Raw genomic sequence first — 99341 nt, 5'->3', positions numbered from 1 at the left:
GCTTTATGCGGGGCATTCACGGGGCATGGGGGGACGTCGATGCGGCCTTCGGTAGCCGACCATCCGGGAGACGGCCCGTCATCAGTGGGTCGACGCGGCGGCGGTAGATCCGACGCCGGTCCCGGTCCGCGGTCGGGTCATCCCGACCGTTGCGCAGGGACGCGCCCGGTCAACTCCGCACGAAGTAGAGCGCCAGCAGCCCGACGGCCAGCACGCCTGCGCCGATGCGGCGCAGGGTGTGGGTGGGCATCGTGAGCATCTGTTCGGCGTTGCGCTTCCAGAAACCGGGCACCGCGAACAGGATCAGGCCTTCAAGCACGAACACCAGGCACAACGCCGCCCACAGGTCCGACATCAGGCGCAGGTCTTCAACGGTCGCTGCGCATGTACTGCAGGAACGGGTCATCACGCTCGAGCACGATCACGCTGTCGCCCTTCTGGAACGACGCGCGATAGGCCTCGAGGCTACGCTGGAACGCGTAGAACGCCGGGTCGCGATTCGCGGCTTCGCCGTAGATGCGCGCGGCCTCGGCATCGCCTTCACCGCGCAGGGTCTGCGCGTCGCGCTCTGCCTCGGCGAGGATCACGGTCTGCTCGCGATCGGCCTGGCCACGGATCGCGCGGGCGCGCTCCTCGCCTTCGGCGCGCAGTCGCGTGGCCACTTCCTGGCGCTCGGCGCGCATGCGGTTGTAGACCTGCTGGATCACCTGGCTGTCGGTCGGCAGATCGATCTGCTTCAGACGGATGTCGATGATGCGCATGCCCAGCGACTGCGCGGCCTCGTTGATGCCGGGCAGCTGGCGCTCGACGAACTCCGAACGGTTGCCCGAGACGAGTTCGGTCAGGGTGCTGGCGTTGATCTCGTTGCGCAGCGAGTTCTTGATGATCGGCTCGAGGCGCAGATTGGCATCGGCCTCGTTGCCGGACGTGGCGCGGTAGAACGCGGCGACGTCGCTGATGGCGACGATGGCGACGAAGTCGACGCTCACGTCCTTGCGCTCGGAGGTCAGCGAGCGCTCCGGCGAGAACGCGCTGGCGTTGAAGCGACGGTCGAACACGCGTGCCGACTCGATCAGCGGAACCTTGAAGTGCAGGCCCGGGCCGATGTCGGTCCGGGCGACGCGACCGAGGTTGAGCACCAGGGCCACCTGGCCTTCGCGGACCACGTACACCGAGCCCATCAGGCCCAGCAGGACGACGATCAGCAACGGAATGACGAAATTCAGTCTCATCGGTTGGCTCCATCACGCGGCGGACGCGGCAGGTTGCGTGCCCCTGCTGCCGGCGCGGCATTGCTGTTGCCGTTGCCGGCGTTGCGCGTGGCTTCCACGGCCGGCGACAGCACCTCCGGCGGGATCAGCGAGGGCGCGGCCTGGCCGCCCGTGCCCTGCCCGGCCATCGGCACGTAGATCAACTGGCGGCCATCGCCACCGACGACCACGCGGTTCTCGGCCAGCACGCTCTGCACGGTTTCCAGCCACAGACGCTTGCGGGTGACGTCCTGGGCACTGGCGTAGGCGTCGACCAGCAGCGAGAAACGCGTCGCGTCACCGGTGGCGCGGGCGATCTCGGCGGTCTTGTAGCCCTCGGCCTGCGAGCGCACGCGCTCGGATTCACCGCGGGCTTCCGGCACGATCTTCGCCGCATACGCGCCGGCTTCCTTGACCAGCTGCTCGTTCATCTGCTGCGCGCTGTTGACGGCGTCGAACGCGTCCTTGACCTCTTCCGGCGGACGCGCGTCCTGCAGGTTGAGTTCGTTGACGAACAGGCCAGTGCGGTAGCTGTCGAGCGAGGCCTGCAGCGAGGTCTGCGCCGCCGTCGAGATCGGGCCACGCGCATTGAGCGCGGCGTCCAGATTCACCCGGCCGATCTGCTCGCGGACGGCACTGAGTGCGGTCTGCTCGAGCATCTCGCGCGCATTGCGGGTGCCGAACAGGTACTGCTCGGCATCGCCCACGCGGTACTGCACGTTGAAGGACACGATGACGATGTTCTCGTCGCGGGTCAGCACCGGCACGGTATTGCTGTAGGACTGCACGGTGGTCGCGTCGACCTTGGTCACGCGCTCGACCGGCCAGGGCAGCTTGAAGTTCGGACCCGGCTGCATGATCCGCGCGACCTGGCCGAACCGGAGCACCACGCCGCGCTGGGTTTCACCCACCAGCACGAAGCAGTTGAGCAACAGCACGACGACCACGACGACCGCGATCCAGCGCAGCGGATTGCCGCCGCCGAAACCGCCACCGAAGAGTCCGCGGAACTGGTCGAGGATGCGGTCGAAACCACCGCCGCCGCCACCGCCACGCCCGCCACGTCCACCGCCGCCGGTCCGGCGTGGCGGCCACGGATTGCGCTCGCCCTGATTTCCGGAATCCTTGCGGTCCGGAGAATCCTTGTCCTTGTTGTTGCCGGGAATGTTCCAGGCCATGCCTGCTCCAGTTCTGGGCGCGCAGCCTGCGTCGGCGGCGGCGCGGGGGTCGCATAGTCTAACCGGCTCGCGCCTGTCGCAGGCCACGCACCGGAGGTCATGCCGGGATTCCCGTGGCCGCGGCCCTGCGCGCGAAGCGGCGTCCCCTGGAAGCCCCATCGCGTGCAGACACGCGCCCACCGGACCTATCAGATGGTGTCGTCCTCGTCCGGAGGCAAGAGCGCACGCAGGGGTTCGCCGTCGGGCTGCGACGCCAGACGCGCGGCATCGGCATGCGCCAGGTCCACCTGCAGCAACCAGCCGGACTCGTCGAGCGTTTCCCCACGCACGCCTTCGAGCGCATGCAGGCGGGCGTGCAGCCGGCCGGATTCGGGCGGCAGGCGCACCTTGCCGGCAACGCGCCGGATGCCGAGGCGCCGGGCGAGCGCCTGCGACAGCACGCCGAGCCCCAGGCCGTCCCGCGCGGAAATCCACACGTTCTCGCGCACGGCGTCGTCAGCCAGCGCGTTGGGGTCCTGGTCGTAGCGCGGCGTCGCGCCTTCGATGCGGTCGATCTTGTTGAAGACCAGCAGCTGCGGCAGATCGCCGGCGCCGATCTCGCCCAGCACGGCGTCGACCTGGGCGATGCGCTCGTTCCGCAGCGGGTCGGCGGCGTCGATGATGTGCAGCAGCAGATCGGCCTCGCGCGCCTCGCTCAGCGTGGAGCGGAACGCGGCGACGAGTTCGTGCGGCAGGTCGCGGACGAAGCCGACGGTATCGGCCAGCACGATGCTGCCACCGGACAGGTCGACGCGGCGCACCGTGGGATCGAGCGTGGCGAACAGCTGGTCGGCCGCGTAGGCATCGGCACCGGTGAGCGTATTGAACAGCGTGGACTTGCCGGCGTTGGTGTAGCCGACCAGCGCCACGCGCGGCAGTTCGCTGCGCACGCGCGCACGGCGCATCTGGGTGCGCTGCACTTCCACCTTGTCGAGTCGTGCCTGCAGCTGCTCGAGCCGCTTCTGCAGCAGGCGGCGGTCGGTCTCGAGCTGGGTCTCGCCCGGCCCGCGCAGTCCGATCGAGCCACCGCGCTGGCGCTCGAGATGGGTCCAGCCGCGCACCAGGCGCGTGGCCATGTGCCGCAGCTGCGCCAGTTCGACCTGCAGCTTGCCTTCGTGGCTGCGGGCGCGCTGGGCGAAGATGTCGAGGATCAGACCGGTGCGGTCGACGACGCGGCGCTCGAGGAACTTCTCGAGATTGCGCTCCTGGCCCGGCGTGAGCCGATGGTTGACCAGCACCAGGTCCGCGCCGGTGGCATCGGCCGCGGCCTTGACCTCGTCGAGCTTGCCGCTGCCGAACAGCGTGGCGGCATTGGGCTTGTCGATCCGGGCCGGGATGACCGCGGCGACGCGGGCACCGGCGGAGCGGGCGAGTTCCGAAAATTCTTCCAGCGCGCCTTCGTCGGCGGGGCCATGCGAATGCGGCTGGATCAGCAGCGCGTTTTCACCCTTGCGGGAGCGTTCGAACAAGTGGGTTCACACCTCGGGTCAGTCGGTGGTCTCGGGCGCCTCGTCCTCGCCTTCACCGGACTGGACGAAGCCGCCGCCTGGCGCCACGCGCACGTTGCGGGCCGGCACCACGGTGGAGATGGCATGTTTGTAGACCATCTGGCTCACGGTATTGCGCAGCAACACCACGAACTGGTCGAAGGATTCGACCGTGCCCTGCAGTTTGATGCCATTGACGAGGTAAATCGAGACGGGCACACGCTCGCGGCGCAGTGCGTTCAGGAAAGGATCCTGCAAGGATTGCCCCTTGGACATGGTGTTTCCCCAGCGTGGTTGTTGTTCTGATGACCTGTTGGCCGGGCCGTCGTCCGCTCCCCGGACGACGACCGGCCGATGTTACACAACCGCGATGCGGTCTGTGCGGGATCCAGCGGGGAGAATGCTGTGCGGAATCGGGGTTTCGTGACGGCGATGGCCGGATGCCACCTCCGTGATCACGATCAGGACGCAGCGCGCTCCGCGGACGACCCGCCGCTCACGCAACAAACGCCGCGACCTCCGCATCCAGCGCAGCGCGCTGCGTGGCCGGGTCGAACCACCGCGCCCCGCCACGCCCGCGCAACCACGTGCACTGCCGTTTCGCGAGCTGCCGGGTGGCGGCGATCGCGCGTGCGCGGAAATCGTCCGCGGTGCCCTGCCCGTCCAGGTACGCCCACGCCTGGCGATATCCCACGGCGCGGATGGCCGGCAGTTCGAGTGGCGCGGGATGCGCCTGCAGCTGCGGCAACGCGCGCAGGCCGCGCACCTCGTCGAGGAAGCCGGCAGCGAGCATCGCGTCGAAGCGGTCGGCGATCCGCGCATGCAGCGTGGCACGCGCGGGCGGCGCGATCGCCAGCGCCAGCACCTGCGCCGGGAACGGCGGCGATTCGCTCGGATGCCGCTGCCAGTCGCTGATCGGAACGCCGGTCAGCCGGTGCACTTCCAGCGCCCGCTGGATGCGTTGCGCATCGCCGGGCTTGATGCGCGCGGCGGCCTCGGGGTCCAGCGTCGCCAGCTGCGCATGCAGGGCGGGCCAGCCAAGCGCGGCGGCCTCGGCGGCGATCGCGGCCCGGGTGTCGGCATCGGCTTCCGGCATCGGCGACAGGCCATCGAGGAGTGCCGCGAAGTACAGACCCGTGCCCCCGGCGAGGATCGGCACGCGCCCGCGGCGCAGGACATCGTCGACCGCGCGCCGCGCGTCGTGGGCGAACTCGGCCGCCGAGTACGTCTGCCAGGGGTCGCGCAGATCGAGCATGTGATGCGGAACGCGGGCCCGCTCGGCGGCGTCGGGCTTGGCCGCGCCGATCTCCAGTCCTCGATACACCAGCGCCGAATCGACACTGACAATCTCGCCGCCGAACCGCGCCGCCCATTCGAGCGCGAGCGCCGTCTTGCCGGACGCGGTCGGCCCCATCAGGGCGACCGCGCGCGGACGCAAGCCCGCTCCGCTCACGCGCCGCGCACCATGGCTCAGTAACCGGTCTCGCGCAGCGACAGGCGCACCTGCTCGTGGCGCGCCTGCACCTGCTGCGACGGCGCACGACCCAGCAGGCTGACGACGACGATCGCGAGCGTGGCAACCGCGAAGCCGGGCACGATCTCGTACAGCGCCGACCCCATCCGCTCGACGGCAATCTGCTTCCAGGCCACCACCGTGACCGCGCCCAGCAGCATGCCTGCCAATGCGCCGTTGCGCGTCATGCGCTGCCAGAAGAGCGCCAGCAGCACCACCGGGCCGAACGCGGCACCGAAGCCGGCCCACGCGTAGGCCACCAGCCCCAGCACCCGGCTGTCGGGATCACGCGCCAGCCACAGCGCGACCAGCGCGACCAGCAGCACGCTGCCGCGCCCCACCCACACCAGCTCGCGCTGGCTGGCGTCGTTGCGGAAGAAACCGCGGTAGAAATCTTCCGACAGCACGCTCGAACACACGATCAGCTGGCTCGACAGCGTGCTCATCACCGCGGCGAGGATCGCCGACAGGATCACGCCCGCGACCCACGGGTTGAACAGCAGCTCCACCAGGGTGATGAACACACGCTCGGCGTTCGCTTCGACCGGGCCTGCCAGCTCGGGATGCTGCTGGAAATAGGCGATGCCGAGAATGCCGACCGTCAGCGAACCCAGCAGGCACAGGATCATCCACGCCATGCCGATCCGGCGCGCGGCCGGGATCGTGCGCACGCTGCCGGCCGCCATGAAGCGGGCCAAGATATGGGGCTGCCCGAAGTAACCGAGCGCCCAAGCCAGCAGGGACACGATTCCGATCAGGCCCAGTTCGCCGCCGCGTGTCCAAGACAGTTTGCTGGCATCGACGCTGGCGATCAGATCCATGCTCGATTCGAAGCCGCCGGTGGTCATGTAGACGATGACCGGCGTCAGCAGCAACGCGAACAGCATCAGCGTGCCCTGCGCGACGTCGGTCCAGCTGACCGCGAGGAAGCCGCCGATCAGCGTGTAGAGAATGGTCACCGCCGCGCCCCACCAGATCGCCTGTGCATACGGCAGACCGAAGACGCTCTCGAACAGCCGCGCGCCCGCCACCACGCCCGACGCGCAGTAGATGGCGAAGAACACGAGGATCACCACGGCGGAGAACACGCGCAGCAACCGGCTGCGGTCCTCGAACCGGTGGGTGAAGAAATCCGGCAGCGTCAGCGCATTGCCGGTGCGCTCGGTGTAGACACGCAGGGGACCGGCGACGAAGCGCCAGTTGAGATAGGCGCCGGCGATCAGTCCGATGCCGATCCAGGCTTCGGAAACGCCACCCAGGTACAGCGCGCCCGGCAGGCCCATCAACAGCCAGCCGCTCATGTCGGAGGCGCCCGCCGACAGCGCGGTCACGCCCGGTCCGAGCTTGCGTCCGCCAAGGATGTAGTCGTCGAAGTTCTTGGTCGAGCGCCACGCCACGACCCCGATCAGCACCATGCAGACGAGATAGACCACGAAGGTCACGATCAGCGGCGTACTGGCAGTCATCATCGAACAATCCCCTCCTGAAACGACGGACCGCCCGGATGGGCGGCTCGAAAATGGTGGCCACAGGTTAACGCATCGTCCTCCGGCCGGCCGCGCGGCGGCCGGGCCCGCGCAGTCCGTCAGGCGTCGTCCGGCCAGACGATCGTGGGCGCCGGCTTCGACGCACGCGGCACCGGCACCGACACGACCGCCGCCAGGATCTTCAGCGCATCGACCGTTTCGGCGACGTCGTGCACGCGCAGGATCCGCGCGCCGTTCTGCGCGGCGATCAGATGCGCGGCCACCGAACCGGCGACCCGCCCGGCCGGGACGTCACGCCCCGTCAGCTCGCCGATGCTGCGCTTGCGCGACAGCCCCGCCAGCACCGGCACGCCCAGTTCGGCGAAGCGTGCAAGCTGGGCCAGCAGCGTCATGTTGTGGGCGGTGGTCTTGCCGAAGCCGAAGCCCGGATCGACCACGATGCGCTTGCGGTCGATACCGGCCATCTCGGCGGAGAAGATGCGCTCGGCCAGGAAACGATGCACGTCGCCGACCACGTCGTCGTATGCCGGCGCGTCCTGCATGGCGCGCGGCTCGCCGAGCATGTGCATCAGCACGACCGGCACGTTGAGAGAGGCGGCAGTCTCGAGCGCGCCCGCACGCCGCAGGCCGTAGACGTCATTGATCAGGCCTGCGCCCGCGGCGATCGCCGCGCGCATGACCTCCGGTTTGGACGTGTCGATGCTGATCGGCAGGGACGCGCGCGCGACCAGGCCTTCGATCACCGGCAGCACGCGGCGCAGTTCCTCGGCGACCGGCACGTCGTCCGCACCGGGCCGCGTGGATTCGCCGCCCACGTCGAGAATGTCGGCGCCGGCCGCCGCCAGCTGCAGGCCATGCGCGATCGCGGCGTCCGGGGTGTCGTGCGTGCCGCCATCTGAAAACGAATCCGGCGTCACGTTGACGATGCCCATCACGCGCGGGCGGTCGAGCCGCAGCACCCGGCCATTGCAGTCGAGCTGGAGGACGGTATCGAACATCGGCAGCACCTGGGCGTCGCGGAAGGTGCGGTGATTGTCGCGGCTCGACGTCCGCGTGCCCAGCCGGCGCCGTCCGCGCCCGGCGCCCGGCAGCGCGTGGTGGCCCGCCGGACACCGGTCGTTGCCGGTGCCCCCGGTCGCCAGCCGACCGGGCATGCGCGCTGCGCCTGCGGCGACCCAAACGGGTGCGGACGTGCCGCGGCCGATCTGTGCTGCGGATGTCGGCGGCACGGCGTGCGCGGACAGACGCCTCCGGCGACGACGCCGGTATGCAACGTCGGAACTTCGTGGGCGTTGCCATCGCCCCAAAAAAAAGCGGCCCGGAGGCCGCTTCTTTCATGTCGCCACGCGCTTTCGCGTCAGGCCTGCTCGGCCGCCCCCCCAATCGGCGGCTGCAGCGGGCGGTTGCCACCCTTGTCGCCGCTGTCGTCGTTCTTGTTGGCGTTCGCCTTGCCCCAGCCCATCGGCGGCGGCGGCTCGCGACCTTCCATGATCGCGTCGATCTGCGGCACGTCGATGGTCTCGTACTCGAGCAGCAGCTTGGACATCGCGTGCAGCTTGTCGATGTTCGCCGTCAGCAGTTCCGTGGTGCGCTCGTAGGCCTTGTCGAGAATCGTGCGCACGACCTCATCGATGCGGCGCGCCGTGTCGTCGGACACCGACTTGTGCTGCGTGACCGAGCGGCCGAGGAAGACCTCGTCGTCCTCTTCGCCGTAGGCGATCGGGCCGAGCTCGTCCGACAGGCCCCACTTGGTGACCATGTTGCGGGCCATCTTGGTCGCGCGCTCGATGTCGTTCGAGGCGCCGGTGGTGACCTTGTCGCCGCCGAAGATCAATTCCTCGGCCACGCGGCCGCCGTAGAGCGAGCACAGCTGCGATTCGATCGCAACGCGGTTCATCGAATAACGGTCGCCTTCCGGCAGGTACATCGTCACGCCCAGCGCGCGCCCGCGCGGAATGATCGTGACCTTGTAGACCGGATCGTGCTCGGGCACGAGGCGACCGACGATCGCATGACCGGCCTCGTGATAGGCCGTGAGCGTCTTCTCGTCCTCGCTCATCGCCATCGACCGGCGCTCGGCGCCCATCAGGATCTTGTCGCGGGCACGATCGAAGTGGTCCATGCGGACCTCCTTCCCGTTCTCGCGTGCGGCGAACAGCGCGGCCTCGTTGACGAGGTTCGCGAGATCCGCGCCGGAGAAGCCAGGCGTGCCACGGGCGACGACGAGCGGCTGCACGTCTTCGTCCAGCGGCACCTTGCGCATGTGCACCTTCAGGATCTGCTCGCGGCCCTTGACGTCCGGCAGGCCCACGACGACCTGGCGGTCGAAACGGCCCGGACGCAGCAGCGCGGGATCGAGCACGTCGGGGCGGTTGGTCGCGGCGACGACGATCACGCCCTCGCCGCCTTCGAAGCCGTCCATTTCGACCAGCAGCTGGTTGAGGGTCTGCTCGCGCTCGTCATGCCCACCGCCGAGACCGGCGCCGCGATGACGCCCCACCGCATCGATTTCGTCGATGAAGATGATGCACGGCGCCTGCTTCTTGGCCTGCTCGAACATGTCGCGCACGCGGCTGGCGCCGACGCCGACGAACATCTCCACGAAATCCGAACCGGAGATCGAGAAGAACGGCACCTTGGCCTCGCCGGCGATCGCCTTGGCGAGCAGCGTCTTGCCGGTACCGGGCGGTCCGACCATCAGGACGCCGCGCGGAATCTTGCCGCCGAGCTTCTGGAAGCGCGACGGATCGCGCAGGAATTCGACGAGTTCAGACACTTCTTCCTTGGCCTCGTCGCAACCGGCGACGTCGGCGAAGGTGACCTTGGTCTGTTCTTCGTTGAGCAGCTTGGCGCGGGATTTGCCGAAGGACATGGCGCCCTTGCCGCCGCCCTGCTGCATCTGCCGCATCATGAAGAACCAGAAACCGATGATCAGCGCGACGGGCAACAGCTGGATGAGGATGTAACCCAGCGAAATGCCACTCGACGGCGGCGCCTGGTCGATCGCGACATTGTGGTTCATCAGGTCGTCGATCATGCGCTCGTCGCGACGCGGGGCGATCACCGTGCCGCTCTGCCCGCCTTTGGTCTGGAACGTGATCGTGCGTTCGTCCTCGGCGATTTTCACCGAGCCGATCTGGTCGCGACGGACCTGTTCCATGAACTGCGAGTACTGGACGTCCTGCCCGCCGGCGCCGGTTCTGGGGCTGAAGCTCTGGAAGATCACCATCAGCACGACGGCGACGACCACCCAGAGCAGCAGATTCTTGACCAGATCGTTCATGTTCGGGGGTTCTCGTGAAGAGTGCGGTGGAGCGTGTAATGCGTCGGGGTCATGCTACTTCATCGTCGCCAGCTTGCCGGTCGCCAGGGCATAGACTTCCGGCGAACGCTGCCGGGATGCGGCGGGCTTGCGGATCGACAGCTTCGTATAACGCCGCCGCAGATTGCGGACGTAGTCGTCGAATTCGGTGCCCTGGAACAGCTTGATCAGAAACGTGCCGCCGGTGCGCAGGTGGTTGTCGGCGAAGTCCATCGCCAGCTCTGCCAGATGCATGGCACGCGGCTGGTCGACGGCATCGATTCCACTCTTGTTGGGGGCCATGTCGGACAACACAAGGTCCACCTGTTGCCCGGCCAGCGTGGATTCGAGCAGCGAGAGGACCGCATCCTCACGAAAATCCCCGTGAAGGAACTCCACGCCAGCCAGCGACGGCATGTCCAGGATGTCGAGTGCGATGACGCGACCCGAGTCGCCCAGTGCCTGGCGCACCCACTGGGACCAGCCACCGGGGGCCGCGCCCAGATCGACCACGACCATGCCCGGCTTGAGCAGGCGGTCGCGTTCGACCAGCTCCTCCAGCTTGTAGGCGGCGCGCGAACGCAGGCCATCCTTCTGGGCCTTCTTTACGAAAGGATCGGAGAAATGTTCTTTCAGCCAGCGCTGGCTGCTTTTGCTGCGGGAGGCCATCAACGGCTCGAGGGCGGGACAGGTGCGTCCGGTGGCCATGATATCCTGCCGGTCGTCTTCATTCCCCCGATCGGTTCATCCATGAGTAATGCCCTGACCGCTGCCCAGACCCGTTTTCTGCGCGGCCAGGCCCATGGCATCAAGGCCATGTTGCAGGTAGGTGGCAAGGGCATCACCGATGCGCTGATCGCCGAAATCGATGCCGCACTCGAGCATCACGAACTGATCAAGGTCAAGGTGGGGGCGTCGGACCGTGACGCGCGCGACGCGATGATCGACGACATTGCCGGACGCACCGGCTCGGCACTCGTGCAGCGCATCGGCCACGTGGCCATCCTGTACCGCCAGAGCAAGGACCGCCGCCAGATCGTCCTGCCGCGGTCCTGATCGCGGGTCGCGCCGCATGCAGCTCAATCTCGAATCCCCCGATTTCGATTACGTCCTGCGCGGCGCCGACGGGCACCTGGCGCTGGTCAACGACCGCCGCCTGAGCCGCAGCTTCATCGTCGCCCCGCGCAGCCTGGTCGAAGACTGGCCGGTGACCGATGTGCGTGCGCTCGACGTCGATGCCCTCGAACCGGTGCTGGCCCTGGCGCCCGAAGTCGTGTTGCTGGGCACCGGCGAGACCCAGGGCTTTCCGCCGCCGGCGGCGATGGCCGCGTGCCTGTCACGCGGCATTGGCCTCGAAGCCATGACCAACGCTGCCGCGGCCCGCACGTTCAATGTGCTGGCGAGCGAAGGCCGACGGGTGGTGGCTGCGTTCGTACTGTCGGAACGCGACGCCCCGGCAGGCACCTAGGCGCCCTGCGCGGGCTGACCCCGGGGCCGGTCTCCGGGCACCCCGCTCCGGGACTGCGCAGCTCGCGACCTACCGCAATCTGACGCCGCGCAGCATGCGCGCGGCACGACGGTCGAAGACCGTCGCGGCGGCAGGGCGTCAGGCCAGGGATGACGCGTGAGTCCACGTAGGACGTCGTGCCGACACCGCGGGTTCCGGCTTCCGGCGGACGGACGCAGTGCGCAAACGATGGACGATGCAGCTGATGACGCGGCGACGTGTCCCGACGAGAGGCGCGCTGCAACGGGCGCGCCGTTGCGTGACGGTCGCTCAGCGCGCCGGCAGATAGGTCAGCGGATCGACCGGCTTGCCGTTGTAGCGGATTTCGAAGTGCAGCATGTCCCGCGCGGCACCGGTGCGGCCGAGCTCCGCGATCTGCTGGCCGGCGCGGACGCGCTCGCCCTCATTGACCTTGCGGCTGCGGTTGTGGCCGTAAGCGGTCAACCACTGCTCGTCGTGCTTGACGATGATCAGCTCGCCGTAGCCGACGAGGCCCGCACCGGAGTACACGACCACGCCATCGGCGGCCGCATTGACGGCCTGGCCGGAGGTGCCGGCGATATCGACGCCCTGTTTGGTCGGATCGTTGCCGACATAGCGACCGACGATCTGGCCGTCGGTCGGCCACTGCCAGCGGAACGGGCTGCGCACGGGCGGCGCGGCGGGGGTCTGCGGAGCGGTCTGCGTGGGGCGTACGGCCGGGCGCTGCGCAGTCGCGCTGCCGGATGTCGACGGGCGCGTCGGCGCGGCGCCGCCGGGATACAGACGCAGGCGCTGTCCGGGATAGATCGTGTACGGCGCGCGGATGCTGTTCCAGGTGGCGAGATCGAGCGCACTGATGCCGTTGCTGGTCGCCAGGCGGTAGAGCGTATCGCCACGGCGCACGGTGACGGATTCGCCGGGCCGGGGTGTCGAGGTCGGCGCAGTGCGGCCGCCCTCACGGACCACCGTACTGGTGCCGCAAGCCGACAGCAGTCCCACCACGCACACCACCCACAGCTTCCTCATCCACGCATCTCCAACCAGACCAGACCAACGACCACCAGACCCACCATCAACCAGCCGAGCCATTCGATATAGCGCTTGAGCACCGGCTCCAGTTTCGGGCCGCCCCAGGCCATCAGACCGGCGACGAGAAAGAACCGTGTGCCCCGCCCCAGCAGCGATCCAACGACGAACGGTAGCAGTCCGACTCCGAGCGAACCCGACGCGATCGTGAATACCTTGTACGGGATCGGCGTGAATCCGGCGATGAACACGAACAGCAGGCCGTGTGCGAGAAACAGCGCCCGGATGCGCTCGAACGCCGGCTGCCAGCCCATGCGCTCGATCCACGGCCATGCCAGGTCCAAGGCGAAATGGCCGATGAGATAGCCGAGCAATCCACCCGCGACCGAACCCAGCGTGCACAGCAGCGCGTAACGCCACCAGGCCTGCGGTCTGGCCAGCGACATCGGCGCGAGCATCACGTCCGGCGGAATCGGGAAGATCACCGACTCGGCGGCGCTCATCAGCGTGAGGTAACGCGGCGCGTGACGGTGGCCGGCCCATGCGAGCACGGTGTCGTACATCCTTGCAAACACCTGCATCAATCCACGTATCCCGATAACAGAGGCACGAAGGCGACCGCGGCGACGTCCTGCTGCTCGATCTGCCCGTCAGCGTGTCTGCGCAACACCAGCAGGCGTTGCGCGCCGGGCGCACCGACCGGCGCCACGAGCGTGCCGCCCGCGGCCAACTGATCGGTCAGCGCTTCGACCAGCGCGGGACCGGCGGCGGTGACGATGATGGCGTCGAACGGTCCATTTTCCGGCCAGCCGATCCGGCCGTCGTCGTGCTTGCTGCGCACGTTGAGACCCAGCGAGCGGAAACGCTTGCGGGCGACGCGCAGCAGTTCGCCGATGCGCTCCACGGTATGCACTTCGATGCCGAGCGCGGCGAGGATGGTCGCCTGGTAGCCGGAGCCGGTGCCGACTTCGAGCACCTTGCCCGGCATGCCGTTCGCCAGCAGCGCCTCGGTCATGCGCGCGACCACCCACGGCTGGGAAATCGTCTGGCCATGGCCGATCGGCAATGCGGTGTCTTCGTAGGCACGCGTCGCCAGTGCCTCGTCGACGAACAGGTGACGCGGCACGGTGCGGATCGCGTTGAGGACGCGCTCGTCCGAAATGCCACCCCCCGGATGCGCGCCGTCGCGCAGGCGTTCGATCAGGCGATCGCGCACGCGTTGCGAGGTCATGCCCACACCGACCGCCTCGGGCTGCAGACGCATCCGCGCCGTCACGCCTGGGTCGCCTTGAGGTCCGCTTCGAGCCCGCCGACCCAGCTGGCCACGTGCTCGAGCGCCTGGTAGCGCGTGAGGTCGACGTGGATCGGGGTGATCGCGATGTGCTGCGTGCGCACGGCATGGAAATCGGTACCGGGTCCGGCGTCCTGCTCCGGACCGGCCGCGCCGATCCACCACCAGGTGCGGCCGCGCGGATCGTCGATCGACGTGCACGGCTCGGCGCGATGGCGATTGCCCAAGCGCGTGACCTCGAAGCCGGCGAGTTCGTCCCACGGCACGTCGGGCACGTTGACGTTGAGGATGGTGTCGGCAGGGAGCGGATCGGCTTTGAGGCGCGCGACGATCTCGACCGCGGCGCGCGCGGCGGTCTCGTAATGCTGGCCGTCGTGGTCGCGGGTGACCAGCGACATCGCGACTGCGGGCAGCCCGAGGAAGCGGCCTTCCATCGCGGCGGCCACGGTGCCGGAATAGATCACGTCGTCGCCGAGATTGGCGGTGTTGTTGATGCCGGACACCACGATGTCCGGCTCGAGCTCGAGCAGACCGGTGATCGCGACATGCACGCAGTCGGTAGGCGTGCCGTGCACGCGCCAGGTGCATGCGTCGACCTGCACCGTGCGCAGCGGCATGTCGAGCGTCAGAGAATTGCTCGCGCCGGAACGATCGCGATCGGGCGCGACCACCAGCACCTCGTGACCGGCCTCACGCAGGCCCTGGGCGAGAATCCGGATGCCGGGGGCGTCGACGCCGTCGTCGTTGCTGACCAGTACGCGCATGGATCGTTCTAGAGGCCCCGAGCCGTCGGACAAGAACGCCATGATACCGGATGCGTCTCCCCTGCCCCAGTTCGAAAGCAGCGCGACGCTGCACGCGCGCGCAGGCACCGCTAACCTAGCGGTATGCAACGAGGACGCCATCGCCCCGAGCCGCCCGCCGTACCGTCCGATGACGACGATGCCGCCCTGTTCCGCAATGCGATCGGTCCGGTCCGCGAACTGCCGGCCGCGCCGCTGCCGCCGCAGACGCCGAAACCGCGGCCGTCCACGCGGATGGCAGACCGCGACGATGCGGAAGCCCGCAGCGAATTCAGGCAATTGCTGGACGGCCCGCTGCTGGGCGGCGGCGACACGATGCAGTACCGCCGCGATGAAATTTCCCCGCGCGTGCTGAAGCGGCTCGGGCGCGGCGAATATGCCGCGCAGGAAGAACTCGACCTGCACCACAGCGACGCGCACCAGGCGAGCACGCTGCTGCGCCTGTTCCTGCGTGATGCGGTCGATGCCGGCGTGGGCTGCGTGCGCGTGATCCACGGCAAGGGCCTGAACTCCTCGCCCGATGCGCCGATCCTCAAGAATCTCGTCGACCGCCTGCTGCGACAACGCGCCGACGTGCTCGCCTTCCACAGCGCCCCCGGCGGCCAGGGGGGCGCCGGCGCGGTGCTGGTATTGCTGCGACCGCGCCGCTGAGCGCGGGACACGCCGACGCGCGCGGACACAGTCGAATCGCCCGCCGATTGAGGTCGTGACCGACGGGTAGCTGCACGCGCCTGGCGCGCCCACGCCCGTAAAACAGAAAGGCTGCAGCCGCCTGCAGCCTTTCCTTGCCACCACGCCTGCCGCGCGTCAGTGCTTGACGCGCGTCCGCTTGGCGCCTTCTGCGCGGGGTACGACCTTGCGCGCGGTCTTGCGCTCGACCTTCTGGCCGGGCGGCGGCGGCAACGGCCGCTCCAACGCCAGATCCAGCACCTCGTCGATGTACTTCACCGGCATGATCTTCATGCCGTCGGTGACGTTCTTCGGAATGTCGGCCAGATCCTTGCGGTTCTCCTCGGGAATGATCACGGTCTTGATGCCGCCGCGCAGCGCGGCCAGCAGCTTCTCCTTGAGTCCACCGATCGCGGTCACCCGACCGCGCAAGGTGATCTCGCCGGTCATCGCCACGTCCGCGCGCACCGGAATCTTGGTCAGCAGCGAGACAAGCGTCGTCGCCATCGCGATGCCCGCACTCGGACCATCCTTCGGTGTCGCGCCGTCGGGCACGTGCACGTGGATGTCGTGCTTCTGCAGCACCTCGAGTTCGACACCCAGACGTTCGGCGCGCGAACGCACGACCGACATCGCCGCCGACGCCGATTCCTTCATCACGTCGCCCAGCTGTCCGGTGAGGATGAGCTGGCCCTTGCCCGGCACCTGCGTGGCTTCGATCTGCAAAAGATCACCGCCGACTTCCGTCCAGGCGAGACCGGTGACCAGACCGATCTCGTTGTCCTGCTCGGCGCGACCGAAGTCGAAACGCTGCACGCCCAGGTACTTGTCGAGGTTCTTCTCGGTGACCTTGACCGTCTTGATGCCCTTGGACTTGCCCTTGCCGGTCGTGACCGGACCGGCCAGCGCGATTTCCTTGACGACCTTGCGGCAGATCTTGGCGATCTCGCGCTCGAGATTGCGCACGCCCGATTCGCGCGTGTAGTAGCGGACGATGTCGCGCACCGCGCCCTCGGACACGGTCAGCTCTTCAGCCTTCAGCCCGTTGGCCTTCAGCTGCTTGGGCAGCAGGTACCGCGTGGCGATGTTGAGCTTCTCTTCCTCGGTGTACCCCGGAATCCGGATCACTTCCATGCGGTCGAGCAGTGGACCGGGGATGTTGAGCGAGTTGGACGTCGCGACGAACATCACTTCCGACAGGTCCAGATCGACCTCGAGGTAGTGGTCGTTAAACGTGTGGTTCTGCTCGGGATCGAGCACCTCGAGCAGCGCGGATGCCGGATCGCCGCGGAAGTCCATCGACATCTTGTCGATCTCGTCGAGCAGGAACAGCGGGTTCTTGGTGCCGACCTTGTTCATGCTCTGCACGATGCGGCCCGGCATCGAACCGACATAAGTCCGGCGGTGGCCGCGGATCTCGGCCTCGTCACGCACGCCGCCGAGCGCCATGCGGGTGAACTTGCGGTTCGTCGCCTTGGCGATCGACTGGCCGAGCGAGGTCTTGCCCACGCCAGGCGGACCGACGAGACACAGGATCGCGCCCTTCATCTGCTTCACGCGCGTCTGCACCGCGAGGTACTCGAGGATGCGCTCCTTGACCTTCTCCAGACCGTAGTGGTCGGCGTCGAGCACATCCTGCGCGGACTTCAGATCCTTGCGGACCTTGCTGCGCTTCTTCCACGGCACGCCGAGCAGCCAGTCGAGATAGTTGCGCACGACCGAGGCTTCCGCCGACATCGGCGGCATCTGCTTGAGCTTGTTGAATTCCGCCTTGGCCTTGGTCTCGACCGCCTTCGGCATGCCGGCTTCCGCGATCTTGCGCGCGATCTCGTCGATGTCGCTTGGCGCATCGTCGATCTCGCCCAGCTCCTTCTGGATCGCCTTCATCTGTTCGTTGAGGTAGTACTCGCGCTGCGACTTCTCCATCTGCGACTTCACGCGGCCGCGGATGCGCTTCTCCATCTGCTGCACGTCGATCTCGCCGTCGACGAAACCGACCAGCAGTTCCAGACGGTCCGCGGTGTCGGTAGCGTCGAGCAGGCGCTGCTTGTCGGCCAGGCGCACGCCCAGATGCGCCGCGATGGTATCGGCCAGACGTGCGGAGTCGTCGATGCCCGACAGCGTCTGCAGCAGTTCGGGCGGCAGCTTGCGGTTGGTCTTGACGTACTGCTCGAACAGACTCATCAGCGAACGCGCGATGGCCTCGACCTCGCGTGGTTCGCGCGACTCGAGCGGGGCGATCGCAACGCCACTGCCCGCCAGCGCGCCGTCGTTGTCGCGGATGTCGCGCAGCCTGACACGCTCGGTGCCTTCGACGAGCACCTTGATCGTGCCGTCGGGCAGCTTGAGCAGCTGCAGCACCGTCGCCAGCGTACCGATCTCGTAGAGATCGTCGGCCGTCGGGTCATCGGTCTCGGCGGACTTCTGCGCCACCAGCAGGATGCGCTTGTCGGCCTCCATCGCCAGATCGAGCGCCCGGATCGACTTGTCGCGCCCGACGAACAGCGGGATGACCATGTGCGGGAACACCACGACGTCGCGCAGCGGCAGGACCGGCAGTTCGTGGGTCTCGGGAGTACTGCGTGGGGGCATCTTCATTCCTCGGTGTGGCGCCGTCCGGCGGGACGACCCCGGCGACCTTGCGGCCGCCCTGCCCCGTTTATGGGGCGCGCCCGTCCGGGATGCAAGCGTGTTTGAAACGCTGGATACGAACGCGCCGCGGGCCCGGAGGCACGCGGCGCGTCGTGGAGCGGTCTTCGCCCGGACAGGGCGGTCCAGCGCATCGCCGGAACGTTTCGTTCCGGAAGTCGACTCAGTCGCCGGACGCGACCTTCTGCTCGGTGGCGGGTGTCTCGTAGATCAGGTACGGCTCGGACTTGTGCTCGATGACCGACTCGTCGACGACCACCTTGCTGACGTTCTCCAGCGACGGCAGGTCATACATCGTGTCGAGCAGCACCGACTCGACGATCGTGCGCAGACCACGCGCGCCGGTCTTGCGCTTGATCGCCTTCTTGGCGATCGCGGCCAGCGCGTCCTGACGGAACTCCAGCTCCACGCCCTCCATCTCGAACAGCTTCTTGAACTGCTTGCTGATCGCGTTCTTGGGCTCGGTCAGGATCTGGATCAGCGCGGCCTCGTCGAGTTCCTCGAGCGTCGCCACGACCGGCAGGCGGCCCACGAACTCGGGGATCAGGCCGAACTTGATCAGGTCTTCCGGCTCGACATCCGCCAGCACCTTGCCGACTTCCGCCTTGCGCTCGGCGCTCTTGAGCTTGGCGCCGAAGCCGATGCCGCTGGCGTCGGTGCTGCGGGCCTGGATCACCTTGTCGAGGCCGGCGAACGCGCCGCCCACGATGAACAGGATGTTCTTGGTGTCGACCTGCAGGAACTCCTGCTGCGGATGCTTGCGACCACCCTGCGGCGGCACGCTGGCCACCGTGCCCTCGATCAGCTTGAGCAGCGCCTGCTGCACGCCTTCGCCCGACACGTCACGGGTGATCGACGGGTTTTCGCTCTTGCGCGAAATCTTGTCGATCTCGTCGATGTAGACGATGCCCTGCTGTGCCTTTTCGGCGTCGTAGTCGCACTTCTGCAGCAGCTTCTGGATGATGTTCTCGACGTCCTCGCCCACGTAACCGGCTTCGGTCAGCGTCGTCGCGTCGGCCATCGTGAAAGGCACGTTGAGCAGGCGGGCCAGCGTTTCGGCCAGCAGCGTCTTGCCCGAGCCGGTCGGGCCGATCAGCAGGATGTTGGACTTGGCGAGTTCGACCTCGTCGTTCTTGCTGCGGCTCTCGATGCGCTTGTAGTGGTTGTAGACCGCCACTGCCAGCGTCTTCTTGGCCCGTCGCTGGCCGATGACGTACTGGTCCAGCACCTCGAGAATCTCGCGCGGCTTGGGCAACGAACTGCGGGCCGACTGCGCCTTCTCCTCGAGCTCCTCGCGGATGATGTCGTTGCAGAGCTCGACGCACTCATCACAGATGAACACGCTGGGACCCGCAATCAGCTTGCGCACCTCATGCTGGCTCTTTCCACAGAAAGAGCAGTAGAGGATTTTGTTGCTGTCGCCGGAACGACCCTGACGGTCTTCGCTCATGCCTTGGCCAAATCTGTATTGCGGTTTCGTTTCGAGAATAGCACAGCGTCCGGCGCCTCCAACGGGAGGGCGCCGTCACGCAGATGCATGATGAATCAAGCGTTTAGCAGCGTCAGGCGGCGGTGATGGAGTCGTCCGGACGACGCTCGAGCACCTGGTCCACCAGGCCGTACTCGCGTGCGGCCTGCGCGCTCTTGAAGTTGTCGCGCTCGGTGTCGCGGGCAATCGTCTCGAGCGGCTGGCCGGTGTGGTGGGCCATGATCTCGTTCAGACGCTGCTTCATCGACAGGATTTCCTTGGCGTGGATGTCGATGTCCGTCGCCTGGCCCTGGAAGCCGCCCAACGGCTGGTGGATCATCACGCGCGAGTTCGGCAGCGCGTAACGCTTGCCGGCCGCGCCCGCCGAGAGCAGCAGCGCGCCCATGCTGGCGGCCTGGCCGATGCAGATCGTGCTGACGTCCGGCTTGATGAACTGCATGGTGTCGTAGATCGCCATGCCCGCCGTGACGATGCCGCCCGGCGAGTTGATGTACAGGTTGATGTCCTTCTCGGGATTCTCCGCCTCGAGGAACAGCAACTGGGCGACGATCACGTTCGCCATGTGGTCGTCGATGCCGCCCACGAGGAAGATCACGCGCTCCTTCAACAGGCGCGAATAGATGTCGTACGCGCGCTCGCCGCGGCTGGTCTGCTCGACCACCATCGGCACCAGGTTGAGGGCTTTCGTCTCGATGCTCATCAATCATTTCCCGTCGGTGGAGCGTCCGGCCCACATGGACCGGACGGGGTGCGCGTGGTTCAGCCCTGCGGGCCGATCGCGTCCTGGAAGCTCAACGACTGCTCGGTGTGCTTGGCGCGCTCGGCGATCCAGTCGATCACCTGCTCTTCCATCACACGGTTCTGCAGACCCGACATCAGCTGGGGGTCGTTGCGGTACATCTCAATGACCTGCTGCGGCTCTTCGTAGGTCGAGGCGATCAGGCGCATCGTCTCGTTCACACGCTTGGGATCGAGCTTGAGCTGGTTGCGACGGGCCACTTCGCCCACCAGCAGGCCGACGAGCACGCGCTTGCGCGCGGGTTCCATGAAGTCGTTGTGCGCATCGTCGGCGACGGTCGGGTTCTGGCCGTTGCGACGGGCCTGCTCGACGGTCTGGCGCAGCAGCGACTTCGCCTCCGACTCGACCAGCTTGGGCGGCAGTTCGACACTGGCGAACGCCGCGACCAGCTGCTCACCCACCTCACGACGCAGGCGGTTCATCAGCGCGCCCTTGAGCTCGCGCTCGAGGTTGTTGCGGATCTCCGTGCGGAACTGCGCCATCTCGCCGCTCTTGACGCCGAAGCTGCGGATGAAGGCCTGGTCGACCTCCGGCAGCTGCTGTTCGGAGACCTGCTCGACCTTGACGTGCACGGTGGCCTGCTTGCCGGCCAGCTGCGGCACGCGCCAGTCGGCCGGGAAGCTGACCTCGATCGCCTTTTCCTCGCCCTTGGCCAGGCCGACCAGTGCGTCCTCGATCTCCGGGTACATCGCACCCGAACCAAGCACGGTGACGCCACGCTCGGCGCCTTCGGCCGGCAGGCGGTCATCGCCGATCTGCGACCAGGTTTCCACGTCGACGGCGTCGCCCTTGGCCGCGCCGCGCGTGACCGCGCTCCAGCTGCGACGCTGCAGACGCAGGTTTTCGATCATGCGATCGATGTCGTCCTCGGCCACTTCCGCGGTGTGACGCACGACTTCGAGCTTCTCGAGTTCGATGGTGCCGAAGTCCGGCACGATCTCGAAGGTCGCGGTGAAGGCCAGCTCGCCCTCGCCTGCCTCGCCTTCCGGCGCGATGCGCGGCTGGCCGGCAATCTGCAGCTCGTTCTCACGGACGGCCTGGTCGAAGCCTTCGCGCAGCAGACGGTCCAGCTCCTCGGCACGGACCTGCTCGCCGAAGCGCTGCTCGACGACCTTGGCGGGCACCTTGCCCGGACGGAAGCCCTTGAGTCGGGTGGTCCGCGCGATTTCGCGCAGACGGCCACCGACTTGGGTGTCCAGGCGTTCGGACGGCACGCGGAACGTCATCTTGCGTTCCAGGCTACCCAGCGATTCGACCGAAACTTGCATATCCACTCCTGCGCTTGCGGACGGTGCCGCATGACATCTGACTGTTGGGAATTGGTTCTGAACTCTGCCGGCCGCCCACTCCGGAGAGACGGGCGACGGAACGGACTAGTTTGGCGGATTCAGCGCGTGGCCGCCACCGCCGCGGGCACACCCGGCTGAACACCCTGTCGCAGGCGACGGCACGCACCTCGCGCAGGGCGCTCGCCCGCCAGGCTTGCCGCTGGCTCCGTTCGGGGTCTACGGGAGAGGCCGCGCAGGCGACAGCGCTGCAGCCGGTGCCGGCCGGGATGGTGCGAAAGGGGGGACTCGAACCCCCACGCCTTGCGGCACTGGTACCTAAAACCAGGGCGTCTACCAATTCCGCCACTTTCGCGCTGCCTGCCTGCTGGCGCGGGCCGCCGCATCTTAGACGATCCACCGGCGCGCCCGCATCCGCCGCCCGCCCCCTCAGCGTCCTCCGCCGACATGACCGTCCATTCCACGCACGCACCGACTCCACGCACGCGCCGACGGACCATCATTGCGTCGAGGTCGACCTGCACGCTCGCGCGTCGCCTGGTCCCGCACGGTCGCTGCCCGCGTGCAACACGGGTCGGCAGACGCAATACCCGCGCACGTTCCGTAACCGGTCGCCGGAAACGAAAACGCCCGGCGTGAGCCAGGCGTTTCGTGGAACTGGTGGGCCGTCAAGGATTCGAACCTTGGACCTATTGATTAAGAGTCAACTGCTCTACCAACTGAGCTAACGGCCCGATGAAGCGGGCGCGCATTGTAATAAAACTTTGCGCGCTTGGGCAACACCTTTCGAGTGTCGCCCGGTGAAGCAATGGGGTGGAAGACGGGATTTGAACCCGCGACCCCCGGAATCACAATCCGGTGCTCTAACCAACTGAGCTACATCCACCACAGAAACCTTGTCTCGTACCGCCGGCACTGGCGCGCCCGACAGGAATCGAACCTGTAACCCCCGACTTAGAAGGTCGGTGCTCTATCCGGTTGAGCTACGGGCGCCAGTGCGTCGAATGATAAACGCGACTGGTACCCGATGGTCGGGGTAGAGGGATTCGAACCCCCGACATCCTGCTCCCAAAGCAGGCGCGCTACCAGACTGCGCTATACCCCGCCGGAACAAGCGGTCGAACCTGACCCCGACACGGTCAGGACCGTACGAAGGGCGCAATTGTACGACCGCCGCGCGTGCTGTCAATGCAGTGCAGCATACGGATCCGCTGGTATCCTCCTTCCCGATCCGAATCCATGGACAGACAGGGGCGAAACCCATGCGCAGCGGCAATCCCGCACTGAAGGAATCCACGTTCCTCGATCTCGCCAGCGGCAGCGTGGTGTCACGCGACGGCGAGACGATGACCCTCAACGGCACCGTCAACAAGACCGGCTTTCTGCTGCTGCTGACGATCCTCACCGCCGCGTTCGCCTGGTCGCAGGTCGAATTCGGCACAGACGGCCGGCCGCAGCCAGGTTTCGGCATCTACATGTGGGGCGGCGCGATCGGTGGCTTCGTGCTCGCCATGATCACCGTGTTCAAGAAGGAATGGGCCCCGGTCACCGCGCCTGCCTATGCACTGGTCGAGGGCTTCTTCCTCGGCGCGATCTCGGCGATGTACAACTTCATGTACGAAGGCATCGTGCTGCAGGCGGTGATGCTGACCTTCGGCACGCTGTTCGCGTTGCTGTTCGCCTATCGCACGGGCCTGATCAAGGCCACCGAGAACTTCAAGCTCGGCGTCGTGGCCGCCACCGGCGGCATTGCGCTGGTGTACCTCGCAACAATCGTGCTCGGCTTCTTCGGGGTCTCGATTCCGCTGATCCACGAATCCGGCCTGGTCGGTATCGGCTTCAGCCTGTTCGTCATCGTGATCGCCGCGCTGAACCTGGTGCTGGACTTCGATTTCATCGAGACCGGCGTCGAACAGGGCGCGCCGAAGTACATGGAGTGGTACGGCGCGTTCGGCCTGATGGTCACGCTGGTTTGGCTGTACATCGAGTTCCTGCGGTTGCTGTCGAAGTTGCAGCAGCGCTGAGGCTCCATGCCCCGTAATGCAGAAGGCGCCCGCTGCGGGCGCCTTTTTTTTGCGCGATCAGCCCTCCGCGCGCGGAGCGTCCGGCAGCGGAACGTCCCGTCGTCCCGGCCATGCGATGAACCCGATCGCTACGATCGCCAGCAGCCAGCAGTAGTGGACGCGTCCGGCGAGCGCGAGCGGCGACACCGAGGCCAGCGATGCGGCAAGCAGGATCTGCGCGCCATACGGCAGCACGCCCTGCGCAACGCAGGCGAAGATGTCCAGCAGGCTGGCCGCGCGCCGCGGACTGATGCCGTGCTGTCCGGCGATGTCGCGTGCAACGCTGCCGCTGACGAGGATCGCGACCGTGTTGTTGGCGGTGAACACGTCGGCGGCGCCGGACAATGCGGCGATGCTGAACTCGCCGGCGCGTCGTCCGCGACGCCCGCGCACCAGCCGGGCGATCCCGCCGGCCAGCCAGACGAGGCCGCCGCTGGCCTTGGTCAACGCGCCCAGGCCGCCGATCAGCAGCGACAGCAGCAGGATTTCGACCATGCCCTCGAAACCCGTCCAGATGTCGCCGACGAACGGCACCACGCCGTAATCGTCGGCGAACCCCATACCGAATCCGCCGGCCAGCACGATGCCCAGGCCCAGCACGATCAGCACGTCGACGCCGGCCAGCGCCAGTGCCAGCACGACGCCGTAGGGCAGGATCAGCCATGCGGAGCCGACGGGCTGTGTTTCGATCGGCGATGCCCCGCCCAGGACACCGAGCAGGAGCATCGTCGCCAGCGCCGCCGGTACCGCGATGCTGAAATTCTCGCGGAACTTGTCGCGCATCTGCGCGCCCTGGGTGCGGGTCGCCGCGATCGTGGTGTCGGAGATCACCGAGAGGTTGTCGCCGAACATCGCGCCGCCGATGACCGCGCCGACCACCAAGGCATGCTCGAGGCCCGAGGCGTCGGCGACACCGAGGGCGATGGGCACGACCGCGGCAATGGTCCCCATCGAAGACCCGATCGCCAGCGAGATCAGGCCCGACAGCAGGAACAAACCCGGCAGGATCAGCGGCGCGGGAATCGCCGACAGGCCGATCGACACCACGGCGTCGACCGCGCCGATCGCGCTCGACACGTAGGCGAACGCACCGGCGAGCAGGAAGATCAGGCACATCAGCACGATGTTGGGATCGCCCATGCCGCGCAGCAGGATCTCCCCGGCCTGCAGGCCGCGGCGATGGGCGATCCAGGCTGCGAGCGCGAGCGCGGGTAGGATCGCGACCGGCGCACGCAGCTGGTAGAACCCCATCGCTTCGCCCTGGGCGGTGAAATACAGGCCGGCGCCGAAGAACAAGGCCAGAAACAGCAACAGCGGCGTCAGCGCGAGCGCACTGGGGCGGACGGTCATGCGGGTCGGTTCCGGAGGCGGCGAGGCACCCGTGCATTGTGCGCAGGACGCGTCGGCCCGTCATGACGACCGGCGGGACGCCCTGCAACGAAAAACGGGACGCCGAAGCGTCCCGTTCCGCATCCACACGTCGCCGCCGGGCGGCACGCGTGCAATGAGCGCCCGCGTTACAGGCGCGCCGCGATCGCCTTGGCGAACGCCATCGTGTTGCCGGTGCCACCCAGGTCCGGCGTCACGCCGTCCTTGGCATCGAGCGTGGCGACGATCGCCTTGCGCAGGCGTTCGGCCTGCTCGGGCATCGCCAGGTGATCGAGCATCTGCGCGGCGGCGAGCAGCAGCGCGCAGGGATTGGCCACGCCCTTGCCGGCGATGTCCGGCGCCGAACCGTGCACGGCCTCGAAGATCGCCGCATCGGTGCCGATGTTCGCGCCCGGCGCCAGACCCAGGCCACCGACGAGACCGGCGCACAGGTCGGAGATGATGTCGCCGAACAGGTTCGTCGTCACGATGATGTCGAATTGCTCGGGACGCATCACCAGCTGCATGCAGGTGTTGTCGACGATCATCTCGTTGGCTTCGATGTCCGGATACTCGGCCGCCACTTCACGCGCGACCTTCAGGAACAGGCCCGAGGTGCTCTTGAGGATGTTGGCCTTGTGGACGATCGTGACCTTCTTGCGACCGGTCTTGCGCGCCAGCTCGAACGCGTAGCGCACGATGCGGTCGGAGCCCTTGCGCGTGATGCGCGTGATCGACACCGCGGTCTCGCCATCGGCCGAGGTTTCCTGACCTTCGCTGATGTACGAGCCTTCGGTGTTCTCGCGGATCGTGATCAGGTTGACGCCGCTGTCGAAGCGCGAACGCGTGTTCGGGAACGACGTCGCCGGGCGCACGTTGGCGTAGAGGTCGAACTGGCGACGCAGTTCCACGTTGATCGAACTGAAGCCACCGCCGACGGGCGTGGTCAGCGGGCTCTTGAGTGCGACCGCGTTGCGGCGGATCGATTCGAGCGTCGCGGCCGGCAACAGTTCGCCGTGCTTCTCGAGCGCCATCAGGCCGGCGTCCGCGTCTTCGTAGCGGAGGCCGAGCTGCATCGCATCGAGCACGTGCAGCGTCGCGTCCATGATCTCCGGGCCGATACCGTCGCCGCGGATGACCGTAATCGTGTGCGTCATGTGGGGTGGGATTCCGTGCGCAGGGACGACGCGCGATGCGCGGCGTCGGGTGAGGGGAAAACCCGCCCATTATGCCCGAGGCGCCCTGCCCGACCCAAACGCAGCCTTTGCAACGCGCAACACCGCCGGTGCGAACGACGCATCCGGCGGCGTCCGAAGGGGCTTCAGTCGTGTGCGTGCGCGTCCGGCGCGCCGGCGTCGCCCTGCTCCAGACGGTCGAGGAAATCGACGGCGCGTCGCAGGTGCGGGATCACGATGCTGCCGCCGACGACCAACCCGACGGAGAACGTCTCGAACAGCTCCTCGCGGGTGGCGCCGGCCGACTTGCACTGCGCCACGTGGTAGCTGATGCAGTCGTCGCAGCGCAGCACCATCGAGGCCACCAGACCGAGCAGCTCCTTGGTCTTGAGATCGAGTGCGCCGGCCTGGTAGGTCTGCGTGTCGAGCGCGAAGAACCGGCGCACGACCTGGTTGGGCTCGGCCAGGATGCGCTCGTTCATGCGCTTGCGGAACGCGCCGAATTCGGCGACGCGATCGGCCTTGTGCGCGTCGCTCATGCGCCCGCCCCCTGCAGCAGCGGCAGGAAGCCGGCCTTGCGATGCAACGCCATCATGTCGTCGTAGCCGCCCACGTGGGTCTCACCGACGAAGATCTGCGGCACGCTGGTCCGGCGCGCCAGCGCCACCATGCGCTCGCGCTCGCCGGCATCGAGATCGATCCGGACTTCGCGCCACGCGAGGCCCTGGCTCTTGAGGAAGGTCTTGGCGGCCATGCAGTACCCGCAGATCGCGCTGGTGTACATCACGATCTCGGGCGCGCCTGTCGGCGATGCGGAAATAGTGGATTCGGGGGTCACGGCACTCTCCGGAAACTTGTGGGGCGATTGTCGGTCAAATGGGGGCACGCCACCGTGTTTTCCATCCGCTGCCACGCCCGGCGCGCTTAACATGGCATTCATGCCCTCGCCGCGTACCACCGGCATGCTGCAGTTTCGCCGCCTTACCGGAAGTCCCCATGCGCCGAGCCAAGACGCCGCACCGCCCCGCACGCATCTGGCTGCCGACCACGGCGGGCCTCGCGCTGGCGATCGCCGCGGTGTGTGCGCCCGCGCAGGACACGCGCCTGCCGGACATCGGATCGTCCGCGGGCGCGGTCCTCAGCCCGGCGAAGCAGTCCGAATACGGCCAGATGCTGCTGGCGCAGCTGCGTCACTACAACTACGTGCTCGAAGATCCGCTGGTGGACGGCTGGCTGCGGACCACGGGCAACCGGCTCGCCTCGTCGAGCGACCAGCCCCAGCAACCCTTCACGTTCTTCATGATGCGCGACCGCAGCATCAATGCGTTCGCGACGCTGGGCGGCTACGTCGGCATGAATGCCGGCCTGGTGCTGGCGGCCGAGAGCGAGGACGAGGTGGCAGCGGTGCTCGCACACGAGGTGGCCCACGTCACCCAGTCGCACGTGCTGCGCGGCGTCGAGCGGGCGCAGCGCGACCAGGTGCCGATGCTGCTGGCGATGCTCGGTGCGATCGCGGTCGCGTCGCAGAGTGGCAGCAGTTCCTCCGACGACGCCGCGATGGCGGTCGTGGCCGGCGCACAGGGCCTCGCCCTGCAGCGCCAGATCGACTACACGCGCTCCAACGAATCGGAAGCCGACCGGCTCGGCATCCGGACGCTGTCGCGCGCCGGATACGACCCCGAGGGCATGGCGTCGATGTTCGAGCGCATGCAGGCGGTGTCGCGCACCAACCAGGGCGGCGACCGCGAGCGTCTGCCCGACTACCTGCGCACCCACCCGGTCACGACCACCCGTATCAGCGAGGCGCGCGATCGCGCCGAACGCATGGATCGCGACACCGTACAGGTCACGACCACGACGCCGGAGGGGACGCGTACCGAGCGCGTGCCGGTGAACGCCGCTGCCGACGCGCCGACGCGTGGATTCGGCAATCCGATGTTGCCGGTGGACCTGCGTCTGCCGGCGAATGCGATAGGCGGTATCGACAGCGTCCAGTTCGGCTGGGCGCGCGAGCGCCTGCGCGTGCTCAGTGCCAACACGGCCGCGCAGGCGGTGCGCGAGTACGAAGCCATGCGCCGGAACGGCACGCTGACCGATGCGCAGCGCTACGGCCTCGCGTTCGCGCGCCAGCGTCTGAACGAGCTCGATGCCGCGGGCCAGGCGTATGCGGCGCTGCTGGACGAGTATCCGGGCGATGTCTGGCTGGCACTGGGCGTGGCCGAGATCGACGCGCGCAGCGGCCGTATCGCGCAGGCCGACGAGCGCTTCGAGCGCCTGATCGAGCGGATGCCACGGAATCCGGCGGTGGTGCTGACCTATGCAGCTGCCCTCGCCGAGCGCAACACGCCCGAAGCCGGACTGCGCGCGCAGGCGATCCTGCGGCCGCTGCTCAACGGGTCCAGCGGCGATCCCGCCTTCCAGCGCGCCTTCGCGCGTGCCAGCGAGACGGCTGGCGATCCGGTACGCGCCGGCGAAGCCTGGGCCGAGGCGGCCGTGCTCGGTGGCCGCCCCGAGCAGGCGCTGATCCAGCTCAATACGCTGAAGAAGCGCGAGGATCTGGACTATTACGCCCGCACGCGTATCGATGCGCGGATCGCGTCGATCACGCCGACCGTGCTGGAACTGCGCCGCCAGGGCATCCGCGACGAGGATCTGCGGCGTCGCTGAGGCCGGAGGGCCGGTCGGCGACCAGTGTGGCCGATCAAGGCGCCGCGCCCATGCTGTGCGTCGACGTCCCGCAGGTGCCGTTCGATGACAGGATGTTGCCGGTGCACGGCATACCGGTCCGCCCTGTCGCCAAACCGTCACAAAACTGTCGTGTAATGGCGCCATCCCACCGGCGCTATGGACCGATCCATGCAGAAACGCATCCTCATCGTCGATGACGAACCGGCGATCCGCGACATGGTGGCCTTCGCGCTGCGCAAGGGCGAGTTCGAGCCGATGCACGCCGGCGACGCTCGCGAAGCACAGTCGGCGATCGTCGACCGGGTGCCGGATCTGATCCTGCTCGACTGGATGCTGCCCGGCACCAGTGGTCTGGAACTGGCCCGCCGCTGGCGCAAAGACGCGCTGACCCGCGACATCCCGATCATCATGCTCACCGCCCGCGGCGAGGAGAACGACCGGGTCGGCGGTCTGGAGGCCGGCGTCGACGACTACGTGGTCAAGCCGTTCTCCGCCCGCGAACTGCTGGCCCGCATCCGCGCGGTCATGCGCCGCGCCCGCGACGACGACGAGGACGGCAGTGTCAGCGTCGGCGCCCTGCGCATCGACGGCGCCGCCCACCGCGTCTTCGCCAGCGATGCGCCGGTGACGATCGGCCCCACCGAGTACCGCCTGCTCCACTTCTTCATGACCCATCCCGAACGCGTCTACAGCCGCTCGCAACTGCTCGACCACGTCTGGGGCGGCAGCGTGTATGTCGAGGAGCGCACGGTCGACGTGCACATCCGGCGCCTGCGCAAGACGCTCGAGCCGAGTGCGCTCGACGGGATGGTGCAGACGGTGCGGGGGTCGGGGTACCGGTTCTCGGCGTCGGTGTAACCGACACCGCATCCGCTCTGCTTTTGCCTCTGCCTTTGCGTTTCGAAACGTCGCGCTGCACATCGCACACCCGGAGGGCGGCGGGCATGGATGCCCGCCGTTTTCCGACCGAGCCAGGATGGCGAGTCGGGAAATGCCGGAACGAACGACTGGCCGGATTTGCTTCCTCGGGGAGACGTTTTTCTTTGGTTCCGTTTCTTTTGGGGTCTACCAAAAGAAATGAACTCGGCCGCGCCAGCGGACGAAAGCGTTTGACGTTGCTACTTCGCCTATTCGCCTACGGCGACATACAGGATCAAACGCTTCCACTCGCCTTGCGGCGAGCGGGTTCATTTCTTTTGCTGGCCCAAAAGAAACGGAACCAAAGAAAACGGCCTTCCCCGACACATCCACAGCCCGCGGCGGCACGTGCAACGGGATTTTCCAACTCGGCATCCTGCCTCGGTCGGAAAACGCCGCACATCCATGTGCGGCGCCCTTCGGGTTGGCATTGCATGCGACACGTCCGGTTTCATGGAGCAGCTGCACAGCAAAGCAACATCAACAGCAACAGCACCCTCGACATCCTGATGCCTTACGCCAACCTGTCACCTGACATTGCCTAGACTCCACCACATGCCCCCCCGAATCCACGCCGCCTGGACCCGCACGCTGGTGCAACTTGTTGCCGTGCTCGGCGTGGCGGCTGTACTGGGCGCGCTCGCGGGTCACATCTGGATGGCGCTGGCGATTGCGGCGCTGGGTGTGCTGGCGTGGCACTACTGGAAGCTCTATGACCTGCTGACGCGCCTGACCTCGCGCAGCCGTGTGCCGCCGCCGCAGGGCGATGGTGTGTGGCAGGAGACCGATCGGATGCTGCACCGGGGACAGCAGGACATGCGCGCGCGCAAGCGGCGGTTGATCGCGATGCTGCGCGCGTATCGCGCCGTGGCGGCGGCGCTGCCCGACGCGGTGGTCGTCGTCGAGCGCAACAGTCAGCGCATCCAGTGGTTCAACCGCGCGGCGACCAGTCTGCTGGGGCTGCAGATGCCCCGCGATGTCGGCAAGCCGGTCGGCGACATGCTGCAGCCGCTGCCGGTGGCGCACTGGCTGGCGCAGGGTCGCCGCGCCGAGCCGATGCTCGATGTGCCGTCGCCGCACTCCTCCGGCACGCGGCTGGAACTGCGGCTGATCCCCTACTCCGACGATCTGTGGCTGCTGCTCGCCCGCGACGTCACCCGGATCATGAAGCTCGAGCAGATGCGCCGGGACTTCGTCGCCAATGTCTCCCACGAACTGCGCACGCCGCTGACGGTCGTGCACGGGTATCTGGACATGCTCGATCCCGCCGAGCAGCCCGAATGGGCGCCGATGCTGGCCGAGATGCAGAACCAGTCGCAGCGCATGACCCAGCTGGTCGAGGACCTGTTGACGCTCTCGCGCCTGGAAGCGCAGGAAGGCGTGGGCGACGAGACCGTGTCGATGGCGTCGATGCTTGCCACACTGCGACGCGAACTCGAGGTGCTGAGCCAGGGCCGACACACGATCGCCGTCGATGACGCCTCGCCGACCGATCTCGTCGGCTCGACCCGAGAGCTGCACAGCGCGTTTTCCAATCTCGTCAGCAACGCCGTGCGCTACACGCCGGCGGGCGGCCGCATCACACTCCGCTACGCGCCCTTGGCCGGTGGCGGCGTGGCGCTGTCGGTCGAAGACACCGGCTACGGCATTCCCGCCGCGCACCTGCCGCGCATCACCGAACGCTTCTATCGCGTCTCGACCAGCCGCTCGCGCGAATCGGGTGGCACCGGGCTCGGTCTCGCCATCGTCAAGCACGTGCTCCACCTGCACCAGGCGCGACTCGAGATCGAGAGCGAGGTGGGCGCCGGCAGCCGGTTCGCCTGTCATTTCACCGCCGAGCGTGTCCGCGCCCGCGACCCCCAGTATTTCGGAGCCCCCGCATGAGCGCCGCCCGCCCCCGCGTCCAGAAGTCCACGAAATCCACGCGCGGTCCGGAACCCGACGTTCCCGCCGATCCGATCGATCCGCTGCGCGATCCCGCGTTGTACCTCAACCGCGAGCTGTCGCAGCTGGACTTCAACTTCCGCGTGCTGGCGCAGGCGCAGGACGAGTCGGTGCCGCTGCTCGAGCGTCTGAAGTACCTGTGCATCGCCTGCACCAATCTGGACGAGTTCTTCGAGATCCGCGCCGCGACCATGCACCATGCGCAGGATCTCGGCGTGCCGCTGCCGCCGGACGGACTCACGCCGTCGACGGTGCTCAAGCGCATCCACGAGCGCACCGCGCAACTCGTGGACGCGCAATACACGTGCTGGAACCAGGTGTTGCGACCGGCCATGTCGACCGCCGGCGTGCGCGTGCTGGGCCGCGACGACTGGACCGCGCGCCAGACGCGCTGGCTGCGCGCCTATTTCCGCGACGAGGTGATGCCGGTGCTGTCGCCGCTCGGCCTCGACCCGTCGCATCCGTTCCCCAAGATCCTCAACAAGTCGCTCAACATCGTCGTCGCGCTCAAGGGCAAGGATGCGTTCGGCCGCGTCGGCAACCTGGCCATCGTGCGCGCACCGCGTTCGCTGCCGCGCATCATCCAGCTGCCCGAGAGCATCTCCGGCGGCGAGTATGATTTCGTGTTCCTGTCGTCGGTGCTGTCGGAGTTCGTGCACGAGCTGTTCCCGGGCATGGAGGTCAAGGGTGCCTACCAGTTCCGGGTGACGCGCAACTCCGAACTGATCGTCGACGAAGAGGAGATCGACAACCTCGCCCTCGCCCTGCGCGACGAACTCGCCGGCCGCGGCTATCTGCGCGCGATGCGGCTGGAGATCTCGGCCAAATGTCCCAAGCCGATCGTGCGCACGCTGATGCAGAACTTCGATCTGCCCGAGAACGCGGTCTACCGCATCGACGGGCCGGTCAATCTCAACCGCATCAGCCAGATCTTCGATCTGGTGCAGCGTCCCGATCTCAAATTCCCGACCTTCCAGCAGCGGTTGCCCAAGGGCACCGATGCGATGTTCGAACTGATCGCAGACGGCGACATCCTGCTGCATCATCCGTTCGATTCATTCGCGCCCGTGCTCGAACTGATCAAGCAGGCGGCCGAAGACCCGAACGTGCTGGCGATCAAGCAGACGCTGTATCGCACCGGCAAGGACTCGGCGATCGTCGAACATCTGATCCAGGCCGCTCGCAACGGCAAGGACGTGACCGTCGTCGTCGAACTGCGTGCGCGCTTCGACGAGGAAGCCAATCTCGGCCTCGCCGACCGGCTGCAGGAAGCCGGCGTGCAGGTGGTCTACGGTGTCGTCGGCTACAAGACCCACGCCAAGATGCTGCTGGTGGTGCGCCGCGAAGGCCGCAAGCTACGCCGCTACGTGCACCTGGGCACCGGCAATTACCACGCCGGCACGGCGCGCGTGTACACCGATTTCGGTCTGCTCACCGCCGATCCCGACATCGGCAACGACGTGCACCTGCTGTTCCAGCAGATGTCCGGCCTGGCACCGGCGATCGGTCTCAAGCGGCTGCTGCAGTCGCCCTTCACGCTGCACGCCGGCGTGATCGCCCGCATCGAGCGCGAGACGGCGCATGCGAAGGCCGGACGGACCGGGCGCATCGTCGCCAAGATGAACGCCCTCAACGAGCCGCAGGTCATGCGGGCCCTGTACGTGGCCTCGCAGGCCGGCGTGCAGATCGACCTGATCGTCCGCGGCGCGTGCGCGCTGCGGCCCGGCGTGCCGGGCGTGTCGGAGCACATCCGCGTGCGTTCGATCGTCGGCCGTTTCCTCGAACACCACCGCGTCTACTGGTTCGCCAACGACGGCGACCCGGACCTGTTCTGCGCCAGCGCCGACTGGCTGGAACGCAACCTGCTGCGCCGCGTGGAGACCGGTTTTCCGATCCTCGACCCCGACATCGCGGTGCGCGTGCGCAGCGAATCGCTGGACAACTACCTGGCCGACAACGTCAACGCCTGGGAACTGCGGGAGGACGGCACCTACGTCAAGATCGTGCCCGATGGCGACACGATGCCCCATTCCGCACAAGGCTGGCTGCTCGCCCATCTGTGTGGCTGAGCGGGAAGCGGCATGCATTAACATGCCCGCTCCCCCAACGTCGCGGGCATGCCCGCGGCACCCAGGAACGCCATGACCGGTCATGACACGCTCGCGCTCGCCGATGCACTGACGGCACCGCTCGAGGATGGCGAGATGCTCGCCGCGATCGACCTGGGCTCCAACAGTTTCCACATGGTCGTGGCCCGCTACACGCTGGGCCAGCTCCGGGTCGTCGACCGGCTGCGCGAGACGGTGCGCATGGCGGAAGGCCTCGACGGCCGGGGCGGGCTCACGCCCGAAGTGCGCCAACGTGCGCTGCAGTGCCTGTCCCGCTTCGGCCAGCGGATCCGCGACATCCCGCCCCAGCGCGTCCGCGCGCTCGCGACCAATACGGTGCGCCGGCTGGCGGCGCCGCAGGCGTTCCTGGTCCCGGCGGAAACCGCACTGGGTCATGCGATCGAAGTGATCTCCGGCCGCGAAGAAGCGCGTCTGATCTATCTGGGCGTCTCGCACGCGCAGCCGCCCAAGCCCGGTGAGCGCCGGCTGGTGATCGACATCGGCGGCGGCTCGACCGAATGCATCATTGGCAGCGGCTTCGACGCACTGGAGCGCGAGAGCCTGCAGATCGGCTGCGTCGCCAGCACACGTCGCTTCTTCCCCGGCGGCAAGCTGTCGAAGAAGCGATGGCGCGAGGCGCTGGCCGAGGTCTCGGCGGAGTTCCAGCAGTTCGCCAGCACCTATCGCGCACTCGGCTGGCAGGAAGTGGTGGGCGCGTCGGGCACCAACAAGGCCATCGGCGAAATCTGCGCGGCGATGAAGCTCACCAAGGGCGCCGTCACAGCGCAGGCATTGCCGGTCGTGCGCGACACACTGCTGCAGGCCGGACACATCGACGCGATCAGCCTGCCCGGCCTGTCCGACGATCGCCGGCCGATCATCGCCGGTGGCGTGCTGGTGCTCGAAGCGGCGTTCCAGGTGCTGGGCATCGACCGCATGCAGGTCAGCAAGGCGGCGATGCGCGAAGGCGTCCTGCGCGACATGCTCGGCCGCGGCGGCAGCGACGATCCACGCGAGAGTTCGATTGCCGCGCTGGAACAGCGTTACGGCATCGACCAGGCGCAGGCGACGCGCGTGGAGACGACCGCGCTGCGGTTGTTCGACCAGGTGGCGCGCAGCTGGAGCCTCGACGGCGACAACCTGCGCATGCTGGCCTGGGCCGCGCGCGTACACGAACTGGGTCTGGTGATCGCGCATAGCCAGTACCACGTGCATGGTGCGTACGTGCTGGAACATTCCGACATCGCCGGCTTCTCCCGTCAGGAGCAGCAGTTCCTGGCGACGCTGGTGCGCTGCCAGCGACGCAAGGTGGGCAAGTCCGCGTTCGAGGCCCTGCCCGACCGATTGCTGCTGCCGGCCCGGCGCACTGCCGCCTTGTTGCGGCTGGCGGTGCTGCTCCACCGCAGCCACGAAGCCGACGAGATCCCGCGCCTGGAGGCGGTTGCCGACGGCCCGATGCTGACCTTGCAGCTGCCCCGCCAGTGGCTGGATGCACGCCCGCTGCTGCGCACCGATCTCGAGGGCGAGCCGGACGATATCGCCGCACTCGGCATCACGCTGGCACTGACGGCGGACTAGCCGCGCAAGCGCCACGTGCGAACGCGCGCAGGCGCCTTCGCACGTGGCGCTGTCACCGAAGCGTCAATCGCCGGTCATCGCAGCGGCATCGTCGATGCGCAAGCTGGTGGCAACCAGCGACCGGACCGCACGATGCGCTACGCGATCGTCACCGACACGTACCCGCCCGACATCAACGGCGTGGCCCTGACGCTGCACACCTATGTTCGCGGCCTGCGCGCGCGCGGACACGCGGTCGAGGTGATCCGCCCGGCCCAGGCTGGCGAGCCGCCCGGGTGCGACGCGCAGTCGCTGCGTCTCCGCGGCCTGCGCGTGCCGCGTTATCCGGGACTGCGCCTCGCACTGCCTGCCGGACAACGCCTGCGCATCCGCTGGCGGGCTGCGCGGCCCGACGCGATCTATGTCGCCACCGAAGGACCGCTGGGCTGGTCGGCGCTCAACGCGGCGCAGGCGTTGGACATTCCGGTCGTCACTGCCCTGCACACCCGCTTCGATCTCTACATGGCCGCCTACGGCGTGCCGTGGCTGCAGCCGGTGGCGTTGTCCTGGATGCGGCGCTTCCACGCCCGCGCCGACGCAACGCTCGTGGCCACGCAGGCACTCGCCGACGAACTGCGCGGCGCGGGGATCGGCCGCCCGGTGGTGCTGTCGCGCGCGGTGGACTGCCAGCAGTTCGATCCGGCCCGGCGCAGCGCGGACCTGCGTGCGCAATGGGGTGTCGACGACGACGGCGTCGTCGCGATCCATGTCGGCCGGATCGCGGCCGAGAAGAACCTGGGCCTCGCGGTGCGCGCATTCCGCGCCCTGCAGGCCGAGCGCCCCGATGCGCGCATGGTGTTCGTCGGCGACGGCCCCGAGCGCCTCGCGCTGCAGGCGGCGAATCCGGATTTCATCTTCAGCGGATCGCAGCGCGGCGACGACCTCGGACGGCACTTCGCCAGCGCCGACCTGTTCCTGTTTCCCAGCCGCAGCGAGACCTTCGGCAACGTGGTGCTCGAATCGATGGCCTGCGGCGTACCACAGGTCGCCTTCGACCACGGCGCGGCGACCGAACACCTGTGCGACGGGTTCCACGGCGCACGCATCGGCGGCGACGACGAAGCGGCGTTCGTCGCCGCCGCCGTCAGACTCGCGAACGACCCGGCCGCGCGCCGCGCGATGGGCCTGGCCGGTCGCGAAGCCATGCGCCGCCTGACGCCCGCGCACGTCGCCGACGATCTCGACGCGCTGCTGGCCGGCCTGCGTGGCGGCTCGCCGGATGCGCACACACCGCTTCCCGCCCCGACCGATGCCGAGGATGCCGATGCACGCGCCGCCGCGTAGCCGACTGCTCCACCACGACACCGGCTGGTGCCTGCGCGCCAACCGCGCCTGCACGCGGCTGTGGATCCGCCGCTACTTCTCCACGGTCAGCCGACTCGGCGACGGCGTGTGCTGGTACCTGCTGATGGCCGCGCTCGTGCTGGTCGACGGCTTCGATGGGCTGGTCGCCGCGACGCACATGGCCGCCACCGGCGCGGTCGCGCTGCTGCTCTACAAAACCCTCAAGCGCTGGACGAAGCGTCCCCGCCCCTTCGCCGCCGACGGACGCATCCGCGCGTGGATCGCCCCGCTCGACGAGTTCAGCTTTCCGTCCGGACACACGCTGCACGCGGTGTCGTTCTCGATCGTCGCGGTGGCCTGGTATCCGGTCCTCGCCGGCGTGCTGGTCCCGTTCGCGGCGAGTGTGGCGGTGTCGCGGGTGGTGCTGGGATTGCACTATCCGAGTGATGTGCTGGCGGCGACGGCGATTGGGAGCGCCCTCGGCGCCACTTCGCTCTGGGCGGGTGGCGTCATCTGATCCGGTTTGATGTCGACGAAGCATCGACTCGCTTTTCGCTTTTCGCCTTCCGCTTTTCGCTTTTCGCTCTCCGGATCGCCGCTTTGCAGCCCGCAGACCCGTAGGGCGCCGCACATGGATGTGCGGCGTTTTTCGACCGAGCCAGGATGGCGAGTCGAAAAATCCCGGAACAGATGACGCGCCGGGTGAGCTCCGTCGGGGCTGGCCCTTTTCTTTGGTTCCGTTTCTTTTGGGCCAGCAAAAGAAATGAACCCGCTCGCCGCAAGGCGAGTGGAAGCGTTTGATCTTCTTTCTTTCGCCTTGGGCGAGAAAACAAACAGCCAAGTCAAACGCTTTCGTCCGCTGACGCGGCCGAGTTCATTTCTTTTGGTTGACGCCAAAAGAAACGGAACCAAAGAAAAACGTCTCCCCGACAAGTCCGAAGCCCGCAGCTTGGCGTCCACCGGAATTTTCCGACTCGGCATCCTGCCTCGGTCGGAAAACGCCGCACGTCCTGTGCGGCGCCCTCCGGGTGAGTAACGACGCGACGGCGGATCGGAAATCAGAAGCAAATCTCTCGTGCGATTGCCATTGGAACGAGCACTAAGCGGGCGAATCGAACGACGCCAACACCGCTCTCGCCAACGCAGGCCGCGCCTGCCCCACCCAATCCCGATCATTGGCGACCTGCGCATCCACACGCGCCGCCTCCAACGCATCGACGTCGAGATCGGCGATCGCCCAGAGATCCGTCTCGCCCGTCTCCACCAGCACCCCATCGGAGGGAAATCCCGCATCCATCGGCGCGAACAACCCGGCGCTGCCGGTGTTGACGTCGAGGATCGGCGTCCACGACGCGTTGCCCGCCGTCACCGACTGGACGACGAAGCACCGGTTCTCCAGCGCACGGGCCAGGCAGCCCACGCGCACGCGCGTCGCGCCGGCCGCGGTGTCGGTACAGCTGGGCACCAGCAGCAGACGCGCACCGGCTTCCCACTGCTTGCGGGCCGGCAGCGGGAATTCGATGTCGTAGCAGATGGCGATGCCGGCACGCACGCCGCCGAGGTCGAAGACCTTCAGCGTATCGCCCGGTTCGATCACGCCGGTCTGTGTCTCGAAGCCGGTCAGCTGCAACTTGTCCTGCCAGCCGTGCCGTCCGTCCGGTGCGAACAGGTCGCTGCGGTTGCGGTAGCGGCCCCCGCCGACATCGAGCAGGAAGGAGCCGGCGACGATGTACATGCCGGTATCGCGGGCCAGACCGGCGAACAGCGCGAGCCACGCGCTGCGATGGCGCTGGACCGCCGCCATCGACGCGCGCGTGTCGCCACGCACGTCGTCGTCGGAACTGGCAGCCAGTTCCAGCGCGAGGTATTCCGGCAGCACCGCGACCTGCGCGCCCAGCGCGGCGGCCTCTCCGAGCAGGTGGCGCTGATGCGCGGCGAAGGCTTCGAAGTCCGGCGGCATGCCGATGACGTAGCGCGCGGCGGCGACCCTCATGCGGCGGCCTCCAGCGGGCGGGTCCAGAACGTCATCGGATGCGCCACGTCGCCCACGTCGACCTCGTCCCAGCGCAGCAGCATCGTCATGCCCGGTTGACGCACATAGCCGCGCCTGTGCCAGAACGCGGCGTTGTCGCGATGGGCGACGGGCCTGCGCGGGTCGTGCTCGGCGCGATCGACCGCCGCGAAGGCGGTCATGTCGAAATCGCCGAGTCCGCGCGCATGGGACTCGCGCAGGTCGAAGAACCGGTGGCCGATACCGGTCCCGCGCCACTGCGGCAACAGCACCGACTCGCCGAAGTAGAACACGCGTGCGACGGCGATATCCTGGTCCGCGAACGGCGCCTGGAACTCGGCCGTGTCGTCGGCCAGCGGCAGCCCGGTGGCCGCGCCGACCACGGTGTCGCCGTCGAAGGCCAGCACGAACACGCTGCGCGGCGAGCGCGCATAGGCGGCCAGATAGTCGCGTTCGTAGCCGGCAGCGCCGGCGTAGAGGTACGGCCAGTCGCGGAACACGGTCATGCGCAACTGCGCGACCGCGTCGAGCCAGGGCTGCATCGCATCGCCCGACAGCGCACGCATGGTGGGAGCGGAAGAAGACATGGCCGCAGTGTCGCATGCGTGCACGACGCACCTGCGCGCGGCCGCGGAACGCAGCGTGGCCGCAGGCATGCCTGCGGCCACGTGCACACGGCCGGATCGGTCAGCGCGGCGGCAGCGGCGGCGGTGCCGACGTGGGCATCGCTGCGACCTGGTACCAGTCGACCCGACGCGTCACCAGCATGATGGCGGCGAGGATCACGAACAGCAGACCGGCGCCCAGCACCAGGGCGTTGTCTTCCGACACCAGCAGACCGTAGAGCGCGGCATAGAGCAGGCCCAGGCCGGCCGCGAAACCCAGCCCGCGCATCCGGCTGCGCAGCACCGCGCTCAGGTAGACGCCGATCAGCCCGATGCACGCGCCGCTGGCGGCCAGATAAGCCCAATCGAAGGCGATGTGTTCCGACAGGCCGAGCAGCAGCAGGAAGAAGATGGCGAGCGCCAGGCCGACCAGGCCGTACTGGATCGGGTGGATGCGCAGGCCGCGCAACATCTCGAACATGAAGAATGCGGTGAACGTCAGCAGCACGAACACGATGCCGTACTTGCTGGCACGGTCGGCGCGGGTATACGCGTCCACCGGGTCGACCAGCGAGATGCCGAGCACGTCCACACCCGCATCGCCGTGTCCGCGCAGCATCGAAGCGGTCTGGGATTCGGCCCGCGTGCCGTCGCGGTACTGCAGCTGGGCGTCGCTGGCCAGCGACGACACCGCCCACTCGGCATGGAACCCGCTGCCGCCGACCTCGCGGGCGCGCGGCAGGAAGCGGCCGTTGAACTGCGGATGCGGCCAGGGCGAATCCAGCGTCACCCGGTTTTCGTCGGCCAGCGGCACCACGGCCAGCGTCTCGGCGCCGCTCAGTTCGAAGTCCAGCACCGTACGCAGGCGCAGCGGCGCGCCGGCAGACACCGGCCGCGCCAGCAGTCCGTGCACACCGCTGCCGCCGTCACTGCCCGCGCCCTGGTGCAGCGCGGTGCCGGCACCATCGACACGCAGGCGCGGCGTGCCACGCAGGCCCCGTACGTCGGCGATCGTGTAGCCGATCCACGGCGTACCGATCTTCCGCGGTGGCAGGCCTTCGGGATCTGCGGGAATCCGCACGTCGAAGTCCGCCGTGAGCTGGCCGCCGAGTGCATACATGCGCACGTCGTGCAGACCGAGCTGGCGCAGGTACGGCGCCATCGTGCCGGTCATCTCCATGGCCCTGGGGAAGAACGTCCAGACGCCGCTGCGGTCGCGCCAGACGCGGCCGTTCGGTCGGCCCCGGTCATCGGTCTGCTCGACTTCCACGCGCTCGGTGTAGGGCACGACGAGCACCGGCGCGCTCAGGGTCTGGGCGCCCGCCTCGCTCGAGGCGATGCGCGCCACCGCGGCCGCGCGGTGCTGTTCGCGGTCCTGGATCACGGCCCGGATCAGCACCAGCGGGATGAGGATCGCCAGGCTCAGCCCGGCGATGATCAGGATCTTCAGCATCAGTCGCATCGCGACGCTCCGTGTTGGGATGCGCGCAGGCTGCGCCGCCTGCGTGGCGGCACGCAGGCGGCTGTGTGAAGCGAACAAGAAGTCGAAGCACCTGCCGAAGATCGGGCGAGCGCACAGCCAGATGGCGTGGGAGAGGCGCAGCGTGGAGAGCGCCACCCGACCCCGCGATGCACGACTGCTGGCAGACCCGGCACAATGCCCCGCAGGATCTCAGCCGGTAGGCGGCAGCGGCAACTCGACGATCGCGCGCGTGCCGCCGCCGTCGCGGTGTTCCAGCCGCACGGTCCCGCCGTGCAGCGTGGCCACCTCGGCCGCGAAGGCCAGCCCGAGCCCGCTGCTGCGGCTGCGCCCGCCGGGCCGCGGCAGCGAGAAGAACCGTTCGAACACCCGGGGCAGCGCGTAGTCCGGCACGCCGGGGCCCCGGTCCGCCACGACGATCTGCACGCCGCCGCTTGCACGGTGGGCCTCGATGTCGACGACGCCGTCGGCCGGTGAGAATTCACGGGCGTTGTCGACGAGGTTGGACACCAGTTGTCGCAACAGGAAGGCATCGCCGCGGAGGCGCAGGCCCTCAGCCCGGCCGGTGTCCAGCCGGACCGGCACGCCGCCGTCGACGAACGGCACGACGGCCGCCTCGATCAGGGTCGGCACATCGATGTCGACCGGTTGCTCGATCCGCTGGCGATGTTCCACCGCGGCCAGCGCCAGCAGCTTGTCGATCATCTGCGCCATGCGCTCGCTCTGTTCGCGCACGCTGGTCGCGAAGCGCGCGCGGTCGGCGTCGGGCAAGGGCGATTCGAGCAGCTCCGACGCGCCCCGCACGGCCGCCAGCGGCGCTTTCAGTTCGTGGGTCAGCGCATGCACATAGCGCTCGACGTACTGCTTGCCCTCCAGCCGCTCGCGCATCGTTTCAAGCGCGCGTCCGAGATCGGCGAACTCGCCGGCGGCATCGGGCAGCGTCGCGCGCTCGCCGGCGGTCACCTTGTCGGCGTAACGACGCAGACCGCCGAGCTGGCGCGACAGCCACCATGCGGCGAGCAGGCCGACCGCCAGCGCAGTGCCGAGCAGGAGAAACCCCCAGCGCAGGATGGTCCGCTCGCTGCGGGCGATGAAGGGCGCGATCGCACTGTTGGGTTTGGCCACCGTCAGCACACCGACGACGCGGTTGCCGTCGCGGATCGGCGCGGCGACGTGCATCACCGACGTGCTGTCATCGGCCGGATCGCTCCGCGTGGAGCGCGCGCCGTACTGGCCGCGCAGGGTCAGCAGGACGTCGTTCCAGCGCGAGTAGTCGCGGCCCAGATCGCGACCGGCCGAATCGAACACCACGATGCCGTCGACGTCGGTGACGTACACGCGGTACTCGGCCTGCGCCTTGCGGAAGCCCCAGATGTTGCCGCCGATGTCGCGTTCGCGCAGCGCGCGCACGCGGGTGGCGAAGCGACCGTCGTCGATGCGCCCGGCGAGGAAATCGTCGGTCGCCAGCTCGGCGAGCACGTTGGCGGTATCGGCCAGCGTGTCTTCCATTGCCTGGCGGACACCGGGCTTGATCTCCTGCGTGAAAACGCGCATCAGCAGGAACGCCGCCAGCGCGACGATCAGGAAGTAGCCCAGCAGGATGCGCAGGCCGATGCGCACGTCAGTCGAGATCCAGCGAATAGCCGATGCCGCGGTGCGTGCGCAGCGGATCCACCTCGGGCGCGACCGCACGCAGCTTGCCGCGCACGGTTTTCACGTGGGTGTCGACGGTGCGGTCCCCGCTGTCGAGCGCATCGCCCCAGACCCGCTCCATCAGCTGCATGCGCGACAGCACCGCACCCGGTCGCGCCAGCAGCGCGGCGAGCAGACCGTACTCGTAGCGCGTGAGATCGAGCACAAGGCCGTGGTAACGGATGCGCCGGCCCTCGACATCGTGCTCGAACGCACCGGTACGCTTCGATCCGGGCATCGCCGTGTCGGGCACCCCGCGACGCAGCACCACCCGCACGCGTGCGACCAGCTCGCGCAGCGAAAAAGGCTTGGCGATGTAGTCGTCGGCGCCGAGATCGAAGCCGAGCACGCGCTCCGATTCCGCCGCCTGCGCGGTCAGGAAGATCACCGGCAGCGGCGTACCCCGACGCAGTTCCCCGCACAGCGCGAAGCCGTTGATGTCCGGCAGTCCGACATCGAGGATGGCCAGATCGAACCTGCCACTATCCACTGCCTCCAGCGCCGCGCGCCCGTCCAGACAATGGCGCACCTCGTAGCCTTCAGCCCGCAGCGCGTACGCCACGGCGTCGGCGATCGCGGTCTCGTCTTCGACCAGCAGGAGATGCTTCATTGATTGGCAACAACGCGGTAAAGAACGACACGGCAAATTCTGTCACGACTGGAGCGGCTACAGAGTCATGTGCGGTACTGGCAGGTTACGTCGCTCGAAAGGCGGAGACGATCCGTTAAAGCACCTGCAGCCAGAACCAACGCTCCAATGCGTCAGAACATCCTCAAGATCGACTTTGAAGTTCTTCGCGCACCCGCCATCTTTCCAGGTGATGATCCGCGAACCGTCCCGATTTTCGAACGTCGAGTACGGCGCTCCCCATCGCGCGACCGTTTCGCTCAGGTGCGAGCCTACCCACGAGGCCATCACATCATTGATCGTCTGGGCCCGCCCACCGACTAGACCTTTCAGTCTGACGCCCTCACATGCCCCCAGCCCCTGTCGTCGCTGGCAACGCTTGTACTTACGCACGCAGCTGCAAGCGCGAGCCCGGAAACGAGCGGTACGATCTTCCTTGATGTCATCGATTCTCTCCGCGGTGGTTATCGGATGCACCCCCAGATAATGTTCCACTCCCCGTCGGCGAAATGGGGGGTCTCGCACTTCTCGCGGACCGGAAAACCCGCGCCCTGAGGTAGGCGCTTATGGTAATTGGCGTGCGCGCTGCTTACTGCTTGGGTCTCGCCCCGGTACGCTGTCGCGATGAACTACCAACACGCCTTCCACGCCGGCAACCATGCCGATGTCCTCAAGCATCTCGTGCTGCTCGCCATCTGCGATGCGCTGACGGCCAAGCCGGCGCCCTGCTTCGCGCTGGATACCCATGCGGGCGGCGGCGTCTATCGCCTGCGCGAGAAGCGTGCCCGCCGCACCGGCGAGGCCGATGACGGCATCAGCTTGCTGCTGGCCACTGCGCCGAAGCAGCCGCTGATCGCGCGCTATCTCGCGGCGGTGAACGCATGCCGGGCGGAGCACGGCGCCGATGCCTATCCCGGCTCGCCGTGGCTGCTGGCGCATGCCTTGCGCGAGCAGGACCGCATCGCCTGCTGCGAGACCGAGCCCGCCGCGGCCGGCGCGCTGCGTCGTGCGCTGGGCAGCGATCCAAGGGTCGCGATCCACGCGGGCGACGGCTACGCCGCGTTCAAGTCGCTTCTGCCGCCGAAGATCGGCGACCAGCGCTTCAATCGCGGTGTGGTGCTGGTTGACCCGCCCTACGAGGCCCAGGCCGCCGAGTTCGACGTCGCGCTCAAGGCCATGCGGGAAGGTCTGGCACGCTGGCCGCAGGGGATCCAGATGCTGTGGTATCCGATCAAGCAGCGCCGCACGCTGACGCCGTTCCTGCGTTCGGCGAGCAAACTGCAGACGAAGTCCTCGCTGCTGGTCGAACTGCTGGTACGACCCGACGACTCGCCGCTGCGCATGAACGGCAGCGGGCTGTTGATCCTCGACCCGCCGTGGCAGCTGGCGACAGCGCTGGCTCCGGCGCTCGATGCACTCCGCCAGTCGATCGGCGAGACGGGCGCCGACACGCGGCTGCACTGGCTGCGCGAGCCGGCCTGAACGCCGTGCGTCGATATTCCCGATGAATGGCCTAACTTCGCGCAACAGGCGCAGTGCCTTCACGGTTCGTGAATAGACTCTGCGGGTAAGGTCGCGCATACCCGTTCAGACCCGATCCTCGATGACCGCACGCAACCGACTTCCCCCTTGGCACGAGGAGATCCGCCTCGCCAATGGTCGCCAGGTGCTGATCCGCCCGATCCGCCCCGCCGATGCCGAACCCCTGCGCGCGTCGTTCGCGCTGCTCGAGCCCAACGAGGTCAGGCAGCGGTTCCTCTACGCGAAGGCGGAACTCTCGCCCGAGACCGCCAACCGCCTGACCCAGCCGAACCCGAAGTCGGAGTTCGTGCTGGTCGCCGCGGAACCTTACACACCGGGTGATGCGCTGGTCGGCGCGGTGGCGCGCGCGGCCGTGCTGCCTGGGACGCGCCAGGCCGAGTTCCACATCCTCGTCAGCCATTATGTGGCCGGGATGGGGCTGGGCCGGCACATGTTGCGCCGCCTCGTACGCTGGGCCAAGGGCAAGCGTCTGGAGCGCATCTTCGGCGACGTGCTCGAGGAAAACGAGCCGATGCTCGCCCTGGCGAAGTCGCTCAGCTTCCAGCAGCAGGCCATCGACACTCCCGGCATGATCCGCGTGTCGCTGGAACTCAAGCGCCAGCCCGTCGACACCACGCCGAACATCCGCCTGGGCTGACGTCATACCCGGCGGCGCCTCCGGGCGCTGCCGGGGTCCGCTGTCGCAGGCCCTGCGACGCGCTCGTCTAGACTGCACCCCTCGATTCGCGCCGGCCACTTGGCTTTCGGCGCTGCCGTCGTTTTGTGTTCCACCTTTCCGGACCCCCGCATGCCGCACGTCGCGACCGCTTCGCCTCCCCTGCCCACCGCCGGTCATGCACGCGCCTGGTGGCGTGCGCCCACCAGTCGCAGCGCGCTCGCGTGGGCGGTGCTGCAGGCGGCGCGGACGCACGCGGGGCCGCTGCTGCTCGTGGCCCGCGACAACCACGGCGCGCAACAGCTGGAACACGATCTGCGCACGCTGGGCGGTGTCGACGCCGATCTGCCGGTCGTGCCGTTTCCGGACTGGGAAACCCTGCCCTACGACCGTTTCAGCCCGCATCCGGACATCGTCTCGCAGCGTCTGGCCGCGCTCCACCGGCTGCCGTCGCTGCAACGCGGCATCGTCGTGGTCCCGGTGCAGACGCTCATGCAGCGACTGGCGCCGGTGCGTCATGTGGTCGGTGCGAGCTTCGATCTGACGGTCGGCCAGACCCTGGATCTCGATGCGGAGAAACGCCGGCTGGAAAGCGCCGGCTATGCGCACGTGCCGCAGGTGCACGATCCGGGCGATTTCGCCGTCCGTGGCGGTCTGCTCGATGTCTATCCGATGGGCGCCGACCAGCCGTACCGCATCGAGCTGTTCGACGATGCGATCGAGACCATCCGTGCCTTCGACCCGGAGTCCCAGCGCTCGCTCGAGAAGATCGGGGCGCTGCGCATGCTGCCGGGTCGCGAAGTCCCGCTCGACGACGCCGCGACCGCGCGCGCGATGGACACGCTGCGCGAGCGCTTCGACATCGACACCCGCCGCAGCGGTCTGTACCAAGACCTCAAGGCCGGCGCCGCGCCGGCCGGCATCGAGTACTACCTGCCGCTGTTTTTCGAAACGCCGCGACGCACCCTGCTCGACAAGGGCGAAGCGCCGCTGTCGACGGCGACGCTGTTCGACTACCTGCCAGCGAACACGCTGCCGGTCATCGACACCGGCGCGTCGCCGGCCAGCGACCATTTCTGGACGCAGCAGGTGTTGCACCGCTACGACCAGCTGCGTCACGACATCGAACGTCCGCTGCTGCCGCCAGCCGAACTCTGGCTCACGCCGGACGCGCTGCGCGAGCGGCTCAACCAGGGCGCACGTGTCGAGGTCTGCGACGCCGAACATCCGCGTCACGCGCAGGCCTCCGCGCTCGGCGACCAGCCGGCGCCCGACCTGCCGCTGGCCGCGCGCGACCATACCCCGGCCGACGCACTGGTCACCTTCCTCGGCAGTTACCCCGGCCGCGTGCTGATCGCCGCCGACTCGGCCGGCCGCCGCGAGGCCCTGCTGGAAATCCTGCACGCCGGCAAGCTGCGGCCGTCGGTGCTGCAGGATTTTGCGAGCTTCGTCGCCGATCGCGACGCGAAATTCGCAGTCGCGATCGCCCCGCTCGACAACGGCTTCGCCCTCGATGCGCCGCAGCTCACGGTGCTCACCGAGCGTCAGCTGTTTCCCGAACGCGCCGCGCAGCCGCGCCGGCGCAAGCGCGCCGCGCGCGATCCGGACAGCATCATCCGCGACCTCGGCGAACTCAGCGAAGGCGCGCCGATCGTCCACGAGGATCACGGCGTCGGCCGCTATCGCGGGCTCGTCGTGCTCGAAGCCGGCGGCCAGCCCGGCGAATACCTCGACATCGAATATGCCAAGGGCGACCGCCTGTACGTACCGGTGTCGCAGCTGCATCTGGTCAACCGCTACTCCGGCGCATCGCCGGAAACCGCGCCGCTGCATTCGCTCGGCGGCGAGGCCTGGACCAAGGCGCGCAAGAAGGCCGCCGACAAGGTGCGCGACGTCGCCGCCGAACTGCTGGAAATCCAAGCCAAGCGCCGGGCCCGCGCCGGTCTCGCGCTGGACGTCGATCGTTCGCTGTACGAACCGTTCGCGGCGACGTTCCCGTTCGAGGAGACGCCGGACCAGCACGCCGCGATCGAGGCGATGCTGCGCGACCTGGGCTCCAGCCAACCGATGGACCGCGTGGTCTGCGGCGACGTGGGCTTCGGCAAGACCGAAGTCGCGGTGCGCGCCGCGTTCGCTGCCGCGGTCGCCGGCAAGCAGGTCGCGGTGCTGGTGCCGACCACGCTGCTCGCCGAACAGCACTACCGCACGATGGCCGACCGCTTCGCCGACTGGCCGATCCGGGTCGAGGTGCTGTCGCGCTTCAAGAGCACCAAGGAGATCAAGACCGAGATCGGCAAGATCGCCGACGGCACGCTCGACGTCATCGTCGGCACGCACCGGCTGCTGCAGCCGGACGTGAAGTTCAAGGACCTGGGCCTGGTCATCGTCGACGAGGAACAGCGGTTCGGCGTGCGCCAGAAGGAAGCGCTCAAGGCGCTGCGCGCGAACGTGCACCTGCTCACGCTCACCGCCACGCCGATTCCGCGCACGCTCAACATGGCGATGGCCGGCCTGCGTGATCTGTCGATCATCGCCACCCCGCCCGCGCACCGCCTCGCGGTGCAGACCTTCGTCGTGCCCTGGGACGATGCGCAGCTGCGCGAAGCCTTCCAGCGCGAACTCAGCCGCGGCGGCCAGGTGTATTTCCTGCACAACGATGTCGAGAGCATCGGCCGCATGCAGCGCGAGCTCGAGGAGCTGGTGCCCGAGGCGCGCATCGGCATCGCCCACGGCCAGATGCCCGAGCGCGAACTCGAGAAGGTGATGCTGGATTTCAACAAGCAGCGCTTCAACGTGCTGCTGTGCTCGACGATCATCGAATCGGGCATCGATATCCCCAACGCGAATACGATCATCATCAACCGCGCCGACAAGTTCGGCCTGGCCCAGCTGCACCAGCTGCGCGGCCGTGTCGGCCGCTCGCACCACCGCGCCTACGCCTACCTCGTGATTCCCGACCAGCGTTCGATCAGCAGCGATGCGAAGAAGCGGCTCGACGCGATCGCGTCGATGGACGAACTGGGCGCCGGCTTCACCCTGTCGACCCACGACCTGGAAATCCGCGGCGCCGGCGAACTGCTGGGCGAAGGCCAGAGCGGGCAGATGGCCGAGGTCGGATTCAGCCTCTACACCGAACTGCTGGAACGCGCGGTACGCAGCATCAAGCAGGGCAAGCTGCCGGATGTCGACGACGTGGATGCACGCGGCGCCGACATCGAACTGCACGTGCCCGCGCTGATCCCCGAGGACTACCTGCCCGACGTGCACACGCGCCTGATGCTCTACAAGCGCATCAGCAGCGCGCGCGACATCGACAAGCTGCGCGAACTGCAGGTCGAGATGATCGACCGCTTCGGCCTGCTGCCCGACCCCGCGAAGCATCTGTTCCAGATCGCCGATCTCAAGCTGCAGGCGACGGCGCTCGGCATCCGCAAGCTGGACCTGGGCGAGACCGGTGGCCGCGTGCAGTTCGTCGAAAAGCCGAAGGTCGATCCGATGGCCGTGATCCGCCTCGTGCAGGGCCAGTCGCAGCGCTATCGCATGGACGGACCAGACAAGCTGCGCATCACGCTCGACCTGCCCGATGCCGAAACCCGCGTCCAGGCCGCGCGGGGTCTGCTGATCGCGCTGGCGCCGTCGAGCGCCGCGCAATGACCGGCGCCACGCCTATGGACCATGCGCATCCGCATCGCGCGCCGCTGCTGATCCGCGACCTCCGAGCAGACGACGCCGACGCGCGCGATGCGCTGATCACCCGCGCTTTCGCGGACACGCCTCACGCCAGCGGGACTGAAGCGGCGATCGCCGCCGCCCTGGACACACATGGAATCGCGTCGGTGTCATTGCTCGTAGAACGTGACGGCGTGCCGGTCGGCTGCGTACAGACGTCGCCGGTGTCGCTGTCCGATGGCACGACCGGCTGGCATGGACTCGGACCCATCGCCGTGGATCCCGCGTGCCAGCGCGACGGCATTGGCACCGCGCTGATGACGGCTGCCCTCGAACGTCTGCGGTCACTCGGCGCGTCGGGCTGCGTGCTGCTCGGCGATCCCGCGTACTACACGCGTTTCGGCTTCGCCGCCGATCCGCGGCTGGTGCTGCCTGGCGTGCCGCCGACGTACTTCCTGCGCCTTGCATTCGGCGACGTGGTGCCGTCCGCGAAGGTTCGCTACGACGCGGTGTTCGAAGCCGGCTGAGTCGGGGCTGGCCTGTCCACCTCGTCGCGCCACCAGCTCACAACCGCGAAAACGACCACGACTGCATGCGCCCGTCGCGGTACGGCATCACGCCATGGAACGCGCGCGGGTCGGTGTCGAACACCAGTGGCAGGAACTGACGGTCGCCTTCCCACAGCGGCAGTTCGAGAATGCGGTCGACGTCGACCCACTCCAGCGTGCCTTCCGGGTTCGAGGTCATCGGCGTGCCCTCGAACGCCTGGATGACGAACAGAAAGCCCAGCCAGTCCTCGCCCTGCTTGCCGAAGCCGGGCCAGCTGATCGTCCCGCGCAGCGTCATCGCCTCGCAGGTGATGCCGGCCTCTTCCATGATCTCGCGGCGCATGCCGGCGACGACGTCCTCGTCCGGCTCGACCTTGCCGCCGAGACCGTTGTACTTGCCGAGGTGATGATCGCCGGGCCGCGCATTGCGATGGATCATCAGCACCTGGCGGCGATTGGGCGAGAGCACGTAGCCGAGGGTGGCGACGATCGGGGTGTAGGGCATCGGGAGGCAGTCGAGGACGTCGGAAACCCGTCATTGTAGCGAGCCGGGCGGCCCCGGCCGTCAGCCGCGCATCGCGCGCATGCGGTCCAGCACCGACTTCAGCGCCAGTGGCCGGATCGGCTTGGGCAGCAGCGACAGCCCGGTGGCGAGCGCATCGCTGCGAACCGCGCCGGTGTCGTCGGCGCTGACGATCAGCGTCGGGCGTGCTGCGAAGCGCGCAGCCAGGCGCGCATGCAGTGCGATGCCGGTGTCGCCGTCATCGAGGTGATAGTCGAACACCCACAGATCGGCCGGCATCCGCGTGAGCGCACGCGCGGCCGCATCGCCATCGGCGACCTCGTCGACGCTGCAGCCCCACCCGCGCAGCAGCGTCGCCAGTGCCGCCAGCGCCGCGCGATCGTTGTCGACGACCAGCACGCGCGCGCCGGCGAGTCCGGCCCGGGTCGGCAGCGGCGCGACGCGGTCGACATGCGCACCCGCGACTGTGAGCGCGAACACCGTACCGTGACCGGTCCGGCTGCGCAGCGTGATCGGCGCCTGCAGCAGATGCGCGATGCGGTCCGCGATCGCCAGTCCCAGCCCGAGCCCCTGCCCGGCCGCGCCGTCGCCGCGACGGAATTCCTCGAAGATCACCGCCTGCTGCGCGTCGGGAATGCCCGGACCGGTGTCGTGCACTTCGATGCGCACCTGCCCGCGTACGCGGCGCACGCCGATCAGCACGCCGCCGCGCGCGGTGTAACGCACGGCGTTGCCGAGGAAGTTCTGCAGCACGCGCCGCAGCAGTTGCGGATCACTGTCGACCCAGACCCGGCTGGGCACGGAGCGGAACGACAACCCGCGCTCGGCCGCGAGCGCGGCGAATTCGGAGGCCAGCGGTTCGAGGACTTCGGCCAGCGGAAACGCGCGTGGCTGCGGTACCAGACCGCCGGCTTCCAGCCGCGACATGTCGAACAGACCGGTCAGCAGATCGCTGGTCGAATCCAGCGCGCCACGGATCTGCCGCAACTGCGGTTCCACGTCGCCCGGCAGCTGCTGCGACAACGCGTCGGTGAACAGCTGCGCAGCATGCAGCGGCTGCATCAGGTCGTGCCCCACGGCGGTCAGAAAGCGGGTCTTGGCCAGGTTCGCGCGCTCGGCCTCGCGCCGCGCCTGGTCGAGGCTGTCGGTCCGCTCGGCAACCCGCTGCTCCAGTGTTTCGTTCGACAGGCGCAGCGCGTGTTCGGTGCGGCGGAACGCGGTGACATCGGTGAAGGTCGCGACGAAGCCGCCGCCGGGCATCGTGTTGCCGCGGATCTCGATCACCTGCCCGCCGACGAGCCGTCGCTCGGCCACGTACGGCGTGCCGGCGCGCATGTGGCGCAGCCGCTTGTCGACCTCGGCTTCGACGTCGACCGCGCCGATCAGACCGCTGGCCACGTTGTGCCGCACCAGCGCCGCCACTTCGACGCCGACGCGCAGCAGCGACGACGGGTAGCCGAACAGCTCGGCATAGCGGCCGTTCCACGCGACCAGCCGCAACTGGTCGTCGACGACGCTGATGCCCTGGGTCATGTTCTCCAGCGCGGCCTCGAGCACACGCTGGTTGAAGCGCAGGTCCTGCGAGGCCTCGCCGACGATGGCGGCGACGGTGTCGAAATCCGGGCCGGCATCGCGTCGCGCGGCGTCGAGCAGCAACCGCGCCGAAGCCGCGCCGAGCACGGCCGAGAGTTCGCGTTCCATCCGCGCCTGCACGCGCCGCGGCACCGGCCCCTGTGCAGGGGCGTCCTGCAGCAGTTCGTCGACGCGGGCGCCGGAGAGAAAACGCCGGCCGGCGCTGGCCAGGGTCTGCCGGCTCGCACCGGGACGACGGCGCCGCGCGGCCGCCGTGTCGGGCGACTGGCGCAGCGACAGCAGCCACGTCACCGCAACGCCGACCGACAGGCTGGCGCCCACCGCGCGGCCGAGCCGGCTCCAGCCGGTCAGACCGAACAGGCCATCGGGCGACAGCCATGCGAACGCGTCCGGCCACGCCTGCAACCATGTCGGCGCATTGCCGGCGAGCATCGGCACCAGCATCACCCACGCCCATGCGGCGAACGCGGCGAGGACGCCGACCAGCGCCGCGGACGGCGGCGTCTGCGGACGCAGCACCGCGAAGCCGAGCGCCGGCACCAGCGTGGCCAGCGCCGAGAACGACACCGCGCCGACATCCGCCAGCGCCTCGTTGCCGCTGACCATGCGGCTGTAGATCCAGCCCAGCAGCATGATGGCCACGATCACGCCGCGCCGCAGCAGCAGCAACGCGCCGCGATGGTCGTCGCCCTCCCCGCGCGACCAGGCGCCGCGCAACAGGCCCGGCGCGAACCAGTGGTTGCCGATCATCAGGCTCAGCGTCAGCGTGCTGACGATGACCATGCCGGTCGCCGCGCTCAGGCCACCGAGAAACACCATCAGAGCGAGGCCTTCCTGCCCCATCGCCAGTGGCACGGCGAGCGCGTACATGTCCGAGGACACCGAATCGCCGAGCAGGGCGCTGCCCGCGCGCGCCAGCGGGAGCATCGGCAGTGCGATCAGCAGCAGGTACAGCGGAAACCGCCAGCGCGCCGCGCGCACGTGCGATTCTTCGCGGCATTCCACGACGCCCACGTGGAACTGGTGCGGCATGATGCACATCGCCGCCGCGCCCAGCAGCACCAGCGGCACGAAGCCGCCGGCGCCTCCGGCCACCGGCGTCACCACGGCCGGCGATGCGAATGCCGGCACCCCGCGCAGCCCGAACCAGACGAACAGGCCCAGCGCGAGCATCGCGGCGAGCTTGAAGACGGATTCGAACGCCATCGCCAGCACCAGGCCGCGGTTGTGTCCCGCCGCGCTCGCACGCCGCGTGCCGAACAGCATCGTGAACAGCGCCATCGCCAGCGCGACGTACAACGCGCTGTCCTGCCACGGCGCAGCGGCGCCCGCCTGCGCCTGCGGCTGGCCGAGCAGGGTCGCGTAGCTCATCGCCACGGCCTTGAGCTGCAGCGCGATGTACGGCACCAGGCCCAGCGCGACCACCAGCGTCACCGTCGCCGCGAGCCAGGCGTCGCGGCCGAGCCGCGAGGCGATCAGATCGGCCAGCGATGTCGCATTGCTGTCGCGCGCGAGCCGCACCAGCCGCAGCAGCACCGGCCAGGCCAGCAGGTGGAACAGGATCGCGCCGAGGAAAGTCGGCGGGAGCGGCCAGCCGTAGCGCGCGGCCTGCGTGACCGTGCCGTAGAACGTCCACGAGGTGCAGTGCACCGCGAGCGACAGCACATAGATATGCCGCCAGCGCGACCCCAGCGCATCGGGATGGCGCTCGCCGTAGACCGCGGCCGCAAACATCGCCGCCAGCCACACACCGACCGCTGCCACGACGACGCCGACACTCAGCATGCCGGGCGCCGCAAACGCAGTGTCGATGTCGATTCCGATGTCACGGCATGACTGTCCCCGGGGTCGCCGGCGAGCATAGCGCAGCGCGGCCGCTGGTCCGGACGCACGAAGGCCGCCCGCAGGCGGCCTCCGCTTCCAGCATTCGACACGTCAGGACCGCGACGCGTCAGAAGTTGTAACGCACCGACACGTAGTGGTTGCGGGGCATGCCGTAGTACGCGGTCTGGATGTTGCCGACCGAGGAGAACTCCTGGCCGTCGGTCTTGTAGACCTCGTCGCCGAGATTGCGCACGCCGGCGCGCACCTGCCACGTGTACTGCGGCGAATCCCACACGCCGAACAGACCGAACAAGGTATACGCGTCCTGCTTGAGGTTGGGGCGGTTGTCGACCGACAGCCACACATCGTCGCGGTACGACGCATCCCCGCCCAGCGTCAGCGCACCGTTGCCGCCCAGCGGGAACGTGTGCTGCAGCGCGACGCGCGCGGTCCATTCGGGCGAGAAGGGCACGAAATCGTGCAGGTTGGCCAACGCCGGATTGAGGTCGACGCGCGGGTCGACGAATTCGTCGTAACGCGCGTCCAGGTACGACAGCTGACCGCTCAGACGGGTGTTGTCGCCCAGCAGCGCCTGGCCTTCCAGCTCGATGCCGTCGATCACCAGTTCCGCGGCATTGAGCACCGGGAATGCGAAGGTCGGTGTCGGCGAGCCCGGGTTCTGCACTTCGGACACGCGCGCCTGGAAGTCCTTGTAGTTGCTGCGGAACGCCGAGACATTGGCCTGCACCCGTCCTTCGGCGAAGCGCATCTTCAGGCCCGCTTCGTAGGTCCAGACGTACTCCGGATCGAACACCGCGCTGCTGACTTCGGCGGCGGTGTTGGCGCGACCGTTGAAGCCACCGGACTTGAAGCCGCGGTTGGCCGACACATAGCCCATCACGTCATCGCTGAAGGCCTTCTGCAGGCTCAGTGACGGCGTCCACGCATCCCAGCTCTGGTTGCCCTGGAACGCGACCGTCTCGTTGAGCGCGGCCAGGATGGGCCCCCAGAACGTGCTGGTGCTGCGTGCGTAGTCCTTCTCTTCACGGGTGTAGCGCAGGCCCGCCGACAGCGTCCATGTGGGCACGAACTCCCAGGTCGCGTGCGCGAACGCCGCCCGGCTGGTGGTCTCCAGATCGTCGTCGATCGTGCGCAGGAACGAGATCGGCAGCGTCGCGAACGCGAACAGATCGTCCGCGTAAGCCTCCTGGTGCGAGGGCACGTTCTCGCGCATCGCGTAGGCGCCGAAGATCATCTGCAGGTTGCTGCCGTTGTCGTACTGCAGCTGCACCTCCTGGCTCACCTGCTCCTGATCGATCGCCACCAGCACGTCGCCGAGCTCGAATTCCGACGCATCGATGTCGATGAACGATGCCGTCTCCAGCGCACGCCACGCGGTGATGCTGCGAAGCGACCACTGCGCGTCCATGTCCCAGCCCACATTGAGACTGGCGCCCTTGTGGGTGAGCGTCTGCCCCTGGTCGGGATTGAACGACGTGCGCGTGTTGAAGTCGTATTCGCCCGTCGACACCGGCCGCAGCACGACCGGCCCGAGCGCGAGATCGGTGCGGATCAGCGGCGCGGTCGGCTGACCGAGCGTCAGCGCGTTGTCCTGGCGGGTGTAATCGAGCGACAGCGTCGCGGTCACCGCGTCGCTGGGGCGGAACGCCAGCTTGCCGCGCAGCGACTGCGTTTCCTCGCCGTTGTAGTCCTCACCCGTCGTCGGGTCGGTCACGAAGCCGTCGTTGTTGATCGACGCACTGGCGAGACTCAGCGCGACGCGGTCGTTGATCGGCGCGCCGACGTAGAAGCGACCGTCCAGGCGACCGAAGCTGCCGCCGGTGAGCTCGACCGAGCCGCCATCGTCCTCGAAGGGATTGCGGGTCGTGATCTTGATCGCGCCGCCGGTGGAGTTCTTGCCGTACAGCGTGCCCTGCGGGCCGCGCAGCACTTCCACCTGCTGCACGTCGAACAGCGAGAACAGCGCGCCATTGATCCGCGAGTAGTAGACGTCGTCGACGTACATGCCGACGCCGGGATCGAAGGTCTGCAATGCATCGGGCTGGCCGATGCCGCGGATGAACACGTTCACCGAGTTTGACGAGCCGCGGCCCTGCACGATGTTCATGTTGGGCACCGCGCCCTGCAGGCCATCGATGTTGCTGGCCTGCAGGTCTTTGAGCTGCTCCTCGCCGAAGGCGCTGACCGCGACCGGCACGTCCTGGATCGATTCGCTGCGGCGACGCGCGGTCACGGTGATCGCGTCGAGTGTCGTCGCCGAGCTGCCGGCCTGCGTCTGCGGCGCCGGGTCGGCGGCCTGCTGCGCGTGCACCGCAGGTACGGACAGACCGAAACCGACGGCCAGACTCAGGGCGGTATGCCGGATGGTGTTGCGCTTCATTGTGTCCCCTCCCACGGGTCGCATGTGTGCGGCACGGTGCCGCCCGAACGCAAGACTAGGGAGTGACGGCGGCGCGCGGCATCGTACCTTCGGACAATGGCCGCCGGTGCGCGGCGACCCCGACACTGCGCCCCATCTGGCCCTCCGGCCGCGGGGAAGTGTGGGACCACATGGACTTTCTGATCGTACTGGGCGCGCTGGTGTTCCTGATGGTGGTCGCCTACCGCGGCTACAGCGTGATCCTGTTCGCGCCGATCGCCGCCCTGGGCGCGGTGCTGCTGACCGACCCCACCCTGGTCGCGCCGATGTTCACCGGCCTCTTCATGGACAAGATGGTCGGCTTCCTGAAGCTGTATTTCCCGGTGTTCCTGCTGGGCGCGGTGTTCGGCAAGGTCATCGAGCTGTCGGGCTTCTCCAAATCGATCGTCGCCGCCACCATCCGTCTGTTCGGGCCGAAGCAGGCGATGCTGTCGATCGTCGTGGTCTGCGCGCTGCTGACCTACGGCGGCGTGTCGCTGTTCGTCGTCGTGTTCGCGGTGTATCCGTTCGCGTCCGAGCTGTTCCGCCAGAGCGACATTCCCAAGCGGCTCATTCCCGGCACGATCGCGCTGGGCGCTTTCACCTTCACCATGGACGCCCTGCCCGGCACACCGCAGATCCAGAACATCATTCCGACGTCCTTCTTCGGCACCGACGCCTGGGCCGCGCCGGTGCTGGGCACGATCGGCGGCGTCTTCATCCTCGCCATCGGCATGACCTATCTCGAATGGCGCCGCCGCGCGGCGCAGCGCAGCGGCGAAGGCTACGGCGATCCCGCGACGCTGCTCAACGAGCCCGCGCCGTTCGCCGGCGGCACGCTCGCCAATCCGCTGATCGCGCTGCTGCCGCTGGTACTGGTGGGCGTGAGCAATATCGTGTTCACCCGCTGGATTCCGACCTTCTACGGCGCAAGCCACAGCTTCCTGCCGAGCGTGATCGGCGACCCGGCGCCCGTCGTGCAGGAAGTCTCGCGCATCGCCGCGATCTGGGCCGTCCAGGGCGCGCTGCTGGTCGGCATCCTCACCGTGCTGGCGTTCGCGTGGAAGCCGGTGCTGACGAGTTTCGCCGAAGGCACCAGGACTGCGATCAACGGCGCGCTGCTCGCCTCGATGAACACCGCATCCGAATACGGCTTCGGCGCCGTCATCGCCGCGCTGCCGGGCTTCCTGCTGGTGACGCGCGGCCTGGGCACGATCTCCGATCCGCTGGTCAACGAAGCGGTCACCGTGACCGCGCTCGCCGGCATCACCGGCTCGGCCTCGGGCGGCATGGGCATCGCGCTCGCAGCGATGTCGGAGACCTTCATCGCCAATGCGAACGCGGCCGGTATACCGATGGAAGTCCTGCACCGCGTCGCGTCGATGGCCTCGGGCGGCATGGACACGCTGCCGCACAACGGCGCGGTGATCACCCTGCTCGCGGTGACCGGCCTGACCCATCGCCAGGCCTACAAGGACATCTTCGCGATCACCCTGATCAAGACCCTCGCGGTGTTCGTGATCATCGGCCTGTTCTACGCGACCGGCTGGGTCTGAAGACGCGCGTCAGCGCTGCTGGCGCGCGAACTGCAGGATTGCCTGCAACGGCATTGCGCCGGACTGGCGCGCGATCTCGCGACCCCCGGCGAACAGCACCAGCGTCGGAATGCTGCGGATGTGGAAGCGGCCGCCGAGTAGTGGCTCGGCTTCGGTATCGACCTTGGCCAGCACGATCCGCGGCGCGAGTTGCGCGGCCGCCTGTTCGAACGCCGGCGCCATCGACAGGCAGGGCCCGCACCACGGCGCCCAGAAGTCGACCAGCAGCGGCAGATCCGACTGCAGTGCGTGCGCGTCGAAACTGCCCGCGGTCAGCGTGATCGGCTGCGCAGGCAGCAGCGCGGCCTTGCAGCGGCCGCAGGTCGGTGCCTCCGACAGCCGCGCATGCGGTACGCGGTTACGGGTGTGGCACTGCGGGCAGGCGACGATGGCGGAATCGGTCATGGTGTGCTCCCTTCCTGCGCAGCGTGCACGCGCGCGCGTCGACACGCGGACAAGACGTCAGCCCGCGCCCGGCAGCAGGCGCGCGATGAGCGCTTCGTAGAGATCGGGCAGCGCTTCGAGATCGGCGACGCGGATGTGTTCGTCGACCTGATGGATGCTGGCGTTGACCGGGCCGATCTCGATGCACTGCGCGCCCAGCGGCGCGATGAAGCGCGCGTCCGAGGTGCCGCCGCCGGTGCTTTCCTCGGGCGGCGCGCCGGCGAAGGTCGTCAGCACGTCACGTGCCGCGGCGCGCAGCGGGCCCTCCGGCGTGTAGAACGGTTCGCCGCTGCGATGCCAGGCCAGCGTGTAGTCGAGTGCATGGCGATCGAGCAACGCGGCAATCTCGGCCTCGAGCTTCGGCGCATCCCAGTTCGGTGTGTAGCGCAGGTTGAACTGCACGGTCGCGCTGCCGGGAATGACATTGGTCGCGCCGGTGCCGGCGGCGATGTTGCTGATCTGCAGGCTGGTCGGCGGAAAGGATTCGAAACCGTCGTCCCAGCGTCGCCCGACGAGTTCGGCCAGTGCAGGCGCCGCGTCGTGGATCGGATTGCGTGCCTTGTCCGGATACGCCACATGCCCCTGCACGCCGCGCACCGTCAACGTCGCCGACAGGCTGCCGCGACGACCCACGCGCAGCAGATCGCCCAGCGTCGCCGTCGACGAGGGCTCGCCGGTGATGCACCAGTCGATCCGCGTACCGCGCTCGGCGAACGTCCGCGCGACGCGGCGCACGCCGTCGATCGCATCGCCTTCTTCGTCCGATGTCAGCAGCACTGCAAGCGTGCCCATGTGGTCGGGATGCGCGGCGACGAAGCGCTCGGCCGCGACGACGAAGGCGGCGACGCCGCTCTTCATGTCGGCCGCCCCCCGGCCGTAAAGCACGCCGTCGCGGATCTCGGGTTCAAAGGGATTCGACGTCCACGCCTCGACCGGCCCACTCGGCACGACATCCGTGTGGCCCAGCAGCACCAGCACCGGCGCGCCCTGTCCGTGCGTGGCCCAGAGATTGTCGACCGCGCCAAAGCGCATCCACTCGATCGCAAAACCTGCAGTCTGCAGGCGCGCGGCGATCAGCGCCTGGCAGCCGGCATCGTCGGGTGTGACCGATTTGCGTGCGATCAGGTCACGGGTGAGATCGAGGACGTCGGACATCGTGAGGTGCACTCCGGTGCAGCAGGAACAGATCGGGATCGGCCTCTTCCAGCAGCGCGCTGGCGCGCGAAAGACGATCCCGGGAACCCCGTTCGCGCGCAAGCGCGCTGCTCCGGGGTGCGTTACACACGTATCAGTCGATGCCGAAGCGCTTCTTGAACCCGTTGTCGCTGAAGCCTTGGCTGATCCCGCCATCTTCGGTGACCACCAGCGGACGCCGGATCAGCTGCGGGTACTCGCGCAGCAGCAGCTTCCATTCCGCATCGCTGGCCGCCGCCTTGCGGTTGTCCGGCAGCTGCCGCCAGGTCGTCGAGGACTTGTTGACCATCGCCTCGAAACCGCCGAGCTTGCCGGCCCACGCGACCAGCGTCTCCGGCGTCGGTTTGTCTTCGCGGTAGTCGACGAAGGTATGCGCGACGCCGAAGCGGTCGAGCCATTTCAACGCCTTCTTGCAGGTATCGCAGTTCTTGAGGCCGTAGACGGTGGTGGTCATGGCGTTCAGTCCGCCAGACCGCGCAGCAGATCGTTGACACTGGTCTTGCTGCGCGTCTTCTCGTCGACCTGCTTGACGATCACCGCGCAGTACAGCGAGTGCGAACCGTCCTGGGCCGGCAACTGACCGGAGACGACGACACTGCCGGGCGGCACGTAGCCGTAGCTGACCTCGCCGGTCGCGCGGTTGTAGATGCGGGTCGACTGGCCGAGGAACACGCCCATGCCGATGACGCTGTGGTGGCCGACGACCACGCCTTCGACGACTTCCGAACGCGCGCCGATGAAGCAGTGATCTTCGATGATCGTCGGGCTGGCCTGCAGCGGTTCCAGGACGCCGCCGATGCCCGCGCCGCCCGACAGATGCACATGCTTGCCGATCTGCGCGCAGGAGCCGACGGTCGCCCAGGTGTCGACCATCGTGCCTTCACCGACGTACGCGCCGATGTTGACGAAGCTCGGCATCAGCACGACGTCGCGGCCGAAATAGGTGCCGCGACGCACGGCCGCACCCGGGACCACGCGCACGCCGGCGGCCTTGAACTTGGCTGCATCGAAGCCCGCGAACCGCGGCTCGACCTTGTCCCAGAACGGCGCTGGCTGCGCATCGACGACGGCCATGTCGTTGGTGCGGAAATACAGCAACACCGCCTTCTTCAGCCATTCGTTGACCTGCCAACCGCCGCTGCCATCGGGCTGTGCGACGCGCAGTTCGCCCGACTCCAGCCCCTGCATCGCCTGCTCGACCGCCGGTTTGACCACATCGCCGATCTCGACGGCGGTCAGGTCGGCGCGACGCGCGAATGCATCTTCGATGGTGGTCTGCAGGGGATGGGTCATGACGGGACTTCGTGGGGAAAAACGGGGCCGTTATCGTGCCACGTCGCCGTCGATCGAGGCGAGCAGCGCGCCGCGCAAGGCGACCTGCGCATCGTCATCGAGCAGGCGGCCCGCGCTGTCGCTCAGGCGGAACACGTCCTCGACGCGCTCGCCGAAGGTCGCCACGCGCGCATCGTGCACACGCACGCCATGCTGGCGCAGCACGTGGGCCACGTCGGCCAGCAGGCCGGGACGGTCGGTGCACACGAGGCTGAACACCGTCTGCCGGCCGTCGGCGCCGGCATTGAATTCGATGCGCGGCGGCACGCGGAAGTGCCGCAGATGCCGCGGCTGCGCGCGGCGCGCGGGACGCAGATCCAGCGAACCGGTGAGCACCGTCGTGAGCTTGCGCTCGATCGCGACCAGCTCCAGCTGCTGGCGCGTATCCGCCGGCAGCACCTGGAACACGTCGAAGATCGTGCCACCCGGTCCGTCCAGTGCGCGCGCCTGCTGGATCACCAGCCCGAGCCGGTCGAGCGTGATGACGATGGCCGAGAACAGACCATCGCGATCAGGCGAATGCACGAACACCTCCAGCGCCTGCGCACCGGCCGCCAGCCGGCGCACGCGCACGACGACGTCACCGTCGCTGGTGTCGCGCAACCCCAGCGCCTGCCAGACGACCTGGTCGGCGCGACCGCGCAGGAAGCTTTCCTGCGGAATCCGGGTGAACAGCGCATCGGCCTCGGCGTCCTCGACCCCATGTGCCGACAGCAGCCCGCGCGCACGATCGCGCGCCTCGGCGATGCGCTCGACGGCGGCCACGGGATTCTCCAGACCGCGTCGCAGCGCAAGCCGCGTCGCGCTGCGCAGATCGGTCAGCAGCCGGTCCTTCCACGCGTTCCACAGCTTCGGCGACGTGCCGGCGATGTCGGCGCAGGTCAGCAGATAGAGATAATCGAGACGCTCGCGATCCGCGACCTCCGTCGCGAACTTGTGGATCACCGCAGGATCGGAGATGTCGAGCTTCTGCGCGCTGGTCGACATCAACAGATGCCGCTTGACCAGCCATTCGACGAGCGCGGTGTCCGGCTCGCCGAGGCCGTGACCTTCGCAGAACTCGCGCGCATCCACGGCGCCGAGTTCCGAATGGTCACCCCCACGGCCCTTGGCGATGTCGTGGAACAGGCCGGCGATCAGCAGCAGTTCCGGCTTGCGCAGTTGCGGCCAGACCTCGTGCGCGCTGGAGAACCGGTCGTCCGGCGCCTCGGACGCGAAGCTGGCGATGTTGCGCAGCACCGCGAGCGTGTGCTGGTCGACCGTGTAGACGTGGAACAGGTCGAACTGCATGCGGCCGGTGACGTTGGCGAACTCCGGAATCCACACACCCAGCACGCCCAGGCGCGCCATGCGCTCCAGCGTGCGTACCGGAATCGGCCCGCGCAGCAGGCCGAGGAACTGCTCGCGCAGCGCCGTCGACGCATTCCGCCACGAGGGCAGCGCATGCAGTGATTCGGCCAGCGCACGCGCCGTCTGCGAATGCAGGCCGCGCAGTTCCTGGTGATCGGCCCACATCGCGAACAGATCGAACACCCGGGCGATGTCGCCGCCCGGCCAGACGTCGTCGCGTGCGACCAGATAGCCGCGCTGACTGCCGAACTCCGCGTCGAGCGGCTGCAGCGTGCCCTCGCCTTCGATCTGTTCTTCGAAGCGCTGCAGCATGCGTTCGCTGATCCGCTGCACCACCGACGCGCTGCGGTAGAACTCCTGCATCATCTTCTCGACCAGCGGATTGTCCGCCGCCTCGACGTGATGCAGACGCGCGGCCAAGGCCTTCTGGTAATCGAAACGCAGGCGCTCTTCGGCCTTGCCGGCGACCAGATGCAGGCCGAACCGCAGTCTTGACAGCGTGCGCCGCTCGCGCTCGAGCGTGGCGTGTTCGTCGACGCCGAGCTGGCCGAGCGCGATCAGTTCTTCGGTACCGTAGACGCCCAGCACGCGACGCGCCATCCAGCGCAGGTTGTGGACGTCACGCAGGCCACCGGGACCGTCCTTGATGTTGGGTTCGAGATTGTCGGCCGTGTCGCCGAAGCGCGCGTGGCGCATCTCCAGCTCGCGGCGCTTGGCATGGAAGAAGTCGTCCGCCGGCCAGATCCTGGTATCAGCGATCGCATCCATCAGCGCGCGCACTTCGCCGATGTTGGCCAGCAGCGGCCGCGCTTCCAGCAACGCGGTCAGCACGGTCACATCCGCCGCGGCGCGCGTGCACTCCTCGAAGCTGCGGACCGCATGCCCGACGGGCAGACCGAAATCCCACAGCAGCGCGAGCATCCGACCCAGGGCTTCGGCGTGTTCGGCCTGCGCCTCGGAGGTGGCGATGACCAGCAGATCGATGTCGGAATGCGGGAACAGTTCGCCGCGGCCATAGCCCCCGACCGCGAACAGCGCGAGTGGCGCATCGCCGGGGATGCAGCGCGCCCAGGCCTTGCGCACCCAACCATCCACGGCGTTGGCGCGCGCCGCGAGCAGGCGATCGATGTGCTGGCCTGCGTCGAAACCCTGCGCCAGACGCGCGTCGTGGGCGGCGAGCGCGGCTCGCGCCTCCGCTGCCCAGGCCAGATCGCCGCAATCGGCACCGGGACTCTGGGGCGCGGCCCGGTCCACCACGTCAGAGGAACGCGTCGTTGTCGTCGCCGGGAATGCGGGTCAGCACGTCCACGCCGTCCGCGGTGACCGCGACCGTGTGCTCCCACTGCGCCGACAGCTTCCGGTCCTTGGTGACGACGGTCCAGCCATCGGGCAACACCTTGGTGAAGCGGGTGCCCTCGTTGATCATCGGCTCGATCGTGAAGGTCATCCCTTCCTTGAGCACGACCCCGGCGCCCGGCGTGCCGTAGTGCAGTACCTGCGGTTCGTCGTGGTAGACCTTGCCGATGCCGTGGCCGCAGTACTCGCGCACCACGCTGAAACGCTCGGCCTCCGCGTACTTCTGGATCGCGTGCCCCACATCGCCCAGCGTCGCGCCCGGCTTCACCTCCCGGATCCCGCGCCACATCGCCTCGCGGGTCACCTCGACGAGGCGCCGCGCCATCACCGATGGCGTACCGACGAAATACATGCGACTGGTGTCGCCGTGCCAGCCGTCCTTGATCACGGTGACATCGATGTTGATGATGTCGCCGTCCTTGAGGACCTTGGCGTCGTTCGGGATGCCGTGGCAGATGACATTGTTGGCCGAGATGCACGTCGTCTTGGGGTAGCCCTTGTAGCCGACGTTGGCCGGAATCGCGCCCTGCACCCGGATGATGTGGTCGTAGCAGATGCGGTCCAGTTCCTCGGTCGTCACGCCGGGCTTCACATGCGGGGCCGCGATCTGCAGCACTTCGGCGGCCAGCCGGCCTGCCACGCGCATCTTCTCGATCTCTTCGGGTGTCTTGGTGTGGATGCTCATGACGTCATTATCGCCGAATCGGGCCGTTCAGGGATGAGGAAGCGGTCAACAGGCGTGATCTGCAGGGCGCGAACGGTCGAGACCAGTCCGTGCTCGGACGCGTTTGCGGGAACACTTGCTGTCACAGGTACGTCTGTTCCACATGGCGGCCAGGCGCGTCACGCAGCCATGTGTCGCTGCCGGTGGATAGCCTGCGATCCGCCGCACCCGCCGCCAGATCTCCGACGCCCTGCCGTGCCAGTCGCACCGCACGCCGCCGGCTGCTACACTTCCGCTGCTGTGCGGGGTGACCCGCCGCCGATGCCGGGCGTCACCGGTAAATACACACCTGCTGCAATGTCCCGTGCCGGGGTGCCTCGAATGAGGTTCGGTCACGGAGGCGGCAGGGAGGCCCAACCCCGGAACCACTGCCCCGCTCCGTGCGGCGCACCCGCCCATACCCTTCCCGTGGCGGCCGGTTCCACTGTCAGGAGTTTCGCAATGCCCCAGATCACCATGCGCCAGATGCTCGAAGCCGGCGTCCACTTCGGCCACCAGACCCGTTACTGGAACCCGAAGATGGGTCCGTACATCTTCGGTGCGCGCGGCAAGATCCACATCATCAACCTCGAGAAGACCGTTCCGCTGTTCAACGACGCGATGAACTTCATCTCGGGTATCGCGCAGAAGCGCGGCATGATCCTGTTCATCGGCACCAAGCGCAGCGCGCGCGAAGCGATCAAGGAAGAAGCCGAGCGTTGCGGCATGCCGTTCATGACCCAGCGCTGGCTCGGCGGCACGCTGACCAACTTCGCCACGGTGAAGAAGTCGGTGTCGCGTCTGAAGGAGCTGGAAGCGGCTGAAACCGACGGCACGTTCGAGAAGCTGGTCAAGCATGAAGTGCTGGGCCTGCGTCGCGAGCGCGAGAAGCTGGAAGCCTCGCTGGGCGGCATCAAAGAGATGAACCGTCTGCCCGACGCGCTGTTCGTCATCGACATCGGTCATGAAGACATCGCCATCAAGGAAGCCAAGAAGCTGGGCATCCCGGTGATCGCCGTCGTCGATACGAACTACGATCCGGCCCTGGTCGACTACGCGATTCCGGGCAACGACGACGCGATCCGCGCCGTCCAGCTGTATGCGAACGCCGCTGCCGATGCCGTGCTGGAAGGCAAGGCCGCGACGCCGAGCGCGGCGACCGTGCGCGAGGAAGAGTTCGTCGAAGGCGGCGAGAAGCCGGCCCGCGCACCGCGTGGCAAGAAGGCTGAAGAGGCCGCACCGGCAGCACCCGCGGCCGAGTAACCGTCGCGACATGCGGCCGTCCCATGCTGGACGGCCGCCCATCGCGCCCTGCGCTGGACACCGCGCAGCGGCGCCGATTCCGTGAGGCGGGCACAGGCCCGCACGACAATCCCCGAATTCAGAGGTCTCCAATGGAAATCACCGCATCCCTGGTCAAGGAACTGCGCGAGCGCACCGGCGCCGGCATGATGGAGTGCAAGAAGGCGCTCAGCGAAACCGGCGGCAACATCGACGCCGCCGCAGAAGCGCTGCGCAAGTCGGGCCTGGCCAAGGCCGACAAGAAGGCCGACCGCGTCGCCGCCGAGGGCCGCATCGCCGCCGCCCAGAACGACAACGTCGCCGTACTGGTCGAGATCAACTCCGAGACCGACTTCGTCGCCAAGGATGACAACTTTCTGCGCTTCACCGACGTCGTCGCCCAGACCGCGCTGGCTTCCGGCGCTGCCGATGCCGACGCGCTGAAGGCGGCGAAGGTCGAGTCCGGCGAGACGATCGAGGAAACCCGCGCTGCGGTCATTTCCAAGGTCGGCGAGAACGTGCAGATCCGTCGCCTGGTGCGCGTCGAAAGCGCGAACAACGTGGCGGCCTACGTCCATGGCGGCCGCATCGGCGTGCTGGTCGAGCTCAAGGGCGGCGATGCCGACCTCGCGCGCGGCCTGGCGATGCATGTCGCGGCGATGAACCCGCCCTACAACAAGGCGAGCGACGTGCCGACCGATTTCGTCGAGAAGGAAAAGGAAATCGAGCTGGCCAAGATGTCCGAAAAGGACAAGAACAAGCCGGCCGACATTCTCGAGAAGATCATCAGCGGCAAGATCAACAAGATCGTCAACGAAGTCACGCTCTACGGCCAGCCCTACGTGCTGGACACCGACAAGACCGTTGAAGCCGTGCTGAAGGCCGCTGGCGCCGAAGTCGTCGGTTTCCAGCGTCTGGCCGTTGGCGAAGGTATCGAGAAGGTGGTTGAGGATTACGCGGCCGAAGTGATGAAGCAGGCCGGTCTGGCCTGATTCGCCTTGCATCCGTTCGGCGCTGCGGCGTCGGCGGTATGGCTTGATCCAAGAACGCGCCCGCATGGGCGCGTTTCTTTTTGCGTAAAAACGCAGCAGGAAGTGCGGTGACGCCGGATGGATGGACCGCACATCGCTGGATATCCATCGCGAGGGCGTCTGCGAACCGCGCCGTCGATGTTGCACCCGCGCGTCGCGACGGATGCTGTCTCCGGTGTCGAGCACTCGTCAAAGGCCCGCATGCCTTCAACGTCTCGCAGCAGACACGGGGCCGACCGCGGCGAAGCGCGCGGATACGAAAACGCCCGGCAGAACCGGGCGTTTCCATGACCACGTCACGAAGTGCATCACTCCAGCTCGCGCACACCGAGTTCCTTAAGTGCATTGCGCATCAGCACAGCTGCCGGCTCGCTGAGCTTCTCGTTGTCGAGCGCGTAGCGGATGGTCGCCTCGATCAGCCCCAGATGGGTGCCGCAGTCGAAACGGACCCCCTTGAAGCGATACGCGTGGACCGCCTGCTCGGCAAGCAGCGCCGCGATCGCATCAGTCAGCTGGATCTCGCCGCCCGCACCCGGTTTGGTGCTCTCGAGCAGTTCGAAGATGCGGCCATCGAGCACGTATCGACCGACCACTGCCAGCGTGCTGGGGGCATCGTCGGGCTTGGGCTTCTCGACCATCGCATGGATGCGGCCATGGCGGCCCTCGAACGCGTCGGTCGCCACGATGCCGTAGCTGGCCGTCTGCTCGCGTGCGACATCCTGCACCGCGATCATGCTCGCGCCGGTGGCCTCGTGCGCATCCGCCATCTGCCGCAGCGCGCCCGCGCCATTTCGGTTCCACAGCAGATCGTCCGGCAGCATCACCGCGAACGGCTCGTCGCCAATGACCGCACGTGCGCAGAGTACAGCGTGACCGAGACCGCGCGCCTCCGGCTGGGTCACGAAAATCGCCTGCACGCCATCAGGTAGCGGTCGACGGATCTTTTCCAGGAGCTCGTGCTTGCCTGCCGCCTCGAGACGATCCTCGAGCTCGTAGGCTTTGTCGAAATAATCGCCGATCGCGTGCTTGTAGCGGTTGGTGACGAAGACCAAGGTGTCGCAACCCGCCTCGATCGCCTCGTCCACCGCATACTGGATCAGGGGGCGATCGACGATGGGGAGCATTTCCTTCGGCACGGTCTTGGTCGCCGGCAGGAAGCGGGTCCCGAGTCCTGCAACGGGGAACACCGCTTTGCGGATCCTCTGCGTCATGTGTGTCTCGCGTGTCGTGGAGGGAATGCCACGATCGTTGCACTTCCGTTGTGTGTGGAACGCGATTGCAGCGGCGCGAACTCCGGGACGGCCTCGCGCAGCGAGGCGGCCAGCAACGCGAGGTCGTAGCGTGCAACGCCATCGACGAGCTTGGCGAGCGCGGTTCCGAGTCGCTCCGCATGCACGGTCCGCGCTTCCGCCAGCAGGATTTTCGGGTGCGTGGTGGGGCGATAGCGCTCGTCCGCATGGAACAGCGTCTCGTGGAGCTTCTCACCCGGGCGCAAGCCGGAGTAGACGATCGCGACATCCTGGTCGGGGTGCTTGCCGGCCAGACGGATCATCTGTTCCGCCAGCAGGCGGATCGACACGGGCTCGCCCATGTCGAGCGTATAAACCGCCTGCGCGGACCCGATCGCCACCGACTGCATGATCAGCTGGCAGGCTTCGGGAATCGTCATGAAGTAGCGGGTGACTTCGGGATCGGTGACGGTCACAGGACCGCCGCGCCGGATCTGCTCGCGGAACAGCGGCACCACGCTGCCTGCCGAATCGAGCACGTTGCCGAACCGTACGGTGATGAAGTCGGTGGATGCACCGACCGCCAGATCCTGACAGACCATTTCCGCCAGACGCTTGGTCGCACCGAGCACATTGACCGGATCGACCGCCTTGTCGGTGGAGATCAACACGAAGGTCGATACCTTGTGCGCGATCGCCGCATTCGCGACCGTGCGCGTCGCAAGCACGTTGTTGCGGACACCTTCCCGCAACTGCGCCTCAAGCACCGGGACCTGCTTGTAGGCGGCCGCGTGGAATACGGCATCGGGCGCCGCCAGACGCATCGCATGCTCGATCACCGCGACATCACCGCAGTCACCCAGCACCGGGACCAGCGTGATCCGCGGAAAGTCACGCCGCAGCTCGTTCTCGATACGGGTCAGCGCCAGCTCGTCCATTTCCAGCAGCGCGATCTGCGTGGTGCCATTGCGGGCGCACTGGCGACACAACTCCGATCCGATCGAGCCACCCGCGCCGGTGACCAGCACGCTGCGCCCCCGCAGCCAGGCCCGGATCGCTTTCCAGTCAGGCATGACGGGCTTGCGACCGAGCAGGTCCTCGATCGCGACCTCCTTCAGCTCGCCGGGCAGCGAGCGCCCTTCCAGCAGATCATCGAGCTTGGGGACCGTCCGGAAAGGAAGCCCCGTCCGCTCGCAGGCCTCGACGACCTTGCGCATCGCGACAGCGCCCGCGGACGGCATGGCGATCACGAGCAGTTTCGCGGCCGTCTCCGGCGCCAGTTTTTCGAGATCCTGGATCTTGCCCAGGACGGGCACACCCTGCAGCTGGCTGCCACGCAACTTGGGCGCGTCGTCGAGAAAACCCACCGGGTCGTAGGCGCCGGTCCTGCGTAGATCGCGCACCAGGGTCTCGCCGGCCTGCCCCGCGCCGAGAATCAGCACCCTGACCGCGGACTGGCTCGTCCGGGTCATGCCGTGATCCTTCCAGGCGCGATACAGCAGCCTGGGCATGCCCAGCAACGCCGCGAGCAACAGCGGATACGTGATCAGGACGGTCCGGGGAACCAGATTCAGCCGGTTGTAGACGAACAGCACCAACATGATCGTCAGCAGGCCCAACACGGCCGCTTTCACGATGTTCATCAGATCGGGCACGCTGGCGAACCGCCAGACGCCTCGATAAAGGCCGACCCGCCAGAAGATCGCCCCTTGGGCGATCAGGATCAGCGCAATCTCCGCCGACCAGAACGCAAAGGCAGGCGCGCTTTCCATGACCGAGTGGCGGAACTGGTGCAGGCCGATCCAGCACAGCCACACCATCGTCAGGTCGTGCAGCACGACGGCCACACGCGGACCCAGAACGCCAATCTTGGCCTTGAAGTCAATCATCCAGTCGCTTCCCTACGACAGGCGCGTCCGGCGTGCATGCCGGACACGGAAAATGAGCCAGATGGTGACACCGAAGAGATACCACGTGGCGAAGGCTCCGATCATAACGGGTTGCGGCGCGCCTGCCATCGAGATGGCGAGCAGAATCGACAACACAGCCCAGACGGCATAGCCGCTGGTGACGACGACATGGGCGTGCCCCGCCTGCACGCACCGCTGGTACATATGCTGTACGTGCGGTGTCCACCATCGTTCGCCGCGGATGATGCGCGACAGCAATGTCAACGCCGCGTCAATCAGGAACGGGCTGAGCGGCAGCAGCCAGAGCGCAGTCACGCCGACCTCCGGCGCGGGCGCGAATGCGATCAGGCACGCCGCCAGATAGCCCAGTGCGCCGCTGCCGACGTCGCCGAGGAAGATCCGCGCCTTGGGCGCGTTGAGTGGCAGGAACCCCAGGGTCGCTGCCACGACGATGCAGGCGAGCAGCGCGCCCTCGTCGCGGAGTCCGAGCAGCAGGAACCCCAGTGCCACGAGCACGAGCTGGGTCGACGCGAGACCATCGATCCCGTCCATGAAGTTCCAGACGTTGACCAGTCCCAGCGCGAGCAGGCACACGACGATCGACCACCAGATGGGCTGACCGCTTGCGGCCACGCCCCCGGCGAGCAGCATCGCCGCCACCAGATGGACGGCGAGGCGCACCCAGGGCGACAGCGGGCGATGGTCGTCGATCCACCCGATCCCCGCGACCAGCGCCAGACCCATCGCGCCGAGAAGACAGATGGACTGACCGCCACCGCCCCGGGTCCCGAGCCAGAGCATCGCCGGCAGCACGACCGCCACGATGGCGATGCCCCCACCACGGGGCGTCGCGACCGCGTGGCTGCGTCGCTCACCGGGCGCATCGATGAGTTGGCGCGCCAGCGCGTAGCGACGCGCCAGTACCGTCAACGCGAACGCGACGAGCAACGCGGCGACGCAGAGCGCAGCGGCGAGAGGTATTGAAACGGACACTCAGACCACGGCGTAGTTGAGCAGCGGCTTGATCGTGCCCCACTCCTTGCAGCTCGGGCATTGCCAGTGATGACTGCGCGCGCCGAAACCGCACTGCTTGCAGCGATAACTGGGATTGCGCACCAGCAACTGCTCGGTGATCAGACGCAACTCCTGCAGCGTGCCGACATGGTCGACGCCATCGGCGAGCGTGAGGTCGATCAGCGCGGCTTCGCCACGGACCGAAGGACGGTCCTTCAACTGGCGCGCAAGATAGGTCCGTGCCGCGCGCACACCCTCTTCCTGCTCCACGAGACGTGTCAGCGCGAGCACCGGCGCGACACCCTTGTAGTGCTCGGTCATCTGCGACAGGAAATTGCGCGCGCCCGGCACGTCACCGACGCGCTCGTAGGCCGCCAGCAAGGGCGCGAGGATCTCGGGCAGAAAATCCGCGTCGTGCCGCGCGGCGCGCTCGAACGCCCGGATCGCCGCGGCGTCGTTGCCGGCGTCGATCTCGATGCGGCCTTCCAGAATCCCGGCCCGCACCGAACCCGAATCCGCCGCGTAGGCGCGCTGCACCGCGCTGCGCGCGCCATCGGTATCGCCCGACGAACGAAGTCGATCGGCGAGTTCGCATTCGAACTGGGCGATCAGCTTGCCCATCGGCTCGCCGGTCGCCGCCTCGTAGCGCGTCGCGTTCTCGATCGCTTTCTGCCAGTCGCGTTCGGCCTGGTAGATGCCGATCAGATGCCGCAGCGCCTGCGGTGCGCGCTGGTCGATCTGGGCGAGATCGGAGAACACCGTCTCGGCGCGGTCGAGCAGTCCCGACTTCATGTAGTCCTCGCCCAGCGCGAGCAATGCCTGGACCTTCTGCTGGTCGTTGAGATCCGGTCGTTGGACCAGCCCCTGATGCAGCCGGATCGCACGATCCACTTCGCCGCGACGGCGGAACAGATGCCCGAGCGCGACCTGCGTCTCGAAGGTGTCCTTGTCGAGTTCCGCGATATGCAGGAACAGCTCGATGGCTTTGTCCGGCTGCTCGTTGAGCAGGTAGTTCAGGCCGCGGAAGTAGGTCGTCGATAGCCGGCTCACCTGCGTGTCGCTGTGACGCTCGCCGCCGCGACGACCGATCACCCAGCCGCTCAGGGCCGCGATCGGCAGCAGCAGGAAGAACCAGAACCACTCGGTCACAAACGCCATGGGTCACGCTCCATCGATGGATCGGCCGCGGACGCGCGACCCGGGCCGGCGATGGACATCACAGCGCGATGCGCCGGCGCCGACGGTGCGTCGACGATCCTACCCGCTTGCCGATCCTGCACGCCAACCATGCGGATATCCGCAGGGACGTGGAAAAGAAAATGGGACCGCGTTGGGCGGTCAGTCTTCGGCCGGCATCGGCTGCACGTCGCTGACGCGATCGCGGAGTTCCTTGCCCGGCTTGAAATGCGGCACATGCTTGCCCGGAAGCGCGACGGCATCGCCGGTCTTCGGGTTGCGTCCGGTGCGCGGCGGACGGAAATGCAGCGAAAAGCTGCCGAAACCACGGACTTCGATCCGATCGCCGGCCGCCAGTGCGCCGCCCATCATCTCGAGCATGGCCTTGACCGCAAGGTCGACGTCCTCGCCCTTGAGATGCGCCTGACGCTGGGTCAGCAGTTCGATGAGTTCCGACTTGGTCATGTCTCGTGCTTGCAGATGCGACAGCGCCGACCCGGGGATTCCCGGGCCGGCGCCGCATGGGCTTACTCGCCCTTGTTGCCCAGCTGCTCGCGCAGCAGCGCGCCCAGCTTGGTGGTGCCGCTCGACGCTTCCGAGGCCTGCTTGTTGTACTCGGCCAGGGTCTCGGCGGTTTCCGCCTCGTCCTTCGCCTTGATCGACAGCTGCAGGACGCGGGTCTTGCGATCGACACCGAAGTACTTGGCCTCGATTTCCTGACCGACCTTCAGATGCTGGCTGGCGTCGTCGATGCGCTGGTCGCTGATGTCACGCGCCTGCACATAACCTTCCACGCCTTCACCCATGTCGATCACGGCGCCCTTGGCGTCGACTTCCTTGACGGTACCGGTGACCTTCGAACCGCGCGGCGTCGTCGCCATGAACTGGCCCATCGGGTCCTGCTCGAGCTGCTTGACGCCCAGCGAGATGCGCTCGCGCTCCGGGTCGACGGCCAGCACGACGGCTTCGACCGTGTCGCCCTTCTTGAACGCACGTGCCACGTCTTCGCCGGTGGAGTTCCACGCGATGTCCGACAGGTGGATCAGGCCGTCGATACCGCCGTCCAGGCCGATGAAGATGCCGAAGTCGGTGATCGACTTGATCTGGCCGTCGACCTTGTCACCCTTCTTGTGGATGGCCGCGAAGGTCTCCCACGGGTTCGAGGTGACCTGCTTGATGCCGAGCGAGATGCGGCGACGCTCCTCGTCGACGTCGAGCACCATGACCTCGAGCTCGTCACCGACCTGTACCACCTTGGACGGGTTGACGTTCTTGTTGGTCCAGTCCATTTCGGACACGTGCACCAGGCCCTCGACGCCCGGCTCGATCTCGACGAACGCGCCGTAATCGGTGACGTTGGAGACCTTGCCGAACACGCGGGTGTTGGACGGGTAACGACGGGCGATGTTGTCCCACGGATCCTCGCCCAGCTGCTTGAGACCGAGCGACACGCGGTTGCGCTCGCGGTCGTACTTCAGCACGCGGACGTCGAGTTCTGCGCCCACTTCCACGACTTCGGACGGATGGCGCACGCGCTTCCAGGCCATGTCGGTGATGTGCAGCAGGCCGTCGATGCCGCCGAGGTCCACGAACGCGCCGTAGTCGGTCAGGTTCTTGACGACGCCCTTGAGCACCGCGCCCTCGACCAGCTTCTCCATCAGCTGCTCGCGCTCTTCCGAGTGCTCGCTCTCGACGACTGCACGGCGCGAGACGACGACGTTGTTGCGCTTGCGGTCCAGCTTGATCAGCTTGAACTCGAGTTCCTTGCCCTCGAGGTAGACCGGGTCACGGACCGGACGCACGTCGACCAGCGAGCCCGGCAGGAATGCGCGGACGTCCTTGATGTCGACGGTGAAGCCGCCCTTGACCTTGCCGCTGATGCGGCCGGTGATGGTCTCGTTCTTCTCGAGCGCTTCCTCGAGCTCGTCCCACACCATGGCGCGCTTGGCCTTCTCGCGAGACAGCACGGTCTCGCCGAAGCCGTTCTCGAGCGAGTCCAGCGCCACCTTGACGGTGTCGCCTTCCGCGACGTCGATCTCGCCGGCGTCGTTACGGAACTGTTCGATCGGCACGATGCCTTCGGACTTCAGGCCGGCGTTGATCACGACGACGTCGGTGCGGACCTGCACCACGACGCCGGTGACGATGGCGCCCGGCTTGAGCTTGGCCAGATTGGTCTGACTGGCTTCGAACAGTTCTGCGAATGATTCGGTCATTGGTAGATACCTGGTTGACTCAGACTGCGTGGCGGCGCGTTTCTGACGCGGAGGCCGGCAGTCCACCCGTTGGTCGGCCGTCGCGGGATTGCAGGGCCGTGAGTGTTGAGGTGAATGGACCGGCGGCCGGAACGATTCCGGACGCCGACATGGGAACAGCGGATGCAGCGGTGGCACGTCACACGTTCAAAACGCCGGAACGGCCTGAAACGGACCGCCCCGGTATGCAGCCGGCGCCCGACCGTGACTCCGGTCAGACGTGGCGTGCGGGGAACAACGCGAGGACCCGGTCGACGACGGCTTCGATGCCCTGACCGGTGGTGTCGATACGGACGGCGTCTTCGGCCGGCCGCAACGGCGCCACCGCACGGTTGGCATCGCGGGCGTCGCGGGCGAGGATCTCGCGCAGCAGACCGTCCATTGTCACTGAAACCCCCTTGTTCTTCAACTGTTTATAGCGCCGATCCGCCCGCTCCTCCGCGCTCGCGGTCAGGAACACCTTCCAGCCCGCGTCCGGAAAGATCACGGTGCCCATGTCGCGACCGTCGGCGACCAGACCCGGCGCCACCCTGAACGCCCGCTGCCGGTCCTTGAGCGCGGCGCGGACCTCCGGAATGGCGGCAATCGCCGAGGCAGCCGCGCCGGCGGTTTCGGTCCGCAGTTCGTCGGTCGCGTCATGGCCGTTGACCAGTACGCGCAACTCTTCGCCGCTCTCGTCGAAGGCGATGGTCGTGTCGAAGGTGCAGCGCACCAGGGCGCCGCCGTCGTCGAGGTCCAGGTCGGCCCAGCCGGCCGCCACGCCGACCGCGCGGTAAAGCGCGCCCGAATCGAGATAATGCCAACCCAGCCGCTGCGCGACCGCGCGGCTGATGGTGCCCTTGCCGGACCCTGAAGGTCCGTCGATCGTCAAAACCGGCACCGTCTCCGTCATCTGCATCTCCTGCGCCGGCTCGTCTCCGCGAACGGATGACCCAAGCGCTTGAATCGTGGGGGAAAGAGCCGCTAGAATAGCCGGCTTGCTGCTTGTATCCCATCCCAGAGGTTTACCATGAAGGTCCTGTCGTCCCTGAAGTCGGCGAAGACCCGCCACCGCGATTGCAAGGTAGTGCGTCGCCGCGGCAAGGTCTTCGTGATCTGCAAGTCCAACCCGCGTTTCAAGGCGCGCCAGCGCTGAGACGCGTTGCAGCCGCGACTGCGGCATGCACGCGAGAAAGGCCGCAGCGATGCGGCCTTTCTTCGTTTGGCGTTGCCGCTGCACCGCGTGGCGTCGCCGTCGCGCGAATTCTGCTACACAGTCGCGAGCACCGTTCCGGCACTTTCGCCGTCCACCGCTGTCCTGCCCTGGAGTCACCGCCATGTCGCGTTCCTTCGCTTCGATCCTTGCAGGCACCGCGCTGAGCTGCGCGCTGCTCGCCAGCCTTCCCGCGTCCGCGGACACCCTGCTCGTCGACCGTACCAAGCAGACTGCCGATACCGGCATGCCGAGCCGCGGCATGTCGATGGCGGACGTGGAAGCGCGTTTCGGCGTGCCGAGCGAGCGCATGGATCCACGTGGCGGCCAGAAGCGCCAGTGGCCGACGATCAACCGCTGGGTCTATCCCACCTTCACCGTCTATTTCGAGCGGAACCGGGTCATCGATACCGTCGCCAATCGCGCCACGGCATCGGAGATCGGCCCCAAGCCCGCCATCCGTTGAGTCCATGACCGAAACCGCATTGCGCTTCCCCGCGGAGTGGGAACCCCAGTCCGCGATCCTGATCGCGTGGCCGACCGAAGACACCGACTGGGCCGCGCGCCTGGGCGAGGTGGAAGACACGTACATCGCGCTGGTGGCGGCGATCACCCGTTTCCAGCCCGTCGTGATCTGCGTGCCGGACGAGGATGTCCAGAGCTACGCCTACGTGCGCCTGGCGTCGAACCGTATCGACATGGCTCGCGTCCAGTTCGTCGAGGCGGACTACGACGACACGTGGCTGCGTGATTCGGGCCCCATCTCGCTCCGACGTGACGATGCCACGTTCGTGCTCAACGATTTCCGCTTCACCGGCTGGGGCGGCAAGTTCGACGCGCGCCAGGACGATCAGCTGGTCGGCCATCTGCATGCCGCCGGCGTGTTCACCGACGCAGCGCAGCGACGCGAGATCGATTTCGCGCTCGAAGGCGGTGCGATCGAGACCGACGGTGCGGGCACCTTGCTGACGACCTGGCGCTGCCTGCACGAGCGTCATCCCGAGGTCCCGCGTGACGTGCTGACGTCCAGACTGTCCGACTGGCTGGCGCAGGACCGCGTGCTGTGGCTGGACCACGGCTATCTGGAAGGCGACGACACCGACGCGCACATCGACACCCTCGCCCGCTTCGCGCCGGACGATGCGATCGTGTTCCAGGCCTGCGACGACCCTGCAGATCCGCATCACGCGGAGCTGCAGGCGATGGCCGACGAGATCGCGGCGTTGCGGACGCGCGATGGCGCGCCGTATCGGTTGTTTCCACTGCCCTGGGCGCGGCCGGTGCTGGACGCGGGTCGCCGCCTCGCCGCGAGCTACGCGAACTATCTGATCCTCAATGGCGCGGTGCTGATGCCGGCCTACGGCGATCCGGCGGATGCTGCCGCAGCGGCCGTCCTCGCGCAGGCGCATCCGGGCCGCGAGATCGTGCAGGTGCCATGCCGGCCGCTGATCTGGCAGAACGGCAGCCTGCATTGCATCACCATGCAACTGCCGACGGGCCTGTTGCGCGACGTGCTGCCCGGCTGACACCGGCAGGTCGTGGGGCGCTACACATCGACCCGCGCGCTCGCACCGCCTCTGTCAGACGTCTGATCCGCGGGCTTGCCGTGTATCGGTCCGCGCCGACGGCGGCTGCGCGCGTCGTGGCCGGCATCGGGTGTGCCGCTGCGCGCAGCGACGCGTTTAGCTGCCCGCATGCAGTCGCGCGTTAGCATTGTCGTCATCCCAGGAGGGTTCGAATCCATGTCCCGCAAGACCACGTTGCCCGTCGCGCTGATCCAGGAGCGCGCCGTCATCGACCAGGGCACCGGCAATGCCGACGCCAACCTGTCGATCATCGAAGCGCGTGTCGCCGAAGCCGCGAAGCAGGGCGCGAAGCTCGTGTTGCTGCAGGAACTGCACAACGGCGCCTATTTCTGCCAGCACGAGTCGGTCGACGAGTTCGATCTCGCGGAACCGATTCCCGGACCGAGTACCGAACGCCTCGCCGCGCTGGCGAAGCAGCACAAGGTCGTGCTGGTCAGCTCGCTGTTCGAACGCCGCGCCGCGGGGCTGTACCACAACACCGGCGTGGTCTTCGACGCCGACGGCAGCACCGCGGGCAAGTACCGCAAGATGCACATCCCGGACGACCCGGGCTTCTACGAGAAGTTCTACTTCACGCCGGGCGACATCGGCTTCAAGCCGATCGACACGTCCGTCGGCCGGCTCGGCCTGCTCGTGTGCTGGGACCAGTGGTACCCGGAAGCCGCGCGCCTGATGGCGCTGGCCGGTGCGGACCTGCTGCTGTATCCGACCGCGATCGGTTGGGATCCGACCGACGTCGACGGCGAGAAGAAGCGCCAGCGCGATGCCTGGATCCTCAGCCATCGCGGCCATGCGGTCGCCAACGGCCTGCCCGTGCTGTCGTGCAATCGCGTCGGCCACGAGCCGTCGCCGATCGGCGCGTCCGGCATCGACTTCTGGGGCAACAGCCATGTGCTCGGTCCGCAGGGCGAGTTTCTGGCCGAGGCCGGGACCGAGCCGACCGTGCTGACCTGCGAGGTGGACCTCGGCCGCAGCGAGCACGTCCGCCGCATCTGGCCGTTCCTGCGCGACCGTCGCATCGACGCTTACGGGGATCTGCTCAAGCGCTACATCGATTGATCCGCTGACGCGCCCGTGTCACGCCGTCGCCGGCTGCGTACCGGGTGCATGCCATGCCCGCCATCGGATGACGCCGACGGCGGACGCCCCGGTACAGTGCTCCCCGCGTCACGTCGGCGCACCGTCCGGGGCTCGCGTCGAACCCCGGCGGTGATTCGACCCCATCCGCCTGCCGCGCGCACCCGGTGCACGCGCGCTCACCCCACCCGAAGACTGATCCGATGACCGACCCGATGACGCCACCTGACGCCACGACCTGGCAGTCGCAGCCGCATGCGATCGTCGAACGTGACGGCGTGCGCTACACCCTGCTCGGTACGGCGCACGTGTCACGGGTCAGCGTGGAGGCGGTCGAGGACGCGATCGGCAGCGGCGCCTTCGATGCGGTGGCTGTCGAACTCGATGCGCAACGTCTGCAGGCCATCAGCGATCCGGACGCGCTCGCCAAACTCAACCTGGTCGATGTGATCCGCAAGGGGCGCGTGGCGCTGTTCGCGGCCAATCTCGCGCTGGCGGCCTACCAGCGCCGTCTCGCCGAACAGCTCGGCATCGAACCGGGTGCCGAACTCAAGCGTGCGGTCGTGCTGGCGAAGGAACGCGACCTGCCGGTCGCGCTGATCGATCGCGACGTCGGCCTGACGTTCAAGCGCGCGTCGAAGAAACTCGGTTTCTTCGGCCGCATGAAGCTGGTCGGCAGCCTGCTCGGCGGCCTGATGGCGTCCGACGAACTCGGCGAAGAGGAGATCGAGAAGCTTAAGCAGGGCGACATGCTCGAATCGAGTTTCGGCGAGTTCGCCAAGAGCAGTCCGCAGCTCTATGAAGCGATCATCGCCGAGCGCGACCGCTACATGGCCGCGAAATTGCGCGAACAGGCCGGCGATGCGCGCGACGTGCTGGCCGTGGTCGGGGCCGGGCATCTCGCAGGCCTGGCGCGGCACCTCGCCGAGGACCGCGAGGATCCTGCAGCCACGAGCGCCGCGCTGGAGCACGCGCCCAAGGGCCGGAGCGTCCGCTGGGTGATGACCGCGATCACCCTGGCGATCGTGGCGATGATCGGCTGGGGCTATTATCAGGGCGGCGCGGAACTGGGCCGTCAGCTGGTCAAGGAGTGGGTCGTGATCACGGCCGGTTTCGCGGCCCTGGGCGCCCTGGCTGCGCTGTCGCATCCGCTCGGCATCCTGGCCGCCGCGATCGCCGCGCCGCTCAAGCCGATCCGTCCGCCGGGCATCTCCCCCGGACTCTTCAGCGGCCTGGTGGAGGCCTACATCCGCAAGCCCGCCTACAACGATTTCCTCTCCCTGCGCGACGATGCCGGCACCGTGCGCGGCTGGTACCGCAACCGTGTCTCGCGCACGCTGCTGAGCTTCCTGCTCGCCAACATCGGCTCGAGCATCGGGGTGTGGGTGGCGGGTTTGCGGATTGCCGGCAGGGTGCTCAGCTGACGCGTGCGTTTGGCACGCAAGTGACGGCGCAAAGTTTCGCCTTCTCTTCAAGGCAGGCGCTTGGGCGCTTCTGTTTTTTGGCTCTTCGGTAGCTCTTTGCTTCTTGCTTCCGCTTCTCGCTTTTCGCGTTCGGCTTGAGGCTTTGCTGTTGCTGTTACTGCTGCTGTTGCTGCTGTTGCCGTGGCTGTCGCTGTGGCTCTTTATCTGGAATCGAGCCGTAAAGCGAGCCGAGCACCGGAGTCTGGCGTGGCCGAAGAGCAGCCCATGTCTGAGCGCAGCGAGTTTGGGCTGCGTGCTGCGTCAGGCGAGGCGCACAGGGGACCGATGCGGCTGTATCGCATCGGCTCGCGTCCGGCGAAGGGACCTTTTGGTTCCTTTTGGGTCCATCCAAAAGGGACTCGCACGCGCAGCGGGCGAAAGCCCTGCACTTGCTCGGGCTTCTTCGCTCGTCGCTTTGCGACCTTGATATTCGAAGCAAAGAATCAATCGCAGGAGCGAAGATCAAGTACAGGGCTTCCGCGCTGTCGCGCGGCTTACTTTTGTCTTGGCAAAAGTAAGCAAAACCGTCTTCGCCGGACGCGATCCGCCGCGATACAGCCGCGGCGGTCCCCTGCGCTTCTCGGTCGACGGGGCACGCAGCCCAAACTCGCTGCGCTCAGACATGGGCTGCTCTCCGACCCCGCCGCCCTGCGATGCTCGGCTCGCTTTACGGCTCGATTGAAGTCAAAGGCCGAAAGCCAATGCCAATGCTAATGCCGGGGCCTGGGCCAGGGCCAGAATCCAAAGCCAAAGCCAGAACGAGCGCCAAAGCCAAAAAAACATGGCGCCCGATCGGGCGCCATGTACCTGGAAAGGCCTATCAGCCTGCGGCAGCAGCAGGCTCCCCCTGCACACCCCGCGCCCGCCGGATCAAGCGCGCGGTGCCATGCCGCATGTCGTCGAGGATCGCGTAGATCGTCGGCAGGAACAGCAGGCTCACCACCGTCGAGAACGCCAGACCGCCGGCCACCGCGCGCGCCATCGGCGAGTAGGCCAGACCGCCGAGCACCACGGTGTCGCTCAGCGAGATCGGAATCATCGCGAGGATCGCGGTACCCATGGTCATCAGGATCGGCCGCAGGCGCTCGCGACTGCCTTCGACCAGCGCCTCGAGCCGCGACATGCCGCGACGTCTGAGATTGTTGATGTGCTCGACCATGATGATGCCGTTGTTCACCACCACGCCCATCAACACCAGGATGCCGATGAAGGCCATCACCGTGAACGAGGTGCCGGTGAGCCAGAACAGCCAGAACACGCCGAACACCGAGAACACCACGCAGCTCATGATCGCCGCCGGGAACAGCAGCGACTCGAACACCGCCGCCATCACCACGTAGATCATGATCACCGCGATCAGCAGATTGAAGACCATCTGCCGGCTGGCTTCGGCATCGTCCTCGAACCCGCTGCCCGAGAACGTGTAGCCGTAGCCGGCCGGGAACGGGATCGATTCGAGCGTCTGTTCGAGCGCCTTGCGTGCGTCGGGCATCGTCGTCTCGCCGGCGAGGTTGGCCTGCACCGTCAGCGAGGTCTGACGGTCGGCGCGCGTGATGCGGCTGGCCGCGGGCTCGACGCGCATGTCGACCAGGCTGGTCAGCGGCACGCGGCGACCATCGGGCGACTGCACCATGAAGCTGGCGATGTCGGCTTCGTTGAACTGCTCGGCACCTGCGAAACGCACCCAGACCGGCACTTCATCCTCGCCCCGGCGGAATTCGCGCAACTGGCTGCCGCGCAAGGCGAGGCCGACAAAGCTCGAGACCTGTTCGGCGCTGAAGCCGAACGCCGCTGCGCGGTCGCGATCGACCCGGATGTTGAGTTCCTGGTTGAGATCCCCCGCGTCCACGCGCACGTCGCGCAACGCCGGATTGGCCGCCAGGATCGGGATCACGCCGTCCGCGATCTCGCGCAGCACCTGGGTCGAATCCCCGACCAGTTGCACCTGCACGCCCTGGCTGGCGCCACCACCGCCGCCACCGCCCTGCCCCGCGCTGCCGCGCACGCCGACTTCCGCGCGGGCCGACTTGGGCAGCGCCGCACTGATGGCTTCGGTCAACGCCTTGGTGTCGCCGACCGAATCGTCGAAGGTGATCATGGTGCCGGAATCGCCACCCTCTCCGAACCAGGAATAGAGCTGCTTGATCCGGTAGGTGTCTCGGTTCTCGTCGAGGAAGGTCTCGAACCGGCGCACCTCGTCGGAACGCTGCTGCAGGTTGTAGCTGCCCTTCCACTGGTAGTAGAGCTGGATTTCCTTGCCGCCGCTGCCGTCGCCGAACATGTCGAACTTGGTCTGGGTCATCGGCACCAGGCTCATGGCGACGACCAGCACGATCCCCACCACGCTCCAGCCGCGATGTTCCAGCGACCAGCGCAGCACGCGCGCGTAACGGCGCTGCAGACGCGGGATCAGGCCGTCGGGGCGGGCCACGGCCGGCGGCGTCTTCATCCGTGCCGCCATCATCGGAATCAGGCTCACCGCCACCAGCCAGGACGCCAGCAGCGACACCGAAATGGTGATCGCCAGCTGGGTCATGAAGATGCTGATCTGGTTGGTCTCGCCCAGCAGGTTCGGCACGAACACGATGCAGTGGCAGAGCGTACCGGCCGACAGCGCGATCGCGACGTGGCGCGTGCCCAGCACCGACGCCAGCCACGGCTGGTCGGGCATGCGCTCGCGTTCCTGGTAGATGCTCTCCACCACCACGACCGCGTTGTCGACCAGCATGCCGACCGCGAGCAGCAGGCCCATCAGCGACAGCACGTTGAGCGTGACGTCGAAGAAATGCATGAAGCCCAGGGTGATGATGAAACAGATCGGAATGGCCAGCGTCACCATCAGCGTCGACGGCCAGTGGCGCAGGAAGAAGTACAGCACGACGATCGACAGCACCAGGCCGATCGCGCCGGCCTCGACCAGCTCCATCAGCGACGACGTCACTTCCTCGCCCATGTTCTGGGTGACCTTGACGTCGATGTCCTCGAGACCCGGTTCGCTGCGCGCGCTCTCGACTTCCGCGAGCACCGTGCGCGCGACCTCGACGAGGTTCGAATCGCGTTCCTTGTAGATCTCCAGTCCCACCGCCGCGCGTCCGTCCAGGCGCCGGCCGTAGTCCATGCGTTGCGGCCGCAGGCGCACGTCCGCCACGTCCGACAGGCGCAGGCCCTGCGGGTTGATGACCAGGTCGCGCAGCTGCTGCAGATCGTCCAGCTCGCCGATCGGCTGCACGCGCAGGCGCTGACCGCCATCGAGGATCTGCCCCGCCGACACCGAGAAGTTCAGCGCGCGCAGGCGTGTCGCGAGGGCATTGAGCTCGATGCCGTGTGCCGTGAGGCGGTCGGGCTGCACTGCGATCTCGACCTCGTTCGGCGCCGCGCCGCTGATCTCCACGCGCGCCACGCCCGGCACCCGCTCGAGGCGCCGCTTGAGCTGACGGTCGATGAGTTCGTAGCTGCCGGACAGATCGACATTCGCCGCCAGGCGCAGCCGCAGGACCGGCTGGTCAGCGGTCGAGAACTTCTGCACGAAATAGCGCCGGAAGTCGTCGGGCAGATCGCCGCGGATCGCGTCGATGCGCTCGCGCGCCTCGGACGCGCTGATCGCGATGTCGCGATCCCAGTCGCTGAATTCGAGGATCACGAACGCGCCGTCCGAGGCCGCCTGCCCGCGCATGCGCTTGATGCCGCTCATCGTGGCCAGCGTTTCTTCCGCCGGTCGCAGCAGGTTCTGTTCCGCCTCGGCCGGGGTGGCACCGGTGTAGGGCAACTGCACGAACAGGAACGGCGCCGAGATGTCGGGCAGTGCCTCCAGCGGCAGGCGCACCGAGGCGATCAGGCCGATCACCACCATCGAGATGAAACACATGATGGTGGTGACCGGGCGCCGCAGGCTCAGCTCGGCGATGCTCATGTCGCGCTGGCCTCCGCATCGGGGCGATCGGCGGCGGCGCCGAGTCGTGCGCGCCGACCGCGCTCGGCGTAAAACGCGTCCGGCTTGCGGTCCAGCAGGTCATAGACGACCGGAATCACCAGCAGCGTCAGCACCGTCGACACCGCGAGCCCGCCCATCACCACGATCGCCATCGGCGAGCGCACCTCGGCACCGTCACCGAACGCCAGTGCCAGCGGCAGGAAGCCGAACAGCGTCGACAGCGTGGTCATGATGATCGGCCGCAGGCGCGAGCGTGCACCGTCCACCAGGGCGTCGCGCTTGGCCACGCCGGCCTCGCGCAGCTGGTTGACCTTGTCGATCAGGATGATCGCGTTCTTCACCACCAGACCGACCATCAGGATCAGCCCGATGAAGGCCACCACCGAGATCGTGTTGCCGGTGAGCAGCAACGCGCCGATCGCACCGACCATCGCCAGCGGGATGGTGAACAGGATCACGAAGGGGTGCAGCAGCGATTCGAACTGCGAGGCCATCACCAGATAGACCAGGAAGATCGCCAGCGCGAACGCCATCAGCAGCGAGCGCATCGATTCCGCCAGTTCCTCGCCCTGGCCGCCGATGTGCAGGCCGACCTCCGGTCCGAGCGGGTTCTCCGCCACCATCTGCTGCACTTCCTCCATCGCGGTGCCGAGATCGATGCCGCGCAGGTTGGCCGAGACCACCGCCACGCGGACCTGGTCGGCGCGATGGATCTCGCTCGGCCCCACGGTCGCCACCACGTCGGCCACGGAATCCAGGCGTACCGGCGACGCGCTGCCGGGATTGACGATCAGGTTGCGGATGCGGTCCACCGAATCGCGCTCGTTCTCCTGCGCGCGCACCAGCACGTCGATCTTGCGGTCGCGGAAGTTGTAGCGCGTGGCGACCTCGCCGCGCACGGCGCGCACCACCGCATCGGCGATCTGCCGCGTGGTCAGGCCGAACGCGCCTGCACGTTCCTGGTCGAACACGATCTGGATTTCGGGAAAGCCCTGCTCCACGGTGCTCTTGACGTCGGCGTAGTGCGGATTGGCCCGCAGCAGCTCGGTCATGCGCTGGCCGGCACGGGCCAGTCCGTCGAGATCCTGGCCGCGCAGTTCGATCTCCAGCGGCGTCGAGAAGCTGAAGATCTGCGGCCGTGCGAAGTCGACCTGGACGCCCGGATACTGCTGCATCGTGCCGCGCAGGCGCTCGGTCTGCTGCGCCTCGAATTCGCGGCTGCCGCCGCCGCTCATGACGATGCTCAGCTTGCCGATGTTCTCGCCGCTCTCGGTCGGATTGGCATCGAGCCGCGTGCCGCTGCCGCTCACGCCGAACAGCAGTTCGACGCCGTCATCGCCGGCATGCGCCTGCTGCACCTCGCGCATGATGCGGTCGGTCTCGCGCAGCGGCGTGCCCGGCGGCAGCTTCGCGGTCATCTCGAAGCGGTCCTGCGCCAGCTGCGGAATCAGGTCGGTGCCGAGCAGCGGCACGGCCAGCATGCTGACCAGGAAAACGGCGGTCGCGGTGCCCAGCACCAGCCAAGGACGCCCAAGCGCCGCCGGCAGCATCTTCAGATACCCGCGCTCGGCGCGGTTGTACGGGGACATGGCCAGATCGCTGGCACGCCCCATGACCCGGCCGGTGCCGCCCGCGATGACGCGCCATACGCGCACCACGGCCCAGGCGATCCCGAACAGCACGCCCCGGAAGCCCGCACCGATGCCGCGACCGGTCGCGGCCAGCGGCTTCTGCCAGCGGCGCTGCGGACGCCACTGCGGATGCGGTGCTTCCTCCGGAAACGCCAGCGGCGGGCGTCCCTTGAGCGAGGCCATCATCGGGATCAGCGTCAACGCGACCAGCATCGACACGCCGACCGCGATCGCGATCGTCATCGCCTGGTCGCGGAACAGCTGGCCGGCGATGCCTTCGACGAAGACCAGCGGCAGGAACACCGCGATGATCGTCAGGGTCGACGCGACCACGGCCATGCCCACTTCGCGGGTGCCGGTGATCGCGGCCTCCAGCACGCCCAGTCCGCGCTCGCGCGCCTTGGCGATGCTTTCGAGCACCACGATCGAATCGTCGATCACCAGACCCGTCGCCAGCGCCAGACCGCCCAGCGACATGACGTTGAGGCTCAGCCCCAGCTGGTCCATGAAGAAGAACGTGGTGATGATGGAGATCGGCAGCGACAGGCTGACCACCAGCGTGCTCCAGCCGTTGCGCAGGAACAGGAAGATGATCAGCACGGCCAGCGTGCCGCCGATCAGCGCGTCGGTGCGCACGTCGTGGATCGCGGCGCGCACGAACTTCGACTGGTCGTCGACCACGGTCAGCGTCATGTCCGGCGGAAGTTCCTTCCGGATCGCGTCCAACCGCGCCTGCACGGCGTCGGCCGTGGAGACGGTGTTCGCGTCGCCTTCCTTGTAGATCGCCAGCTCCACCGCTTCGGCGCCGCCGAGCCGGATGATGCTTTCGCGCTCCTTGAAGCCCTGGCGCACGGTGGCGATGTCGCGCAGGCGGATCGCCCGGCCACCGCCGATGCTCGCGCTGTCTCCGCCCGATGCGCTCTGCACCGACGCCGCGGCCGCCAGCACGGCCTGCGAACCGCTCGCCGCGGCGATCGCCGCCATCTGCTGCGCCGCGCTCGCGGCGCCGTCATCGCCGCCCGACTGGGTGGCGACCAGCATCTCGCCGATCTGCTCGACGCTGGAGAACTGGTTGACCGTGCGCACCAGGTAGCGCTGCGTGCCCTGGTCCAGGCGTCCGCCGGAGAGGTTGATGTTCTCCTGCTGCAGGCGCTGGATCACGTTCTCGATCGGCAGATTGATCCGCGCCATCTGCTGCAGGTCGAGTTCGACCTGGACCTCGTCCTCGAAACCGCCACCGACCTTGACCGCGGCCACGCCGACGACCGGCTCGATCTTCTTCTTCAGGTCGTCGTCGGCATAGCGACGCATGCGCGTGAGTTCGTCGACCGCGTCGCCCTTGTCACCGGCGGTCAGCGCGAGGCGCAGGATCGGTTCGGTCGACGGGTTGAAGCGCAGCAGCACCGGCGGCGTGACTTCGAGCGGCAACTGCAGCGTCTCGAGCTTGTCGCGCACCTCCAGGCCCGCCTGGTCCATGTCGGTGCCCCAGGCGAATTCCAGCACCACGTCACTCTGGCCGGTGCGCGAAATCGAGCGCAGCTTGCGCACGCCCTTGACCACGCCGACGGCTTCCTCGACCGGCTCGCTGACCAGCGTCTCGATCTCCGACGGCGCAGCGCCGGTGTACTCGGTGCGTACCGTCAGCGTGGGGTAGCTGAGATCGGGCAGCAGGTTGACCTTGAGGTTGGTCAGGGCGATCAGACCGAACAGCATCATGCTGATCGCGACCATCCACACCGTCACCCGGCGACGCGTGGAGAACTCGACGAGATCGAACCGCCCCGTCGGCGCGGCGTGCGGATCCATGGCCGGGCCGTCGCCGGCAGGGCCGTCGTGCGGCGCGCCCGCCATTACTGCGCGTCGCTCTTGGCGTCGGCGGCCGGCGTCGCGGCGACGGGGGCATCACCCACCACCTGCACCGCGCTGCCCTCGCGCAGGGCGACCTTGCCGGCCGTCACCACCGGGTCGCCTTCCTCGAGTCCACTGCGCACCTCGATCAGGTTGCCGTCGACATAGCCCAGCTCCACCGGCACGCGCACGGCCTTGCCGTCCCGCACGGTGTACACCGCGGTTTCGTCGCCTTCGTCGAGCAGCGCGCTGCGCGGAATCACCAGCGCGTCGGCGCGCTGGTCGTAGTCGACGTGGATGCGGCCGAACATGCCGGCGCGCAGCGATTCGTTGCCGGCGAAGGCGGTGACCACGCGGAACGTGCCGCTGCGCGATTCGACGATCGGCGCAACGCGCTCGACCACGCCTTCGAAGCTTTCGCCCGGCAGCGCGTCCACCTGCAGACGCACCGGCTGGCCGCGCTTGAGCACGCGCAGCTCGCGCTCGGGCACGTTGAGCGTGGCTTCGATGCGGGCGTTGTCGACGATGCTGAAGATCGGCGTGTTGATCTGCACGAAATTGCCGGTGCGGATCATGCGCTGCGAAATCACCCCGGAAATCGGCGCGGTCACCGCGGTGTAGGAGAGTTCGAGTTCCGCCATCTGGTGCTGAGCGCGTGCGGTGTCGAGGTCGAACTTGATCTGGTCCAGATCGTTGGCGCTGATCATCTGCTGCCCCACCAGCTGCTGGGCGCGGCGGTAGCTGTTCTCCAGCTTGCCCATCGTCGCGCGGCTCTGCAGGACGGCCAGGCGCGCCCGGTCGGGGTCCAGGCGTACCAGCGGCTGGCCGGCGCGCACCGTGTCGCCCTCCTCCACCAGCACGTCGAGCGCGATGCCCGAGGTCTTGGCGACCACGTCGGCGCCCCGCGGCACTTCCAGCGAGGCCGTGCCCACGTAGCTGGCTGCGACGCTGCGACGCGCGACCGCCTCCGTCTCGACGGGCACGGGCGCCGCCGCGGCATCGGTCGGCTTGGCTTCGGCATCGCCACCTCCCTTGCACGCGGACAGGCCGAGCGCGGCGGACACGAGAATGACGCCAGTCAGGACGCGTCCCGCGGACGCGAAAGCATGCGGTGTGGACATGTGATTCGATGGACCCCTACGGTGTTGTAGCAAGGTATATCACCAGCGCATGTACTTGAATGCGCCATAGGTCATGGTGACATCCGATCCACCCCTGCCCATCCGGATGTTGCAGTGCATTGGGTTTGCGACGCGGCCGTGGCTATACTGGCCCGGTTGTGCACCGGTTCATGCAGTGAAGTCTGCGGTCCGGGCGCGATCGCGCTTCCCAGACAGCACTTCCAGCCATTCAGGATTGCGGATAACCCGATGACGCGACTGCTGATGCTCGCCGCTTGCCTCGCTCTTGCTCTGCCCGCCCTGCGCGCCTCCGCCCAGGATGCCGCTGCACCGCCTGCGGCACCCGCCGCCGAAGCGCCGACCAACGCGCCGCTCGCCGGCAATGCGGAGACGGGTCGCCAGCTGACCTACACCTGCCAGGGGTGTCACGGCGTGGACGGTTACCGCAACGTCTATCCGCACTACCACGTGCCGAAGATCGGCGGGCAGTCGCCCGAGTACCTGGTCAACGCCCTGCACGAATACAAGCGTGGCACCCGCCGTCATCCGACGATGCAGGCGCAGGCGCAGAGCTTCACCGACCAGGACATCGCCGACATTGCCGCCTTCCTTTCGGAGCTGACCCCGTGAGCGGCGCCATGATCCGTCCGGCCCGCCTCCTGACCGCCCTGTCGCTCGCCGGCCTGCTGGCCGCCTGCGGTGGCCAGTCGCACGATCCGCAGGCGCAGCCGGCACGCACCTCGTCCGCCGGGCTGCCGTCGGGGACGGTGGAGGCCGGCGAACAGGCCGCCAACGTCAAGAGCGCGGCGACCGGCCAGACCTGCATCGACTGCCATGGCGCCGCGGGCAATGCGCCGATCGACCCGACCTATCCCAAGATCGGCGGCCAGTTCCGCGACTACCTCGCGCATTCGCTGCAGGCCTACCGCGATGGCGACCGCGAACATGCCCTGATGTCGCAGCAGGCCGCCGGCCTGAGCGATCAGCAGATCGCGGATCTCGCGGCGTATTTCGCGGCGCAACCGAGCCAGCTGCGCGATCTGCGCGGAGCGCACGACCGCTGAGTCCGCGTCGGCGGCGCTGTCTTCGCGCCGTCTGATGGTCGCGTGTCCGTTTCGGTGGACACGCGCCAGTCTTAGCCCCGAAGGGGCGCTCCTTGATTTGATCTGATCAGGTGTCGCCCTGGTCTACCGCCCTGCCTGTTTCGTCTGGCGCTGGCTTCCGGCTTGTGACGTCAATCGCGTCGTAGAGCGCGCCGAGCACCGGAGCCTGGCGTGGCCGAAGAGCAGCCCGTGTCTGAGCGCAGCGCGGCAGACGCGGCGGCGAAAAGCAGGGGCAAAGGTCCATGGACACCCGCCTACGCGGGCGTGACGACGCCAGAACGACACGAGCACACACGGCGCCGCGTCCAGATCAATCAGCCGCCCAGGCTGTCCTGGTCTTCCTGCAGTTCCGGCTTCCATGGCACATCCGGCGGCGGGCGGCCGTCGGTTTCCACGTCCTGCATGTTCGGGTCGGTGATGCCGCAGCCGCCGCCGAACGCCAGCAGGGCGACATTGCACTGGATGGTCTTGCTGGTCCCGGGGATCGGAATCAGCACCGTCTTGATGCTCCGTCGCACCCACTCTTCCAGCAGGGTTTCACTGGGCGTCCAGAAGCGGTCGAAGCTCGTGGGTTCGTAGTCGGTCGGCGGGCGCTTAAGCCAGGTGCCTTCACGGTCGATACGCGCGAAATCTTCCATCACGGTACCCGGCGGCAGACCGCCGCCCACCCGGCCGTTCCCGGCAAGACGGGGGCGCCCGTCGGCGTCGAGCAGCCCCGAGGGACTGCCGGGCTGACCGCCGTCACGCGCGGTGGCGCCGTCCCCCCAGTCGTCGGCCACGCGCGACGAGGGCGCGTCACCCGGCGGCGTCCCCGCCCGCGTGCCGGCGCCCGCGGCGCGACCCGGGGCGGGCGTGCGGCTGCCCGGCGCCGCGGGTGTGGGCGGCCGTGGCGACGGTGCGGAGGCGACAGGCGCCGACGCAGGCGACTGGGCGGCGGCGGTCGGCGCGGGCGCTTCCCGCAGCGGCACCGCGCGTTCGCGCGCCACGATGTCGGCGACCGGCCGTACCGGAATCTCGGGCGCATCGACCACGACCGACGGCGCATCGCGCGTCGGCAGCCGCAGGGTTTCGGTCGGCTGCGGCACGCTGCGATCGCGCACTTCGATCTCGACCTGGCGCTGCTGCGCGGTGACGTCGGCCAGCGGCGCCGGGGTGCGCAGCGCCGGCACCTCGACAGCCTGCAGTTGCGCCTCCGGCACCTGCCGGTCGCGCACGGCGACCTCGGGCGCGGCGCCCGGGCGCGGCGGCGGGAGGGTGAAGTCGATGTCCGGTACCGGTGTCTGGGTGACCTGCAGGACCTGCTCCGTCGGCGCCACGGGTTCGGCCGCGACCACGGCGTCCTGCGGGGCCGACGTATCCTGCGGTGCGGCAGGGGCCGGCTGCGGCGCCGACGGCGCCGGATTCGACGTAGGCGCTGGTGGCAGTCGCACCACCGTCACGGGGACCGGTTCGCCTTCGTCGCCCGCAGCCGCATCCTCGGGCGTGCCGTCGCCGATGAAGACGGCCTGCACCACCTGCTGTTCGCCCTGCGCAGCCGGCGCCGGCACTGCGAAATGCGCCTGCGTCAGCAACAGCAGACCGCTCACCCAGAGCACCTGCACCAACAGCGCAAGCGCCCACGACACACGCTTCGGCCCCCGATGGTCCTCGGACTCGGGCTCCCAGCGCGGATGCATCAGACTCAGCCAGGCGGCCAGCGCGTTCTTCGGCACGCGCCCCTTGCGCCGCGGTGGCGCTGGCCGGGCGACGAGCACCGCGACGATCGCGTCGGCGGTCGCGCCGGTCACCGCGCCCACCCGAGCCCGCATCGTCTCGAACCAGCGTGCCCAGCCTGCAGGCAGCCCGTCGGGTGCGTCTTCGGGCCGGATCGAACGACGCCGCCGGCGGCGCAGGGCGTCGATCAGGTCGGCCGCAGTGAACATCCGGGAACGGACGCCGGTGCCGGGGAAATCAGGCCGCGTCGCGCGGCATGTACGGCGCGTCGCCGGTGTCGTGGTCGGTCGCGTCGCGAACCGCAGTCACGCCCGGTGCCTTCTCCATCAGCGTTTTCTCGATGCCCTGCTTCAGAGTGACGTCGACCAGGCCGCAGCCGTGGCAGCCGCCGCCAAAGCGCAGCACGACGACGCCTTCGGCGGTCACTTCCTGCACGCTGACATGGCCGCGATGCTGGGCGAGCTGCGGATTGATCTCCTGCTCCACCACCCAGCGCACGCGCTCGACCAGCGACGCGGCGTCCGGTGGCGCCTCGCCCTTGATCTTGGGCGCGCGGATCTGCAACTGGCCGCCGGTCGCGCGGCTCTCGTAGTCGATTTCCGCGCCGTCGAGGTAGGGCACGCTCGGCGCATCGAGCCACAGCGTGAAGCCTTCGCAATCGATCGCCCACTCGTCGCCCTGCAGATCGTCGGTGCCGGCGAACTCCAGGCGCACGTCCGCACGCGCGGTGCCTGCATGCACGGCCGACAGGCGCACACCCAGGCCCGGCAACGTCTCGCGCTCGATCAGCTTGCGGAAATGCGTCTGCGCGGTTTCGGAGATGTTGATCATGCGGCGTATTCTAGCGGGCCAACGCCGGTCCACGCGCCGGTCGCCGTCTGCCGCATGAACGGCCCTCGACAGGAGATTTCCACGTGTCCGACCTCGTTTCCCTCAGCGATGCCCACTGCATTCCGCGCCGCGGCGACGCGCACCGCCTGCCCGAAGCACGCGTACGCGAACTGCTGCCGCAGGTGCCCGGCTGGACGCTGGCCGAAGACGGCCAGGCACTGACCCGCACCTTCCGCTTCGACGATTACCACCGCACGATGGCGTTCGTGAACGCGCTGGCGTTCGTCGCCCACCGCGAGGACCACCACCCCGACCTGGGCGTGCATTACGACCGCGCCGTGGTGCGCTATTCCACCCACGACGTCGGCGGCCTGAGCGAGAACGACTTCATCTGCGCGGCCAAGGCCGACCGTCTCGTCGGGTAGAACCTGCGCAGGCCGCGCGCTTCAGCGCAGCCGGTCGAGCGCCTCGCGCAGGTCGTCGGCCAGCGGCGCGTTGAGGACGTAGGCCTCGCCGTCGTCGAGGGTGAATTCCAGCGACGCGGCGTGCAGGAACAGGCGCTTGAGTCCGATCTGCTCGCGCAGGCGCTTGTTCACCTCGACATCGCCGTATTTGTCGTCGCCGGCGACGGGATGGCCGATGTGCTGGGCGTGGACGCGGATCTGGTGGGTCCGGCCGGTTTCGATCCGGACTTCGCAGTAAGACTGTCCGCCGCGACGCTCCAGCACGCCGAAGTGGCTCAGCGAGACCTTGCCGTGCGGATTGACCTGCACGTGCCGCTCGCCGCCCTGGCGCAGGCCGACGTGCAGCGGCGCGTCCACGCTCATGGTGCCGTCGGGCATGCGCCCGGCCAGCAGCGTGAGGTAGCGCTTGCGGATACCGGCGCCGTGGTCCTCGCGCAGCAGTGCCTGGAGCTGGGTCAGCGCCGAGCGCTTCTTGGCCAGCACCATCAGACCCGACGTGTCGCGGTCGAGCCGGTGGACGAGTTCCAGCGGCTGGTTCGGCCGCAGCGCGCGCAGGGTCTCGATGACGCCGAAGCTGATCCCGCTGCCGCCATGGCTGGCGACACCGCTGGGCTTGCTGATCGCAAGCAGCCTCGCGTCCTCGAACACGATGCTGGCGTCCATGGCTGCCAGCAGGCCCTTCGACGGCGTGCCCGCCTCGCCCGGCGTCTCCAGCCGGACGGGCGGAATCCGTACCTCGTCACCGACATCGAGCTTGCGCTCGGGCTTGGCGCGGCCGCCATTCACACGGACCTGGCCGCTGCGCACGATCTTGTAGATGATCGATCGCGGCGCGCCCTTGAGGTGGCCGAGCAGGAAGTTGTCGAGGCGCTGGCCGTCGCGATCGTCCGGAACCCGGACCAGTCGCACGCCACCGCCGCCGGCGGAGCCGGGGCTGTTGTCAGTCATCGTCGCCTGTTTATCTGGTACACTCGGGCCGCGATCTAAGGTGCTGATTTCTTTGGAAGAACACGGGCCAAAAGCCCGCCTTGCAAAGGCTTCCGGACAGTGCGCGGCCACCGCCCCAGGGGCGGCCATGTTAGCGGCTGCACGGCAGTACCGGCCATCGCCCGATGCCTGGCATCGGCGCTGAACACGTCCCGCGTGACGTTCGCGACCGCCCAAACCCGGTCGCAAGCGGTCCGCGGCCTGCACTACCCAGACAATCGAAGAGCGCTCCCGCGGCCCGCCGTGGTGTCGTAGCGCTGGACAATCCGGTTCGTCGCTGCGCGTGCGCGGCGGCTTCAGGCTTCATCCAGGCGAAACGCCCCGGCGTTCCGCGCGTGAGAGCGCGCAAGGAAACGCAACCATGAAGCGCATGCTGATCAACGCGACGCAGGCAGAAGAACTGCGCGTCGCCATCGTTGATGGCCAGTCCCTGTACGACATCGACATCGAACAGCCGTCCAGGGAACAGAAGAAGTCCAACATCTACAAGGGCCGGATCACCCGCATCGAGCCCTCCCTCGAGGCCGCGTTCGTCGAGTACGGCGCCGCCCGCCACGGCTTCCTGCCGCTGAAGGAAGTCTCCCGCGACTACTTCCAGTCCGGCGCGGACCCGAACAAGGGCTCGATCAAGGAACTCCTGCGCGAAGGCCAGGAAGTCGTCGTCCAGGTCGACAAGGAAGAGCGCGGCAACAAGGGCGCCGCCCTGACCACGTTCATCTCGCTGGCCGGCCGCTACATGGTGCTGATGCCCAATTCGCCAACCGCCGGCGGCGTGTCGCGCCGGATCGAGGGCGAGGACCGCGCTGAGCTCAAGAAGGCGATGGACGCGCTCGACATCCCCGACGAGATGGGCGTGATCATCCGCACCGCCGGCGTCGGCCGTGACGCCGAAGAGCTGCAGTGGGATCTCGACTACCTGCTGAGCATCTGGCGCGCGATCGCCGAAGCCGCGCTGAGCAAGCCCTCGCCGTTCCTGATCTACCAGGAATCGCGCCTGATCACCCGGGCGCTGCGCGACTACATGCGCGCCGACATCACCGAAATCCTCGTCGATACGCCCGAGATGTACGCCGAGGCGAAGGAGTTCGTCGAGCAGGTGATGCCGCACAACCTGCGCAAGCTCAAGCACTACACCGACGACGTGCCGCTGTTCAACCGCTACCAGATCGAGTCACAGATCGAGAGCGCCTACGAGCGCACCGTGCGCCTGCCGTCCGGCGGCGCGCTGGTCATCGACCAGACCGAAGCCCTGACCGCGATCGACGTGAACTCCGCGCGCGCCACCAAGGGCGGCGACATCGAGGAGACGGCGTTCAACACCAACCTGGAGGCGGCCGAGGAAGTGGCCCGCCAGCTGCGACTGCGCGATCTCGGCGGCCTGGTGGTGATCGACTTCATCGACATGTCGTCGAACAAGCACCAGCGCGACGTCGAGAACAAGCTGCAGAACGCGCTCAAGTACGACCGCGCCCGCGTGCAGCAGAACAAGATCTCCAAGTTCGGCCTGCTGGAGATGAGCCGTCAGCGCCTGCGCGCGTCGCTGGGCGAGTCGAGCCAGATCGTCTGCCCGCGCTGCGAAGGCCACGGCCGCATGCGCAGCATCGAGTCGCTGTCGCTGTCGATTATCCGCGTCGCCGAAGAGCACGCGATGAAGGACAACACCGGGCAGGTGCTGGTGCAGGCCCCGGTCGAGATCGCGAACTACCTGCTCAACGAGAAGCGCAGCGCGCTCGAGGAAATCGAGAAGCGCCACGACGCGCCGATCATCATCGTCGCCGACGAGCAGCTGCACACGCCGCACTACGAGGTCTCGCGCATCCGCGAGAACGAGCTGGGTGAGGAAACCGCGCGGCCGAGCTACCAGCGCGGCACACCGCGTCGCGTCGCGACGATCGCGCTGAGCAAGAACAACCTCAACGTGCCGCCGCCCGCCGTCACCAACGTGCGTCCGACGCAGCCGGCGCCGGTCCGCGAGCCGAAGCCCGAGGTCGCGCCGCCCGCACCGGCACCGGCGCCCGTGTCGACGCCGGCGCCGCGACCCGCGCCGACCGCGCCGGTCGCCACCGGCGGCGTCATGGGGTGGCTGAAGTCCCTGTTCGCCACGCCCGAACCCGCGAAGCCCGCTGCGCCGGCCCACGGCGAGCGTGCGCCGCGTGCCGACGGTGCGCCGCGCGGCGAGAACCGCGGCGATCGCAGCGAGCGTGGCGGCCGCAACGGCGGCCAGCGCCGCGACCGTCGCGGTGGCCGTCAGAGCCAGGGCGGATCGAACCCGTCACCGGTCGCACACGAGACAAAGCCGGCAGCGACTGCGCAGCCGGCCCGCGATGACTCGCCACGCGAAGCACGCCGCGACCCTGCGTCGGTCGCCGATGCGGGCGCGCGCAAGGAGCGGCAGCAGGAACGTCGCCAGCGCCAGAAGCAGCGGGGTCCGCGCCAGAAGACCGAAGGCGAGGCAACCGAGACCCAGGCGGCCATGGCCGTCGCCGCACCGGTCGCGGCGGCATCGATCGATGCGCCCCGCCCCGTCCAGCCGGACATCGAGCAGGCCGCGCCGGCCGCCGCGATCGACAGCGCACCCGCCGCCGCCACGTCTGCGGCCCCGCGCCACGACGCTGCAGCGGTGACCTCCGACGCGGACGCCGAAGACACCCGCGATACCGGCACGTCCGACACCGACGGCACTGGTGAGAACGGTGACGACGATGGCAGCAACGGCCGTCGCCGTCGCGGTCGTCGGGGTGGCCGTCGTCGTCGTCGCGGCAAGGCCGGTGACGGTGCTGCCGGCGACGAGACGTCGCTCGATGGCGACGATGCGGGCGAGGACGATGCGGTCGCCGCGACCGGTCATGGCCAGCCGGAGTTCGACTTCGACGACCTGCCCGCGCCCGCGGCGCAGCCGACGCACGAATCGCACACGCCGGCCCGGTCGGATGCGCATCCGGCGGTCGCCGCAGCGGCCGTCGCCGCGAGCGCGGTATCGCCTGCGACCGAGGCGGCGACGCCTGCGGTCGGGACGCCTGCATCCGCGCAGCCGGCCGACGCCGGGATTCCGGCGCCGGCGGCAGTCGAACCCGAGGCCTGGAAGACGCCGGCGGCACCCGCGCCGTCCGTAGCCGATGCCCAGGCCCCGTCGTCCGCCGTCGCGTCGCCGGCAGCGCCGGTCGTGATGCCGGTCCAGGACAGTGCGCCTGCCGAAGTCGCAGCGGATGATGTGGCCCGCACGGTCGAACAGGCCGAAACGGCACGCACGCTCGCTCCTGCACCCGTGACCGGTGCGGCTGCATCCGCCGCGACCTCGACGCCGGAAGCGGTGGCGTCGATCGATGCCGACGCAGACACCGGCACCGCGCCGGTGCAGATCGACGAGACGCCGGCTGCGCCGCGGGCGCCGGTGAACCACGGCCTGTTCGATGCACCCGCATCGATCGCGGCATCGCCCGTGGACACGGGTCCGTCGTTCGAGTCCGCCCCGGACCGCGATACATCGGTCGAGACCACGGAAGACGACATGGCCGTGCGCGCCGAGGCCGTGATGGAGACGGCGTCGGAGATGTCGGACATCGACGACGACGATGCGCCCGAATCGGACTACCGCAACGATCCGCGCCTGCGGTCGCGTCCGACCGACGCCTGATCGCGTCGGGTACAGGCAATCCCAACAAAAACCCCGGCTTCGGCCGGGGTTTTTGTTTGCGCGAATGGTGTCGCTGCCGCGGCGGTGTCCGCCTGCGTCGCGTAGTCGCGACGGCGCGGGACGGCGCTAGATCGCCAGTTCGACCGGCGCGACGCGGTACTGGCTCGCGAGACGCGCCAGCGCGATCGAATCCTGGATCTGCAGCTTCTCGAACAGGCGCGACTTGTGCGTGTTGACGGTCTTGGCGCTGAGACTCAGGCGACGCGCGATGTCTTCCTGGCGCAGGCCCTGCAGGAGCAGCATCGCCACTTCCATCTCGCGCGGCGACAGCGCATCGAACGGCGTCTCGTTGCCGCCGATGCCCGACAACGCGAGATTCTGCGCGATGTTGCTCGCGAGATAACGACGTCCACGCGCGACATCCCGCACCGCACGTACGAGTTCCGCGGCATTGCCGCCCTTGCCCACGTAGCCGGACGCACCGGCTTCGATCATCCGTCGCGGCATCGGCCCGTCTTCGAGGATCGACACCACGATCACGCGCGTGTCCGGCTGTCCGCGCACCACGCGTTCGGTGACTTCGAGCCCGCTGACACCGGGCAGGTGCAGATCGCACAGCACGATGTCGGGCTTCAGCCTGCGGATCATCGGCAGGGCTTCCTCGCCGCTGTCGGCTTCTCCCACCACTTCGATGTCCGCTTCCCCGGCGAGGATCATGCGCATGCCGGTGCGGACGAGTGCATGGTCATCGACCATGAACACGCGAATCGTCATCCCTGCTTCTCCAGTCCCTTCCCACCCCGGGGCCGAGGCTACGCTGCGCGGGAGATGAACCGCAAGTCGGAAAACGCTGACTGGCTCGTCAGCCCGCGGCGTGCGCAGGCGTCATCGCCAGTCGGATGTCGTCGACCATCGCATCGGCGGGCTGATCGTACTGGAACGCGAGCCGCAAACGCCCGTCGGGATCGATGAGGTAGTTCACCATCGTGTGGTCCATCGCGTACGACGAGCTCGTCGGCACCTCGCGATAGGTCACGCGGAACGACTGCGCGGCGAGTCGCGTCTGCATGGCGTCGCCGCGCAGCGCCATGATGTCGCCGCCGAACGCGCCGACGTACTGCTCGAGGATCTCGCCGGTGTCACGCTTGGGATCCACGGTCACGAACACGATCTGCAGCCGCTCGCCGTCCGCGCCGAGTGCGCGGCGGATCTGCGCGGCTTTCAGAAGGCTGGTCGGGCAGACCTCGGGACAGTGCGTATAGCCGAACGACAACAGCACGTAGCGTCCGCGGAAATCGCCGAGGCCGCGCGGCCGGCCCTGGGTGTCCTCCAGATCCAGGCTGCGCCCGTACGACACACCGGTCAGATCGGTGCCCGTATACGGGCCGGCCGGCGGCGCGCTGCAGGCCGCGAGCAGCAGAAGGGACAACGCGATGGCGGCGGATCGGACGGACATGGACACAACCGCAGGAAGAATGCGTGGCGCACGCGGCGCAGGCGACAAGTCTAGCGGCGGCGGGCTGAAGGTCCGCCGCGACCGATCGTCGCAGCGCGCCTTCAGAGCGTCCGCAGGCGCGAGATCGCCGCATCCAGGGTGGCGTCGTTCTTCGCAAAGCACAGTCGCGCCAGCCGCTGGCCCGGCGGCGGCGCAGCGTAGAAGGGCGACAGCGGAATCGCCGTGACCCCCTTGTCGACGGTCAGCCAGCGGCAGAACGCGACGTCGTCGAGATCACTGACGGCCGAGTAGTCGACGAGCTGGAAGTAGCCGCCCGGGACGGGCAGGCAGCGCAGGCGCGTCGTGGCGAGCTGGGCGGCGAAGGCGTCGCGCTTGGCCTGGTAGAACGCCCCGAGCTGCTCGTAGTGTTCCGGTTCTTCGCGCAGCATCTCCGCGAAGGCATGCTGCGCCGGCGCGAACGTGCAGAACACGGTGTACTGGTGCACCTTGCGGAACTCGGCACTCAACGCCGGCGGCGCGATGCAGTAGCCGAGCTTCCAGCCCGTGCAGTGATAGGTCTTGCCGAAGCTCGACACGACGAATGCGCGTTCGCGCAGCTCGGGCCAGCGCAGCGCGGACTCGTGGCGCGCGCCATCGAAGACGATGTGCTCGTAGACCTCGTCGGACAGCAGATAGATGCCGGTATCGCGCAGCAGTTCGGTCAGCGTCTGCATGTCGCCCGCGCCCAGCATCGCGCCGGACGGGTTGTGGGGACTGTTGACGATCAGCATCCGCGTCTTCGGCGTGATCGCATCGCGCACGCGCTGCCAGTCGGGCGCGAACGTCGCCGGATCCAGCGGCACGTGCACGGCCACGGCACCAGCCAGTTCGATCGCCGGTGCATAACAGTCGTAGGCGGGATCTAGGACGATGACCTCCTCGCCTGCACGCACCACCGCGTGGATCGCGTTGAACACCGCTTCGGTGGCGCCGCTGGTAACGGTGATCTCCGCGTCCGCATCGGGCAGATGCCCGTACACGCGTTCGGTCTTCTCCGCGATCGCCTGGCGCAGCGCCGGAATCCCCGTCATCGGGGCATACTGGTTGTGGCCGGCGCGCATGGCCGCGGCGAGTGCGTCGACCAAGCGTTGCGGCACGTCGAAATCGGGAAACCCCTGTCCGAGATTGACGGCGCCGTGTTCGGCCGCCAGCTGCGACATGACGGTGAAGATCGTGGTGCCGACCCTGGGGAGTTTGGTCCGGATCATCGCCTGCATGCCGTTGGGGGGTCTGAGGGGCCACGAGTGTACGGACGCGGACCACGGGGATAAACCGCCGCCATGAA

General features: G+C 68.0%; 81 protein-coding genes and 5 tRNA genes (1 of these 86 only partly in view). 29 read left to right on the top strand and 57 right to left on the bottom strand.

The window, feature by feature from the left end:
• Nucleotides 1-169: 169 nt before the first annotated feature.
• The 10 genes from CURTO8I2_RS03635 to rlmE all read right to left on the bottom strand — a co-directional run bounded on the left by CURTO8I2_RS03635 (nt 170) and on the right by rlmE (nt 10924).
• On the bottom strand, nt 170-364 hold the full coding sequence (locus CURTO8I2_RS03635; RefSeq protein ID WP_201295524.1) for a DUF2065 family protein: 195 nt from the start codon (nt 362-364) through the stop codon (nt 170-172).
• Between the two features lie 4 nt (nt 365-368).
• A complete protein-coding gene (gene hflC, locus CURTO8I2_RS03630) occupies nt 369-1232 on the bottom strand; it encodes a protease modulator HflC (RefSeq protein ID WP_159678740.1) in 864 nt (287 codons plus the stop codon).
• The gene (gene hflK, locus CURTO8I2_RS03625; RefSeq protein WP_159678738.1) at nt 1229-2428 is read right to left on the bottom strand and encodes an FtsH protease activity modulator HflK; all 1200 of its coding nucleotides are present in this window, start codon (nt 2426-2428) and stop codon (nt 1229-1231) included. Before hflK ends, hflC begins: the two co-directional genes overlap by 4 nt.
• 188 nt (nt 2429-2616) lie before the next feature.
• The gene (gene hflX, locus CURTO8I2_RS03620; RefSeq protein WP_159678736.1) at nt 2617-3936 is read right to left on the bottom strand and encodes a ribosome rescue GTPase HflX; all 1320 of its coding nucleotides are present in this window, start codon (nt 3934-3936) and stop codon (nt 2617-2619) included.
• Between the two features lie 18 nt (nt 3937-3954).
• A complete protein-coding gene (gene hfq / locus CURTO8I2_RS03615) occupies nt 3955-4230 on the bottom strand; it encodes an RNA chaperone Hfq (protein WP_159678734.1) in 276 nt (91 codons plus the stop codon).
• A 220-nt stretch (nt 4231-4450) separates the two neighbouring features.
• On the bottom strand, nt 4451-5368 hold the full coding sequence (miaA, locus tag CURTO8I2_RS03610) for a tRNA (adenosine(37)-N6)-dimethylallyltransferase MiaA (RefSeq protein ID WP_159681534.1): 918 nt from the start codon (nt 5366-5368) through the stop codon (nt 4451-4453).
• Nucleotides 5369-5424: 56 nt separating this feature from the next.
• Nucleotides 5425-6936, bottom strand: coding sequence for a sodium/proline symporter PutP (putP, locus tag CURTO8I2_RS03605; RefSeq protein ID WP_236550990.1), 1512 nt, complete (start codon nt 6934-6936; stop codon nt 5425-5427).
• 116 nt (nt 6937-7052) lie between these two features.
• A complete protein-coding gene (gene folP / locus CURTO8I2_RS03600; protein WP_159681532.1) occupies nt 7053-7952 on the bottom strand; it encodes a dihydropteroate synthase in 900 nt (299 codons plus the stop codon).
• A gap of 359 nt (nt 7953-8311) precedes the next feature.
• The gene (gene ftsH, locus CURTO8I2_RS03595; protein WP_159678732.1) at nt 8312-10237 is read right to left on the bottom strand and encodes an ATP-dependent zinc metalloprotease FtsH; all 1926 of its coding nucleotides are present in this window, start codon (nt 10235-10237) and stop codon (nt 8312-8314) included.
• A gap of 54 nt (nt 10238-10291) precedes the next feature.
• Complete coding sequence (rlmE, locus tag CURTO8I2_RS03590) at nt 10292-10924, bottom strand: 23S rRNA (uridine(2552)-2'-O)-methyltransferase RlmE (protein WP_159678730.1); 633 nt, start codon at nt 10922-10924, stop codon at nt 10292-10294.
• 81 nt (nt 10925-11005) lie between these two features.
• Between rlmE and yhbY the strand changes: the two genes are divergently transcribed.
• Both yhbY and CURTO8I2_RS03580 read left to right on the top strand, forming a co-directional pair.
• Complete coding sequence (gene yhbY, locus CURTO8I2_RS03585; RefSeq protein ID WP_159681531.1) at nt 11006-11311, top strand: ribosome assembly RNA-binding protein YhbY; 306 nt, start codon at nt 11006-11008, stop codon at nt 11309-11311.
• Nucleotides 11312-11327: 16 nt separating this feature from the next.
• Nucleotides 11328-11723, top strand: coding sequence for an Mth938-like domain-containing protein (locus tag CURTO8I2_RS03580; protein ID WP_159678728.1), 396 nt, complete (start codon nt 11328-11330; stop codon nt 11721-11723).
• Nucleotides 11724-12032: 309 nt separating this feature from the next.
• Here the strand turns inward: CURTO8I2_RS03580 and CURTO8I2_RS03575 are convergent, their stop codons facing one another.
• The 4 genes from CURTO8I2_RS03575 to surE are packed head-to-tail and all read right to left on the bottom strand — an operon-like array spanning nt 12033 to nt 14825.
• A complete protein-coding gene (locus CURTO8I2_RS03575) occupies nt 12033-12770 on the bottom strand; it encodes a peptidoglycan DD-metalloendopeptidase family protein (protein WP_159678726.1) in 738 nt (245 codons plus the stop codon).
• On the bottom strand, nt 12767-13333 hold the full coding sequence (locus CURTO8I2_RS03570) for a YqaA family protein (RefSeq protein WP_236550989.1): 567 nt from the start codon (nt 13331-13333) through the stop codon (nt 12767-12769). Before CURTO8I2_RS03570 ends, CURTO8I2_RS03575 begins: the two co-directional genes overlap by 4 nt.
• Before the next feature lie 17 nt (nt 13334-13350).
• Entirely contained in the window at nt 13351-14046 is a 696-nt protein-coding gene (locus tag CURTO8I2_RS03565; protein WP_159678723.1) for a protein-L-isoaspartate(D-aspartate) O-methyltransferase, read from the bottom strand.
• On the bottom strand, nt 14043-14825 hold the full coding sequence (gene surE / locus CURTO8I2_RS03560; RefSeq protein WP_159678721.1) for a 5'/3'-nucleotidase SurE: 783 nt from the start codon (nt 14823-14825) through the stop codon (nt 14043-14045). Before surE ends, CURTO8I2_RS03565 begins: the two co-directional genes overlap by 4 nt.
• 123 nt (nt 14826-14948) lie before the next feature.
• Here surE and CURTO8I2_RS03555 point away from each other — a divergent pair, with 123 nt between their 5' ends.
• Entirely contained in the window at nt 14949-15515 is a 567-nt protein-coding gene (locus CURTO8I2_RS03555; protein WP_159678719.1) for a Smr/MutS family protein, read from the top strand.
• A gap of 156 nt (nt 15516-15671) precedes the next feature.
• Here CURTO8I2_RS03555 and lon read toward each other — a convergent pair whose 3' ends face one another.
• From lon to CURTO8I2_RS03510, 9 genes are all read right to left on the bottom strand, one after another.
• Complete coding sequence (gene lon / locus CURTO8I2_RS03550; protein WP_159678718.1) at nt 15672-18125, bottom strand: endopeptidase La; 2454 nt, start codon at nt 18123-18125, stop codon at nt 15672-15674.
• A gap of 220 nt (nt 18126-18345) precedes the next feature.
• Nucleotides 18346-19632 (bottom strand): ATP-dependent Clp protease ATP-binding subunit ClpX, encoded by a 1287-nt coding sequence (gene clpX / locus CURTO8I2_RS03545; protein ID WP_159678716.1) that lies wholly within the window; start codon nt 19630-19632, stop codon nt 18346-18348.
• A gap of 112 nt (nt 19633-19744) precedes the next feature.
• A complete protein-coding gene (gene clpP / locus CURTO8I2_RS03540) occupies nt 19745-20371 on the bottom strand; it encodes an ATP-dependent Clp endopeptidase proteolytic subunit ClpP (RefSeq protein WP_159678715.1) in 627 nt (208 codons plus the stop codon).
• A 59-nt stretch (nt 20372-20430) separates the two neighbouring features.
• Complete coding sequence (tig, locus tag CURTO8I2_RS03535) at nt 20431-21738, bottom strand: trigger factor (protein ID WP_159678713.1); 1308 nt, start codon at nt 21736-21738, stop codon at nt 20431-20433.
• 288 nt (nt 21739-22026) lie between these two features.
• Nucleotides 22027-22111 (bottom strand) — tRNA-Leu (locus CURTO8I2_RS03530).
• Between the two features lie 303 nt (nt 22112-22414).
• Nucleotides 22415-22490 (bottom strand) — tRNA-Lys (locus CURTO8I2_RS03525).
• Between the two features lie 75 nt (nt 22491-22565).
• Nucleotides 22566-22642 (bottom strand) — tRNA-His (locus CURTO8I2_RS03520).
• A gap of 30 nt (nt 22643-22672) precedes the next feature.
• Nucleotides 22673-22749: transfer RNA gene (locus CURTO8I2_RS03515), tRNA-Arg, on the bottom strand.
• A gap of 35 nt (nt 22750-22784) precedes the next feature.
• Nucleotides 22785-22861 (bottom strand) — tRNA-Pro (locus CURTO8I2_RS03510).
• 157 nt (nt 22862-23018) lie between these two features.
• Between CURTO8I2_RS03510 and CURTO8I2_RS03505 the strand changes: the two genes are divergently transcribed.
• Nucleotides 23019-23780 (top strand): Bax inhibitor-1/YccA family protein, encoded by a 762-nt coding sequence (locus CURTO8I2_RS03505; RefSeq protein ID WP_159678711.1) that lies wholly within the window; start codon nt 23019-23021, stop codon nt 23778-23780.
• A 57-nt stretch (nt 23781-23837) separates the two neighbouring features.
• Here CURTO8I2_RS03505 and CURTO8I2_RS03500 read toward each other — a convergent pair whose 3' ends face one another.
• The 4 genes from CURTO8I2_RS03500 to grxC all read right to left on the bottom strand — a co-directional run bounded on the left by CURTO8I2_RS03500 (nt 23838) and on the right by grxC (nt 27146).
• Complete coding sequence (locus tag CURTO8I2_RS03500) at nt 23838-25169, bottom strand: Na+/H+ antiporter NhaC family protein (protein ID WP_159678710.1); 1332 nt, start codon at nt 25167-25169, stop codon at nt 23838-23840.
• Nucleotides 25170-25336: 167 nt separating this feature from the next.
• Nucleotides 25337-26344, bottom strand: coding sequence for an isocitrate dehydrogenase (locus CURTO8I2_RS03495; RefSeq protein ID WP_159678708.1), 1008 nt, complete (start codon nt 26342-26344; stop codon nt 25337-25339).
• Nucleotides 26345-26508: 164 nt separating this feature from the next.
• Complete coding sequence (locus CURTO8I2_RS03490) at nt 26509-26901, bottom strand: carboxymuconolactone decarboxylase family protein (protein WP_159678707.1); 393 nt, start codon at nt 26899-26901, stop codon at nt 26509-26511.
• Nucleotides 26898-27146: a glutaredoxin 3 gene (grxC, locus tag CURTO8I2_RS15410; protein WP_236551112.1), complete on the bottom strand. Its 249-nt coding sequence runs from the start codon at nt 27144-27146 to the stop codon at nt 26898-26900. The genes CURTO8I2_RS03490 and grxC overlap by 4 nt, the downstream gene beginning before the upstream one ends.
• A gap of 212 nt (nt 27147-27358) precedes the next feature.
• Here grxC and CURTO8I2_RS03480 point away from each other — a divergent pair, with 212 nt between their 5' ends.
• The 8 genes from CURTO8I2_RS03480 to CURTO8I2_RS03445 all read left to right on the top strand — a co-directional run bounded on the left by CURTO8I2_RS03480 (nt 27359) and on the right by CURTO8I2_RS03445 (nt 37957).
• The gene (locus CURTO8I2_RS03480) at nt 27359-29029 is read left to right on the top strand and encodes a M48 family metalloprotease (RefSeq protein WP_159678705.1); all 1671 of its coding nucleotides are present in this window, start codon (nt 27359-27361) and stop codon (nt 29027-29029) included.
• Between the two features lie 189 nt (nt 29030-29218).
• Entirely contained in the window at nt 29219-29908 is a 690-nt protein-coding gene (gene phoB / locus CURTO8I2_RS03475) for a phosphate regulon transcriptional regulator PhoB (protein WP_159678704.1), read from the top strand.
• Nucleotides 29909-30523: 615 nt separating this feature from the next.
• Entirely contained in the window at nt 30524-31852 is a 1329-nt protein-coding gene (phoR, locus tag CURTO8I2_RS03470) for a phosphate regulon sensor histidine kinase PhoR (RefSeq protein WP_159678702.1), read from the top strand.
• Nucleotides 31849-33981, top strand: coding sequence for a polyphosphate kinase 1 (ppk1, locus tag CURTO8I2_RS03465; RefSeq protein WP_159678701.1), 2133 nt, complete (start codon nt 31849-31851; stop codon nt 33979-33981). Before phoR ends, ppk1 begins: the two co-directional genes overlap by 4 nt.
• Nucleotides 33982-34053: 72 nt before the next feature.
• Entirely contained in the window at nt 34054-35598 is a 1545-nt protein-coding gene (gene ppx / locus CURTO8I2_RS03460; protein WP_159678699.1) for an exopolyphosphatase, read from the top strand.
• Between the two features lie 132 nt (nt 35599-35730).
• Nucleotides 35731-36921, top strand: coding sequence for a glycosyltransferase family 1 protein (locus CURTO8I2_RS03455; protein WP_159678697.1), 1191 nt, complete (start codon nt 35731-35733; stop codon nt 36919-36921).
• Entirely contained in the window at nt 36902-37438 is a 537-nt protein-coding gene (locus CURTO8I2_RS03450; RefSeq protein ID WP_159678695.1) for a phosphatase PAP2 family protein, read from the top strand. Before CURTO8I2_RS03455 ends, CURTO8I2_RS03450 begins: the two co-directional genes overlap by 20 nt.
• Before the next feature lie 246 nt (nt 37439-37684).
• Nucleotides 37685-37957 (top strand): hypothetical protein, encoded by a 273-nt coding sequence (locus CURTO8I2_RS03445; protein ID WP_159678693.1) that lies wholly within the window; start codon nt 37685-37687, stop codon nt 37955-37957.
• Between the two features lie 63 nt (nt 37958-38020).
• On the opposite strand, the gene CURTO8I2_RS03440 is transcribed toward CURTO8I2_RS03445, so the two are convergent.
• The 5 genes from CURTO8I2_RS03440 to creB form a co-directional block, all read right to left on the bottom strand.
• The gene (locus CURTO8I2_RS03440; RefSeq protein WP_159678691.1) at nt 38021-38914 is read right to left on the bottom strand and encodes a carbon-nitrogen hydrolase family protein; all 894 of its coding nucleotides are present in this window, start codon (nt 38912-38914) and stop codon (nt 38021-38023) included.
• The gene (locus CURTO8I2_RS03435; RefSeq protein ID WP_159678689.1) at nt 38911-39519 is read right to left on the bottom strand and encodes a GNAT family N-acetyltransferase; all 609 of its coding nucleotides are present in this window, start codon (nt 39517-39519) and stop codon (nt 38911-38913) included. The genes CURTO8I2_RS03440 and CURTO8I2_RS03435 overlap by 4 nt, the downstream gene beginning before the upstream one ends.
• Nucleotides 39520-39619: 100 nt before the next feature.
• Nucleotides 39620-40999: a cell envelope integrity protein CreD gene (gene creD, locus CURTO8I2_RS03430; protein ID WP_159678687.1), complete on the bottom strand. Its 1380-nt coding sequence runs from the start codon at nt 40997-40999 to the stop codon at nt 39620-39622.
• A 210-nt stretch (nt 41000-41209) separates the two neighbouring features.
• Nucleotides 41210-42637 carry a two-component system sensor histidine kinase CreC gene (creC, locus tag CURTO8I2_RS03425; RefSeq protein WP_159678685.1) on the bottom strand — a complete coding sequence of 476 codons (1428 nt, stop codon included), beginning with the start codon at nt 42635-42637 and terminating at the stop codon, nt 41210-41212.
• Nucleotide 42638: 1 nt separating this feature from the next.
• The gene (creB, locus tag CURTO8I2_RS03420) at nt 42639-43319 is read right to left on the bottom strand and encodes a two-component system response regulator CreB (protein ID WP_159678683.1); all 681 of its coding nucleotides are present in this window, start codon (nt 43317-43319) and stop codon (nt 42639-42641) included.
• Nucleotides 43320-43961: 642 nt separating this feature from the next.
• Here creB and rlmJ point away from each other — a divergent pair.
• From rlmJ to CURTO8I2_RS03400, 4 genes are all read left to right on the top strand, one after another.
• Nucleotides 43962-44819: a 23S rRNA (adenine(2030)-N(6))-methyltransferase RlmJ gene (rlmJ, locus tag CURTO8I2_RS03415; protein WP_159678681.1), complete on the top strand. Its 858-nt coding sequence runs from the start codon at nt 43962-43964 to the stop codon at nt 44817-44819.
• 121 nt (nt 44820-44940) lie between these two features.
• On the top strand, nt 44941-45516 hold the full coding sequence (locus tag CURTO8I2_RS03410) for a GNAT family N-acetyltransferase (RefSeq protein ID WP_159678679.1): 576 nt from the start codon (nt 44941-44943) through the stop codon (nt 45514-45516).
• A gap of 150 nt (nt 45517-45666) precedes the next feature.
• Nucleotides 45667-49188, top strand: coding sequence for a transcription-repair coupling factor (gene mfd, locus CURTO8I2_RS03405; RefSeq protein ID WP_159678677.1), 3522 nt, complete (start codon nt 45667-45669; stop codon nt 49186-49188).
• A complete protein-coding gene (locus CURTO8I2_RS03400) occupies nt 49185-49730 on the top strand; it encodes an N-acetyltransferase (RefSeq protein WP_343161348.1) in 546 nt (181 codons plus the stop codon). The genes mfd and CURTO8I2_RS03400 overlap by 4 nt, the downstream gene beginning before the upstream one ends.
• A 37-nt stretch (nt 49731-49767) precedes the next feature.
• Here CURTO8I2_RS03400 and CURTO8I2_RS03395 read toward each other — a convergent pair whose 3' ends face one another.
• The 3 genes from CURTO8I2_RS03395 to CURTO8I2_RS03385 form a co-directional block, all read right to left on the bottom strand.
• Nucleotides 49768-50256: an 8-oxo-dGTP diphosphatase gene (locus CURTO8I2_RS03395; RefSeq protein WP_159678673.1), complete on the bottom strand. Its 489-nt coding sequence runs from the start codon at nt 50254-50256 to the stop codon at nt 49768-49770.
• Nucleotides 50257-50316: 60 nt separating this feature from the next.
• On the bottom strand, nt 50317-53652 hold the full coding sequence (locus CURTO8I2_RS03390) for a PAS-domain containing protein (RefSeq protein WP_159678672.1): 3336 nt from the start codon (nt 53650-53652) through the stop codon (nt 50317-50319).
• 166 nt (nt 53653-53818) lie between these two features.
• Nucleotides 53819-56092 (bottom strand): TonB-dependent receptor, encoded by a 2274-nt coding sequence (locus tag CURTO8I2_RS03385; RefSeq protein ID WP_159678670.1) that lies wholly within the window; start codon nt 56090-56092, stop codon nt 53819-53821.
• Between the two features lie 170 nt (nt 56093-56262).
• Between CURTO8I2_RS03385 and CURTO8I2_RS03380 the strand changes: the two genes are divergently transcribed.
• The gene (locus CURTO8I2_RS03380) at nt 56263-57666 is read left to right on the top strand and encodes a GntP family permease (protein WP_159678668.1); all 1404 of its coding nucleotides are present in this window, start codon (nt 56263-56265) and stop codon (nt 57664-57666) included.
• 9 nt (nt 57667-57675) lie between these two features.
• Here the strand turns inward: CURTO8I2_RS03380 and trxC are convergent, their stop codons facing one another.
• The 6 genes from trxC to map all read right to left on the bottom strand — a co-directional run bounded on the left by trxC (nt 57676) and on the right by map (nt 64066).
• Nucleotides 57676-58110: a thioredoxin TrxC gene (gene trxC / locus CURTO8I2_RS03375; protein WP_159678666.1), complete on the bottom strand. Its 435-nt coding sequence runs from the start codon at nt 58108-58110 to the stop codon at nt 57676-57678.
• A gap of 57 nt (nt 58111-58167) precedes the next feature.
• Complete coding sequence (dapE, locus tag CURTO8I2_RS03370) at nt 58168-59304, bottom strand: succinyl-diaminopimelate desuccinylase (protein WP_159678665.1); 1137 nt, start codon at nt 59302-59304, stop codon at nt 58168-58170.
• A gap of 133 nt (nt 59305-59437) precedes the next feature.
• Nucleotides 59438-59797: an arsenate reductase gene (locus tag CURTO8I2_RS03365; protein ID WP_159678663.1), complete on the bottom strand. Its 360-nt coding sequence runs from the start codon at nt 59795-59797 to the stop codon at nt 59438-59440.
• Nucleotides 59798-59802: 5 nt separating this feature from the next.
• Nucleotides 59803-60636 (bottom strand): 2,3,4,5-tetrahydropyridine-2,6-dicarboxylate N-succinyltransferase, encoded by an 834-nt coding sequence (dapD, locus tag CURTO8I2_RS03360; protein WP_159678661.1) that lies wholly within the window; start codon nt 60634-60636, stop codon nt 59803-59805.
• A gap of 30 nt (nt 60637-60666) precedes the next feature.
• Nucleotides 60667-63279, bottom strand: a complete 2613-nt coding sequence (gene glnD / locus CURTO8I2_RS03355; protein WP_236550988.1) for a [protein-PII] uridylyltransferase — start codon at nt 63277-63279, stop codon at nt 60667-60669.
• Between the two features lie 4 nt (nt 63280-63283).
• Nucleotides 63284-64066, bottom strand: a complete 783-nt coding sequence (gene map, locus CURTO8I2_RS03350) for a type I methionyl aminopeptidase (RefSeq protein WP_159678657.1) — start codon at nt 64064-64066, stop codon at nt 63284-63286.
• 480 nt (nt 64067-64546) lie between these two features.
• Between map and rpsB the strand changes: the two genes are divergently transcribed.
• Both rpsB and tsf read left to right on the top strand, forming a co-directional pair.
• Nucleotides 64547-65347 (top strand): 30S ribosomal protein S2, encoded by an 801-nt coding sequence (gene rpsB / locus CURTO8I2_RS03345; protein WP_159678655.1) that lies wholly within the window; start codon nt 64547-64549, stop codon nt 65345-65347.
• A 131-nt stretch (nt 65348-65478) separates the two neighbouring features.
• Nucleotides 65479-66357 carry a translation elongation factor Ts gene (gene tsf / locus CURTO8I2_RS03340; protein ID WP_159678653.1) on the top strand — a complete coding sequence of 293 codons (879 nt, stop codon included), beginning with the start codon at nt 65479-65481 and terminating at the stop codon, nt 66355-66357.
• 347 nt (nt 66358-66704) lie between these two features.
• On the opposite strand, the gene galU is transcribed toward tsf, so the two are convergent.
• The 7 genes from galU to cmk all read right to left on the bottom strand — a co-directional run bounded on the left by galU (nt 66705) and on the right by cmk (nt 74872).
• Nucleotides 66705-67607, bottom strand: a complete 903-nt coding sequence (gene galU / locus CURTO8I2_RS03335) for a UTP--glucose-1-phosphate uridylyltransferase GalU (RefSeq protein WP_159678651.1) — start codon at nt 67605-67607, stop codon at nt 66705-66707.
• Nucleotides 67604-69514: a nucleoside-diphosphate sugar epimerase/dehydratase gene (locus tag CURTO8I2_RS03330; RefSeq protein WP_159678649.1), complete on the bottom strand. Its 1911-nt coding sequence runs from the start codon at nt 69512-69514 to the stop codon at nt 67604-67606. Before CURTO8I2_RS03330 ends, galU begins: the two co-directional genes overlap by 4 nt.
• A gap of 12 nt (nt 69515-69526) precedes the next feature.
• Entirely contained in the window at nt 69527-70483 is a 957-nt protein-coding gene (locus CURTO8I2_RS03325) for a glycosyltransferase family 4 protein (RefSeq protein WP_159678647.1), read from the bottom strand.
• 45 nt (nt 70484-70528) lie between these two features.
• Nucleotides 70529-71707: a lipopolysaccharide assembly protein LapB gene (lapB, locus tag CURTO8I2_RS03320; protein WP_159678645.1), complete on the bottom strand. Its 1179-nt coding sequence runs from the start codon at nt 71705-71707 to the stop codon at nt 70529-70531.
• Between the two features lie 180 nt (nt 71708-71887).
• On the bottom strand, nt 71888-72190 hold the full coding sequence (locus CURTO8I2_RS03315; RefSeq protein ID WP_096009334.1) for an integration host factor subunit beta: 303 nt from the start codon (nt 72188-72190) through the stop codon (nt 71888-71890).
• A 62-nt stretch (nt 72191-72252) separates the two neighbouring features.
• Nucleotides 72253-74007 (bottom strand): 30S ribosomal protein S1, encoded by a 1755-nt coding sequence (gene rpsA, locus CURTO8I2_RS03310; protein WP_255475749.1) that lies wholly within the window; start codon nt 74005-74007, stop codon nt 72253-72255.
• A gap of 187 nt (nt 74008-74194) precedes the next feature.
• Complete coding sequence (gene cmk / locus CURTO8I2_RS03305; RefSeq protein WP_159678641.1) at nt 74195-74872, bottom strand: (d)CMP kinase; 678 nt, start codon at nt 74870-74872, stop codon at nt 74195-74197.
• Between the two features lie 117 nt (nt 74873-74989).
• On the opposite strand from cmk, the gene ykgO reads away from it, so the two are divergent.
• From ykgO to CURTO8I2_RS03280, 5 genes are all read left to right on the top strand, one after another.
• Nucleotides 74990-75115, top strand: coding sequence for a type B 50S ribosomal protein L36 (ykgO, locus tag CURTO8I2_RS03300; RefSeq protein WP_005913193.1), 126 nt, complete (start codon nt 74990-74992; stop codon nt 75113-75115).
• A gap of 181 nt (nt 75116-75296) precedes the next feature.
• Nucleotides 75297-75638, top strand: a complete 342-nt coding sequence (locus CURTO8I2_RS03295) for a hypothetical protein (protein ID WP_201295475.1) — start codon at nt 75297-75299, stop codon at nt 75636-75638.
• A gap of 4 nt (nt 75639-75642) precedes the next feature.
• Nucleotides 75643-76698 carry an agmatine deiminase family protein gene (locus CURTO8I2_RS03290; RefSeq protein ID WP_159678639.1) on the top strand — a complete coding sequence of 352 codons (1056 nt, stop codon included), beginning with the start codon at nt 75643-75645 and terminating at the stop codon, nt 76696-76698.
• Nucleotides 76699-76914: 216 nt separating this feature from the next.
• On the top strand, nt 76915-77817 hold the full coding sequence (locus CURTO8I2_RS03285; RefSeq protein ID WP_159678637.1) for a carbon-nitrogen hydrolase: 903 nt from the start codon (nt 76915-76917) through the stop codon (nt 77815-77817).
• 221 nt (nt 77818-78038) lie between these two features.
• A complete protein-coding gene (locus CURTO8I2_RS03280; protein ID WP_159678635.1) occupies nt 78039-79259 on the top strand; it encodes a TraB/GumN family protein in 1221 nt (406 codons plus the stop codon).
• Nucleotides 79260-80118: 859 nt separating this feature from the next.
• On the opposite strand, the gene CURTO8I2_RS03275 is transcribed toward CURTO8I2_RS03280, so the two are convergent.
• The 3 genes from CURTO8I2_RS03275 to CURTO8I2_RS03265 are packed head-to-tail and all read right to left on the bottom strand — an operon-like array spanning nt 80119 to nt 87829.
• Complete coding sequence (locus CURTO8I2_RS03275) at nt 80119-83208, bottom strand: efflux RND transporter permease subunit (protein ID WP_159678633.1); 3090 nt, start codon at nt 83206-83208, stop codon at nt 80119-80121.
• Nucleotides 83205-86666, bottom strand: a complete 3462-nt coding sequence (locus CURTO8I2_RS03270) for an efflux RND transporter permease subunit (protein WP_159678631.1) — start codon at nt 86664-86666, stop codon at nt 83205-83207. The genes CURTO8I2_RS03275 and CURTO8I2_RS03270 overlap by 4 nt, the downstream gene beginning before the upstream one ends.
• Before the next feature lie 44 nt (nt 86667-86710).
• The gene (locus CURTO8I2_RS03265; protein WP_159678629.1) at nt 86711-87829 is read right to left on the bottom strand and encodes an efflux RND transporter periplasmic adaptor subunit; all 1119 of its coding nucleotides are present in this window, start codon (nt 87827-87829) and stop codon (nt 86711-86713) included.
• Between the two features lie 249 nt (nt 87830-88078).
• Here CURTO8I2_RS03265 and CURTO8I2_RS03260 point away from each other — a divergent pair, with 249 nt between their 5' ends.
• The gene (locus tag CURTO8I2_RS03260; protein WP_201295474.1) at nt 88079-88459 is read left to right on the top strand and encodes a cytochrome c; all 381 of its coding nucleotides are present in this window, start codon (nt 88079-88081) and stop codon (nt 88457-88459) included.
• 8 nt (nt 88460-88467) lie between these two features.
• Nucleotides 88468-88893, top strand: a complete 426-nt coding sequence (locus CURTO8I2_RS03255; protein ID WP_159678627.1) for a cytochrome c — start codon at nt 88468-88470, stop codon at nt 88891-88893.
• 353 nt (nt 88894-89246) lie between these two features.
• On the opposite strand, the gene CURTO8I2_RS03250 is transcribed toward CURTO8I2_RS03255, so the two are convergent.
• Nucleotides 89247-90854, bottom strand: coding sequence for a hypothetical protein (locus CURTO8I2_RS03250; RefSeq protein WP_159678625.1), 1608 nt, complete (start codon nt 90852-90854; stop codon nt 89247-89249).
• A gap of 28 nt (nt 90855-90882) precedes the next feature.
• Nucleotides 90883-91476: an NfuA family Fe-S biogenesis protein gene (locus CURTO8I2_RS03245; protein WP_159678623.1), complete on the bottom strand. Its 594-nt coding sequence runs from the start codon at nt 91474-91476 to the stop codon at nt 90883-90885.
• 83 nt (nt 91477-91559) lie between these two features.
• Here CURTO8I2_RS03245 and CURTO8I2_RS03240 point away from each other — a divergent pair, with 83 nt between their 5' ends.
• Complete coding sequence (locus CURTO8I2_RS03240; RefSeq protein ID WP_159678621.1) at nt 91560-91901, top strand: 4a-hydroxytetrahydrobiopterin dehydratase; 342 nt, start codon at nt 91560-91562, stop codon at nt 91899-91901.
• 21 nt (nt 91902-91922) lie between these two features.
• On the opposite strand, the gene CURTO8I2_RS03235 is transcribed toward CURTO8I2_RS03240, so the two are convergent.
• Nucleotides 91923-92888 carry an RluA family pseudouridine synthase gene (locus CURTO8I2_RS03235; protein WP_159678619.1) on the bottom strand — a complete coding sequence of 322 codons (966 nt, stop codon included), beginning with the start codon at nt 92886-92888 and terminating at the stop codon, nt 91923-91925.
• A 400-nt stretch (nt 92889-93288) separates the two neighbouring features.
• On the opposite strand from CURTO8I2_RS03235, the gene CURTO8I2_RS03230 reads away from it, so the two are divergent.
• Nucleotides 93289-96561 (top strand): Rne/Rng family ribonuclease, encoded by a 3273-nt coding sequence (locus CURTO8I2_RS03230; protein WP_159678617.1) that lies wholly within the window; start codon nt 93289-93291, stop codon nt 96559-96561.
• Nucleotides 96562-96687: 126 nt separating this feature from the next.
• Here CURTO8I2_RS03230 and CURTO8I2_RS03225 read toward each other — a convergent pair whose 3' ends face one another.
• From CURTO8I2_RS03225 to CURTO8I2_RS03215, 3 genes are all read right to left on the bottom strand, one after another.
• Nucleotides 96688-97335, bottom strand: coding sequence for a response regulator (locus tag CURTO8I2_RS03225; protein WP_159678615.1), 648 nt, complete (start codon nt 97333-97335; stop codon nt 96688-96690).
• A gap of 88 nt (nt 97336-97423) precedes the next feature.
• Nucleotides 97424-98017 carry an SCO family protein gene (locus CURTO8I2_RS03220; RefSeq protein ID WP_159678613.1) on the bottom strand — a complete coding sequence of 198 codons (594 nt, stop codon included), beginning with the start codon at nt 98015-98017 and terminating at the stop codon, nt 97424-97426.
• Between the two features lie 101 nt (nt 98018-98118).
• On the bottom strand, nt 98119-99264 hold the full coding sequence (locus CURTO8I2_RS03215; protein ID WP_159678612.1) for a pyridoxal phosphate-dependent aminotransferase: 1146 nt from the start codon (nt 99262-99264) through the stop codon (nt 98119-98121).
• A gap of 72 nt (nt 99265-99336) precedes the next feature.
• Here CURTO8I2_RS03215 and CURTO8I2_RS03210 point away from each other — a divergent pair, with 72 nt between their 5' ends.
• Nucleotides 99337-99341: the 5' portion of a DUF3293 domain-containing protein gene (locus CURTO8I2_RS03210; protein WP_159678611.1), read on the top strand. It continues 478 nt past the right edge of the window; 5 of the gene's 483 nt are visible here — the first part of the coding sequence; the start codon lies at nt 99337-99339; its stop codon lies off the right edge, out of view.

This window comes from Luteimonas sp. 9C (assembly GCF_902506295.1).
Lineage (GTDB): Bacteria > Pseudomonadota > Gammaproteobacteria > Xanthomonadales > Xanthomonadaceae > Luteimonas.
This window is presented reverse-complemented; position numbering and strand designations above follow the sequence as displayed.

What these genes read in the sequence shown, in the direction of transcription:
- mfd (WP_159678677.1), top strand. Translation starts at nt 45,667, where the DNA reads ATGCCGCACGTCGCGACCGCTTCGCCTCCCCTGCCCACCGCCGGTCAT.
- creB (WP_159678683.1), bottom strand. Translation starts at nt 43,319, where the DNA reads ATGAAGCATCTCCTGCTGGTCGAAGACGAGACCGCGATCGCCGACGCC.
- tsf (WP_159678653.1), top strand. Translation starts at nt 65,479, where the DNA reads ATGGAAATCACCGCATCCCTGGTCAAGGAACTGCGCGAGCGCACCGGC.
- CURTO8I2_RS03385 (WP_159678670.1), bottom strand. Translation starts at nt 56,092, where the DNA reads ATGAAGCGCAACACCATCCGGCATACCGCCCTGAGTCTGGCCGTCGGT.
- ftsH (WP_159678732.1), bottom strand. Translation starts at nt 10,237, where the DNA reads ATGAACGATCTGGTCAAGAATCTGCTGCTCTGGGTGGTCGTCGCCGTC.
- CURTO8I2_RS03255 (WP_159678627.1), top strand. Translation starts at nt 88,468, where the DNA reads ATGATCCGTCCGGCCCGCCTCCTGACCGCCCTGTCGCTCGCCGGCCTG.
- galU (WP_159678651.1), bottom strand. Translation starts at nt 67,607, where the DNA reads ATGACGCAGAGGATCCGCAAAGCGGTGTTCCCCGTTGCAGGACTCGGG.
- surE (WP_159678721.1), bottom strand. Translation starts at nt 14,825, where the DNA reads ATGCGCGTACTGGTCAGCAACGACGACGGCGTCGACGCCCCCGGCATC.
- tig (WP_159678713.1), bottom strand. Translation starts at nt 21,738, where the DNA reads ATGCAAGTTTCGGTCGAATCGCTGGGTAGCCTGGAACGCAAGATGACG.
- CURTO8I2_RS03505 (WP_159678711.1), top strand. Translation starts at nt 23,019, where the DNA reads ATGCGCAGCGGCAATCCCGCACTGAAGGAATCCACGTTCCTCGATCTC.
- CURTO8I2_RS03275 (WP_159678633.1), bottom strand. Translation starts at nt 83,208, where the DNA reads ATGAGCATCGCCGAGCTGAGCCTGCGGCGCCCGGTCACCACCATCATG.
- trxC (WP_159678666.1), bottom strand. Translation starts at nt 58,110, where the DNA reads ATGACCGATTCCGCCATCGTCGCCTGCCCGCAGTGCCACACCCGTAAC.
- ykgO (WP_005913193.1), top strand. Translation starts at nt 74,990, where the DNA reads ATGAAGGTCCTGTCGTCCCTGAAGTCGGCGAAGACCCGCCACCGCGAT.
- CURTO8I2_RS03490 (WP_159678707.1), bottom strand. Translation starts at nt 26,901, where the DNA reads ATGAGCGACGCGCACAAGGCCGATCGCGTCGCCGAATTCGGCGCGTTC.
- creD (WP_159678687.1), bottom strand. Translation starts at nt 40,999, where the DNA reads ATGCGACTGATGCTGAAGATCCTGATCATCGCCGGGCTGAGCCTGGCG.
- rlmJ (WP_159678681.1), top strand. Translation starts at nt 43,962, where the DNA reads ATGAACTACCAACACGCCTTCCACGCCGGCAACCATGCCGATGTCCTC.
- CURTO8I2_RS03245 (WP_159678623.1), bottom strand. Translation starts at nt 91,476, where the DNA reads ATGATCAACATCTCCGAAACCGCGCAGACGCATTTCCGCAAGCTGATC.
- CURTO8I2_RS03280 (WP_159678635.1), top strand. Translation starts at nt 78,039, where the DNA reads ATGACCGACCCGATGACGCCACCTGACGCCACGACCTGGCAGTCGCAG.
- rlmE (WP_159678730.1), bottom strand. Translation starts at nt 10,924, where the DNA reads ATGGCCTCCCGCAGCAAAAGCAGCCAGCGCTGGCTGAAAGAACATTTC.
- lon (WP_159678718.1), bottom strand. Translation starts at nt 18,125, where the DNA reads ATGCCCCCACGCAGTACTCCCGAGACCCACGAACTGCCGGTCCTGCCG.
- hflC (WP_159678740.1), bottom strand. Translation starts at nt 1,232, where the DNA reads ATGAGACTGAATTTCGTCATTCCGTTGCTGATCGTCGTCCTGCTGGGC.
- CURTO8I2_RS03365 (WP_159678663.1), bottom strand. Translation starts at nt 59,797, where the DNA reads ATGACCACCACCGTCTACGGCCTCAAGAACTGCGATACCTGCAAGAAG.
- CURTO8I2_RS03440 (WP_159678691.1), bottom strand. Translation starts at nt 38,914, where the DNA reads ATGAGGGTCGCCGCCGCGCGCTACGTCATCGGCATGCCGCCGGACTTC.
- hflK (WP_159678738.1), bottom strand. Translation starts at nt 2,428, where the DNA reads ATGGCCTGGAACATTCCCGGCAACAACAAGGACAAGGATTCTCCGGAC.
- dapE (WP_159678665.1), bottom strand. Translation starts at nt 59,304, where the DNA reads ATGTCCGACGTCCTCGATCTCACCCGTGACCTGATCGCACGCAAATCG.
- CURTO8I2_RS03555 (WP_159678719.1), top strand. Translation starts at nt 14,949, where the DNA reads ATGCAACGAGGACGCCATCGCCCCGAGCCGCCCGCCGTACCGTCCGAT.
- CURTO8I2_RS03270 (WP_159678631.1), bottom strand. Translation starts at nt 86,666, where the DNA reads ATGGATCCGCACGCCGCGCCGACGGGGCGGTTCGATCTCGTCGAGTTC.
- phoB (WP_159678704.1), top strand. Translation starts at nt 29,219, where the DNA reads ATGCAGAAACGCATCCTCATCGTCGATGACGAACCGGCGATCCGCGAC.
- CURTO8I2_RS03445 (WP_159678693.1), top strand. Translation starts at nt 37,685, where the DNA reads ATGAACCCGCTCGCCGCAAGGCGAGTGGAAGCGTTTGATCTTCTTTCT.
- miaA (WP_159681534.1), bottom strand. Translation starts at nt 5,368, where the DNA reads ATGGGGCCGACCGCGTCCGGCAAGACGGCGCTCGCGCTCGAATGGGCG.
- CURTO8I2_RS03230 (WP_159678617.1), top strand. Translation starts at nt 93,289, where the DNA reads ATGAAGCGCATGCTGATCAACGCGACGCAGGCAGAAGAACTGCGCGTC.
- CURTO8I2_RS03215 (WP_159678612.1), bottom strand. Translation starts at nt 99,264, where the DNA reads ATGATCCGGACCAAACTCCCCAGGGTCGGCACCACGATCTTCACCGTC.
- yhbY (WP_159681531.1), top strand. Translation starts at nt 11,006, where the DNA reads ATGAGTAATGCCCTGACCGCTGCCCAGACCCGTTTTCTGCGCGGCCAG.
- CURTO8I2_RS03225 (WP_159678615.1), bottom strand. Translation starts at nt 97,335, where the DNA reads ATGACGATTCGCGTGTTCATGGTCGATGACCATGCACTCGTCCGCACC.
- CURTO8I2_RS03390 (WP_159678672.1), bottom strand. Translation starts at nt 53,652, where the DNA reads ATGCTGAGTGTCGGCGTCGTCGTGGCAGCGGTCGGTGTGTGGCTGGCG.
- CURTO8I2_RS03455 (WP_159678697.1), top strand. Translation starts at nt 35,731, where the DNA reads ATGCGCTACGCGATCGTCACCGACACGTACCCGCCCGACATCAACGGC.
- lapB (WP_159678645.1), bottom strand. Translation starts at nt 71,707, where the DNA reads ATGGCGTTTGTGACCGAGTGGTTCTGGTTCTTCCTGCTGCTGCCGATC.
- hfq (WP_159678734.1), bottom strand. Translation starts at nt 4,230, where the DNA reads ATGTCCAAGGGGCAATCCTTGCAGGATCCTTTCCTGAACGCACTGCGC.
- CURTO8I2_RS03260 (WP_201295474.1), top strand. Translation starts at nt 88,079, where the DNA reads ATGACGCGACTGCTGATGCTCGCCGCTTGCCTCGCTCTTGCTCTGCCC.
- CURTO8I2_RS03480 (WP_159678705.1), top strand. Translation starts at nt 27,359, where the DNA reads ATGCGCCGAGCCAAGACGCCGCACCGCCCCGCACGCATCTGGCTGCCG.
- rpsB (WP_159678655.1), top strand. Translation starts at nt 64,547, where the DNA reads ATGCCCCAGATCACCATGCGCCAGATGCTCGAAGCCGGCGTCCACTTC.
- CURTO8I2_RS03500 (WP_159678710.1), bottom strand. Translation starts at nt 25,169, where the DNA reads ATGACCGTCCGCCCCAGTGCGCTCGCGCTGACGCCGCTGTTGCTGTTT.
- CURTO8I2_RS03580 (WP_159678728.1), top strand. Translation starts at nt 11,328, where the DNA reads ATGCAGCTCAATCTCGAATCCCCCGATTTCGATTACGTCCTGCGCGGC.
- CURTO8I2_RS03250 (WP_159678625.1), bottom strand. Translation starts at nt 90,854, where the DNA reads ATGTTCACTGCGGCCGACCTGATCGACGCCCTGCGCCGCCGGCGGCGT.
- CURTO8I2_RS03410 (WP_159678679.1), top strand. Translation starts at nt 44,941, where the DNA reads ATGACCGCACGCAACCGACTTCCCCCTTGGCACGAGGAGATCCGCCTC.
- CURTO8I2_RS03395 (WP_159678673.1), bottom strand. Translation starts at nt 50,256, where the DNA reads ATGCCCTACACCCCGATCGTCGCCACCCTCGGCTACGTGCTCTCGCCC.
- CURTO8I2_RS03315 (WP_096009334.1), bottom strand. Translation starts at nt 72,190, where the DNA reads ATGACCAAGTCGGAACTCATCGAACTGCTGACCCAGCGTCAGGCGCAT.
- CURTO8I2_RS03435 (WP_159678689.1), bottom strand. Translation starts at nt 39,519, where the DNA reads ATGTCTTCTTCCGCTCCCACCATGCGTGCGCTGTCGGGCGATGCGATG.
- ppx (WP_159678699.1), top strand. Translation starts at nt 34,054, where the DNA reads ATGACCGGTCATGACACGCTCGCGCTCGCCGATGCACTGACGGCACCG.
- dapD (WP_159678661.1), bottom strand. Translation starts at nt 60,636, where the DNA reads ATGACCCATCCCCTGCAGACCACCATCGAAGATGCATTCGCGCGTCGC.
- cmk (WP_159678641.1), bottom strand. Translation starts at nt 74,872, where the DNA reads ATGACGGAGACGGTGCCGGTTTTGACGATCGACGGACCTTCAGGGTCC.
- CURTO8I2_RS03330 (WP_159678649.1), bottom strand. Translation starts at nt 69,514, where the DNA reads ATGATTGACTTCAAGGCCAAGATTGGCGTTCTGGGTCCGCGTGTGGCC.
- folP (WP_159681532.1), bottom strand. Translation starts at nt 7,952, where the DNA reads ATGTTCGATACCGTCCTCCAGCTCGACTGCAATGGCCGGGTGCTGCGG.
- clpX (WP_159678716.1), bottom strand. Translation starts at nt 19,632, where the DNA reads ATGAGCGAAGACCGTCAGGGTCGTTCCGGCGACAGCAACAAAATCCTC.
- CURTO8I2_RS03380 (WP_159678668.1), top strand. Translation starts at nt 56,263, where the DNA reads ATGGACTTTCTGATCGTACTGGGCGCGCTGGTGTTCCTGATGGTGGTC.
- CURTO8I2_RS03235 (WP_159678619.1), bottom strand. Translation starts at nt 92,888, where the DNA reads ATGACTGACAACAGCCCCGGCTCCGCCGGCGGCGGTGGCGTGCGACTG.
- clpP (WP_159678715.1), bottom strand. Translation starts at nt 20,371, where the DNA reads ATGAGCATCGAGACGAAAGCCCTCAACCTGGTGCCGATGGTGGTCGAG.
- CURTO8I2_RS03295 (WP_201295475.1), top strand. Translation starts at nt 75,297, where the DNA reads ATGTCGCGTTCCTTCGCTTCGATCCTTGCAGGCACCGCGCTGAGCTGC.
- CURTO8I2_RS03570 (WP_236550989.1), bottom strand. Translation starts at nt 13,333, where the DNA reads ATGTACGACACCGTGCTCGCATGGGCCGGCCACCGTCACGCGCCGCGT.
- CURTO8I2_RS03400 (WP_343161348.1), top strand. Translation starts at nt 49,185, where the DNA reads ATGACCGGCGCCACGCCTATGGACCATGCGCATCCGCATCGCGCGCCG.
- CURTO8I2_RS03450 (WP_159678695.1), top strand. Translation starts at nt 36,902, where the DNA reads ATGCACGCGCCGCCGCGTAGCCGACTGCTCCACCACGACACCGGCTGG.
- CURTO8I2_RS03265 (WP_159678629.1), bottom strand. Translation starts at nt 87,829, where the DNA reads ATGTCCACACCGCATGCTTTCGCGTCCGCGGGACGCGTCCTGACTGGC.
- CURTO8I2_RS03495 (WP_159678708.1), bottom strand. Translation starts at nt 26,344, where the DNA reads ATGACGCACACGATTACGGTCATCCGCGGCGACGGTATCGGCCCGGAG.
- ppk1 (WP_159678701.1), top strand. Translation starts at nt 31,849, where the DNA reads ATGAGCGCCGCCCGCCCCCGCGTCCAGAAGTCCACGAAATCCACGCGC.
- phoR (WP_159678702.1), top strand. Translation starts at nt 30,524, where the DNA reads ATGCCCCCCCGAATCCACGCCGCCTGGACCCGCACGCTGGTGCAACTT.
- putP (WP_236550990.1), bottom strand. Translation starts at nt 6,936, where the DNA reads ATGATGACTGCCAGTACGCCGCTGATCGTGACCTTCGTGGTCTATCTC.
- grxC (WP_236551112.1), bottom strand. Translation starts at nt 27,146, where the DNA reads ATGTACACCAGCGCGATCTGCGGGTACTGCATGGCCGCCAAGACCTTC.
- CURTO8I2_RS03285 (WP_159678637.1), top strand. Translation starts at nt 76,915, where the DNA reads ATGTCCCGCAAGACCACGTTGCCCGTCGCGCTGATCCAGGAGCGCGCC.
- CURTO8I2_RS03290 (WP_159678639.1), top strand. Translation starts at nt 75,643, where the DNA reads ATGACCGAAACCGCATTGCGCTTCCCCGCGGAGTGGGAACCCCAGTCC.
- map (WP_159678657.1), bottom strand. Translation starts at nt 64,066, where the DNA reads ATGAGCATCCACACCAAGACACCCGAAGAGATCGAGAAGATGCGCGTG.
- CURTO8I2_RS03220 (WP_159678613.1), bottom strand. Translation starts at nt 98,017, where the DNA reads ATGTCCGTCCGATCCGCCGCCATCGCGTTGTCCCTTCTGCTGCTCGCG.
- CURTO8I2_RS03575 (WP_159678726.1), bottom strand. Translation starts at nt 12,770, where the DNA reads ATGAGGAAGCTGTGGGTGGTGTGCGTGGTGGGACTGCTGTCGGCTTGC.